The organism is Pseudomonas sp. 67(2021) (assembly GCF_017491835.1).
GTDB lineage: Bacteria > Pseudomonadota > Gammaproteobacteria > Pseudomonadales > Pseudomonadaceae > Aquipseudomonas > Aquipseudomonas atacamensis.
In genome coordinates, this window is record NZ_JAFGYL010000002.1 from 113,569 (window position 1) to 225,351 (window position 111,783).

115 protein-coding genes and 3 pseudogenes (2 of these 118 cut by a window edge) are annotated in these 111,783 nt (G+C 60.7%); 55 read left to right on the forward strand and 63 right to left on the reverse strand.

Annotation, left to right across the window (positions count from 1 at the left end; translation table 11 throughout):
- Both dctA and J5M66_RS04095 read right to left on the reverse strand, forming a co-directional pair.
- Positions 1-364, reverse strand: partial view of a C4-dicarboxylate transporter DctA gene (gene dctA, locus J5M66_RS04090; protein WP_125915997.1) — the start only. The gene continues 944 nt to the left of window position 1, outside the view; 364 of the gene's 1,308 nt are visible here — the first part of the coding sequence; it begins with the start codon at positions 362-364; its stop codon lies off the left edge, out of view.
- Positions 365-466: 102 nt separating this feature from the next.
- Complete coding sequence (locus J5M66_RS04095) at positions 467-1,636, reverse strand: mandelate racemase/muconate lactonizing enzyme family protein (protein ID WP_024012582.1); 1,170 nt, start codon at positions 1,634-1,636, stop codon at positions 467-469.
- 98 nt (positions 1,637-1,734) lie between these two features.
- Between J5M66_RS04095 and J5M66_RS04100 the strand changes: the two genes are divergently transcribed.
- Positions 1,735-2,610 (forward strand): LysR family transcriptional regulator, encoded by an 876-nt coding sequence (locus tag J5M66_RS04100; protein ID WP_041480547.1) that lies wholly within the window; start codon positions 1,735-1,737, stop codon positions 2,608-2,610.
- A gap of 26 nt (positions 2,611-2,636) precedes the next feature.
- Here J5M66_RS04100 and J5M66_RS04105 read toward each other — a convergent pair whose 3' ends face one another.
- Together J5M66_RS04105 and J5M66_RS04110 are read right to left on the reverse strand one after the other, a co-directional pair.
- On the reverse strand, positions 2,637-4,046 hold the full coding sequence (locus tag J5M66_RS04105; protein ID WP_207807259.1) for a DUF1254 domain-containing protein: 1,410 nt from the start codon (positions 4,044-4,046) through the stop codon (positions 2,637-2,639).
- Between the two features lie 177 nt (positions 4,047-4,223).
- Positions 4,224-4,367 (reverse strand): annotated as a pseudogene (locus tag J5M66_RS04110) (MBL fold metallo-hydrolase); the annotation flags it as partial.
- A gap of 14 nt (positions 4,368-4,381) precedes the next feature.
- Here J5M66_RS04110 and J5M66_RS26900 point away from each other — a divergent pair.
- Positions 4,382-4,537: pseudogene (locus J5M66_RS26900) on the forward strand (GlxA family transcriptional regulator); the annotation flags it as partial.
- Positions 4,538-4,761: 224 nt separating this feature from the next.
- On the opposite strand, the gene J5M66_RS04115 reads toward J5M66_RS26900, so the two are convergent.
- A complete protein-coding gene (locus tag J5M66_RS04115; RefSeq protein WP_207807260.1) occupies positions 4,762-5,730 on the reverse strand; it encodes an oxidoreductase in 969 nt (322 codons plus the stop codon).
- Between the two features lie 87 nt (positions 5,731-5,817).
- Here J5M66_RS04115 and J5M66_RS27220 point away from each other — a divergent pair, with 87 nt between their 5' ends.
- Both J5M66_RS27220 and J5M66_RS04125 read left to right on the forward strand, forming a co-directional pair.
- Complete coding sequence (locus J5M66_RS27220; RefSeq protein WP_280074383.1) at positions 5,818-6,738, forward strand: AraC family transcriptional regulator; 921 nt, start codon at positions 5,818-5,820, stop codon at positions 6,736-6,738.
- A gap of 51 nt (positions 6,739-6,789) precedes the next feature.
- Complete coding sequence (locus J5M66_RS04125) at positions 6,790-7,242, forward strand: thiol-disulfide oxidoreductase DCC family protein (RefSeq protein ID WP_207807261.1); 453 nt, start codon at positions 6,790-6,792, stop codon at positions 7,240-7,242.
- Here J5M66_RS04125 and J5M66_RS04130 read toward each other — a convergent pair.
- Together J5M66_RS04130 and J5M66_RS04135 are read right to left on the reverse strand one after the other, a co-directional pair.
- A complete protein-coding gene (locus J5M66_RS04130) occupies positions 7,225-7,722 on the reverse strand; it encodes a DUF2269 domain-containing protein (protein ID WP_207807262.1) in 498 nt (165 codons plus the stop codon). The genes J5M66_RS04125 and J5M66_RS04130 overlap by 18 nt on opposite strands.
- 1 nt (position 7,723) lies before the next feature.
- Entirely contained in the window at positions 7,724-8,851 is a 1,128-nt protein-coding gene (locus J5M66_RS04135) for a saccharopine dehydrogenase NADP-binding domain-containing protein (RefSeq protein WP_207807263.1), read from the reverse strand.
- Between the two features lie 171 nt (positions 8,852-9,022).
- On the opposite strand from J5M66_RS04135, the gene J5M66_RS04140 reads away from it, so the two are divergent.
- Positions 9,023-9,238: a PLD nuclease N-terminal domain-containing protein gene (locus tag J5M66_RS04140; protein ID WP_016774306.1), complete on the forward strand. Its 216-nt coding sequence runs from the start codon at positions 9,023-9,025 to the stop codon at positions 9,236-9,238.
- 19 nt (positions 9,239-9,257) lie between these two features.
- Here the strand turns inward: J5M66_RS04140 and J5M66_RS04145 are convergent, their stop codons facing one another.
- Positions 9,258-9,413 carry a hypothetical protein gene (locus tag J5M66_RS04145; RefSeq protein WP_207807264.1) on the reverse strand — a complete coding sequence of 52 codons (156 nt, stop codon included), beginning with the start codon at positions 9,411-9,413 and terminating at the stop codon, positions 9,258-9,260.
- 80 nt (positions 9,414-9,493) lie between these two features.
- Between J5M66_RS04145 and J5M66_RS04150 the strand changes: the two genes are divergently transcribed.
- Entirely contained in the window at positions 9,494-9,970 is a 477-nt protein-coding gene (locus J5M66_RS04150; protein ID WP_024012575.1) for a hemerythrin domain-containing protein, read from the forward strand.
- Between the two features lie 238 nt (positions 9,971-10,208).
- Here J5M66_RS04150 and J5M66_RS04155 read toward each other — a convergent pair whose 3' ends face one another.
- The 3 genes from J5M66_RS04155 to J5M66_RS04165 form a co-directional block, all read right to left on the reverse strand.
- On the reverse strand, positions 10,209-11,135 hold the full coding sequence (locus J5M66_RS04155; protein WP_024012574.1) for a LysR family transcriptional regulator: 927 nt from the start codon (positions 11,133-11,135) through the stop codon (positions 10,209-10,211).
- Positions 11,132-12,106, reverse strand: coding sequence for a quinone oxidoreductase (locus J5M66_RS04160; protein WP_024012573.1), 975 nt, complete (start codon positions 12,104-12,106; stop codon positions 11,132-11,134). Before J5M66_RS04160 ends, J5M66_RS04155 begins: the two co-directional genes overlap by 4 nt.
- A 153-nt stretch (positions 12,107-12,259) precedes the next feature.
- Positions 12,260-12,757 carry an anti-virulence regulator CigR family protein gene (locus tag J5M66_RS04165; protein ID WP_016774302.1) on the reverse strand — a complete coding sequence of 166 codons (498 nt, stop codon included), beginning with the start codon at positions 12,755-12,757 and terminating at the stop codon, positions 12,260-12,262.
- Between the two features lie 128 nt (positions 12,758-12,885).
- On the opposite strand from J5M66_RS04165, the gene J5M66_RS04170 reads away from it, so the two are divergent.
- The gene (locus J5M66_RS04170; RefSeq protein WP_024012572.1) at positions 12,886-13,044 is read left to right on the forward strand and encodes a DUF2986 domain-containing protein; all 159 of its coding nucleotides are present in this window, start codon (positions 12,886-12,888) and stop codon (positions 13,042-13,044) included.
- A 1-nt stretch (position 13,045) separates the two neighbouring features.
- Here the strand turns inward: J5M66_RS04170 and J5M66_RS04175 are convergent, their stop codons facing one another.
- Positions 13,046-14,218, reverse strand: a complete 1,173-nt coding sequence (locus J5M66_RS04175; RefSeq protein ID WP_243432897.1) for an MFS transporter — start codon at positions 14,216-14,218, stop codon at positions 13,046-13,048.
- A gap of 169 nt (positions 14,219-14,387) precedes the next feature.
- Here J5M66_RS04175 and J5M66_RS04180 point away from each other — a divergent pair, with 169 nt between their 5' ends.
- Positions 14,388-15,281 (forward strand): LysR family transcriptional regulator, encoded by an 894-nt coding sequence (locus tag J5M66_RS04180; RefSeq protein ID WP_207807266.1) that lies wholly within the window; start codon positions 14,388-14,390, stop codon positions 15,279-15,281.
- Positions 15,282-15,918: 637 nt separating this feature from the next.
- The gene (locus J5M66_RS04185; RefSeq protein ID WP_207807267.1) at positions 15,919-17,025 is read left to right on the forward strand and encodes a M20/M25/M40 family metallo-hydrolase; all 1,107 of its coding nucleotides are present in this window, start codon (positions 15,919-15,921) and stop codon (positions 17,023-17,025) included.
- Positions 17,026-17,079: 54 nt separating this feature from the next.
- Here the strand turns inward: J5M66_RS04185 and J5M66_RS04190 are convergent, their stop codons facing one another.
- The 3 genes from J5M66_RS04190 to J5M66_RS04200 are packed head-to-tail and all read right to left on the reverse strand — an operon-like array spanning position 17,080 to position 18,967.
- Positions 17,080-17,892, reverse strand: coding sequence for a DUF3618 domain-containing protein (locus tag J5M66_RS04190; protein WP_207807268.1), 813 nt, complete (start codon positions 17,890-17,892; stop codon positions 17,080-17,082).
- Positions 17,889-18,317: a phage holin family protein gene (locus J5M66_RS04195; protein ID WP_024012566.1), complete on the reverse strand. Its 429-nt coding sequence runs from the start codon at positions 18,315-18,317 to the stop codon at positions 17,889-17,891. Before J5M66_RS04195 ends, J5M66_RS04190 begins: the two co-directional genes overlap by 4 nt.
- Positions 18,317-18,967, reverse strand: coding sequence for a hypothetical protein (locus J5M66_RS04200; RefSeq protein ID WP_125915985.1), 651 nt, complete (start codon positions 18,965-18,967; stop codon positions 18,317-18,319). Before J5M66_RS04200 ends, J5M66_RS04195 begins: the two co-directional genes overlap by 1 nt.
- A gap of 299 nt (positions 18,968-19,266) precedes the next feature.
- On the opposite strand from J5M66_RS04200, the gene J5M66_RS04205 reads away from it, so the two are divergent.
- Entirely contained in the window at positions 19,267-21,123 is a 1,857-nt protein-coding gene (locus tag J5M66_RS04205; protein WP_207807269.1) for an ABC transporter ATP-binding protein, read from the forward strand.
- A gap of 39 nt (positions 21,124-21,162) precedes the next feature.
- Here the strand turns inward: J5M66_RS04205 and J5M66_RS04210 are convergent, their stop codons facing one another.
- The 7 genes from J5M66_RS04210 to J5M66_RS04240 form a co-directional block, all read right to left on the reverse strand.
- Positions 21,163-22,308, reverse strand: a complete 1,146-nt coding sequence (locus J5M66_RS04210; protein ID WP_197891961.1) for a sensor histidine kinase — start codon at positions 22,306-22,308, stop codon at positions 21,163-21,165.
- Between the two features lie 179 nt (positions 22,309-22,487).
- Positions 22,488-22,829, reverse strand: a complete 342-nt coding sequence (locus tag J5M66_RS04215) for an antibiotic biosynthesis monooxygenase (protein WP_125926084.1) — start codon at positions 22,827-22,829, stop codon at positions 22,488-22,490.
- A gap of 28 nt (positions 22,830-22,857) precedes the next feature.
- Positions 22,858-23,832 (reverse strand): zinc-dependent alcohol dehydrogenase family protein, encoded by a 975-nt coding sequence (locus J5M66_RS04220; protein WP_024012560.1) that lies wholly within the window; start codon positions 23,830-23,832, stop codon positions 22,858-22,860.
- A 63-nt stretch (positions 23,833-23,895) separates the two neighbouring features.
- Positions 23,896-24,198, reverse strand: coding sequence for a metalloregulator ArsR/SmtB family transcription factor (locus J5M66_RS04225; RefSeq protein WP_024012559.1), 303 nt, complete (start codon positions 24,196-24,198; stop codon positions 23,896-23,898).
- 107 nt (positions 24,199-24,305) lie between these two features.
- Positions 24,306-24,671, reverse strand: coding sequence for a nuclear transport factor 2 family protein (locus J5M66_RS04230; protein WP_207807270.1), 366 nt, complete (start codon positions 24,669-24,671; stop codon positions 24,306-24,308).
- An 82-nt stretch (positions 24,672-24,753) separates the two neighbouring features.
- The gene (locus J5M66_RS04235; protein ID WP_207807457.1) at positions 24,754-25,350 is read right to left on the reverse strand and encodes an NADPH-dependent F420 reductase; all 597 of its coding nucleotides are present in this window, start codon (positions 25,348-25,350) and stop codon (positions 24,754-24,756) included.
- Between the two features lie 7 nt (positions 25,351-25,357).
- Positions 25,358-26,110: a 3-oxoacyl-ACP reductase family protein gene (locus J5M66_RS04240; RefSeq protein ID WP_024012556.1), complete on the reverse strand. Its 753-nt coding sequence runs from the start codon at positions 26,108-26,110 to the stop codon at positions 25,358-25,360.
- A 112-nt stretch (positions 26,111-26,222) separates the two neighbouring features.
- Between J5M66_RS04240 and J5M66_RS04245 the strand changes: the two genes are divergently transcribed.
- Together J5M66_RS04245 and J5M66_RS04250 are read left to right on the forward strand one after the other, a co-directional pair.
- Complete coding sequence (locus J5M66_RS04245) at positions 26,223-27,149, forward strand: LysR family transcriptional regulator (protein WP_207807271.1); 927 nt, start codon at positions 26,223-26,225, stop codon at positions 27,147-27,149.
- A 168-nt stretch (positions 27,150-27,317) separates the two neighbouring features.
- The gene (locus J5M66_RS04250) at positions 27,318-28,277 is read left to right on the forward strand and encodes a DMT family transporter (protein WP_207807272.1); all 960 of its coding nucleotides are present in this window, start codon (positions 27,318-27,320) and stop codon (positions 28,275-28,277) included.
- 75 nt (positions 28,278-28,352) lie between these two features.
- Here J5M66_RS04250 and J5M66_RS04255 read toward each other — a convergent pair whose 3' ends face one another.
- From J5M66_RS04255 to J5M66_RS04270, 4 genes are all read right to left on the reverse strand, one after another.
- Complete coding sequence (locus J5M66_RS04255; RefSeq protein WP_024012553.1) at positions 28,353-29,009, reverse strand: DUF2931 family protein; 657 nt, start codon at positions 29,007-29,009, stop codon at positions 28,353-28,355.
- A complete protein-coding gene (locus tag J5M66_RS04260) occupies positions 29,009-30,550 on the reverse strand; it encodes a DUF2235 domain-containing protein (RefSeq protein WP_207807273.1) in 1,542 nt (513 codons plus the stop codon). The genes J5M66_RS04255 and J5M66_RS04260 overlap by 1 nt, the downstream gene beginning before the upstream one ends.
- 138 nt (positions 30,551-30,688) lie before the next feature.
- Positions 30,689-31,048 (reverse strand): DUF6124 family protein, encoded by a 360-nt coding sequence (locus tag J5M66_RS04265; RefSeq protein ID WP_207807274.1) that lies wholly within the window; start codon positions 31,046-31,048, stop codon positions 30,689-30,691.
- 436 nt (positions 31,049-31,484) lie between these two features.
- Complete coding sequence (locus J5M66_RS04270; RefSeq protein ID WP_024012550.1) at positions 31,485-32,429, reverse strand: GlxA family transcriptional regulator; 945 nt, start codon at positions 32,427-32,429, stop codon at positions 31,485-31,487.
- 115 nt (positions 32,430-32,544) lie between these two features.
- On the opposite strand from J5M66_RS04270, the gene J5M66_RS04275 reads away from it, so the two are divergent.
- Positions 32,545-33,309: an SDR family NAD(P)-dependent oxidoreductase gene (locus J5M66_RS04275; protein ID WP_207807275.1), complete on the forward strand. Its 765-nt coding sequence runs from the start codon at positions 32,545-32,547 to the stop codon at positions 33,307-33,309.
- Positions 33,310-33,366: 57 nt separating this feature from the next.
- Here J5M66_RS04275 and J5M66_RS04280 read toward each other — a convergent pair whose 3' ends face one another.
- Both J5M66_RS04280 and J5M66_RS04285 read right to left on the reverse strand, forming a co-directional pair.
- Complete coding sequence (locus J5M66_RS04280) at positions 33,367-38,829, reverse strand: ATP-binding sensor histidine kinase (RefSeq protein ID WP_207807276.1); 5,463 nt, start codon at positions 38,827-38,829, stop codon at positions 33,367-33,369.
- A gap of 56 nt (positions 38,830-38,885) precedes the next feature.
- Positions 38,886-39,557 (reverse strand): response regulator transcription factor, encoded by a 672-nt coding sequence (locus J5M66_RS04285; RefSeq protein WP_016774275.1) that lies wholly within the window; start codon positions 39,555-39,557, stop codon positions 38,886-38,888.
- Between the two features lie 198 nt (positions 39,558-39,755).
- Between J5M66_RS04285 and J5M66_RS04290 the strand changes: the two genes are divergently transcribed.
- The 9 genes and pseudogenes from J5M66_RS04290 (at position 39,756) to J5M66_RS04330 (ending at position 46,727) form a co-directional block, all read left to right on the forward strand.
- Positions 39,756-40,760: a DJ-1/PfpI family protein gene (locus tag J5M66_RS04290; RefSeq protein ID WP_071171896.1), complete on the forward strand. Its 1,005-nt coding sequence runs from the start codon at positions 39,756-39,758 to the stop codon at positions 40,758-40,760.
- A 96-nt stretch (positions 40,761-40,856) separates the two neighbouring features.
- Entirely contained in the window at positions 40,857-41,237 is a 381-nt protein-coding gene (locus J5M66_RS04295; protein ID WP_016774274.1) for a response regulator, read from the forward strand.
- 311 nt (positions 41,238-41,548) lie between these two features.
- A pseudogene (locus J5M66_RS04300) lies at positions 41,549-42,097 on the forward strand (pyocin); the annotation flags it as partial.
- A 446-nt stretch (positions 42,098-42,543) separates the two neighbouring features.
- Positions 42,544-42,909 carry a hypothetical protein gene (locus J5M66_RS04305; protein ID WP_123442765.1) on the forward strand — a complete coding sequence of 122 codons (366 nt, stop codon included), beginning with the start codon at positions 42,544-42,546 and terminating at the stop codon, positions 42,907-42,909.
- Between the two features lie 116 nt (positions 42,910-43,025).
- Positions 43,026-43,385: a DUF6124 family protein gene (locus tag J5M66_RS04310; protein WP_016774270.1), complete on the forward strand. Its 360-nt coding sequence runs from the start codon at positions 43,026-43,028 to the stop codon at positions 43,383-43,385.
- Positions 43,386-43,834: 449 nt separating this feature from the next.
- Complete coding sequence (locus J5M66_RS04315) at positions 43,835-45,037, forward strand: NAD(P)/FAD-dependent oxidoreductase (RefSeq protein WP_110599079.1); 1,203 nt, start codon at positions 43,835-43,837, stop codon at positions 45,035-45,037.
- 39 nt (positions 45,038-45,076) lie between these two features.
- Positions 45,077-46,009, forward strand: a complete 933-nt coding sequence (locus J5M66_RS04320; RefSeq protein WP_123442767.1) for an MBL fold metallo-hydrolase — start codon at positions 45,077-45,079, stop codon at positions 46,007-46,009.
- Between the two features lie 145 nt (positions 46,010-46,154).
- A complete protein-coding gene (locus tag J5M66_RS04325; protein ID WP_016774268.1) occupies positions 46,155-46,394 on the forward strand; it encodes a hypothetical protein in 240 nt (79 codons plus the stop codon).
- Positions 46,395-46,478: 84 nt separating this feature from the next.
- A complete protein-coding gene (locus J5M66_RS04330) occupies positions 46,479-46,727 on the forward strand; it encodes a DUF6555 family protein (RefSeq protein WP_016774267.1) in 249 nt (82 codons plus the stop codon).
- On the opposite strand, the gene J5M66_RS04335 is transcribed toward J5M66_RS04330, so the two are convergent.
- From J5M66_RS04335 to J5M66_RS04345, 3 genes are all read right to left on the reverse strand, one after another.
- Positions 46,724-47,458, reverse strand: a complete 735-nt coding sequence (locus tag J5M66_RS04335) for a class I SAM-dependent methyltransferase (protein WP_207807277.1) — start codon at positions 47,456-47,458, stop codon at positions 46,724-46,726. The two genes, J5M66_RS04330 and J5M66_RS04335, sit on opposite strands and share 4 nt — an antisense overlap.
- A gap of 190 nt (positions 47,459-47,648) precedes the next feature.
- Positions 47,649-48,158, reverse strand: coding sequence for a nucleoside deaminase (locus J5M66_RS04340; protein ID WP_016774265.1), 510 nt, complete (start codon positions 48,156-48,158; stop codon positions 47,649-47,651).
- 33 nt (positions 48,159-48,191) lie between these two features.
- Positions 48,192-49,532, reverse strand: coding sequence for a nucleobase:cation symporter-2 family protein (locus tag J5M66_RS04345; RefSeq protein WP_207807278.1), 1,341 nt, complete (start codon positions 49,530-49,532; stop codon positions 48,192-48,194).
- A 202-nt stretch (positions 49,533-49,734) separates the two neighbouring features.
- Between J5M66_RS04345 and J5M66_RS04350 the strand changes: the two genes are divergently transcribed.
- A complete protein-coding gene (locus tag J5M66_RS04350; protein WP_207807279.1) occupies positions 49,735-50,649 on the forward strand; it encodes a LysR family transcriptional regulator in 915 nt (304 codons plus the stop codon).
- Here J5M66_RS04350 and J5M66_RS04355 read toward each other — a convergent pair whose 3' ends face one another.
- Positions 50,650-51,075: a VOC family protein gene (locus J5M66_RS04355; protein WP_024012539.1), complete on the reverse strand. Its 426-nt coding sequence runs from the start codon at positions 51,073-51,075 to the stop codon at positions 50,650-50,652. It lies immediately after the preceding gene.
- A 164-nt stretch (positions 51,076-51,239) separates the two neighbouring features.
- Positions 51,240-51,695, reverse strand: coding sequence for a helix-turn-helix domain-containing protein (locus tag J5M66_RS04360; RefSeq protein ID WP_110599075.1), 456 nt, complete (start codon positions 51,693-51,695; stop codon positions 51,240-51,242).
- Between the two features lie 107 nt (positions 51,696-51,802).
- On the opposite strand from J5M66_RS04360, the gene J5M66_RS04365 reads away from it, so the two are divergent.
- Positions 51,803-53,026, forward strand: a complete 1,224-nt coding sequence (locus J5M66_RS04365) for an MFS transporter (protein ID WP_207807280.1) — start codon at positions 51,803-51,805, stop codon at positions 53,024-53,026.
- Between the two features lie 112 nt (positions 53,027-53,138).
- Here the strand turns inward: J5M66_RS04365 and J5M66_RS04370 are convergent, their stop codons facing one another.
- The 6 genes from J5M66_RS04370 to J5M66_RS04395 form a co-directional block, all read right to left on the reverse strand.
- On the reverse strand, positions 53,139-53,285 hold the full coding sequence (locus J5M66_RS04370; RefSeq protein ID WP_016774259.1) for a hypothetical protein: 147 nt from the start codon (positions 53,283-53,285) through the stop codon (positions 53,139-53,141).
- The gene (locus tag J5M66_RS04375; protein WP_073475215.1) at positions 53,282-54,451 is read right to left on the reverse strand and encodes a zinc-dependent alcohol dehydrogenase; all 1,170 of its coding nucleotides are present in this window, start codon (positions 54,449-54,451) and stop codon (positions 53,282-53,284) included. Before J5M66_RS04375 ends, J5M66_RS04370 begins: the two co-directional genes overlap by 4 nt.
- A gap of 41 nt (positions 54,452-54,492) precedes the next feature.
- A complete protein-coding gene (locus J5M66_RS04380; protein ID WP_024012535.1) occupies positions 54,493-54,720 on the reverse strand; it encodes a PLD nuclease N-terminal domain-containing protein in 228 nt (75 codons plus the stop codon).
- 86 nt (positions 54,721-54,806) lie between these two features.
- Entirely contained in the window at positions 54,807-55,262 is a 456-nt protein-coding gene (locus J5M66_RS04385; RefSeq protein WP_024012534.1) for a YetF domain-containing protein, read from the reverse strand.
- A 7-nt stretch (positions 55,263-55,269) separates the two neighbouring features.
- Positions 55,270-55,788, reverse strand: coding sequence for a hypothetical protein (locus tag J5M66_RS04390; protein ID WP_207807281.1), 519 nt, complete (start codon positions 55,786-55,788; stop codon positions 55,270-55,272).
- Positions 55,785-56,294, reverse strand: coding sequence for a CinA family protein (locus J5M66_RS04395; protein WP_110599071.1), 510 nt, complete (start codon positions 56,292-56,294; stop codon positions 55,785-55,787). Before J5M66_RS04395 ends, J5M66_RS04390 begins: the two co-directional genes overlap by 4 nt.
- A 165-nt stretch (positions 56,295-56,459) precedes the next feature.
- On the opposite strand from J5M66_RS04395, the gene J5M66_RS04400 reads away from it, so the two are divergent.
- Entirely contained in the window at positions 56,460-58,841 is a 2,382-nt protein-coding gene (locus J5M66_RS04400; RefSeq protein ID WP_207807282.1) for a DUF3772 domain-containing protein, read from the forward strand.
- A gap of 5 nt (positions 58,842-58,846) precedes the next feature.
- Here the strand turns inward: J5M66_RS04400 and J5M66_RS04405 are convergent, their stop codons facing one another.
- Entirely contained in the window at positions 58,847-59,860 is a 1,014-nt protein-coding gene (locus J5M66_RS04405; protein ID WP_207807283.1) for a LacI family DNA-binding transcriptional regulator, read from the reverse strand.
- A gap of 204 nt (positions 59,861-60,064) precedes the next feature.
- Between J5M66_RS04405 and J5M66_RS04410 the strand changes: the two genes are divergently transcribed.
- Genes J5M66_RS04410 through J5M66_RS04420 form a run of 3 tightly spaced genes read left to right on the forward strand, consistent with a single transcriptional unit; the run spans position 60,065 to position 63,581 of the window.
- Entirely contained in the window at positions 60,065-61,228 is a 1,164-nt protein-coding gene (locus J5M66_RS04410) for a Gfo/Idh/MocA family oxidoreductase (RefSeq protein WP_207807284.1), read from the forward strand.
- Positions 61,218-62,300, forward strand: a complete 1,083-nt coding sequence (locus tag J5M66_RS04415; RefSeq protein ID WP_207807285.1) for a sugar phosphate isomerase/epimerase family protein — start codon at positions 61,218-61,220, stop codon at positions 62,298-62,300. The genes J5M66_RS04410 and J5M66_RS04415 overlap by 11 nt, the downstream gene beginning before the upstream one ends.
- 42 nt (positions 62,301-62,342) lie before the next feature.
- Positions 62,343-63,581, forward strand: a complete 1,239-nt coding sequence (locus J5M66_RS04420) for a nucleoside permease (RefSeq protein WP_207807286.1) — start codon at positions 62,343-62,345, stop codon at positions 63,579-63,581.
- Between the two features lie 79 nt (positions 63,582-63,660).
- On the opposite strand, the gene J5M66_RS04425 is transcribed toward J5M66_RS04420, so the two are convergent.
- Positions 63,661-63,960, reverse strand: coding sequence for a hypothetical protein (locus J5M66_RS04425; protein ID WP_039763483.1), 300 nt, complete (start codon positions 63,958-63,960; stop codon positions 63,661-63,663).
- A 1,028-nt stretch (positions 63,961-64,988) separates the two neighbouring features.
- Between J5M66_RS04425 and J5M66_RS04430 the strand changes: the two genes are divergently transcribed.
- Positions 64,989-65,825 (forward strand): AraC family transcriptional regulator, encoded by an 837-nt coding sequence (locus J5M66_RS04430; protein WP_207807287.1) that lies wholly within the window; start codon positions 64,989-64,991, stop codon positions 65,823-65,825.
- Positions 65,826-65,879: 54 nt separating this feature from the next.
- The gene (locus J5M66_RS04435) at positions 65,880-66,476 is read left to right on the forward strand and encodes a LysE family translocator (RefSeq protein WP_207807288.1); all 597 of its coding nucleotides are present in this window, start codon (positions 65,880-65,882) and stop codon (positions 66,474-66,476) included.
- On the opposite strand, the gene J5M66_RS04440 is transcribed toward J5M66_RS04435, so the two are convergent.
- On the reverse strand, positions 66,473-67,243 hold the full coding sequence (locus tag J5M66_RS04440) for an AraC family transcriptional regulator (protein WP_207807289.1): 771 nt from the start codon (positions 67,241-67,243) through the stop codon (positions 66,473-66,475). The genes J5M66_RS04435 and J5M66_RS04440 overlap by 4 nt on opposite strands.
- A gap of 222 nt (positions 67,244-67,465) precedes the next feature.
- Here J5M66_RS04440 and J5M66_RS04445 point away from each other — a divergent pair, with 222 nt between their 5' ends.
- From J5M66_RS04445 to J5M66_RS04465, 5 genes are all read left to right on the forward strand, one after another.
- On the forward strand, positions 67,466-69,091 hold the full coding sequence (locus tag J5M66_RS04445) for an APC family permease (RefSeq protein ID WP_123441654.1): 1,626 nt from the start codon (positions 67,466-67,468) through the stop codon (positions 69,089-69,091).
- Between the two features lie 22 nt (positions 69,092-69,113).
- Positions 69,114-70,040 carry a 4-hydroxyproline epimerase gene (locus tag J5M66_RS04450; RefSeq protein WP_125915961.1) on the forward strand — a complete coding sequence of 309 codons (927 nt, stop codon included), beginning with the start codon at positions 69,114-69,116 and terminating at the stop codon, positions 70,038-70,040.
- 54 nt (positions 70,041-70,094) lie between these two features.
- Positions 70,095-71,042 carry a dihydrodipicolinate synthase family protein gene (locus J5M66_RS04455; RefSeq protein ID WP_110599051.1) on the forward strand — a complete coding sequence of 316 codons (948 nt, stop codon included), beginning with the start codon at positions 70,095-70,097 and terminating at the stop codon, positions 71,040-71,042.
- Between the two features lie 63 nt (positions 71,043-71,105).
- The gene (locus J5M66_RS04460; protein WP_207807290.1) at positions 71,106-72,698 is read left to right on the forward strand and encodes an aldehyde dehydrogenase (NADP(+)); all 1,593 of its coding nucleotides are present in this window, start codon (positions 71,106-71,108) and stop codon (positions 72,696-72,698) included.
- Positions 72,688-73,941 carry an FAD-dependent oxidoreductase gene (locus tag J5M66_RS04465; RefSeq protein WP_207807291.1) on the forward strand — a complete coding sequence of 418 codons (1,254 nt, stop codon included), beginning with the start codon at positions 72,688-72,690 and terminating at the stop codon, positions 73,939-73,941. The genes J5M66_RS04460 and J5M66_RS04465 overlap by 11 nt, the downstream gene beginning before the upstream one ends.
- Here the strand turns inward: J5M66_RS04465 and J5M66_RS04470 are convergent.
- A complete protein-coding gene (locus tag J5M66_RS04470; RefSeq protein WP_207807292.1) occupies positions 73,938-74,147 on the reverse strand; it encodes a DUF2945 domain-containing protein in 210 nt (69 codons plus the stop codon). The two genes, J5M66_RS04465 and J5M66_RS04470, sit on opposite strands and share 4 nt — an antisense overlap.
- 164 nt (positions 74,148-74,311) lie before the next feature.
- Between J5M66_RS04470 and J5M66_RS04475 the strand changes: the two genes are divergently transcribed.
- The 3 genes from J5M66_RS04475 to J5M66_RS04485 all read left to right on the forward strand — a co-directional run bounded on the left by J5M66_RS04475 (position 74,312) and on the right by J5M66_RS04485 (position 76,560).
- A complete protein-coding gene (locus J5M66_RS04475; protein WP_056784730.1) occupies positions 74,312-74,539 on the forward strand; it encodes a hypothetical protein in 228 nt (75 codons plus the stop codon).
- 142 nt (positions 74,540-74,681) lie between these two features.
- The gene (locus tag J5M66_RS04480) at positions 74,682-75,731 is read left to right on the forward strand and encodes an NAD(P)-dependent alcohol dehydrogenase (protein ID WP_207807293.1); all 1,050 of its coding nucleotides are present in this window, start codon (positions 74,682-74,684) and stop codon (positions 75,729-75,731) included.
- A gap of 130 nt (positions 75,732-75,861) precedes the next feature.
- Positions 75,862-76,560, forward strand: a complete 699-nt coding sequence (locus J5M66_RS04485) for a tRNA (adenine(22)-N(1))-methyltransferase TrmK (RefSeq protein WP_279381458.1) — start codon at positions 75,862-75,864, stop codon at positions 76,558-76,560.
- 192 nt (positions 76,561-76,752) lie between these two features.
- Here the strand turns inward: J5M66_RS04485 and ycaC (J5M66_RS04490) are convergent, their stop codons facing one another.
- On the reverse strand, positions 76,753-77,382 hold the full coding sequence (gene ycaC, locus J5M66_RS04490) for an isochorismate family cysteine hydrolase YcaC (protein ID WP_016774235.1): 630 nt from the start codon (positions 77,380-77,382) through the stop codon (positions 76,753-76,755).
- Positions 77,383-77,647: 265 nt separating this feature from the next.
- Between ycaC (J5M66_RS04490) and J5M66_RS04495 the strand changes: the two genes are divergently transcribed.
- On the forward strand, positions 77,648-78,358 hold the full coding sequence (locus J5M66_RS04495; protein ID WP_024012515.1) for an SDR family NAD(P)-dependent oxidoreductase: 711 nt from the start codon (positions 77,648-77,650) through the stop codon (positions 78,356-78,358).
- 94 nt (positions 78,359-78,452) lie between these two features.
- The gene (locus J5M66_RS04500; RefSeq protein WP_207807295.1) at positions 78,453-79,382 is read left to right on the forward strand and encodes a LysR family transcriptional regulator; all 930 of its coding nucleotides are present in this window, start codon (positions 78,453-78,455) and stop codon (positions 79,380-79,382) included.
- Here the strand turns inward: J5M66_RS04500 and J5M66_RS04505 are convergent, their stop codons facing one another.
- A complete protein-coding gene (locus tag J5M66_RS04505) occupies positions 79,383-80,300 on the reverse strand; it encodes an AraC family transcriptional regulator (protein WP_073475257.1) in 918 nt (305 codons plus the stop codon). It abuts the gene before it with no gap.
- A 174-nt stretch (positions 80,301-80,474) separates the two neighbouring features.
- Complete coding sequence (locus J5M66_RS04510) at positions 80,475-81,239, reverse strand: SDR family oxidoreductase (RefSeq protein ID WP_016774231.1); 765 nt, start codon at positions 81,237-81,239, stop codon at positions 80,475-80,477.
- Between the two features lie 258 nt (positions 81,240-81,497).
- Here J5M66_RS04510 and J5M66_RS04515 point away from each other — a divergent pair, with 258 nt between their 5' ends.
- Both J5M66_RS04515 and J5M66_RS04520 read left to right on the forward strand, forming a co-directional pair.
- A complete protein-coding gene (locus J5M66_RS04515; protein WP_207807458.1) occupies positions 81,498-82,379 on the forward strand; it encodes an AraC family transcriptional regulator in 882 nt (293 codons plus the stop codon).
- Between the two features lie 126 nt (positions 82,380-82,505).
- Positions 82,506-83,243, forward strand: a complete 738-nt coding sequence (locus tag J5M66_RS04520) for an SDR family oxidoreductase (RefSeq protein ID WP_123441665.1) — start codon at positions 82,506-82,508, stop codon at positions 83,241-83,243.
- Positions 83,244-84,056: 813 nt separating this feature from the next.
- On the opposite strand, the gene J5M66_RS04525 is transcribed toward J5M66_RS04520, so the two are convergent.
- Entirely contained in the window at positions 84,057-84,752 is a 696-nt protein-coding gene (locus J5M66_RS04525) for a B3/4 domain-containing protein (RefSeq protein WP_207807296.1), read from the reverse strand.
- 46 nt (positions 84,753-84,798) lie between these two features.
- Here J5M66_RS04525 and J5M66_RS04530 point away from each other — a divergent pair, with 46 nt between their 5' ends.
- Positions 84,799-85,425 carry a helix-turn-helix domain-containing protein gene (locus J5M66_RS04530; protein ID WP_207807297.1) on the forward strand — a complete coding sequence of 209 codons (627 nt, stop codon included), beginning with the start codon at positions 84,799-84,801 and terminating at the stop codon, positions 85,423-85,425.
- Positions 85,426-85,495: 70 nt separating this feature from the next.
- On the opposite strand, the gene J5M66_RS04535 is transcribed toward J5M66_RS04530, so the two are convergent.
- The 3 genes from J5M66_RS04535 to J5M66_RS04545 form a co-directional block, all read right to left on the reverse strand.
- Positions 85,496-85,696 (reverse strand): hypothetical protein, encoded by a 201-nt coding sequence (locus J5M66_RS04535; RefSeq protein ID WP_207807298.1) that lies wholly within the window; start codon positions 85,694-85,696, stop codon positions 85,496-85,498.
- Between the two features lie 144 nt (positions 85,697-85,840).
- Positions 85,841-86,470, reverse strand: a complete 630-nt coding sequence (ycaC, locus tag J5M66_RS04540; RefSeq protein WP_016774235.1) for an isochorismate family cysteine hydrolase YcaC — start codon at positions 86,468-86,470, stop codon at positions 85,841-85,843.
- 129 nt (positions 86,471-86,599) lie between these two features.
- Positions 86,600-87,526, reverse strand: coding sequence for a Gfo/Idh/MocA family oxidoreductase (locus J5M66_RS04545; RefSeq protein ID WP_207807299.1), 927 nt, complete (start codon positions 87,524-87,526; stop codon positions 86,600-86,602).
- Between the two features lie 274 nt (positions 87,527-87,800).
- On the opposite strand from J5M66_RS04545, the gene J5M66_RS04550 reads away from it, so the two are divergent.
- From J5M66_RS04550 to J5M66_RS04570, 5 genes are all read left to right on the forward strand, one after another.
- Positions 87,801-88,406: an SCO family protein gene (locus tag J5M66_RS04550; RefSeq protein ID WP_016774221.1), complete on the forward strand. Its 606-nt coding sequence runs from the start codon at positions 87,801-87,803 to the stop codon at positions 88,404-88,406.
- Entirely contained in the window at positions 88,406-88,885 is a 480-nt protein-coding gene (locus J5M66_RS04555; protein WP_056784698.1) for a copper chaperone PCu(A)C, read from the forward strand. The genes J5M66_RS04550 and J5M66_RS04555 overlap by 1 nt, the downstream gene beginning before the upstream one ends.
- A 165-nt stretch (positions 88,886-89,050) precedes the next feature.
- Positions 89,051-89,425, forward strand: a complete 375-nt coding sequence (locus J5M66_RS04560) for a hypothetical protein (protein ID WP_123441672.1) — start codon at positions 89,051-89,053, stop codon at positions 89,423-89,425.
- A complete protein-coding gene (locus J5M66_RS04565; protein ID WP_125926181.1) occupies positions 89,422-89,661 on the forward strand; it encodes a helix-turn-helix transcriptional regulator in 240 nt (79 codons plus the stop codon). Before J5M66_RS04560 ends, J5M66_RS04565 begins: the two co-directional genes overlap by 4 nt.
- Positions 89,662-89,785: 124 nt before the next feature.
- Positions 89,786-90,103 carry a hypothetical protein gene (locus J5M66_RS04570; protein WP_130888653.1) on the forward strand — a complete coding sequence of 106 codons (318 nt, stop codon included), beginning with the start codon at positions 89,786-89,788 and terminating at the stop codon, positions 90,101-90,103.
- Positions 90,104-90,205: 102 nt separating this feature from the next.
- Here J5M66_RS04570 and J5M66_RS04575 read toward each other — a convergent pair whose 3' ends face one another.
- Entirely contained in the window at positions 90,206-91,222 is a 1,017-nt protein-coding gene (locus J5M66_RS04575) for an ABC transporter substrate-binding protein (protein WP_207807300.1), read from the reverse strand.
- Between the two features lie 327 nt (positions 91,223-91,549).
- On the opposite strand from J5M66_RS04575, the gene J5M66_RS04580 reads away from it, so the two are divergent.
- Both J5M66_RS04580 and katG read left to right on the forward strand, forming a co-directional pair.
- Entirely contained in the window at positions 91,550-93,760 is a 2,211-nt protein-coding gene (locus J5M66_RS04580; protein ID WP_207807301.1) for an LTA synthase family protein, read from the forward strand.
- A gap of 218 nt (positions 93,761-93,978) precedes the next feature.
- Positions 93,979-96,255, forward strand: a complete 2,277-nt coding sequence (katG, locus tag J5M66_RS04585; RefSeq protein WP_207807302.1) for a catalase/peroxidase HPI — start codon at positions 93,979-93,981, stop codon at positions 96,253-96,255.
- A gap of 182 nt (positions 96,256-96,437) precedes the next feature.
- Here katG and pepN read toward each other — a convergent pair whose 3' ends face one another.
- Genes pepN through J5M66_RS04615 form a run of 6 tightly spaced genes read right to left on the reverse strand, consistent with a single transcriptional unit; the run spans position 96,438 to position 102,956 of the window.
- Complete coding sequence (gene pepN / locus J5M66_RS04590; protein ID WP_207807303.1) at positions 96,438-99,095, reverse strand: aminopeptidase N; 2,658 nt, start codon at positions 99,093-99,095, stop codon at positions 96,438-96,440.
- A gap of 10 nt (positions 99,096-99,105) precedes the next feature.
- Entirely contained in the window at positions 99,106-99,936 is an 831-nt protein-coding gene (locus J5M66_RS04595; protein WP_024012501.1) for a DUF2797 domain-containing protein, read from the reverse strand.
- On the reverse strand, positions 99,933-100,193 hold the full coding sequence (locus J5M66_RS04600; protein ID WP_042609561.1) for a DUF1315 family protein: 261 nt from the start codon (positions 100,191-100,193) through the stop codon (positions 99,933-99,935). Before J5M66_RS04600 ends, J5M66_RS04595 begins: the two co-directional genes overlap by 4 nt.
- A 35-nt stretch (positions 100,194-100,228) precedes the next feature.
- On the reverse strand, positions 100,229-101,098 hold the full coding sequence (locus J5M66_RS04605) for a rhomboid family intramembrane serine protease (protein WP_207807304.1): 870 nt from the start codon (positions 101,096-101,098) through the stop codon (positions 100,229-100,231).
- Positions 101,095-102,066: a metallophosphoesterase gene (locus J5M66_RS04610; RefSeq protein WP_024012499.1), complete on the reverse strand. Its 972-nt coding sequence runs from the start codon at positions 102,064-102,066 to the stop codon at positions 101,095-101,097. The genes J5M66_RS04605 and J5M66_RS04610 overlap by 4 nt, the downstream gene beginning before the upstream one ends.
- A complete protein-coding gene (locus J5M66_RS04615; RefSeq protein WP_016774212.1) occupies positions 102,066-102,956 on the reverse strand; it encodes an NAD(+) kinase in 891 nt (296 codons plus the stop codon). The genes J5M66_RS04610 and J5M66_RS04615 overlap by 1 nt, the downstream gene beginning before the upstream one ends.
- Before the next feature lie 114 nt (positions 102,957-103,070).
- On the opposite strand from J5M66_RS04615, the gene J5M66_RS04620 reads away from it, so the two are divergent.
- Entirely contained in the window at positions 103,071-104,021 is a 951-nt protein-coding gene (locus J5M66_RS04620) for a DUF1853 family protein (RefSeq protein ID WP_207807305.1), read from the forward strand.
- Positions 104,022-104,136: 115 nt separating this feature from the next.
- Here the strand turns inward: J5M66_RS04620 and J5M66_RS04625 are convergent, their stop codons facing one another.
- Both J5M66_RS04625 and J5M66_RS04630 read right to left on the reverse strand, forming a co-directional pair.
- On the reverse strand, positions 104,137-105,420 hold the full coding sequence (locus J5M66_RS04625) for an arsenic transporter (RefSeq protein WP_207807306.1): 1,284 nt from the start codon (positions 105,418-105,420) through the stop codon (positions 104,137-104,139).
- A 149-nt stretch (positions 105,421-105,569) separates the two neighbouring features.
- A complete protein-coding gene (locus J5M66_RS04630) occupies positions 105,570-106,127 on the reverse strand; it encodes an NAD(P)H-dependent oxidoreductase (protein ID WP_207807307.1) in 558 nt (185 codons plus the stop codon).
- A gap of 183 nt (positions 106,128-106,310) precedes the next feature.
- Here J5M66_RS04630 and J5M66_RS04635 point away from each other — a divergent pair, with 183 nt between their 5' ends.
- Together J5M66_RS04635 and J5M66_RS04640 are read left to right on the forward strand one after the other, a co-directional pair.
- Positions 106,311-106,541 carry a hypothetical protein gene (locus tag J5M66_RS04635; RefSeq protein ID WP_071171849.1) on the forward strand — a complete coding sequence of 77 codons (231 nt, stop codon included), beginning with the start codon at positions 106,311-106,313 and terminating at the stop codon, positions 106,539-106,541.
- An 85-nt stretch (positions 106,542-106,626) separates the two neighbouring features.
- Positions 106,627-107,520, forward strand: a complete 894-nt coding sequence (locus J5M66_RS04640; RefSeq protein ID WP_207807308.1) for a LysR substrate-binding domain-containing protein — start codon at positions 106,627-106,629, stop codon at positions 107,518-107,520.
- Here J5M66_RS04640 and J5M66_RS04645 read toward each other — a convergent pair.
- The 4 genes from J5M66_RS04645 to J5M66_RS04660 form a co-directional block, all read right to left on the reverse strand.
- A complete protein-coding gene (locus tag J5M66_RS04645; RefSeq protein WP_016774208.1) occupies positions 107,486-108,100 on the reverse strand; it encodes a GNAT family N-acetyltransferase in 615 nt (204 codons plus the stop codon). The two genes, J5M66_RS04640 and J5M66_RS04645, sit on opposite strands and share 35 nt — an antisense overlap.
- Positions 108,101-108,392: 292 nt before the next feature.
- Positions 108,393-109,151, reverse strand: coding sequence for a DNA polymerase III subunit epsilon (dnaQ, locus tag J5M66_RS04650; RefSeq protein ID WP_024012494.1), 759 nt, complete (start codon positions 109,149-109,151; stop codon positions 108,393-108,395).
- A 214-nt stretch (positions 109,152-109,365) separates the two neighbouring features.
- Positions 109,366-109,836, reverse strand: coding sequence for a ribonuclease HI (gene rnhA, locus J5M66_RS04655; RefSeq protein ID WP_007910572.1), 471 nt, complete (start codon positions 109,834-109,836; stop codon positions 109,366-109,368).
- 90 nt (positions 109,837-109,926) lie between these two features.
- On the reverse strand, positions 109,927-110,685 hold the full coding sequence (locus J5M66_RS04660; protein ID WP_041480625.1) for a methyltransferase domain-containing protein: 759 nt from the start codon (positions 110,683-110,685) through the stop codon (positions 109,927-109,929).
- A gap of 66 nt (positions 110,686-110,751) precedes the next feature.
- Between J5M66_RS04660 and gloB the strand changes: the two genes are divergently transcribed.
- Both gloB and J5M66_RS04670 read left to right on the forward strand, forming a co-directional pair.
- Positions 110,752-111,519: a hydroxyacylglutathione hydrolase gene (gloB, locus tag J5M66_RS04665; protein WP_207807309.1), complete on the forward strand. Its 768-nt coding sequence runs from the start codon at positions 110,752-110,754 to the stop codon at positions 111,517-111,519.
- A gap of 99 nt (positions 111,520-111,618) precedes the next feature.
- On the forward strand, positions 111,619-111,783 hold the 5' portion of the coding sequence (locus tag J5M66_RS04670) for a transglycosylase SLT domain-containing protein (RefSeq protein WP_207807310.1). 1,299 nt of this gene lie beyond the right edge of the window; the window shows 165 of its 1,464 coding nt (coding positions 1-165); the start codon lies at positions 111,619-111,621; its stop codon lies off the right edge, out of view.

Genomic DNA, 111,783 nt, shown 5'->3' on the forward strand with positions numbered 1-111,783 from the left:
TATTGACAGCACTGCCATCGAGGGTGCCGGCGTTGATGTTCATGCCGGCGCCGGGCTTGACCACGTTGACTACGATCAGGCCGACCACCAGAGCGATGGTGGAAAGAATCTCGAAGTAGATCAGCGCTTTCACACCGATGCGACCGACCTCCTTGATACTGCCCATCTTGGCGATACCGACCACTACCGTGCCGAAAATGATCGGCGCCAGGAGCATCTTGATCAGTTTAATGAAACCGTCAGCGAACGGCTGCAGCTTGGCGCCGATGTCGGGCACGAAGTATCCGATGGCAGCGCCGATGACGATGCCGATCAGCACTTGCACATAGAGCTGGCTGTACCAGCGTGATTTTGAAGTTTCCACGGAAGCACCTCATTTTATTGTTGTGGTGGGCATGTGGCTTTGGCGTCGAGGATGGCGCCTGAAAGTGCGGCCTCGGCGAACGAGGCCGCAGGTGAAACCGAATCAGCCCTCGCCCAGTTCACGCATGACGGCATACAACGCAGATTTGGCTTCGAAGCCGACGCCCGGGATATCCGGCAGCCCGACGTAGCCGTTCTCCACGCGGATGCCATCGGCAAACCCGCCGAATGGCTGGAACACGTCCGGGTACGATTCGTTGCCGCCCAAGTGCAGACCGGCGGCGATGTTCAGCGACATCTGGTGACCACCATGCGGTACCACGCGACGCGAAGACCAACCCAGCTCTTCCATCACTTTCAGCGTGCGCATGTACTCGACGAGACCGTAGGACAGCGCGCAGTCGAATTGCAGGTAGTCGCGGTCCGGGCGCATGCCGCCGTGGCGCAACAGATTGCGGGCATCCTGATGGGAGAACAGGTTTTCGCCGGTGGCCATCGGCAGTTCGTAGTGATTGGCCAGCTCGGCCTGGAGCGCATAATCCAGCGGGTCGCCGACTTCTTCGTACCAGAACAGGTTGTACTTCTTGATCGCTTCGGCGTAGGCGATACCGGTCTGCAGATCGAAGCGGCCGTTGGCATCGACCGCCAGGCGCTGGCCGTCGCCCACCACTTCGAGCACCGCTTCAATACGACGGATATCTTCGTCCAGCGGCACCGCGCCAATCTTCATCTTGACCACGTCATAGCCACGATCCAGATAGCTCTGCATTTCGGCCTTGAGCTTGCTCTGGTCCTTGCCTGGGTAGTAATAACCGCCCGCCGCGTAAACCCAGACTTTGTCATCGGCGACGCCGTTGCGATAACGATCGGCAAGCAGGCGATACAGCGGCTTGCCTTCGATCTTCGCCACCGCATCCCACACCGCCATGTCGATGGTGCCGACCGCTACTGAACGCTCGCCATGCCCGCCCGGTTTTTCGTTGGTCATCAGGGTTTTCCAGATGGCGAACGGATCGAGGTTATTGTTCTCGTGATCAATCAGGGTTTCCGGGTCGGCCTCGGTGATCCGCGCCAGAAAGCGATCGCGCATCAACGCGCCCTGGCCGTAGCGACCGTTGGAGTTGAAGCCGTAACCGATGACCGGTTTGCCGTCGCGAATCACGTCGGTAATGACCGCGACGACCGAGCAGGTCATCTTCGAAAAATCGATGTAGGCATTGGCGATCGGGGAAGCAATGGAGACGGTTTTTTCACGGATATCGACGATACGCATGACGGGTTCCTCTTGTTGTGGTGACCCAACGTTATGCGTTGCGACGACACCCGCCCAATGCTATTAATGCCGCGCCCTATGCACAGGAGGCATTGCCCTTGGAACTGGTTTGGCTTGAGGATTTTTCAGCACTGGCCGAGTACGGCAGCTTTGTCCGGGCCGCCGAAGCGCGCCATGTGACGCAGCCGGCGTTCAGTCGCCGAGTGCGCTCGCTGGAGAACTGGATGGGTGTCGAATTGTTCGTGCGCACCCCGCAAGGCGCGACGTTGACCGAGGCCGGCCGGCAGATTTTGCCCAGCGCCCAGGAAGCGGCCAGACGCCTGTACCGCATGCGCTCCGAGGCTCAGGAAGTGGCCGGCATGGCCGCGAAAACCTTGCAGTTCGCCGCCACTCATTCGCTGTCATTCACCTTCTTCCCACGCTGGTTGCGCAGCGCCGAAAGTGGCGCGCCGATCGATGCAGTTCGCCTGCACTCCGACAGCATGGCCGTGTGCGAACAGATGCTGATTCATGGTCAGGTGCAGTTCCTGCTATGCCATCGCCACCCCGACGTTCCGCCATTACTGGCGCCGGATCAGTTCATTGGCAAGAAGGTCGGCGAGGACGTCCTTGTGCCGCTGGCGAGTGCTTCAGCCCAGTTCGGCACGTCGCCTGAAACCCTGCCCTATCTGGCCTACACCCACGAATCCGGTCTGGGCCGAATTGTCGCCCACAGATTGCATGGCAAGGCTGATTATCTGCACTTGAAACCATTGTTCAGCAGCCACTTGGCCGCAGTGCTGATGTCGATGGCGCTGGAAAGCAAAGGCGTGGCCTGGCTGCCGAAAAGCCTGACCGAACAGGAAATGGCTGACGGGCGTCTGGTCAGGGCACTGGATGAAAGTTGGGATATTCCACTGGAAATACACCTGACTCGCCCGACGGCACCGATCAGCCCTTCGGCCGAGGAATTCTGGGCGAAGCTGGGCGGCTGACACCGCTAGCGATAACGGGCAGATGCTCAATCCACCCGGTTCAACTGCGGTAGCTTCCATTTATCGGACAGCACATCTTCCCTAGGCTGATACAGGCGCAACAGCACATAAAAGCCGCCCTTGGGCGCCGGCAACCAGTTGGCTGCGTGCTCGCCTGTTGGCTTGTCATGCGAGATCGGAATGGTGATCGAGCCGTCTGCGGCGACCTTCAGGCCTTGGGTGTCGGTGCCGACCTTGTAGCGGTTGATCGGGTTGTCGACGAGCATTTTGTCGTTGGCGTCGTACATGGTGAGCGACCAGAAGGCGTCGACCGGCGGCGCTGAGGCCAGCTTGATTTCGTAGCGATGAGCCCCTGTGAGCGGCTGATTCTTGCTATCGGTGAAGCGGATCGGGTACATCGCTTCGCGTTCACCCTGGCCGCCGAGATAAGGCCCCGCGACCATCGCGCGCAATGGGTAGTTGTAGCCGAAGCTGTCGAGACCGGTCACCCAGTTCCAGCCGTTGCGAATCGACGAAGTGCTGGCCAGCGAGGCAATGGCCACGTACGGCGCGACCTTCAAACCTTCTTCCAGGCCTTTGCGCGTGGCCGGATCGAGTTTTTCCGGCGAGAAGCCTTTGTCGGTCAGACCGATACGGGCGAACTGGGCAAACAACGCCGCGTCGGCCGGCTTCACCGGGTTATCCTTCAATGCCGCTGCCAGTTCCGTGAAGAAGCCCAGCGAATCGTCCGTCTGCGGTAATGCTGGCAGGGTCTCGGCAGCCGGTGCCTTGCCGCTGAGGGGCGCGACACTGAACTGCTTCTGCAACGCCAGAATCGGTGCAACGTCTTCGCCCTGCTTGACCTGCATGCGGCCCCATAACCAGATTTTTCCGGTCGAAACGTCAAGGCGCTTGGCATCCTTGGGCAACTCGCCTGTCCAGCCCGGCGGCACCAGCACAAACTTGCCGGCCCGGGTGCCCGTAGTGCGCCGCCCGACGTAGTGCTCCAGTTCCTGCCACATGTTGAACACATCGACCACGTAATAACGGTCCTGCGTATCAGGCACGCTGAGTACGTAGGGCTCGGTCAGGTCGAGCACGGCGCTCATGTAATAGGTGTCGTTGTTGGCGGTGGGCATGTCCTTGGCCGACGGTGAGGCCAAGGCTGTGGCCCAGCCGATCTGATTAAGACCGGCGCGATAACTGGTGGCGGGCTTGGGACTCGGAACGCTAGTGTACTCGCGCGCTACCCGTTCCATGCGCACCAGCGGATAACCCCAGTTGTAAGCCGAAATCGCCAGGCTATAGCCATCGGCGTGCATGCCTTTCTCGACAGCGTCGGGTGTCGCCGGCGTGCTCAGCAGCAAATCCGGTGCCGCGGCCTGCGCCGGCATCACGCCGCCCAGTGCAACACAGAGTGGCAGGGCACAAAACAGCAGTTTGCGAGGTGGGGACATGATCAGAATCCTTTCACGGAGATCGACGTGCCGAAAACCGGCCGATTGACTGGAGGCGTGAAAGAACCGTAGGCACAGAGTCGGCAGCCGTCAAACTGATGCGCGGGAATATTCATGTGGGCAACAGCTGGATGGCCGGATCGAAAAGCCGCCCCGTTCAGAGGCGGCCGGGCCGGATCAAAACTCCAGCGAAGCGCCGTCCGACGGGATGTCCACCCGGCTCTCGATGCCGTGCTTTTGCACATAGCTGCGCAGCTCGTCACGGGTCAACGACATGTGGTTGATCGCGTCCATGTGCACGGCGACGATCTTCGCGTGTTTGCGTTGCTGGAGACACGAATTTGCCGGTTGAATGCATTGCCGGGGAAGCCGGGTTTGGCACGCCGCTGTCGTTGCGGCAGCAGTTTGCGGCGCACTTGGGGACGTCGCCTTCGGATTATCGAAAGATGTTTTGTCTTGGGGTGAAGCGCGAAGGCGGTGCACGGGCGTGACGAGCAATTTTTGGGGGCGACTTGATTCCGGCGGCGCGGCAGCCCCTCATCGGAACGCCGCCCGCCCAGACCTCTCCCGAGGGAGAGGGCGCCGATTTGGGTGCTGTTCAAAACCTGAGTTCGCCCCGGTATTTCAGGTCGGCGAATTTCTCCTAAACACCTCGGTCAGTCCCCTCTCCCTCCGGGAGAGGGCTAGGGTGAGGGGCTTTTGGCCTTTGATTCGATTAGGCGACCGTCAGCCCCGTCCATTGCTCCGACAACCCCCAAAGTCGCTCAGCCAGCTCAGCATCCGCCGCCCATTTCGCAACACCCTTGCGGCCTGCTTCCGGTTCATTGATCGGCGCAACATTGCAGTCTTCGCAATACACGCCACCCAAATCCGCAAGCAATGCACTGGTTGCGCACCACAACCCCGTTGCCGCGCCCTGCTCCAGCGTTTTCAGCCCATTCTGCGCATCCAGCCGTGGCCGGCCCTGCTCATCCAGCGCGTCGAATGCGGCAAGTTCCGCTGTGCTGAGGTGCCGTGCCAGATCCGTCAGAATCTGCCCGGGATGCAACGAGAATGCGCGAACGCCATGGCTACGCCCACGCTGATCCAGTGCAATCGCGAACAAGGCATTGGCCGTTTTCGACTGGCCATACGCGACCCATTTGTCATACGGCCGCTGCGAGAAATCGATGTCGTCAAAATCGAATCCGGCAATCTGATGCCCGCGCGAGGACACCGACAGCACCCGCGCCTGGCCAGCCTTGACCAGCGCGGGCCAGAGGCCGCAGGTCAGGCGGTAATGACCGAGATGGTTGGTCGCGAACTGGCTTTCATGGCCATCGGCATCGCGCAGCAACGGCGCGGCCATGATTCCGGCGCAGTTGATCAGCAATGACACTGGCTGACCCGCGCTGACCACGCTGTGGCTGAACGCCGCCACCGACTCGGCCTGCATGAGGTCCATGGGCATCACGCGGACACCGTCCACTCCAGCCAATGCAGCCTCAGCTCGCGCGGTATCTCTGGCCGGCACGATAATTTGCGCCCCTGCCGCAGCGAGGCTTTTTACCGTCAGCAGACCGAGGCCGGAATAGCCGCCGGTGACCACAGCGAGCTGCCCGCGCAGATCGATGCCGGCCATCACTTCAGCCGCTGTGCTGGCGGCGTTGAACGGTGATTGCACAGGTTGTTGAAGCGTGGCCATGGGCGTAATCCTGAGTGAGCTATCGAAGGCCTTCATTCTTGGCTAAGCTCTCCGGACGAACCAGTCTGATAAATCCAGGTTTCTGTCGTGATCATCCAAAATCCTGCTGGCGATCCACTCTCTGCCCTATTGGCACTCTCGGAACTGCGCGCAGCCTGCTCGGTTCGCTTACAAGCGGGCGGTGTCTGGGCGCTGCGTTTCCAACCCATCGAACTTAAATTCAACGTTGTGCGACGAGGCGAATGCTGGCTGCGCATGCAAGGCGTGCCGGCGCGCCTGTTGCAGGCGGGCGACTGTTTTGTGGTGTCGCGCACGCCGTTCATTCTGGCCAGCGGCGCCGACGTCGAGGCGGTGAATGCAGCGGAGGTTTTCGCCCATGACGAAGCCTCGGCGACCTTTGGCGTCGGCGAGGAAGTCGAGTTGCTGGGCGGCAGCGTGTCGCTGTCGGGACCCGGCGCAACTGAACTGCTCGACGTGCTGCCGACCTCGCTGATCATTCGTGCCGAAACCGCAGGCGCCTCGTCGTTCGGTTGGCTGCTTGATGAACTGGGCCGCGAGTGGCCGTCACATCAGGCCGGCTCGCAGGCGATGTGCAACGACCTGCTGCGGCTGATCTTCATCCATGCGCTGCGCCATCACATCAACAGCGCGGATGCCGAACAACTGGCGTGGCTGGGCGGGCTGCGGGAACCGGCGATTGCCGGCGTGTTGCGCGCCATTCACGCTGCTCCGGAAAAGGCCTGGCGACTGACGCAAATGGCCGAGATGGCCTGCATGTCGCGATCGGGTTTCGCGGTGTTATTCAAAACTTGCATGGGTGTAGCGCCGGTCGAGTACGCCACGCGCTGGCGGATGCGCGTGGCCGCGTTCCGCTTGCGCAATGGTCGGGACAATGTGGCCACTGTCGCCGCGTCACTGGGCTATCTGTCCGACGCGGCGTTTGGCGCTGCATTCCGCCGCGTGCACGGAATATCGCCGGGGCAATACCGGCGCGATCCACTCTTATAGTCCGGTGATCAAGGTTATGATCGCGCCAACCGCCGCCAAGGACATCCGCCGATGCCTGCCATGAAAACCCGCCCCACCTCCGCGCCATTGCTCAAGCCCGGCGAAACCGTGGTGCTGTTCGACGGCGTGTGCAAATTGTGCAACGGCTGGGCGCGTTTTCTGATTCGGTATGACCGTCAGCGTCGTGTGCGTCTGGCAGCCGTGCAATCGCCCGAGGGCCAGGCCTTGCTGGCGTGGGCCGGTTTGCCGCTGGACGAGTTCGACACCATGGCGGTGATCCGCGACCGCAATTATTGGGAGCGATCAGATGCATTCCTTGAAGTGGTCGGGCAACTGCCAATGCGCTGGCAGCCGCTGAAACTGCTGCGGATCTTCCCGCGTCGTCTGCGCGATTGGGCTTACGATCGCATCGCGCTGAACCGCTATCGGCTGTTCGGCAAGTACGACACTTGCCTGCTGCCGACTGCGGATCACGAAAGCCGTTTTCTAAAAGCCCACGGCTGACCCGATCAGTTGCAGCGGCGTCATCTTCGTCACCATCATCAGCACGATGACAAACATTCCGGCGAACCCGGCGACGCCCATCCAGAACCACCAGCGGTACGTGCTCGCGTAGCGATCATCCAGAGGCAGGCTACCTTCGCCCGCGCTCAGCGCCATGCTCTGCAAACGCTTCTGCAATACCAGCACCGGCAGCCACAACGCGCCGACACAGAAGAAAATGATCAGCGAAGTCAGCAGCCATTCGGTGCTCATCGCAAGCCCCGAGAGCCGCATCAGCAGATAGCCGGTAATGACCTGCACGAACCCGGCCGGCGTGGTGATCCACGTATCAAAGCGCACCACCATTCGTGCGACATGGGCGATCACTTGCGGGTTGCCGCTGCGGCTGGCGGCGATCAGGTAGAGGTAGGAGCCCATGCCGAAACCAAAGAGGAAAATCGCCGCAATGACGTGCAGGTACTTCAGGCAGAGATAGAGCATCTCAACGCTGCCCTTCGGCGAACTGAACCGACAGGCTCAGATTGGCCGGATCGTTGATCGCCGCCAGATATTCATCGACGCTGATTTCGCCAACACACGGCCGCGCGCCAGGTTGCGGTGCATAACCCCGCGCCATTTTGATTGCCAGGGCGACGGCGGCGCAGCTGGGGATTTCCGGGCCTTTGTCATTCAGTGCGGTGAGTTGCGCGGTCATGCTCAGCGGCTGGTCGTCAACTCCGATGCCTTGAACCTCGATGTACATCGCGCTTTTGCCATCACCGAAGCGTTCGAACCACGTGCCCAAGCGATGCAGACGCGCCGCCCAGCGCACATGATCGCGCACCAGACCAAAGCGCAAGGCTTGCGCGAGCAAGGCGTTGGCGACACCGCCGAGCTTCAGGCCGGCGCCAGCCTTGAAGCGCAGCGTCTGTGCGCCATAGCGGCGTGCGAAAATATCCATGTCCGGCACATCGACATTGGCCAGCACCCGCGTGCCCAGTTGCGGCATGCTGCGCAGGGTCAGGTCGAGCCAGCCCAATACTTCGTGAACCTGGCCATTTTTCAACTGCCTGATCGGTTTGCCGGCATAAGCGAGCACGCCTTCGACCGTGGACAGCCCCGGCATCTTTGCCGAGGAAGAAATGCCATGCTCGATCGAGTCGATTCGCGCAAAACGTGAGCGCTGCTGATCGATGATCGCCGAAGACAAGGTCGGCACCGAACTGCAACCGCTGAGCACGGCCACACCCGCCTCCCTGGCGCGGGCGTCGAGCACATCGATGCCGTTGACGAAGGTGCGGCAGTCAGCCAGATCGCAGTAATTGACCCCGGCATCGATGCAGCTTTCAGCAACTGTGTAGGATTGCCCCTGAAACGGCCCGCCGGTGTGCACGACCAATTGAATATTCAACTCTCGCAACACCGATTGAAAATCCGCGCCCATCGCATCACCGCACCAGCCTTCGCAAGCTCGGCCCGACTGCGCTTGCAGCTCAGCGACCTGGCGTTGCAACTTGCGCGCGTCGCGGCCCGACAGCAGCAGCTCAATCTCTGGCATCTGCGCCAGATGCCGACAAACGATGCTGCCGAAATTGCCGTAACCACCGACGACCATCACCCTGAATGCCATTGCCCTGTCCCTGTTCCAGCCTAAACGTGTGGCGCAGAGGATATAGGGCGCAGCGGCGACCAGACATTTATTTTGCAACCGGGTATCACCGCGTCCGCTCGTCCCAGGCAAAAAGAATGAACCCAACGCACCTCTCGCCGCCTAACGCACAGACCATCAGGAGTTAAGCCTATGCAAATCGAAACCGTGTGGATCGTATTGGCGGTCATTCTCGTGCTGATCGAGCTTTGGGCCATCAACCGGGTGCGCAAAAGCGAGGGGAAATCGAGCAATAAAGGCGTGTGGATCGTGCTGATCGTGTTCGTGCCGCTGTTCGGCCTGATCGCCTGGGCGTTGGCGGGGCCCAAGCATATTGGTCGCGGCTCGCCTTCCCAGGCCAGCCGTTGAGCAACGACGCAGGCCCGTCTCAAGCATCACCCACAGCCCGGCTTTTGCCGGGCTTGTTATATGCAATGCCCGCTGCGCGGATTTCTTGCAGGCTGCACGAAAGCATTGTGCCTGCTTCGATGCCAGCCCTTGATTTAGGAGGGTTGCGCTTGATCGGCGAGTTGGCATGAGTCATGCGATAGCCTCTTCCTGAATACACAGCAGCGCGAAAAAAAGAACGCTGTGTTCAATCCGTGATAAGCAGAGGCCTCAAAAATGAATGCCATCGACCTTCTCAAAGCCGACCATGAAAAAGTCAAAGCCATCCTCAGCCAACTGAGTGAATCGACCGACCGCGCGCTAAAAAAACGCGTCGAGTTGCTAGGCAAACTGGAAATGGAAATCACCATCCACACCCGCCTGGAAGAAGAGATTCTCTATCCTGCGTTCAAGGAAGCCGGCAGCAAGGAAGAAGACATCATGTATTACGAAGCCAAGGAAGAGCACCGCACCGTGGATTCGCTGGTACTGCCTGATCTGAAAGAAACCGATCCAGGCACCCCGGAATTTGCCGGTCGGGTCAAAGTGGTCAAGGAACTGCTGGAGCACCACATCGAAGAGGAAGAACAGGAAATGTTCCCGAAAGCGCAGAAGCTTCTGGGCAAGGCAAAACTCGAGGAGCTGGGTGCGCAAATGGAAGCCATGAAGGCGAGCCACAAAAAGGAAATGGCGGCCAACAAGATCGCTGCGTAAAGCGCTGAAGACACCAAAGCCCGGCAGCGATGCCGGGCTTTTTTATGCGCCCAAATTGGCACTCGCTCTCACATTGGATATACGTATGTTCGGCAATTCCTGAGCAAGCCACGAAACCTGTGGGAGCGAGCCTGCTCGCGAAGGCGTCAGGTCAACCAGATCATCCATGACTGACACTGCGCTTTCGCGAGCAGGCTCGCTCCCACGGGGTCAGTGTCGGTCTTGATGCAGGTTGTAATCAAACCGCCCAAGGTGGCCCGGTCTCGAATTTCGCTTCGATCCACTCCTTGAACGCCACCACTGCCGCCGCTGGAAACCGCGATGACGGCCTGACCAGATAAACGCCGCCCGCCGAATCCAGATGCCAGTCGGGCAGCACGCGAATCAGCCGCCCTGCCGCCAGATCGCGGCTCATCAGCCAGTCGCCGGCACCGAGTATGCCGGCATCGGCGCGGGCGGCGGCGAGCAAGGATTCGCTGTCGCTGGCGGTCAGATTGCCGTGTGGCGTAATGGTCTGCACTTCGTTGCCGCGATGCAGGCGCCACAGCGGGAACGACGCCAGCCCGCTGAAGCGCAGGCAATTGTGTTGCAGCAGATCCTGCGGGGTTTGCGGCATGCCGTGGGCCTCGATGTAGGCCGGCGATGCGCAGAGAATCCGCCGATGGTCACTGAGCTTTTTTGCAATCAGGCGATTGTCATCAAGCTCGCCGATGCGAATAGCCGCGTCGAAGCCCTGCTCGATGATGTCGACCAGGCCTTCGCTGTAATCGGCGACCAGCGAGACCTGCGGGTGAGCCTTGAGAAATTCCGGCAGCAGCGGCCCCAGCCATAACCGCCCCATCGCCGCCGGCAAAGCCAGGCGCAGGGTGCCGCGCACCTCGCTGGCGCCCTGCACCGCTTGCTGCTGCGCTTCGTTCATCAACTCGACGGCTGCGCGCAGGCGCTGTTCGAGTTGCAGGCCAGCCTCGGTGATACGCACGTGTCGCGTCGAACGTTCCACCAACCGCACGCCCAGTCGCTTCTCCATCGCCGCGAGGCGCTTGGAAACGATGGTCGGATGACGCTGCAACAAACGCCCCGCCGCGACAAAAGAGCCTTGCGCGGCGACGGCGAGGAAAGCAGCGATTTCATCGCTGTGCGGGTTGCTCAGAACATCCAGATTCATGGTTTTAAAATGATCGCCCCTGATGATCGGCCCGATTCAAGATCGGCGTGCGCTTGTTCCGCGTCAGCCAATGAATAACGCGCGCGGATTCGCGGCGTGATGATACCGGCGGCAACAGCGGCCAGCACATCTTGCGCGCGCTCCTGGTATTCAGCTGTCGTGGCGGTGTGCGCGGCCAGCGACGGACGGGTCAGGAACAGCGAGCCCTTGGCGTTCAGCGTGGCCATTTCCACCGCTGCCGGCGCGCCGGTCTGCGCGCCGAACGAGACCATCAATCCGCGTGGGCGCAAGCTGTCCAGCGAGGCCTGAAAAGACACCCGACCAATCGGGTCATATACCACATCGACCTTGCGCCCCTGGGTGATACGCACCACATCGGCGGCGAGAGTCTCGGCATCGAACACCAGTACTTCGTCACAACCGGACGCGCGAGCCTTGTCGACACTGGCCTGCTTCGACACCACACCGATCACCCTTGCGCCAAGGTGTTTGGCCCATGGCACCATGATTTCCCCCAGACCTCCCGCGACGCCGTAAACCAGCATTGTCGTGCCCGGCCCGACCGGGTAAGTCGCCTTCAGCAGATACTGCGCGGTGATGCCTTTGAACAACACCGCCGCCGCATCTTCGAACGACAACTCATCGGGGATCTTCACCAGCCGCTCTGCCGGAAACAGCCGCGCCGAGGCGTAACCGCCCAAGGGGCCGGTGGCGTAAGCGACCCGATCACCGACGCGGACATTGCTCACACCGGCACCGACCGCCGCCACCCGACCCGCGCCTTCCAGCCCCAGCCCCGACGGCAACGCCACCGGTACCGCACCCTTGCGCTGGCTGACATCGAGGTAATTGACGCCCACCGCCGCTTGCTCCAGCCAGACCTCGCCGGACCCGGGGGCCTGTTCGCTGACAGCGTGCAATTGCAGGACATCCGGTGCGCCCGTTGCGGTGAAGCGGATTGCGTTGGCCATGGTCATCTCCATTCATTTGTTAAGCGTTGAGCTCAGTCTGAAAGCGCAGCACTCAACGAACAACCCAGCCTGAATGCAGTTCATTGCTGCAAAGGCTGCAGCAATACACACATAAAAAAGGAGCGGCACGTGCTGCCGCTCCTCTTTCAACAATCAATCGAACGCGCCGTTGAGCACCTCGTAGATCAGCCCGGTGGCCAGCGCAACGAGAATGAGGTCAGTGCCCGCCTGTCGCCATTCGTAGCCGTCATAACGAGGCAGATGTTCGAGCATTCGCCCGTCCAGCTTCTTGGCGATGCCCGGGGGCAAGGGTTTACCCCGCGCCAGATTCTTTTGAATACCCGGCGGCAGCGGCGGCCCCGGATTCCAGTATTCGCCGCGATAACCATCGATGATGCCGAGAATATTGCCGCGATCGAAACTCGGGCCGCCACCATTGCCAGAGTGTTGCTGGCCCTTGTTGCCATTGCCTTGGCCGCCCCCGCCCTGTTTACCGTGATCCTGCATGTTTTGCGGTTTGCCCTTGCCGTTGCCCTGGCCGCCCTGACCACCCTGCCCCTTGCCATTGCCGGGGTCAGCCAGTGCCGTCGTGCTGCCGATTACCAGCGCGAGGCAAGACAACGCGGTAATCAATCTGCGAGCTTTTCTCATGTGCGATTCCTTCGGTTGGGGGATGCTCTAGAGTATGGGCGAATGTGCTCAGCTTAGTGGATTTCTTCTTGCTGACCACTCGGCCTTGCGTCAGGATTCCCACCCTCTCCACCCCCGATCGAAAAATCATGAATCGCCAAAAGAAGCTGCAGCAGTTGTTCAAGGAAAAAGCCAAGAAGGCCAACGCCAAACTGGCGCCGAAAAAGCCCAAATACATCTGCAAGGCCGACCGCCTGAAGCTGGAAGCCGAAGCGGCGCAGGCGGCGGCCGAAAACAGCGAAAGCTGATTCAGGCTGTCTGCCGCGACGTCAGCCAGGTCATCAGCGCCGCCAGCACCAGCAATGCCGCGCTGGCGAAAAACGTCAGCCGATAACCGCTGCCGTCGAACAGCAGACCACCGATGGTAGAACCCGAGGCAATCGACAACTGCACCACCGCCACCATCAGCCCACCGCCGGCTTCGGCATCGTCGGGCAGCGTGCGCGCCAGCCACGACCACCAGCCCACCGGCGCGGCAGTGGCGATCAATCCCCACAAGCCCAGCAACACGAATGTCGCGACCACTGAACTGCCCATCCCAATGAGCGCCACCGCGATGATCGCCATCAACAGCGGGATGGCGATCACCACGCGATACAGCCCCTTCTTCAACACCGAACCGATGACCACGGTGCCGATAAACCCCGCCACACCAATGACCAGCAGGATGATCGACAGCATCGAAACATCGACTCGGGTCACGGTCTCCAGAAACGGTCGCAGGTAGGTGAACAGAACAAACTGGCCCATGAAAAACAGACCTGCGCCGAGCATGCCCAACGCCACCCGGCGGCGTTTGAACAGGGCGAATACATTTCCCTCGTTCGCCTTGCGTGGCGCGGCCGGCAGCGCGGGCAAGCTGATCCATTGCCAGAGCAGCGCAATCAGCGCCACCGGTATCAGGCAGAAAAACGCCCCGCGCCAGCCAATCACGCTGCCCAGATAACTGCCCAACGGCGCCGCCACGACGGTCGCCAGGGCATTGCCACCGTTAAAAATGGCCAGTGCCTTGGGCACGCTGGCGGCGGGCACCAGACGCATGGCCAACGCCGCCGACATCGACCAGAAGCCACCGATTACCACGCCGATCAATGCGCGACCGATCATATACACCGTGTAATTGGGCGCCAGGCCCACCACCAGCCCGGACGCGCACATCAGCGCGGTCAACAGCAGCAACAGGCGCTTGCGATCCATCGAGCCGGCGAGCCTGCTGATCGTCAGGCTGGTCAGCACCGCGAACGCGCCAGAGATGGCAATGCCGTAGCCGGCCAGGCCTTCGCTGATGTGCAAGTCCGTAGCCATTGGCGTGAGCAGACTGACCGGCATGAACTCGGAAGCGATCAGCGCGAAGACGCACAGGGTCATCGCGAACACGCCGCTCCAGTACGCCGGTTGCTCGCCGTCAGTGGACGCTTCCATGGGCTGGGCTGTCGGGGTGTCGATTACTTGAGCCGTCATGCGAAAACCTGTCTTGAAGAAGAAATCATCGAGGCCTTCTGCCCCGCTACTCAGGCTGCAAAGCTTGACGGATCGGGCTTAACTTGATTAGTAGCGGTAATCTTCATGTGCTTTTGAGAAAAATTCAGCAATGAGCAACGCCAAAGTCAACGACCTGCAGGCCTTTCTGGCGGTGGCCCAGGAGCAAAGCTTCACCAAGGCTGCCGCCCGCCTCGGCGTCACGCCGTCTGCGCTGAGTCATACGGTGCGCGCGGTGGAACAGCGTCTGGGTATCCGCTTGCTCGCTCGTACGACGCGCAATGTCTCGCCGACCGAGGCGGGCGAACGCTTGATGCACTCAATTGCGCCGCTGTTCGAGCAGATCAGCGCCGAGCTAGAAGCCCTCGGCGAATTGCGCGACAAGCCCAGCGGCACGATCCGCGTTTCCTGCACGGACGATCAGATCGAATTGTGCATTCGGCCGATGCTCGCAAAGTTTTTGCAGGACTATCCGGACATCACCTTGGAGTTTTACGTCGATTACGGATTTACCAATGTGGTCAAGGAACGCTTCGATGCCGGCATTCGTCTCGGTGAATCGATCAGCAAAGACATGATCGCCGTGCGCATCGGCCCGGACTGGCGCCTGGCCGTGGTGGCCTCGCCCGAGTACTTCGCTCGTCACCCGGCACCCGCCACGCCGCATCAGTTGACGGAGCACACTTGCATCAACATCCGCCACCAACCGGCCGGCGCGATTTACGCCTGGGAGTTTGCGCACAAGGGTCAGGATTTCAGCGTGAAGGTCGACGGGCAACTGGTGTTCAACAGCATCATGCATGTGCTCAACGCCGCCGTGGACGGCATCGGCGTGGCGTACGTGCCCGAACAATTGGTCGCGCCGTATCTGGCCGACGGGCGATTGGTGGAAGTGCTGGAAGAATGGTGCCCAACGTTTCAGGGCTATCACCTCTATTACCCGAACAGACGCCAGAGCTCGGCAGCGTTTGCAGCGTTTGTCGAAGCGCTGAAATACAACCGCTGACAAACGCAACTCTTCAGCCCAACTCAAATCCCTGTGGGAGCGGGCTTGCCCGCGAAGGCGCCAGATCAGATACATCCACATTGAATGACACACCGCTATCGCGAGCAAGCTCGCTCCCACAATGGTCCGGGGCAAGGCCACAATCTTCAGCGCAACCCAAACCCCTGTGGGAGCGAGCCTGCTCGCGAAGGCGCCAGATCAGATATATCCACGTTGAATGACACACCGCTTTCGCGAGCAGGCTCGCTCCCACAATAGTCCGGGGCACGGCCACAATCTTCAGCGCAACCCAAACCCCTGTGGGAGCGAGCCTGCTCGCGAAGGCGCCAGATCAGATATATCCACGTTGAATGACACACCGCTTTCGCGAGCAGGCTCGCTCCCACAGTGATCCGGGGCAGATCTACAATCTCTGTCGCACCTCAAACCCCATGTGGGAGCGGGCTTGCCCGCGAAGGCGCCAGATCAGATATATCCACGTTGAATGACACACCGCTTTCGCGAGCAGGCTCGCTCCCACAGGTCCAGCGGCATCGCGAATAGCCTGGCACCACGCAATCTGAATTTTTCCGCCAACCTGCCCCCTAAATTCTGAGCGGTCGATACACGTCCGCCGATGCAAGGAGGGTCAACATGCATGTCGGATAATCAAACGCCTTCGCCGCGCAACACAGAGGAATCCACCCAAACACTATTGAGCCGCTTGCTCATGGCGCGCGGGCCTGGCGGTCAGGAAGACGAAGTTCGGGCGATCTGCCTGGAAGAACTGCGGCGCCATTGCGACGAGGTCTGGACCGATCGGGCCGGCAATGTCATCGGCATGCTCAAGGGCCGCGAACCCGATCCGGACGGCAAGCACGCTGTGCGCATCATGGGCCACATGGACGAGATCGCCATGCTGGTCAAACGCGTCGAGCCGGACGGTACGTTGCGGGTGGTTGCCCTCGGCGGTGCGAATCCGGTGAATTTCGGTGTCTGTCCGGTGGATATTCTCGGCGATGCGCAAACCCTGCCCGGCGTGCTCTCATTCGGCTCGATGCACGCCACCACAGGCTCGCCGCAGGGCCAGGATGTGATGAGCGGCGCGGTGGAGTGGAAAGACGTGCACATCATCACCCGCCACGACCCGCAAACCTTGCAAGACATGGGCGTGCGCCCCGGCACCCGTGTCGTGCTCAGCCAGCACTGGCGTACGCCGTTCAGAGTGGGCGATGCCACCGCTGCGCACTTTCTCGATGACCGCGCGCCTGTCGTCGCCATGCTCCAGGCCGCCGAGCAACTCAAGCGCAGCCCGACCGAATTGGCGCACGACACCTACTTTGTCTTCACCACCCTCGAAGAAGAAAGCAACGCCGGCGCAATGTACGCCGCTGCGCACCTGCCCGGCGACACCACAATCGCGGTGGAAGTCGGCCCGGTGATGAGCGAGTACGCAACGCGATTGAGCGTTGACCCGATCATCGATACCGGCGACCAGAAAGGCTATTACTCGCGCGGCGTGGTCATGGCCTTGGCCGACGCAGCCAAGCGTTGCGGCTTCGATCCACAGTTCGCCCTGCTGGTGGATTTCGCCTCCGACGCCAGCGCGGTGATGAGCTCAGGCATCAGCGCCCAGGCCGGATGCATCGCAATCCCGACCGAGAATACCCACGGGTTTGAACTGGTCGTGGATGGCGCGATTGAAGCGTGCGCGCAGACGTTGGTCGAATATTTGAAAGGCCTGCAGAATGAGGTATCGACCTGACCCGCAGTCCAATAAAAAGGGAGGCCCATTGCAGGCCTCCCTTGTTTTTCACCATCAAGAAGTACCCAACCCCTGTGACAAATCCGAAGAAGACGGCCGCGCCGGATCCGGCCTGGTCTCAACCTCGGTTTGTTCAGTGGTTCGAGTCACCGTGTCACGCACTGCTTCATACCCTTCCTGAGCTTTCTGCTTGGCCTTGTCGACCATGCCAGCGCTGGTACGGCCCATGTAGCGCTGTTCAGTGGACGTAGTCGGCAACGCCGCGCCGAGCAATGCACCGAGCGCAACCCCGGCGGCAGCCACCATCAGCGGTTGCTCCTTGAGCAGGTGGCTGAATTGCTGGCCGAGCACCTGCGAATTACGCGACAGTCGATCACTGGCGTCATGCATCGCATGGCTGAGGTTTTCCTTCGCCGCACCGACGTTTTCCCCGAGGTGGCTGGCCTTGCCTTTCAGCGACTGGTAGCCGTCCTTCAGCGTGTCAGTAGTCGAGTGCAAATGCGCGCGGGCGCTGTCGATGCCGTCGGCCAAACCGTCGGCCCACTCGCCGGCCTTGTCCTGATCCGGCCCGCTGCGATAGGTCGGTTGCGGCACTGGCGGGCGATTCTGGCTGATCATCAGCCAGAGCAGCCCCACGGAAGTCAGCACCGCTGGCACCGGGTTATTGCGCACGCTGGTGCCGAGGTTGGTGAAGAACGTCGAGCCGTTGCTCTGCATCATTCCCCAGGCCTGATCGATCATTTGCCCGGGAGTGAATTTGCTCTCGAGTTGATCGACGATGTTGCCGATGCTCGCGCGTTGCGCATCGATTTCGCGCTCGATCTGCTCCGGGCTTTTTTCCGCTTCGATATCCAGTTCGCTTTTCATGAGACTTTCCTCCGCAGCGCTTCCTGATCCTTGTTCAAGGCGTCGAGGGTGCGATCAGGTTTGAAGTGAGATGGCTCGAATTGCTTCTTCCCGGATTGCAGCATGGCGAAGCCAATGATCATCACCACCACGCCGACGATCAGCGCGGCCAGCCATGGCGCCATGAACATACTCAGGCCGTACACCGCCGACATCAGCAGAATAATAAAGCCGGCGAGGAACACGATCGCACCACCAGCAACCGCACCGATGCCCGCCTTCAGCGTGCTGAGGCTGTTCTGCAGTTCGGCTTTGGCCAATGCCAGTTCCTTGGTGAACAACGCTGGCACCTCGCGCGACAGTTGCCGCAACAGACCGACCACCGAAGCGTCATCCGTTTGGCCGAGGGGCCTTGCCCCGCTCAGATCAGATTCATCTCTGTTCATCACAGTTCTCCTTTGGCGTCGGGTGCGTGCGGTACGGAAGCCGCGGCAAAATCAGCGGGGTGATCGCTGTCACTGGGCGAGGTCGGGGTGATGCCGGTGGCCAGTCCCGGATTGGCGTGGGCCGATGACGGCACTGACGATTCATAGGGTCGCTGCGCACCGTAATCGGCTGGCGGTGGCGTCGATGTCGTGCCCGCCGCCGGATCATGTTCGGCGCTGACCGTCGCTGCCGCGGCCGTGCCGGCTTTGAGAAACCGCGACAGGCCGAAACCGATGGCGATGCTGCCGGCGATAAATAGCCCCGGATTGCTGCGCGCCAGATCCGCCGCATCGTGCAGCAGCTGCTCGGCACTCTTGCCGCGCAGGTTGCCCGCCAGCCCGGTCATGGAATCCGCCATGTCCGTCAGGTAGTCGGACATGCCCAGCGTGTCCTTGTCCTGCAACTCCGAGACGAAGCTCTTTGCGCCTTGGGCCAGTGCTTCTATCTGTTCGGCCGCGGTGTCCCGGTACTGTCCGAATTGCGCGTCGGCCTGTTGCCGCGCGCCGCCAATTGCTTCGTTGACGTCGTCCTTCAAATGTTCAAAACCCTGTCCAGGCTTGCTGTTCGGATCACCTGATTCAAAGCCTGCCCTGCTGTCTTGAGTATTCATGTGGCCCCTCGCGTTCTGACTTGAAAACGGAAAAACGGAGCTACACGGCAACATTGCCTCGAGCCCCCACATAGAAGATGACGGAGCAGCTTGCGCGAGAGTTCAAAGAGGTTGATGAGCGTGCGACATCGGGTCTGGATCAGCGACGAAAGGTTGCGCTTGGCACGATTGCGTTGAGCTTCTGCGCCTGGCTGCGGTCAAGACAAGGCACAAGCATTTATCTGCAACACGACGCTGAAACCCGCAACAACGCCGATAGATGGCAGAATCCCCACACCCTGATCACTTCGGAGACCGCAATGCTTCGCCTGTTTGAAGAAAGGCTCGACCCCTTCCCGCCCGACGAGGCGCCGCCACCGCCAGTCGGCCTGATGCGCTTCTTGTGGGCCTGCACCCGGGGGGCGCGCGGTTACATCCTGGCCTTCGCCCTGCTCAGCGCCAGCGTGTCGATCTACGAGGCGTGGCTGTTTTCTTTCCTTGGGCAAGTGGTGGATCTGCTCTCGACCTGGCAATCCGGCGGCGCCGCCGGTGATGAGGAAAGCCGCGTGTTGTGGGGCATCGGCATCGTGCTGGTAGTCAGCATTGGTCTGGTGGCGCTGCGCACGATGGTCCAGCATCAGATCCTCGCGATCAATCTGCCGCTGCGCCTGCGCTGGGACTTTCACCGGTTGATGCTGCGGCAAAGTCTGTCGTTCTTCTCCGACGAGTTCTCCGGCCGGGTGACGACCAAGGTCATGCAGACTGCGTTGTCGGTGCGCGAGGTGCTGTTCACCCTGATCGAAATTCTCCCCGGCATCGGCGTGTACTTCATTGCGATCATAGCGCTGGCCGGTGGCTTTGCGCTGAAGCTGATGCTGCCGTTTCTGGCGTGGATCGTTTTGTTCGGGCTGGCGATGGTGTATTTCGTGCCGCGTCTGGGCAAAGTCGGCCAGGAACAGGCCGATGCGCGCTCGTCGATGACCGGGCGGATTGCCGATGCCTACACCAACATCACCACGGTCAAACTGTTCTCGCACTCCAAGCGTGAAGCGCACTTTGCCCGTGCGGCAATGGAAGATTTCAAGCTCACCGGATTCCGCCAGATGCGGCTGGTCAGTCAGTTCGAAATCGTCAATCAGGCGCTGGTGGTGGCGTTGATTCTCGGCGCTGGCGGTTATGCATTGTGGCTGTGGCATCAGGGCGAAGTCGGCACCGGCGCCGTCGCGGCGATCACCGCCATGGCGCTGCGCATCAATGGCATGTCGCACTGGATCATGTGGCAGATGACTTCGCTGTTCGAAAACATCGGCACCGTACAGGACGGGATGGCCACCCTGACCAGCGGCCCGAAAGTCCAGGACGCGCCGGATGCCAAAGTGCTGGAGCCGGCCGGCGGCGAAGTGGTTTTCGACAATGTCAGCTTCAACTACAACGGCGAACGCCAGGTGCTCGACGGCTTGACCCTGCATATTCGCCCCGGCGAAAAAATCGGCCTGGTCGGCCGCTCCGGTGCTGGCAAGTCGACGCTGATCAACCTGCTGCTGCGCTTCTATGACGTTGATCGCGGCGAGATCCGCATCGATGGGCAGAACATCGCCGAGGTGACTCAGGACAGTCTGCGTAGCGTGATCGGCATGGTCACCCAGGACACGTCGCTGTTGCACCGTTCGATCCGCGACAACATTGCCTACGGACGCCCGGACGCCACCGACGAAGACATCCATCGCGCGGTAGTGAACGCCCAGGCCGATGGTTTCATCAGCCAGTTGAGCGACAAGCAGGGCCACAGCGGCTACGACACGCTGGTCGGCGAACGCGGTATCAAGCTCTCCGGCGGGCAGCGCCAACGCATCGCCATCGCCCGGGTGATGCTGAAAAACGCACCGATCCTGCTTCTTGACGAAGCCACCAGCGCGCTGGATTCCGAGGTTGAAGTCGCTATTCAGGAAAGCCTCGATGAAATGATGCAGGGCAAAACCGTGATCGCCATCGCCCACCGCTTGTCGACCATTGCGGCCATGGACCGGCTGATCGTCATGGACGAAGGCCGCATCATCGAACAAGGCACCCACGCGCAATTGCTCGAGAAGAACGGCACCTATGCGCGGCTGTGGCAGCACCAGAGCGGCGGGTTCCTCGGTGAGGACCGGGGTTTGGTTGAGGTGATGGAGGAGTGATCAGGCTGGAGGGCCGGGGCCGGCCCTCCATCGATTGGCCTAGATGGTGACGGGGCTTTCGGCATCCACCGGAAGCTTTACGCGAAACACGGTTCCGCCCTTCAGGTCAGAGCTGACCTCGATCGAGCCGGCATGCGAGGCGACGATTTCCGAGGCGATGAACAGGCCCAGACCCAGCCCGGCAACGGGCCCGTGATCAACCACGGAGCGCTGCGAGAACCGCCCCATCGGGTTGAAGATGAACGGCAACACATCTTCCGGAATCGGCTCCCCGCCGTTGTGCACTGTCAACACCGCGCAATCCTCCCGAGCTTCCAGTGCAACCGTAACCGGAAACTGATTATCGCCGTGGGTCACCGCATTGCTGATGATGTTGGAAAACACCTGTTCCATCCTGGCGCCATCGAACGCTCCCATCACCGCTTCCGTCGCATCGAACCGCACGTTGGCCTGCGGATGAAAGGCGCGGATTTCCTCGATCACCCGCTCGCACACAGGGCTGAGATCGATCAGGGATTTTTTCACCGGAATCCCCGGCCCCATCTGGCAACGCGTCAGATCCAGCAGGTCGCCCACGATCTGGCTGGCGCGCTGCACGCTGGCGTAGATCTGCCTGGCCACTTTGCCGGTGCGCGGGTCGGTGGCTTCGGTACGACGCAACATATCCGCACCGAGCAGAATCGCCCCCAGCGGCGTGCGCAAGTCATGGCCGAGAATCCCCAGAAACACGTTGCGCGACGCCTCGACGGCGCGCGAGTAGCTGGCAATCGACTCGGCCAGCGCCTGATCGATGGCTTCGTGGAAGCGCGTCATGTCGTCGACATTCACTGATTTGCCATCCTTGACCTGACGCAGCCATTGGGTCAGCACACTGGTGCGCAGCGCGCGGTATTCCGACACCATCTGATCGATGGTAAAACCGGCCATCAGCCGCGTCACCGCGTGGGTTTCCGCAGCCGTTTCTTCATCGTCGCGCGGCGCCTGGCCCTGGGCTTTGGCGATTTGTTCGCTCATGGTCTGCTTGGTCCGCAGATCGATGACGATGGCGCGCAACATCTGCTCGGCGTGATCGCGCAGCGCGACGTTATCGAGCTCTACCCCCGGCGTTTCGATGGTGCGGGCGAAATCTTCCCAGGCCTGCAGGATCGGCTCTAGGTTTTCGAGAATGAAATCTGGCAGGCGCATGGCTGTAATCCATAGAGGAAATCCATCTGCGCCGACAGGCGCGCCGGCGCAGACAGTAAAAGAACAAACTCAGGAGTACAGAAGGTACGGCTGACCTCGTGCAGCCTACCATCATTGCAGTGGTTCAACGCGGGGGGAGAATCGGCAGCAGCCGCTTGTGACGAAAGCTATCAGAACACTCAACTCCCTGTGCTTGAGCTGCTGCCCGCAACGCTCAAGTCGCCACCCGGAAAAGCACCACCCTCAATGTGATAGACCCTCGGTTCTGCCGAAAAGTAATCCTCCAGCCCCAGCATGAAGCGCTGGTGGTCTTCGCTTTCTTCAAACCCCGGCGAGTGATCCTCAAGCGATTGCCAGCGCACGATCAAATTGAATTGCTCGGGGGTTTCAATACCTTGCGCCAGCATGTGGCCGCCATATCCCTTGGCGCGGGTGAGCAACGGTTCGACTTCGGCAAATGCGCGTCGGAAGGCTTCAGTCTGATGCGGGTGAACGGGCAGCACAGCGATCTCGTAAACCATGATGTTTCTCCAAAATCAGTGAGCGGATTCAGACGATGAGTGAAGGCTCGACGGCGATGGCGATTTTTCCCAGCAGACCGTTGTTGGCGCTCTCCAGTCGAGCGTGGGCGAGCGGGATGTCGGCGAGGGAATAGACCGCGCCAACATGGGGCCGCAACTGGCCGCGCTCGACCAACGCGCTCAGTTCATCGAGCTTGCCGCGATTCTGCCGGGTGAAAACGAAGTGGTAGCTGGCGTTCTTGCCCCAGGCCTGAACGAGGTTTTGTGGCTGCGCGATGTCGACGATCGAGACCACACGGCCAAGCTGGGCAAGCGCGTCGGCACTGCGAGACAGGGTATCGCCGCCGATGGTGTCGAACACCACATCAACGCCATGCCCGGCGGTTTCGCGCATGATCGCTTCGACGTAGTCCTCTTGGGTGTAATCGATCACCACGTCGGCACCCAGGCTGCGGACGAAGTCGGCGTTGGCCTCGCGCACGGTGGTGAACACTCTGGCGCCCATGGCTTTGGCCACCTGAATCGCCACATGGCCGACCCCGCCCGCGCCGCCGTGGATCAGAATGCTTTCGCCAACGCGGAGCACGGCGCGCACGGTCAGCGCTTCCCAAACCGTACCGCCGACCAGACTCAGACTGGCCGCCTCGAGGTGGCTCAGCGCGGCAGGCTTTCTGGCGATGATGCTTTCGGCAGCCACGTGGTACTCGGCATAACTGCCCTGCCCGTCGAATATCTGCGGGGTGTACCAGACCTCGTCGCCCGGCGCGAAAGCGCTGACGCCCGGCCCGATGGCTTCAACCACGCCCGACACGTCGTGACCGGTAATGGCTGGCAGCGGCACCAGGTCGGGATAGTCACCGCGCCGAACCTGATAATCCAGCGGATTGATGGAAGTAGCGTGCACTCGGACCAGCACTTGGCCCGCTTGCGGAACCGGTTTTGGAACGTCGCTGAGTTCGAACGAATCAGGACCGCCGAAGGATTTCAAAATCATCGCTTTCATGGCAAAACCTCGTATCGATAAAGAGGGATATCGAGAATTCTCGATATACTAGAGTGAAAAAATTTACAGCTCTTTCCCTATGATCTCTGCAAGCGCGCTGATAGCAGCCTCATTGCGTTTGTAGTAGGTCCATTGACCGATGCGCCGCACCTCAACCAGCCCCACTCGCTGCAACGTGGCCAGGTAACTCGACACCGTAGACTGCGACAGGCCGATACCTTCCTGGATGCTGCTGACGCAGACACCCTCGACGAGAACGTCACCCTCATCCTGCGGGGGGAAATTCTTGACGGGATCCTTCAGGCCTTCAAGGATCTTGAGGCGCGTCGGGTTCGAGAGGGCTTTGAAGATTTCGATCAGTTCCATGCGCCGAGGATATCGAGATTTTTCGATATGTCAATGCGCGATATTGATCTGATTGGCAGTCGGCGACAGGCGGCAACGGGATCCGATTTGCCACCCTGCCGTGCGGCTCAGCCTTGGGGCGCATCCAGCAACACCCACAACCGCACGATTTTCCCTTCGCTGATTTCCGCCACGTCGACACCGCTGACAACAGTTGACCCAGCGCTCAGGCCCGCATGCCAGCGCAGGTAACCCAAGCCATGATGCCCAACCGCCGGCCCCTCGGGAACAAAAGCGAAGTCCGCCCCGAACTGATCCAGCAACGCACCGGCCACCTCTGAAATCGCCGCCCGCCCGGTGACGATGCCAGTCGGTTCGTACATCGTCGGTGTGTCTGCAAAAAGCTCCTGCACCGCCGCAATGCGCTTCTGTGCATCGCGCTCGTTGAACACGCGCTGCAGGTTGGCCCGCAGCAAGGCGTCGTAGTTTTCCACCTCATTGATATTTCGCGAATCTGAGCCAGACATTTTTGAATCCTCGATTGGTATGTGAAGCCCGGTTGCCCGGGCTCAGCGGTCAACCATGTTTGACCAGGTTCAAGGCTGGCAGCGGTCCGCCCGGGAACTGTGCAAGCATTCCCTGCTGCACACCGCCCAGGTCGATGCCGTAAAAACCCAGTTGAGTAATCAGCTCTGCAACTTTGGTTTTGCTCGCGGCATCTTCACCGGAATAAAACAGCACCCGCTTGCCGCCCTCGGCGGAGGGATCGCTCAGCAGAGCCGCGAGCAAATGGTTGAAGGCCTTGACCACGTGCGCACCGGGCAGCATCTGCGCCACCACTTGCGAAGACGGCTGGCCGCCCAGATCGAACGGCTTGAACAGTGGTGCCTCGATCGGGTTGTTGGCGTCGATCACGATACGTCCATTCCAAGGCCCGAGATCGCGTACCGCGTCGGGGATCTTCGACCAGTTCACCGCCAGAAAAACAATGTCCGCCTGACTGGCTTGCTGAGCCGTCACCGCTTGTGCGAGTGGACCCAATTCGTCGACCAAACCGGCAAGGCTCTGCGGCCCACGGCTGTTGGCCAGACTGACCGGCAGGCCTGCGTTGACGAGCAACCGAGCGATGGCGGTGCCGATGGAGCCTGTACCAATGATGCTGATAGTCATGATGCTCTCCTTACGCTGTGAAGCCGCCGTCGACGATTAATTCTGCACCGGTGACAAACCCGGCGTCCGCACTGGCCAGGTACGCCACCGCACTGGCGACATCCTTGCCCTCGCCGTACCGCCCCATGGCGATGTTCGGGCGTAGGAAGTCCGCAATAGGTCCGTCGGCCGGGTTCATGTCGCTGTCGGTCGGGCCGGGATGGACGGTGTTCACAGTGATGCCGCGCGGCCCAAGATCGCGCACCAGTCCACGACTGAAACCGGTCAGCGCACCTTTGCTCAGGGTGTAGACGGAGGCGGTAGCGAACGCAGCGTATTGCACCATCGAGCTGCCGATGTGAATGATGCGACCGCCCTGCCCCATGTGTTTGAGCGCTTGCTGAGTGGCGACGAAGACGCCGGTCACGTTCACCGCAAGGATGCGTTGAAAGTCCTCAAAGGCGATGTCCTCGGGGGCACCGAGCAGGCTGATACCAGCGTTGTTCACCAGAATGTCGATCTTGCCAAAACGCTGTGCAACCTCGGCAATCGCTGCACGTACAGCCTCGGGATTGCCCGCATCGGCCGCCAGCGCCACAGCCTGGCCGCCCGCCGCGACGATTTCCTGCACGACCGCTGCGGCGCGATCTGGCGATGCGTTGTAGGTGATAGCGACGGTGGCGCCATCTGCCGCGAGTCGCTCGGCGATTGCTGCGCCGATGCTGCGTGAGCCACCGGTCACGATGGCGATTTTGCCGGTCAGTGGAAGCGTGGAAGTGTTCATGGTCGAGCCTCTGGGTGGTTGGAGTTGATGAGGCTATGAAACGCCTTTTGATCTTCCACCAGTAGTGGAAGCCCACTAGAATCACTTTCAATTATTCGTTGAAGGTGCGCAGATGGAAACCTTAGGCAATTTGCTCTCATTCGTGCGCAGCGCCGAGGCGGGAAGCTTCTCTGCGGCGGCGCGGCGCCTGGGCCTGACTCCCGCGGCGGTCAGTCGCAATGTCGCGCAACTGGAGGCCAACCTCGGCGTACGCTTGTTTCAGCGCAGCACGCGCAAACTCACGCTGACCGAAGCGGGAGAACGCTTTCTGGCCAACGTCGGTTCGGGACTGGAGAGTGTTCAAGCGGCGATTGCCGACGTGGCCGGCAATGCCGGAGAGCCTTCAGGGCTTTTGCGTCTGAGCGCAGCACCCGGTTTCGCCAGGGATTTTCTGTTGCCACTGATGCCCGAGTTTCTCAAGCAATACCCCGCCGTGACCCCTGAATGGCACGTCGACAATCGCCAGGTCGATCTCATCGCGGACGGGTTTGATGCGGCCATCGGTGGCGGCATCGAGCTGGCGCAAGGTGTGGTGGCCAGGGCCATTGCCCCGGCGCATCTGATTCTGGTGGCATCGAAGGAATACCTCTCGGCACACAAGCGCATCCGGCACATCGAAGAGCTGGCGACGCTGGATCATCTGGCCATGCGCTCGGTGCAGACCGGCAAGGTGCGCAGCTGGATGCTGCAAGGCCCCGACGGGCAACGAGCACCGCTGGAGTTGGCGCCGCGCCTGTTGGTCAACGATCCGCAAGCGCTGTGTCAGTGCGCGCGCTTGGGATTGGGGGTTGCGCTGTTGGCGGTTCCGGATGTGCTGCCTTATCTGCAGGACGGCACGCTGGAAAGGGTTTTGCCGGGTTGGCATGTCGATGCGGGGCAGATCTATTTGTACTTTTCCAGCCAGAAACTGCTGCCGGCCAAAACCCGGGCTTTTGTTGATTTTCTGGTCGGTCAGGCTCGAGAGGATGGGTGGGCCGCTCTTTTCGATGCTCGGGCTTAAAAGGCAAGTTATACGACCTCTAAAACTCAACCACCATCACGCCCAAGCGTTTATTCAAGCCTTTCGAGCTTGCCGCGTCTGCTCGATTACGGTACAAATCGGGCAGTTGTACGACAACATAATAAAAACCTGAGCCACCCCGAGTGGCTATCATTTTTGAGATCTGCCATGTCCCGTCCTGAGTTTGCGCCAACCGTCCCCCCGCCCTTCCCCCGTTATCTCGCCGTGATCATTCTGTTGTGCATGGGTTGTGCCTTCGCCGGCAACCACGTCGCGGCACGGGTGGCTTTTGATGACGGCGCGGGTGTGCTGCTGGCAATTCTGATGCGCTCGGGCGGGACCTTGCTGGTGCTGGCCATTCTCGTCCTGTGGCAGCGGCAAAGCCTGCGCCTGCCGACGGGCGCCTGGCGTTGGCAACTGTTGTTGGGCCTGCTGATTACTGCGCAGAGTCTGTGTCTGTATTCCGCCGTAGCACGGGTCCCGGTCGCTTTGGCGCTGCTGGTGGCCAACGTGTTTCCGATCCTGCTCGCCTTGCTGACCTGGGCGCTGGGCGGCCCACGACCAAGCGCGCGCACCGCGATGTTGATGGGCTTGATTCTCGTCGGGCTGGTGTTCGTGCTGGACGTTCCCGGACGTCTATCAGACAGCGCGAGCGTCGGCCCGGAATGGCTACTGGGCGTCGCACTCGCCTTCTGCGCCGCCAGCGTCTTCGCCTGCGCGCTGTGGATCACCGACCACAAACTGTCGCAAGTGCGCGGCTCGGTGCGCAGCCTGCTGACCATCTTCATCGTCTTCAGCAGCGTCAACCTGGCCGGCTTGACCGGCGCCCTCCCCGGCGGACTCAACCTCCCCGCCACTTCAACCGGCTGGCTGGCCCTTGCCACGCTTGTCGTGCTCTATGGGACCGGCTTCGTTGTGTTGTTCATTTCCGTGCCCCGACTGGACATGCCACGCAACGCCCCGGTGATGAATATCGAACCACTGGCGACATTGTTGATGGGCTGGATTGTGCTGGATCAAATGCTCAGCAGAGGGCAGATCATCGGTGGCGTGATTGTGGTGAGCGGGATTGTTTTGCTGACGTATCGCCAAGCGCCGGTGAAGGTTGGGGTGAAGGCTGAGGTTTGAGGGGGTGTAGTAGCGCATCAGCAGCATCGCAATTGCCTCCGATAAAGGTGGCAATTGCATGCCAAGGCACGCCAGTTACCAACTACCGTAAGGGATGCCGTATTTGTCGATATACCGCTTGGCCTTTTCACTTACAGGATAAGCATAGCGTCCTTCGTTCTTCCCTTGGCTAGGTCCCAACGGCTCGATTTCAGCCTTGGCCCTGGCTACTTTGACGGGGCGATGACAGGCATCGCGAACAAACACCTGCACGACGCCTCCGGGCGCCAGTCCCAAATAAATCGAGGCGCTATAGCTGGCTTGTTCATCCGGAGTTTCAGGACATCTTTGATTAACCGATGCCGCCATCAGTTGCCTGGCTTCTTCCGGCACATCTATCCAGACCCGATAGGTCTGTGATTCGGCAATAGACTGCCAGCGCACATAAATACGTTTGGGCAAGTCGGCACCAATCACCGGTTTTGCAGCAGCGCCAACCGCATGCCAACCTCGAGCGGATTCTTCACCGGTTTCCGGTTCGCCACCTGCTGCAGTTCCCGATCCGGTGCGTCGATATAACTTGCCGTTGATGTCTTCAACAGCGCTGTCTTCTACCCATACCTTCATGTAGTACGGTTCAGTGAAGGCGAGCTCCCATGCACTCGATTTGGGGTCGGATTCGGCGGACAGCGGATCAGCGGATTGGCAGCCAGACATAAAGAGTGCAAACAAGATGGTTACATAAATCTTCATCACCAGAGCGTCCAGTCAGGTACGTGTGGATGTTGCACTCGGATGGAGTCTTGAGTTGGTGCATTGATGTAAACCGCGTTTATTCCGCCTCCGTCTGTTCGTCCTAATGGATGGTTCCAGTTGGCGGAGGTGTGAATGTACTTTAATTTCAGCAATTCGTTTTCCTGCGCTGTAACGCTGTAATTTCCAGCCAAAAATCTATCGCACAACGCTTGAAGCTCTGCCGGAATCGTTAAATCCGGAGTATCTGGAATGTCGTTGAAGCGGGCACCCTTTTCTTTCGCCAAGCGATGCATCAATCGCAAATACACTCTGGAGAGCATGCCGCTCACCGGGCGCTTGAGCTGAAGAGCAGCATAAACACGCTTTTGAGTACGACTGAGCCGATCCCGAGGTTCATTAGGGATCAACGATGCTTCAGGCGTCACTATTTCCAGCATGGCCTTAGGCCAACCTTTGGCCATCCATTGGCTTTGTGCATCAAGTGCATCGCGATAGATTGACGTCGCTTTGACGTCGGTGTTTAAGGATACAACCAGCGTTTGCATGGGGCTTACCAGTACACACTCTTGGGCGCTTTCGAGATAGCCTCCGCCGATATCCGAATGTACCCCCGGTAGCGTAATTTCCAAATGGTCAGCTTTGACACGACTCAGTGCGAAGTTGGCCCTGCATTCATCGCGCGCTGATAGCTGAACCACATCGGTAAAGAAACGACGGTCGAGATAAAGTTTTATGCCGGTCGCGATTGGGCTTTTGATATTTCCGACATTGGACCAACCAGCTATCGACGGGACTGTGTCGAACAAGCCGATGAAGCCTATGTCGATGTCACCTTGGTATTGATCGTTGAATTTTGGACTGAAAGCGCGTGGCAAGTTTCTTAGCACAGTGCCAAGTGGGCCGCGGCTAGTGCGGACGACCTCATTGGCAAAATGCCGCGCAGCAGCCGCGCCGCGACTGAAGCCGAACACATCAAATTTCAAAGATGTGATTTCACTACCAGGATTATCGATCAGAGCTCGGCTGATAGCTTGTTGAATGCTCGGAAATGAGGATTCGACTTTGCTGGCTACACCGGTTCCCCCCCGACCAGTGCCTGCACCGAACTTGCTGTCTTCTTCGCCGGATCGCGTTCCGATACCCTCGACATAAACAACGCGAGAAGCGCTCTTCTGAGTGCCCTCTCCTATTGCCTCAGGCATGGCGTCGTACAGGTCACTCAGCTTTTTTACATTGCTGACATCGTTACCATAACTACTATCCGGATAACTCATATAAGGCATACAGCTAGCTGGTATATCCTCAGGCGCAATCGGATGCTGAGCACCGCACAACAACCCCGCAGCAGAGTTGTTCGCATTGTTGCCTGTGCCATCAAAGAAAACCCCGATCCTCAACGCAATGCCTATCTTCTCAGGCTCGCGCGCGGGCTCTTTACCGTGTTTCTCATACTCGGCCCAATGCTGGGCGTGTAGGTCGACGGGTTTGGCTTGTTCGTAGCGGTAGTTTTTCGGCGGGTTTGGAACGTAACCACTCAATCCTTGATTCCTTGTTCTGATCCTTGAAGAACGGCCCGAAGGGTGACAGTCGAGCCCGGGTGGTGCAAGCCGTGGCCGTGTGCCAGCCATGGCGCGCCCGGGGATTGCGACGAGGTTTTGCGCTCGTCGCATTGCGGGTCATTTGACTATTTCGACTTTATCCAAAGCCTGATTTACCGCGATCTCGCCAAGCATGACGACCTGAGCGATGCCTAGCAGGGTTTTGCGGCGCGGGTTGTCGAGCAGCGCGGCGAAGTCGTAGAGCATGGTGGTGGCCGAGCCGAGGGATTCGCTGGCATTGGCCAGCAGGGACTCGGTGTCGTATTTCGGGTTGGCGAGGAACATCTGTTCCGGGGTGTTGGTGCTGGCCAGGATGTCTGCCGGGCCGAGGTAGTGATCGAGGGCGCGTTCGGCGGCTTCGTGAAGCTTTTTCGAGGCGCTGGATTCGTAGGGCGATGCGGGGTCGGTGGTTAGGGGATTGGGTGTGACTTTGAACATGGTGAAACTCCTGATTATTCGTCTGGAGCTACCAACATCACTTGCAGATGATGGGTGGCAGCTGTGTGCGGGTCTGCAAGACCGGGAAATCAGGAACCCGGCAGACCCGAAGGTCTCCCGCACAAAGCCGCCGTTGAGCGGACACGAACAAGTGTCCTTTGGCAGGGCTATGCGACTGATTCCGACGGGCTTGCAGACCCGATCACTGATGAGCAGTGACAGGAATCAAGTTACGGAGGGAACGGCAGACGCACAAGCCGGCGGATTCTGGCGTAGTCGTAGGGAATGGCGCAAGGCGTCGTAGCCGTTTGCTTAAGGCTGGAGTTACTGTTTAAACGGGCTGAGGGTTTTCTGTTTATGTAGTGGTGAATGAGCTGACGTCATCTCGAGCAGGCTCGCTCCTTGGTATTGGGACGTTGATTAACCAACACGAGCCTCACACCATCCGCCGCGAATCCCGCCGTACCGCCTGCGGCGGCACGCCAAAGCCGCGCATGAACACCTCGCGCATGTGCCGGCGGTCACGAAACCCGGTTTCTCTGGCAACCACATCCAGACTGTGACTGCTTTGCTCGATCAGCAAACGCGCTGCTTCCAGCCTTAGGCTCTCTATCGCCTTGGCTGGAGACTGGCCGGTTTCGGCGGTGAACACGCGGGTGAATTGCCGCGGACTCAGGTGCACCACTTCGGCCAGTTCTTCGACGCTCAGCGGGCGATTGAGGTGCTTGCGCGCGTAATCCAGCGCACTCTGAATGCGGTCGGATTTGGGCGACAGCGACAGCAATTCCGAATGCTGCGACTGCCCTCCAGATCTACGCTGATGCATCACCAGTCGATGGGCGACCGAGCGGGCGATTTCGCTGCCCAGATCCTTCTCGACCATACCCAGCGCCATGTCGACACCAGCGGTCATGCCCGCCGATGTCCACACCGGGCCGTCGATGATAAAGATGCGGTCGTCCTCGACATTCACCGAGGGATGCATCCTGCGCAGCGCCGGGGCGAACGCCCAGTGCGTGGTCACGCGGCGGTTATCCAGCACTCCGGCCTGCGCCAGTACGAACGAGCCGGTGCAGATGCCGGCCACGCGGCGTGCGCCGTCGGCGAGCCCGCGCACGCTGTGCAGCACGTCAGCACCGGGCGGCGTCAGCGGTGTCAGCGTGCCAGCCACCAGCCAACTGTCGGCCAGCCCCGCCTGCGTCAGTGGCAACGTATCGACGTGCAAGCCCAGCGAGGAGCTGACGATGCCGCCGGCCTGGGAAAAGTTCTGCACCTTGTACACGGCTTTGCCGGTGACGATGTTGGCGAACTCGAACACCGACTGGGTCGCCAGCGCCATGACCTGAAAACCTTCCGTGAGCAGATAGCCGACTCGATGCATGGTCGCGCTCCGTTTTTGAATGTCCTGAAACACTACCACATACGTCATTCAGGTCGGAGCAGGTTTTCTCCATCATGGCTTGCATACCAATCAATCCACTCGCGGGACGCAGCTCATGAAACTTGAAGCCAACACGATCTTAATCACCGGCGGCACTTCCGGCATCGGCCGCGCACTGGCCGAGGCCCTGCATCAGCGCGGCAACAAGGTCATCATCGCTGGTCGTCGCCAGACCCTGCTGGCAGAGATTGCCCAAGCGAATCCGGGCATCGACACCGTGCAGCTGGACATCAACGATGCGCAGCAGATCAAGGACGTCGCCGCCGAAGTCATCCGCCGCCATCCGTCGTTGAACGTAATCATCAACAACGCCGGGATCATGCCCTTCGACAACGCGGGTTCCGGCGACTTCAACGATGAACAGGCCGTCGGTCTGTTGCAGACCAACCTGCTCGGCCCAGTGCGCGTCAGCGCGGCGTTCGTCGAACACCTCAAGCGCCAGCCCGAGGCCTACATCATCAACAACAGCTCGGTGCTGGCCTACCTGCCGCTGGCGACCACGGCGCTGTATTCAGCGACCAAAGCGGCTATCCATTCCTACTCGCTGTCGCAGCGTTTCATGCTGCGCGACACCAGCGTCAAGGTCCTGGAAATCGCGCCGCCTTGGGTTGATACCGACCTGATTCACAAGAGCGGCGACGAGCGCGCCATGCCGCTGGGCGAGTTTATCGAGGAAACCCTGATCAAGCTGGAAACCGCCACCACCGAAGTGCTGGTTGATCGAGTCTTGCCGCTGCGAGCCAACCAGGGCGCGAACGAGCACGGGTTGATCGAGCAATTCAACCTGTCGCTGCTGGAAAATCCTATTCCGGTGGCCTGAACTCACCGACAGAAACACCCGGGCTCAATGCCCGGGTAGCCTGGCTGTTGATCATGTTCATTCACAACGCGGCAAGCCAAACACCACCCGCGCCCCGCTCGGCTCATTGCGCTCGGCCCACAATTTGCCGCCGTGTCCTTCAATGATCGTGCGGCAAATCGACAGGCCCATGCCCAGCCCGGTGGATTTGGTAGTGTAGAACGCCGTGAACACTTGCTCCGCCCGCTCGCAGGCAAAGCCCGGCCCTGAATCGCTGACACTGATGTGCACGTTATCACCCAGCGCCTCACTGCGAATCAGCAGACGTCGCTGCCCCTCTGCCATGATCGTCATGGCTTCGAGGCTGTTGATGATCAGGTTAAGCAGCACCTGTTGCAGTTCGACCCGGTCCGCCACTACGAAAGGCAAATCTGCCGCCAGCTCAACGCTGACTTCGGCGCCGTGCTTGAGCGCTTCGCCACGGCTGAAACCGACCATTTCTTCAATCAGCAGATTGAGGCTGACAGGCTGACGCTGCGGTGGCGTTTTGTGAATCAGCGCGCGGATGCGCCCGAGTACGTCGGCGGCGCGGTTGCCGTCGAGAATGATATGCCGCAGGCCCTGCTCGACTTCGTTGATATTTGGTGGCTTTGCACCGAGCCAGCGCAACGCGGCATTGGCATGGGTCACCGTGGCGGCGATCGGCTGATTGACTTCGTGGGCAATCGATGCGGCCAACTGGCCCATGGTTGCCACACGATTGGCGTGGGCCAGTTCCGTTTGCACCTGACGATAACGACGCTCGCCTTCGCGCACTTGCTCTTCAGCCAGCTTGCGTTCGCTGATATCCAGCACAAAGGCCAGGCCCTGTTGCTGACTCGCTTCGAAGGCGGCCAGACCGACAATCACCGGCAGCCGACTGCCGTCCTTGCGGATGTACTCCTTTTCGAATGGCTGGGCCCGGCCGGTGTGGATCGCCGTTGCCAGTGCAATATCGCTGTTAGCGCGCATCGCCGGCGGGGTCATGTCACGCCAATGGACATTGCCCGAAAGCAACTCATCACGGGTGTAACCGACCATGCGCAGGAACGCGTCGTTGGCCTCGATGATTTCCCCTTCCACGCCCCAGACGATGATGCCGATGATGTTGGCGTCGACCAGCCGACGGATCTTCGCTTCTCGCTCGGCGAGGTCGCGGTACAGGCGCGCGTTGTCCAGCGAGATCGCTGCCTGCGACGCCACCAGGCGCAACACGGCGAGACGCGTCGGGCTGAACACCCCGGCGGACAGGTTGTTTTCCAGATACAGCGCCCCGGCGACCCGCGCCTGATTCATCAATGCCAGGCAAAGGATCGAGCGCGCGCCTCGTTGCTGAACGTATGGATCAGCGGCGAACAGCGGATCGGCAACCGCGTCGTCCAGGCACAGGTTTTCGCCGGTGCGCAGCGTCTGGTAGAGCACCGACTCTGCCAGCGCCACCGTGTGCAGCGGCGCGTTGCACAACTGCGTGGCACCGTCGCCGATACGGGTTCGCGCAGCGACATAGGGAACGTCGGCGTTCAACAAAATAAGCAGGCCATGCTCGGCCCCGGCCTGTTCGATCGCGGTGCGCATCACCGTTTCGATCAAACGGTCCAGGACGATCTCGCCGGAGACTGCTTGAGAGACCTTGAGCACCGTTGCCAGGTCGAGATGTTCAACTGGCGTAATGAGCGTGGTGACCGGATTCGGTTGCGCCTCTTCGGCACGCAGAAAACGATGACGTCGCTCCAGCTCCCGCACCTTGCCAGCAGCCCCCCAACGCAGATAGGCATAACGTGCGTCGCGCAGGTAGACGCGGAATATCCTGGCCAGACCGCGAGCGCTGTAGAACCGTGCGGCCAGTTCGTTGGCCAGCGCTTGGATATGGAGCAAACCATTGTCCTGAGCCAATTGAATGGCTTGCTCGTACTGTAATTCGGCTTCGAGCAACTGCCCGGTGACGCGCGCCATTTCCGCGCCGACCAGCGCCACCTGACTGGCGAAGGTCTCTGCACACAAGCGCGCCCACGTCTGCAACTGTTCATGATGTTGACCCAGACGCTGCAAAGCACCGGCGTCAGTTTCGCCGTGGGCCGCCAAGGTCAAAGCCGCGTAGAAATGGTATTCGGCCTCCTCGAAAAACGCCGAAACCACCCACAAAAGTCCCTGCGCCTGGGCCGCGCACTCAGCGGCCGCCGCGTAATCCCCGGCCAGATAGCGCGCCTGCAACTTGCGTACCCAGTACTTGCCGCGCGCCAGCGCCAGATCCGCCGAACCGGCCAGATGCGCTTCGACAGCTGTTTCATCGAACCCCTCATCGTCGAAACAGCCGAACGTCGGCGTCTGCCCGCGCAGCATGCGGATCAGCGTCAACTGGCAGCGCATGAAATCCGCCACCAGACCGAAACCGACCTTTTGTGCATAGACCAGCCCTGATTCCGCTTGCGCCTGCACCTCGGCCAGCGGCTCGCCGATAAACAACAGATCGGAAATCAGGCTGTTTCCAGCGAACGCTGCATACGGCAGATCGCCGCTGCGATGGGCCGCGTTGAGCGCACGGCGCAACAGTTCGCGGCACTCGCGCACTGGCCGCATCCAGCGCACCACGAAGATCGAGAAGCACAACCAAGTGCTCGCTTCATAACGCGTGAGCCCGCGCCGATCAACCAGATCGCAGCCCAGACGGCCAAATCGATAACCAGCGGCATAGTCGCCAAAACGCGGCCCCGACACGCGCCCGAAGTTGGCATAGAGCAGGCAGGAGGCGTCGCAGTTGCCATATTGCAGGCTCAGGCTGATCGCTTTGCAAATGGTCAGGCTGGCGAGGTTCAGATCCGACTGCACCGCCGGCGCGAAGAGTTTGCCCAGCGCATCGAGGGTGGCCCGCGCGGCAGGATCCTCCATCAGCGGCAAGTCGATCATCTGCTCGATACTGCGCCCGCGCAGCCTGGTCCAGACCTGCTGATATTCGTCGCGCACCTGAATATCGTCCGGACGCGCTGGCCAATCGATGCCGACCTGACGCAGAAAGGCCAGACACACCGTCACCGCCCGGTCACTGCGATCGAGCAGCAAGTAGACATCCATCTGCATGCACGCCACCGCCGCGCGCTCGACGGTGGTCACGGCGCGCTCGGCCAATGTCGCCAGGCGCGAGTCGGCAAGCTGCAGTTGGCCGGTGAGAAATTCGCACTCGGCACGGTTCAGCTCCAGAGCGAAACCCAGTTCATGCCGACTGTCATAACCCTGCTCGCCCAACAGTTCTGCGCCGGCGCCCAGATAGGTCAGTGCTGAGGTATAAGCGGTCGAGGCCTTCGCTCGCTGGCCGGCGAGCAGGTTGAACTCGGCCAGCTGCTCGCGCTCGGCACGCAGGCTGATCAGATGCGCACCGCGATTGAGCTGGCCGACAATCTCGAAGATCGCCTCCTCGCGCCGCTCACCATGGGTTTGCAGTGCCAGCAGCCGGCCGATGCGCAGGTGCATTTGCGCCCGTTCGGTTTCCGCGATCAGCGAATACGCCGCCTCATGGATGCGATCATGCACAAACCTGTAGGCACCGTCCTGACGCTCGACCAACTCCAGCCGCACCGCCGGCGACAATGCGGAGTGAACGTGAGGCACCGGCACATCAAGGACTGTGGCCAGCGTGTCGAGACGCGCGACGTTGCCCAGGCAGGCCAGTTGTTGCAGCGCCTGGCGGGTTTCCTGGGGCAGCCGCGCCAGTTTGCCGACCATCAAATCGACGACATTGTCGGTGTAGCCCTTGCCGTTGATCAGGTGCACATCCCACCGCCAGCGCTTGCGCGCAGGCTCGTATGTCAGCAGCTTCTCCTCGGCCAGGGCGTGCAGAAACTGGATGACGAAGAACGGATTGCCAGCGGTCTTGTCCAGTACCAGCCGCGCCAGCGCGACAATGCTCGCCGGCGGGCAGCGCAGTGACTCGCTGATCAGTTGTTCGATGTGCGCGCCAGCCAGTGGCGCCAGACGAATTTCGTCAATGTGTACGTCGGCGTGATGCAGGGTCTTGAGTGTGCGGCTGAGTGGGTGATCGCCATCTACCTCGTTGTCGCGATAAGCACCGACCAGCAGCAGATGAGGGGTCTCTGCGCGACTGAGCATATCTTCGAGCAGATCAAGGGTGGCCGCGTCGAGCCATTGCAGGTCGTCAAGGAACAGCGCCAACGGATGCTCGGCCTGAGCGAACACGCCGATAAAACGCTGCAAGACCTGAAGGAACCGCTGCTGCGCCTGTTGCGGCTCCAACTCAGGCACGGGCGGCGGCTCGCCGATGATCAGCTTGAGTTCGGGGATCAGATCGGTGATCAACCGCGCATTCGCTTCCAGTGCCCGCAACAGTGCTTCGCGCCAGCCCGCCAGTACGTCGGTGCGCTTGCCCAATAGCGTCCGCACCAGCCCCTGAAAGGCCTGAACCAGGGTCGAATAAGGCACGTCGCGCTGGTACTGGTCGAACTTGCCGGCGGCGAACAAGCCACGCGACGGCACCAGCACCTTGTGCAGTTCACTGACCACCGACGATTTGCCGATGCCGGAATAGCCGGATACCAGCACCAGTGTCGGCGCGCCTGTCTGCACCACATTGGCGAAGGCATCGATCAACGTTTGCACTTCGTGTTCGCGGCCGTAGAGTTTTTCCGGAATCAGCAAGCGCTCGCAGGCGCCCTGCTCGTTCAACGTGAACGTCTCGATCTGCCGCATACGGCGCCAGTCATCGAGGCAACGGCGCAAGTCATGCTCGACACCGGCTGCGCTCTGATAGCGTTCCTCGGCCGTTTTCGCCAGCAGTTTCATGACCAGTCGCGAGAACATCGGCGGCACCGTCGCCACCCGTTCACATACGGGCATTGGCAGGCGCGCGATATGGCAATGCACCCACTCCGTCGGGTCATTTGCACTGAACGGCAGCGAGCCGGTGAGCATCTGGTAAAGCGTCACGCCAAAGGCATACAGATCACTACGCGAATCGATCGAACGATTCATCCGCCCGGTTTGTTCCGGCGCCATGTAGGCCAGCGTCCCGGCGATAGATTCCGGTGGCGTGGGCGCTTGCCGCTCCCGTGGCAAGCGCGTGGCCAGGCCGAAGCCGGTCAGCCGCGCCTGCCCATCATGACAATGGACAAAAACATGCTGCGGTTTCAGGTCTTTGTGCACCAGACCACGCTGATGCATATGGCCCAGTGCCTTGGCGATGTTCGTGGCCAATTCCAGACAGGTTTCGATATCCAGCGGGGCGACCAGCAACCGCGACAACGGCTCGCCGCCCGGATCGTCGAACAGCAGACGAACTCGGGTGCCCGTACGCTCGAAAGCTGTCGGCTGCAACGCCCAGGCAGGATTGAGGTCGTCCCTGAGGCTGTATTCATGCGCCAGACGCTCCAGGGTGCTCGGCAGTGGCTGGCCCATCGCCGGACGCACCGCCAGTAGGCTGCCATCATTCGAACCGCGCTCACGGGACAGCACCCGCTCGCCGTCGTCCCACAAAATCTGTTTTCTGCTGGCCATCTGCGTCAACACTGCTCAGGTTTTTTGCCGCACGGTGAGTTGCACGTCGCCAGCGCTCAGGGGTTGCGCTGGACAGGCTCGATGCCCAGCGCTTCTGCGATACGCACCAGATCGGCCACTGAACGTGCGGCCATTTTGCGCATGACCTGGCCACGGTGGACCTTGACCGTGACCTCGCTGAGGTTGAGCTGTCCGGCAATCTGTTTGTTCATCAGCCCGGCAATGACGAAGCCGAGCACTTCGCGCTCACGTGCGGTCAGGGTTTGGTAAGCCCGACACAAAACGGCGCCGGAGTGTTCGGCTGCCAGCCGCGCACGGTCGCGAGCCAACGCACTGGCCACGGCGTCGAGCATGTCCTGATCACGGAACGGCTTGGCCAGAAAATCCACCGCGCCGGCCTTCATCGCCTTGACGCTCATGGCGATGTCGCCGTGGCCGGTCATGAACACCACGGGGATGCGCAAGCCGTTTTTTTCCATCTGTTCCTGAAACGTCAGGCCACTTTCGCCGCGCAGGCGCACGTCGAGCACCAGGCAACCGGGTACCTCACGTTGCGCTTGCGCGAGAAAATCTCCGGCGCTGTCGAAGGTTTGCACCTGGAGGCCGATCGAGCGCAGCAAGCTGTCGAGCGCCTGGCGCATCGAGGCATCGTCATCGACCACGTACACCACTGGCTCGCCGAGCACGCCGGGACTTTGCGCAGGGCTGGAATGCGACCACAAGGTCATTGTGTCTCCTCGGCGAGATCGCAGCACGCGTTGGGCTGGTCAATAAATCTAGTTCAGGATGGCCACCGCAGCCAGACACCTGCCGGACGGTCAGCAATCAGGCTAACAGTCAGCGCCATTGCCGGCCGGCCAGAAACCCCTGAAAATCGGCCAGGCTGAGGCAGTCCGCCGCCAGCGCTGCAAACAGGCAGGCCCGCGATGTCCACTCATCCCGCTTTTACAACGGCTCCGCGCGACGTGGTGTTCATCGCCTACCCACGCCTGAGCCTGCTCGATCTCAGCGGTGCGCAAACCGTGTTCTGGGCCGCGAGCAAAGCCATGGCCGAGCGCGGGCAGTCTGGATATCAACTGCACACCGCCAGCCTCAACGGTGGCTTGATCCAGACCGTCGAAGGGCTGGCCATCGACACCCAAGCGTTAACCACGCTCGACACCGCCGCGCTGGACACGCTGGTCGTGCCCGGCGCCCCTGACATCTGCCAGACCCTTGAGAAGCACCGCGAACTGAGCGACTGGCTGCAGGACCATGCTCACCTCGCCCGCCGCGTGGTCTCGGTGTGCAGTGGTGCGTTTCTGCTGGCTCAGGCCGGATTGCTCGACGCCCGCCGCGCTGCCACTCACTGGGCGATGTGCGACGCTTTGCGCGATCGCTTTCCAGCGGTCGAGGTAGATGCCGACGCGATCTTCATTCAGCAAGGCAAGGTCTGGACCTCGGCCGGAGTCACCGCCGGGATCGATCTGGCGCTGGCGCTGGTCGAGGCCGATTGCGGCCGTGAAGTGACGTTGCAAGTCGCGCGGGAATTGGTGGTGTACATCAAACGCCCCGGCGGCCAGGCGCAATACAGCACGCTGCTGCAATCGCAGGCGCAGGACGCTGCAATGTTCGATGATCTGCACCTTTGGCTCATGGAGCGCCTCGGCGATCCGAATCTGACAGTGGAGCGCCTCGCCGAGCAAGCCGCAATGAGCCTGCGCAACTTCACGCGGGTCTATAAAGCGCGCACCGGGCGCACACCGTCGAAAGCGCTCGAGCTGTTCCGACTCGAAGCGGCCAAACGCCTACTGGAAAACTCCCCGCACAAAATCGAACGAATCGCCCGCATCTGCGGCTTCAACGATGAAGAACGCCTGCGCGCCTGCTTCCAGCGCCACCTGTCGATCTCCCCGCGCGACTACCGCAGTCGCTTCAGCCGCGATGGCTGAACCGCTATACCTACGTATAGTTTTGCCCGCTGGCCATCAGCGTATGGTGCAAGAACGACAGGAGTCACCAGCTCGGCCGCCCGGCCCGGGAGCGTTATGCACAAGACGCATGTCATTGCGGTAGTGGACGACGACGAGGCAATGCGCACATCGCTGAGCAGCCTGCTGCGGGCGTCGGGGTATCAGGTGTTCTGCTATGCGGCGCCGGCGGACTACCTTGACTCGGACGGGCCGGTGCAGACTGATTGTTTGATCTCCGATATTCAGATGCCGGGCATGGGTGGTTTGCAGATGCTGGATGCACTGCGGGCGCGAGGCTGGCGGATGCCGGTGATTTTTGTGTCGGCGGATCAGAGTGGTTTGCTTTGCGCCAAGTTTCGAGAAGCCGATGTCGTTGCCTGCCTGCGTAAACCCTTTGCGGCGGACGAGCTACTTGCCTGGGTTGAGTTTGCACCGCGTAAATCTGAAAACACTTGATAAGGCCCTGATCGCATTGAATTGCGTGTCGCCTGGATTTATAGCCCCCTATCGACTCGGTCGATCAGGCCGATTTCTGACAGAAGACAACACGGTCGGCTCCCTCTCCTCGAGGAGAGGGCTGGGAGCGAGGGGAAGCTCCAGAGATTACGGAGGTAGTTGAGCTACCCCATTTCCTTAAGCGCTGACTTGATCACACGGAAATGAGAGGCGCCTCAGAATCTAGAATCAAAGCGCCACTAATTGCCACTGCAAACTCCGCCTTTCACCCTCCACCCCGTTCAAAAAGGACCAGAACAAGGAACCAAGGATTGAGCGGCTACGTCCCCAACCCACCCAAGGGTTACCGCAACACCGGCGTCGAACCTGTCGACCTAAACGCCCAACACTGGGCGCAATACAAAGAACTCCCGCCAGCGCCAGACGCGAAACCCGACCTCAAGGGTTGCGTCTTCGCCAAAAGCTGCAACCTGCCCGACGGCGAAATCAACCACAGCAACCCGACAGGGTTCGTCCCCGTTGAAAAACTGGCGGACTACGGGCTATGGGCCGTGTTGGCCACTGGCGCAGCGATTACCGCCGAAGGCACGCCCCTCCAGTTTGTCGGCGGCTCCGCAACCGGTAGTGCCGTTGCCCATCGGCTGGGTGGCTCACTCGCGCTAGGCCTACTCGACGGCGCAGGCGCCATGGCAGCAGGCGCTGCCGTGGGCACCGTCGCGCTATTGATGCCCAACACCAGCATCGCCCCGGACAGTGCCTTCTATAAGGACGAGCAATACGCCACGCTTGAAACCGGCCGAACGCGTGTTCGTGTCAACGTAAAAACGTTGCCGGACGGCTCCGTCAACGCCTACGGCTTTCTCCGCCCCACGGCGCAACGGCCTTGAGATCGGCTAAACAGATTCGGGTCTCCGATATTCTGAAAAGGTGAGATGAGCAGGCACGTACAGCGCATAAACACGACTTGGCAAGCACGTTTAAATTACACCGATTTCTCCTCCAAAAAGCCTACAACGCCTTGCGCCGCTGCCTACGGGTACTTCAGAATCCGCCGGCTTGTGCGTCTAGGCTGCGGGTCCTATCGTTTGTCGGTCACTGAAATAGGTGATCGGGTTTGGTAGCCCGCAGTGTTAGATATACAGATCTGCCGTCGAGATTTCTGTCTCGGATTTGCGGTGGCCATGTATAGGGCGTCCTATGGCGCGCCGGATCCTAACACCCGGTCTACCAACCTGTGCATGGCCGCCACCCTTCGTTTGGTAGCGAAAGGGTGAAGCCTCCCTTAAATGTGTTAGGAGCTTCATCAATGTTCAAAGTAACCCCAAACCCGCCGGAAGCGGATTCAATCCCGTACGACCCTGCTCTGGAACCTCAGCGGATAAAAGATGCGGCTGCTCGCGCCATCAACTTTTACCTCGACCCTCAGACGCTCAAAACCACCATTCCCAAGCGCCAGCCAGGCAGGATCTTTCTCATTGACCCGACGGTGGATGAGGAAACGTTGCTCGTCGAAGCCTGTGAATCGCTGGCAGCCGCCAATGACACGGCCCGCGAAATCGGCGGCGTGATTGACCATCCACAGCGTCGATCGCTGCTGATGTTGCAGCAGGTGATCATGTTGAGTGAGCTCATCGTCAATCGCGTGCTCGACAGCCGACGCGTGTCGAACTAGCCGGCCATCGAGGCATGAGGGGGCGTGCTCCCCTCACTGCCAGCGGACGCACCACAGCCGTGGCGCGTCGTCCTCATACCCAGACGCTCAAGCGGCGCTCATCGGAGTTTCAGCTGATGTCACAGACACCGTCCCATCCGCCGGTCACCGAATCGGTATCGCCTTATGAATCCTTCCATTCAAAAAAACTTCACGACGCCGCCGAGCGCGCGCTCGACCATTACCTCGCGCCGGCCAAGATCAACGCCACGCCCTACAGTCCCAACACGTTGTTTATGGTCAATCCTGAGTCCGACACAGAATCACTGTTGGTCAACGCTTGCGAATCCCTGGCTTCCGCCACGGTGATGCTCAGCGATTTCGCCGGAATGCTGGAGGGTTCACGACGCAATACCCTGTTGGGCATCGCGCAGGTGGTCATGCTAGGAGAATTGGCCGTCAACAAAGCGTTGGATAACGTAGTGCCCACAGACTGAACAACGGCATCGGCCGCGCAGGCGTGCTGGCACCTGCGCTGCGTCGCCCATTTCAGCGAGCCAGGTGGGCGCTGTCCAAGCTGACCAGAAAGCTGCGAATGTTGTTCTGCACCGCGCGGTTGATCGATTCCTTGATTCTCACCAGCTCCGAAAAAGGCATAACCCGAAAGGACTTCGCCGATCGCGGCGATGTTCGTTTCGAACAACACCTCGCCCGGTATTCCCACCTCGCCCCCCCATACCTTCGTATACCCCTCTTCCACCCATGCGTACCCCACGCACACCGATGGACAACTGCGCCCGCATCCTCCCCGCCCTAGCATGACTCTCGACGGCGAACGATTGAGCGCCAGGCAGTACGGCAAGCAGTTGCGGCGGCCACTGATCGTCACGCCAGAGTCCGCGCCGGGCTCGGGTGTCATCCATCCATCAGCGTCAGGGAGCACATTATGAAACAGCAATTATTGGTGATCGGTGCAGGGTTCGGCGGGCTGTGGAGCGCGCTGAGCGCTGCGCGTTTGCTGGATATGCATGCCCGTCAGGATGTCGAGATCACGCTGCTCGCCCCGCAAGCCGAATTGCGTATTCGCCCGCGCTTCTACGAGCCGGACGTGCACAGCATGTACGCGCCGCTCGACGCGCTGTTCGATGCGGTGGGTGTGCGCTTCGTCAAAGGCACCGCTGAAAGCATCGACGCCCGGGCGCGCCGAGTCGGTTACCGCGACGAGGCCGGGCGTCCGGGTGAACTGGCCTACGATCGGCTGGTTCTCGCCAGCGGCAGCCAGCTCGCTCGGCCTCCGGTGCCTGGCCTCAAGGAGCATGCGTTCGATGTCGATCAGATCGAATCCTCGGCGCGTCTGGAACGCCATCTCATCGCCCTCGGCAACCAACCGCCCAGTGTTGCGCGCAACACCGTGGTGGTCGCCGGTGGCGGTTTCACCGGGATTGAAACTGCGACGGAAATGCCGGCGCGCCTGCGTGCGATCATCGGTGAGGATCAAGACCTGCGCGTGATCATTGTCGATCGCAGCAAGGACATCGCCGCGACCATGGGTGATGGCATTCGCCCGTCGATCATCGAGGCGTCCAATGACCTGGGTATCGAATGGATCGTCGATGCCAGCGTTGCCGCTGTGGATGCCAATGGCGTCACCCTCGCCGATGGCCGCCACATCGAAAGCCAGACCGTGATCTGGACCGTAGGTTTCCGCGCCAGCCCGCTCACCGAACAACTCGACGCCGAACGCGATGGCCAGGGCCGCCTGCACGTCGATGGCAACCTCAAGGTGCACGGCATCGATCACGTCTTTGCCGCTGGTGATGTCGCTCGCGCCGCCACAGACGACTTCGGCAACTATGCTGCGATGTCTTGCCAGCACGCGATCAGCCTGGGTCGCTACGCCGGCAACAACGCCGCCGCCGATCTCCTCGGCGTCGCTCCGACAATGTATCGCCAGCCCAAGTACGTGACTTGCCTGGATCTGGGCGCCTGGGGCGCGGTATACACCGAAGGCTGGGATCGTCAGCTGAAGCTGGTGAAGGCCGAAGCCAAAGAGCTGAAGACGCAGATCAACACGGTGTGGATCTACCCGCCCGCCGCAGATCGTCGCGCTGCCCTCGCGGCCGCCGATCCGCTGATCCCTGTAGCCTGATTTCACCTCCGCTTTAGCCCTGAAAACAAGGAGAACACCATGACCCTGCATCTGGATTCCTTCACCGCCAACCGCGCGGTGGCCCTGCAAACGCAAAGCGAAGAACTGGTGCCGTCGCGCTACGCCCTGCGCCTGGGCGACATTGACGTGATGGTGATCAGCGACGGCGTGTTGCCGTTGCCGACCCAGACCATGTCAACCAATGCCGACCCCGCCGACCGTGCCGCCTGGTTCAAGGAAATGTATCTGGGCCCTGACGCCTTCGACTGGGCGCTCAACGTGCTGGTGGTGCGTAGCGGCGAACAAGTCATCCTCGTCGACTCCGGCCTCGGTGGCCAATTCCCCGGTTTCCCGCGTGCCGGGCAGTTCCCCAAGCGCCTGGCCGCTGCCGGGGTGGATCTCGCCGACATCACTGATATCGTCATCACGCACATGCACATGGACCATATCGGCGGCCTGCTGGTCGACTCGGTGAAGAGCCGTCTGCGTCACGACGTGCGCATCCACGTCACCGCGGCCGAAGTGAATTTCTGGTCCACGCCAGACTTCACCAGCACCGACATGCCCGCACCAGTACCAGACGTCCTGCGCAGCACCGCCAACGCGTTCATCGACCACTATGAAAGCAAGTTGCACATCTTCGAAGACGAATGTCAGGTTGCACCTGGCGTAGTTGCAAAACTCACCGGTGGTCATACGCCAGGGCACTGCGTGGTCTACGTCAACTCCGGTGGCGAGCGCCTGACCTTTGCCGGTGACGCATTGTTCCCGGTGGCGTTCGATCACCCCGACTGGCACAACGGTTTCGAACACGATCCGGCCAAATCGGTGGAAGTGCGCGTGCGCATGCTCAAGGAAGCCGCCGCCAGCGGCGAGCTGTTCGTCGCCACGCATCTGGCCTTCCCTTCGGTGGGTAGGGTCGCGATCAATGGTGCTGCTTTCCGTTGGATACCTGCGATTTGGGATTACTGATTGCGCGCCTGAAATCTTCGCCCGGCTTCTGCCGGGCGAAACCTTTTTCACCGCCATTGCTACGCAGAGCCGTGCGGGCGGTGACCATCCTTCGGTTGCTGTGTACCCTTTCTGCATCAAACAAATCTGTGCAGAGGACAGAGCGTTGGCATATCTGGATTGGGTGCAATGGCCGGCGATGCTGGTTACCGTTCTGGCCGCGTGGCTGATCGGTTCGCAACGACCGCAACGGCGCATGAGCGGTTTCGTTTGTTTCAGTCTGAGCAATTTGCTGTGGGTGATCTGGGGCGTCCATGCCGGGGCTTACGCGCTGATCGTTCTGCAGCTCTGCCTGTTCCTGATGAACCTGCGCGGCTTCATGAAGAACCGCGTTTTAGAGCGCTGAGTGACGCTGATCATCCGGCCAGAAAATCCTTTGAATTTTTCTTGTCGGACAAAATCATTTACGTATGAGCGTAAGGAGGAACTCATGCGTAGCACCGATATTTTCGTCATCGAATACAAACATCACGACCAGCCAAAATCATTCGTCATCCGCGCCAAGAGTATGCGCAACGCCGACGCTTGGCATTGGGCGAGCTGTGACGCCGGTATTGCGCCGATTCCCAAACCAGGTAAACCACCGTTGAAAGTGGTTTCCAAACCCCAGGCCGAGCGCTATGGGATTACCGACGTGAAATGGCGCGAGACGGCAGCGCTGGACTGGACGGAGGCTTAGGCAAGTCGGGTCGCCTGGCTGAGCTTGCACGTCAGCCAGGCGCTCCAGAACAGACTGCTGAAAAACCGTGTTGCATCGCCGAATCCGGCACCATGTAACAAAGCCTGCACCGCCGCCTCCGAGTGCGGCGGATCAGCGCCCTGCAAAATCTTACCGAGTTTCGCCTGCACCTCGTCAGCGGTTGCGCCCTGCTGTCGCCAGCGCTGGCTCCAGGCTTGCAGCAGCAACGGCTGACTGGCGTAAGCGTAATGATTGCCGGCCACGATCAATGGCGCGCCGGGTTTGAGGCGGGCCTGAATGGAGCGCAGTATTTGTTGCTTGGCCTCATCACCGCCCAGGTGATGGAGTACACCGATCAGGGTGGCGGCGTCGAAAGATGCGTCGGCCGGCAAGTCTTCGACATGACCGAGATGTATCTGGACTCTGTGCAATAGATCATTGGCGCGCAGATGTTCGGTCGCAGCATCGAGCATCGGCCCGGAAGGATCGACCGCAGTGAAGTGCCAATCCGGCTCCAGCGCGGCCATGGCGATGATTTCCTGCGCGGTGCCCCCCGCGCCCACCACCAGCACGTTTGCCGAACGCGACTGCCCAAGGCTGGCGGCGAGCATGCAGGCCGACAGGTCGTGACAGGCATCGTAGCCAGCCAGGGCAATGCGGCTTTGCCGGGCATATTCATTGGCGCGGGAGGTGTCGAATTTGCCGGCGGCGTCAGTGGCGGGTTGGGTCATGGCGATTCTCCTTGTCTTTGCGACACGCTACGCGGTGAGCGTGGAGAAGAAAAATCCAATGATTTCATGGGGGGCATTCCGCTGGGGAATGTGTGGATGTCATCCCGGCGAAGTAAAAGTGATGCAGAGCGTCAGCGGGTGCGTCAGCGGGTGCGTCCCCACGCAGGAGCGTGGGAACGATCCATGACAACTAAGACCAGAACCCTTTATGCGGCTCAGCCGCCTCTGCCTCCAGCATCGGCCCGAAGACACTGACCGTGCGCTGCCCTCTGGCAAACACTTCGCGACACGGCAACGAGAACGTCGGGTTCTCCGGATGATCGCCGGTCAGCCCGAGCAAAGCATGTTCCGACAACGCATACACCACTCGCCCGACTCCGGTCCAATACACCGCGCCCGCGCACATGCAGCAAGGTTCGGCGCTGGTGTACAGCGTGCACGCCTCCAGCTCCGTGGGTGACAACCGCTTCGCCGCCGCAGCGACCGCGACCAGTTCGGCATGCTGGGTGGGATCACCTTCCGGCGGCATCGAATTGTTGCCCGCTTCGGCAATGACCTTGCCGTCGCGGTCCGCCACCAGCGCCGCAAACGGGTGCCGGCCACGTTGTTTCGACGCCTGCGACAGGGCGATGGTCTGGCGCAGCAATGCCAGGTCCAGATCGCTGACGCCGGCCGGGACAAGCTGAGTGAATTGATTCATGGGTAACTCCTGGGCAGTGGAAAAAGACAAAGGTCAGTCAGCCAGTTCGGCCGTGGAAGCGCCGACGGCGTCGGTCGATGGTTTTTGTTTGTTGAGCAGAACATTGAGCAGAATGGCGGTGATCGCACCGAGGAAAATGCCGCTATCGAGCACCAGTTTCAGCGTCGGGCCGACGTGTTCGAACAGGGCCGGAAACGACATTGGCAAGACGCCGACGCTGACCGACACCGCAACAATGATGGCGTTGCGTGTGCCCTCGAACTGCACCCGTGACAATTCCTGAATGCCCGCCACCGTGGTCATGCCGAACATGACGATTGCGCAGCCGCCCAGCACTGGAGTGGGCACCGCCGCAATCAACGCGCCGAGCTTGGGGAACAAGCCCATCAAAACCATGATCGCGCCAGCGGCGGCGACGACGAAGCGGCTCTTGATGCTCGAAAGCGCAATCAGGCCGGTGTTTTGCGTGAAGGCGTTATAGGGAAAGCTGTTGAACACACCACCGAGCATGGTCGACAAGCCGTCGGCGCGGAAGGCGTTGCCGAGGGTCTGCTGCGTAGTCGGTTTGCCGACCAGTTTGCCGATGGCCAGGCAGTTGCCAGTGGTCTCGGCCATGATCACCAGCATCGCCAGGGTCATGATCAGAATCGGTACCAGAGAAAATTCCGGCGGACCGAACGCCATTGGCGCGCTCAACTCGAACCACGCCGCCTCGCTGACCCGATTGAAGTGCGTCATGCCGCAGGCGGCAGCGATCAGGCTGCCGACAAACAAGCCGATGAGCACACTGAGATTGCCGATGAAACCGCTGAATGTCGCATAAATCACCAGCGTCACACTGACCGTGGCCAGGCCCAGCAGCAGATTGGCCGGGCGACCGAAGTCGGGCGAATCGGGATTACCGCCACCCAGCCAGATTGCCGCCGCCGGCATCAGTGAAATACCGATGATGGTGATCAGGCTGCCAATCACCACGGGCGGAAAGAATCGCAGCAAGCGGCTGAACACAGGCGCCAGTGCGATGGTCAGGAAGCCGGCGGCGATCACCGCCCCGAAGATCTGGCTGAGGCCGAACTCCTTGCCGATCATGATCATCGGCGCCAGCGCAATGAACGAGCAGCCCTGAATCAATGGTAAACGCGCGCCAAACTTCCAGAAACCGAGGGTCTGAATCAGCGTCGCCACACCGGACGTCAGCAGGTTGGCGTTGATCAGTAAAACCACCTGAGCCGACGTCAGCCCCATCGCACTGCCGAGAATCAGCGGCACCGCCACCGCTCCCGCATACATCACCAGAACATGCTGCAGACCGAAGGTGAAAAGCTGCCGCAGGGGCAACATCTCGTCGACCGGGTGAACGCGTTGTGTAGTCATGGCACAAGCTCCTGAAGGGGCAGCGTTGGTTGTAATCGCGGGCGCTCAGGGACAGATGCAGAGAGAGAATCGGCCCCGGCGTTCGAAGACGCGAGGTCATCCTTGAATGTTTTTACCGATGAAACAAATTGGCAACCATCGCTTTTTTCGATGGCAAAGACGCGGCACAATCGCCGTCTCGCTCAAACCCGGAGTACACCGCGTGCGCTTCTCACTCGATCAGTTGCTGATGTTCGTCCAGGTGGTGAAAAGCGGCTCGTTCTCCGCCGCCGGGCGCAAGCTGGGCAAGACGCAGTCGACTATCAGCGCGGCTATTGCCAATCTGGAAACCGACCTTGGCGTCGAGTTGTTCGACCGCCGCAATCGCAGCCCTGCCCTCACCGCCAGCGGGCATAAATTGCTGGTGCAGGCAGAGGCGGTACTGGAGCGCTGCATGACCTTCGAGGCCCACGCCGATTGCCTCTCGGACAGCGTCGAACCGAGCCTGACCCTGGCGATTGAAACGCCGTACGGCCCGATCATGCCGGTGCTGCAAGCGTTCGAGCAGGCCTTCCCGTTTGTCGATCTGATCATTCGTCACCCGGTCTACGGTGATGTCAGCGAACTGGTCAGCAGTGGCGAGGCGGTGCTGGGCGTGGCGTTTTCGCAGCCGGGCTATCCTCGGGAACTGGCGTTTCAGCAACTGGGCAAACTGATCATGCTGCACGTCTGCCATCCCGATCATCCGCTGGCGAAACTGGACAATGTCACGTTCGACGATTTGCACGTGCACCGGCGCCTGGCTTTCAGTGCGCACGCCAGCAAACTGCCGAGCAGTGAATACCTGCGTTCGACGCAACTGTGGCAAGCGGAAAGCTATCTGGCCCTGCTGGAAATGGTCCGCGCCGGCCTCGGTTGGGCGACTCTGCCGCGCCAGCTGATCCAGCGTGAACTGGGTAATGGCGAACTGGTCGAGTTGCAGCTGTCGGCGTACCCGCATACCGACTGGCAAATCGGCGTCGATCTATTGTGGGCGCGCCAACGGGCCTTGGGCACGGCCGAGCGCTGGCTGAAGGAGAAGCTGCAGGCCAACAAGGTTTATGAGCGCGATCGCAACGGGCAGATCACTACGCTGTGATCATTTGGCAAACACCTGACTCATGTCTTTGAACGCCTTGAATTCCAGCGCATTGCCGCAGGGATCGAGTAGAAACATGGTCGCCTGTTCGCCGACCTGACCCTTGAATCGAATGTAGGGCTCGATCACGAATTGCGTGCCGAATGACTTCAGCCGCTCGGCCAGTGCCTCCCATTGCTCCCACTGCAAAATGATGCCGAAGTGCGGGACCGGTACGTCGTGACCGTCTACCGGGTTGCTATTAATGCTTTGCTGGGCAGCCGTTTTCGGCTGTTCGTGGATCACCAATTGGTGGCCGTAGAAGTTGAAGTCGACCCATTGCGCGCTGGACCGGCCCTCCTCCAGGCCGAACACTTCACCGTAAAAACGTCGGCAAGCGGCAAGATCGTAGACCGGGATGGCGAGGTGGAAAGGTGAAAGGCTCATCAGGCACTCCGGTAATTGCGTTGCTGGAAATATGGCAACGGCGCACCGCTGCTGATCGAGGATCGAAAACAGCCTAGATCAAAAACCCGGCGGTTGCCGACTCGACTTTTCATGCCATGGAGATAGCGCGGCTGTGAATACACGCCACGGCTATCTGCCCGGCTTCATTGCCGGCGCGTCACCACTTTTCGGTGACAGTCCGCCGGGGCCAGCACCGCGCCCGCCTTGGAGCGCACGACGAGAGTCTCAACGGGCTCGGCCCGTTCGTTGTCGAGCAGAATCGAGTGCTCCTCGCCTTCCGCGAACAGGAAGCGCTCGCCCCACTGCCGCAGGCTGACGACGATGGGGAACACCGCGCGGCCCATGTCGGTGAGCACGTATTCCTTGTAGGCACTGCCGTCCGACGCGGGCTGAATCTGCAACACGCCGAGCTCGACGAGCATTTTCAGTTTGACCGTGAGGATGTTCTTGGCCAGGCCCAGACGTTTCTGGAATTCGCTGAACCGGCGCACGTCATCGAACGCATCGCGAATGATCATCAAGGCCCAGCGATCGCCAATGGCTTCGAGGGTTCGGGCCACCGGGCATTCGCTCTGTGCCAATGTTTGTTGTCGGGCCATGTGATTCCTGATGGATCAGCTACTGAATGTGGTTGCATTTAACAACCCGAATGAATAAAGATCAACGCCTCGGTTTCAATTCAAAACCACACTACGAGGAAGCAAGGATGCCGTGTCAGACGCAAAACCCGGTCAATGCGCAAGCCGCAACTGACAGCGCAACGACCGGGCTGAGTCGTTTGCAGACTTTTTTCTTTGCAATCACCTGCGCGATGGCGGTGGCCAATGTTTACTTCGCACAGCCATTGCTGGAATCGATGGCCGCCAGCCTCGGGGTTCCACCGGGGGCGATCGGCGTAGTGGTCACGGCCACGCAAGCCGGGTATGCGGTCGGGCTGCTGTTCATTGTGCCGCTGGGTGATCTGCTCGATCGCAAGAAACTCATCGTCAGCCAACTGCTTTTGTCTGCGACGGCGCTGTGTGCCGTGGGCCTGTCCGAGAGCTGGGGAGTGTTGCTCGGTGCCATGATGCTGGTGGGATTGCTGGCGGTGGTGGTGCAAGTGGTGGTCGCCTGCACCGCCAGCCTTGCTCGCCCGCAGCAGCGCGGCGCCGCGGTGGGCACCGTCACCAGTGGCGTGGTACTGGGCATTTTGCTGGCGCGTTTCGTTTCCGGCGTAGTGGCTGATCTGGCCGGATGGCGCGGCGTGTATTTTGTCTCGGCAGTCATGATGATCGGCTTGGCCCTGCTGTTATGGCGCACCCTGCCCGCCTCGGCAAAACCGCCCGCGCAGGGCAGTTACTGGCGACTGCTGCGCTCGGTATTGGAATTGTTTTTGACTGAGCGGGTACTGCGCGTCCGCGGCATCTTCGCCCTGCTGATTTTCGCCGCCTTCAGTGTGTTGTGGACGTCGATGGTGCTGCCGCTCAGCGCCCCGCCCCTGTCGTTGTCCCACACGCAGATCGGCCTGTTTGGTCTGGCCGGAGTGGCGGGCGCGCTCGCCGCCGCACGGGCTGGGCGCCTGGCCGATCGCGGCTTGGGCAATCGCACCACCGGCATCGCCCTGGCGCTGCTGACGCTGTCCTGGCTACCCATCGCATTTGTCGACAGTTCGCTGCTGGCCATGGCTGTCGGAGTGATCCTGCTCGACTTCGCCGTGCAAGCGGTGCACGTGACCAATCAAAGCCTGATCTTCGCCGCACGGCCCGATGCGCAGAGCCGACTGGTCGGTGCGTATATGTGCTTTTACTCGGTGGGCAGTGGTTTGGGCGCTATCGCGGCTACGTATACCTATGCGCACTCTGGCTGGGTGGCGGTGTGTTTTCTCGGGGGTGGGGTCAGTGCTGTGGCTTTACTGTATTGGGCATGGCTGGAATACCGCTACTCGAACTGAACCAGTGCGGGAGCGAGCCTGCTCGCGAAAACGGAGCATCAGTCAGCACAGAGTTGTCCGACCTGACGCCTTCGCGAGCAGGCTCGCTCCCACAGGGATTATTTGCCAGCAGTTACTTGCCCTCCTCAGGCTTCTCGGTCTGCATCTGCACCGACGGTTTGCTTTTGTCACCGTCCTTGTTGGGTGCATCGTTGGAATCGAAGCAGCCGCTCAACAGAAACATCGAGCAGAACCCCAGACATACGCAGATTTTTTTCATGACGATCTCCTGTCAGCAGTGGTATCGCTACCCGGTTCCAGCTTGACCTTGATCCAGCCGGATTGATGTTGATCAAACGCCTTGAACGCCGAAATCGCGTCAGTCAAAGGCTCGTCCTGCGTCAGCACTTTCGCTGGATCGACGCGCCCGGCGAGGGTCATTTCGATCAGCTTGGGAATGTATTTGCGGTGATGACAGTTGCCCATGTTGATACGCACGTTCTTGTTCATCGCTTCGCCGATCGGGAAGCTGTCGAACCCGGCGGGATAGACACCGATGATGGAAATCGTGCCGGCCTTGGCCACAGCCTTGACCGCCCATTCCAGCGCTTGCGAAGGCGCATCGCCCGGTTGCCACTGCGCAGGATGGTGATGGCCGTGATGGGAATGGTTGGCGTCGATGCCCACGGCCTCGATCACCCGATCCACGCCAATTTCCGCAGTCAGGCGCGCAATGGTTTCAACTGGATCTTCTTTCTCGAAGTTGATGCACTCGGCACCCAATGCCTGCGCGCGAGCGAGGCGATCTTCCAGGCCATCGATGGCGAACACCCGGCCGGCGCCCATCAGCTTCGCGCTGATAATCGCAAACAGCCCGACCGGCCCGCAGCCGAACACCGCCACCGTGTCGCCGTCCTTGATCCGGGCCATGTCGGCGCCGAACCAGGCAGTGGGAAAAATATCCGACATGGCAATCGCCTGATCGTCGGTGATGGCGTCCGGCAGTTTGATCAGACCAATGTTGGCGAAAGGGATGCGCGCTTTCTCGGCTTGCAGGCCATCGAACGGCCCGGTGGTTTTCGGCCCGCCAAAAAATGACGTGCCAGCGGTTTTACCGTTGGGGTTGGCCACGTCGCACTGGGCGAAATAGCCGGCGCGGCAGTACGAGCAGTTGCCGCAGGCAATGGTCGAAGGAATCAGCACGCGATCGCCAACCTTGAGATTGCGCACGTCTTCGCCAAGTGCTTCGACAATCCCCACACCTTCATGCCCGAGGATCGTACCGGGCTGCATGTCCGGCGCACTGCCGCGAATGAAATGCAGATCGGTGCCGCAAATGGCCGACGCGGTCAGCCTGACGATGGCATCGGTCGGCGCTTGAATGGTTGGCTCGGGCACATCGTCCAGGCGGATGTCCCCGACGCCATGAAATACAACAGCTTTCATCGTTCACCTCCCATTTTCCGGATGTGCGCAAATCAGGGTTCTCAACCCTTACTGTGCTCCGGCGACGAAGGCCCTTCCTTGACGCCGCGCGGGCCGGCGATGCCCCACACGATCAGGCCGAGCACCGGGAATACAATCAGGCCGATCGCCCAGGCGGCTTTGACGCCGACGCTTTTGTTGCTGCGAAACACACTGACAATCGCCCACAGATCGACCAGCAGAATGATCACCGCCACGGCGATGGAGAAGTAACTGGCTGCCTCGTTCATTTCGCAATCCTCCGATGACTTGTAAGCATTGGGCTGTGAGGCTTTTTCAGCGTTCAAAAAAATTGCGGCCGTGCGGCGTCAAAGGTTCAGCCGCCTTCCGGATCCTGGCGGATCACGGAAATCTTGCCGTTGCGTTCGATGATTGCGAATTTGATCTGGTCGATGGTTTCTATGCCCTGACTGGAGCGCGCCGCCTCCATGACATCTGCCTCGACCAGCCGCGCATGGCGCAGGCGCCGGTGCAACAGCTTGCCATTCTCGACAATGATCGTCGGCTCGCCATCAATCAGCCGCGACACCCAACTGGAACGCTGTTTGAGCAGGGAAAAACCGACATCCACAGCGATCAGCGTAATGATCACCAGAAACGCATTGGTCAGAGAAAAATCATCACCGAGCAGCGCTTGCTGGGTGGCTTCACCGATGATCATCAGCAGGACGAAATCAAACGTCGTCAACTCGGCCAGCGAACGCCGGCCGGCAATTTTGAACAGCACCATCAGTGCCAGATACATCGCGAGTGCGCGCAACACCGAGTCCATGGGTCACCTATGGATAAATGAATTGAGTAAGCTTCACTTCGCTCGAGCCCGGCACCCGGATTTGGCTGCGAAACAGGCCCAATCCGTCACCGCGCAGCGTCACATAGAGCGTCGCCTGCCCTTGCGCATCCGCCTGCAACCACAAGCGCATGCCCTGTTTTGAGCTGCGCATACGCATCGGGGCCGGTTGCATGGTTTCGACGCTGAAGCCATCGAGCATCTCGCCACCGATGTCGAGTTCGACAGTGGCTTCAGGCGCCGTGTGTACGCTGAGTTTCAGCGGGTTGGTCGAGCCGTTGCGGTGGAACATCTCGTACTCGACCTGGACTTTGCCATCGGCGCTGCGGGCGTCCTGCGAACTGAGCACGCCACGGGAAAACAGCCCCAACAGGCCCAGCAGCATGCACAGCACCAGCAGATACCAACCAATGTGCTCGAAGCGCCAGACCTTCAACTGATAGGCCATGTCCTCCTGCACCGGGAACTGCCGACTGCGCAGATCGGGATGCTCAGCGTCGTGCTTCATCGGCGCCACCCTCCTTCGCCGCGCAAGGCGCGACGGTGATAGTCCGGCAACTGCTGCAGGGCGAATTCAGAAGCGAGGGTCTGCACTTCACTGCGCGATCCGGCAAACCATTGCTGGGTGCTGAACAGAAAATGTTTGTCATCGAACTGGAATGCCCAGGCGAAACACACCGTACCGGCCTTGATGCCGTCCATATCATCGGGTCCGAGAATGCCGGTGGTGGCGACGGCAACGTTGGCGGTGCTGTCGCGCAACGCACCGATGGCCATTTCACTGGCCACTTCCACGCTGGTCAGATTGAAGGTGTCCATGGTCGCCGGGCTGACGTGCAGCAGGCGCTGCTTGGCTTGCGGCGAATAGACCACATAGCCGCACTCGATCAGCTCGCCGCTGCCGGGGACTTCCGACAGCAACATGACGATTTCCCCGGCCGTGCAGGATTCGGCGGTGGTGATGATCAACGAATGTTGGCGCAGGTATTCAATGGTTTCCTTGGCAATGGACATGGCATGTTCTCGAAGCTGTTATTGCCGGTTGACCGCTCGCGGCGCGGATCATTCCGCCGGATTTGATGAGCGTGTAAGCGCCTCTTGCAGAGAAAGTTTTCCGCCCCGTTCGGCGCGATCACCTACCCTCATAGACTGTGTGATCCACTCGAGCCCGCCGCCCCCATGCGCTGTTCATTCAAGTCGTTGTTTTTCATTCTGTTCCTACTGCTGATGCCGGGCAGCGCTGCACTGTGGGCGGCGGACCTTGGCGCGCCGGCAAACACAGGCGCAGCGCCGCTACCAGTGATTTCGCAAAGCGATCTGCAAGCCCTGCAACAACGCCTGGACGGGCTCAAGCAGCAGATTTCGGCGGCAAATAATTACAACCAGCTCGAAGGCCCGCAGGATCGGGTGCAGGCGTTCATTCTCGATGTCGATCGATTGTCAGCAGCGCTGTTGCCGCAACAGGCGCAACTGGCGGTGCAACTGGGCGTGCTCGGCACCGCTCCAGACGCCGAGGTGGCCGCCGAGCAAGCCGATATCGTCGCGCAGCGGGCGGCGCTGGCGGAGCAGAAAAGCAAGATCGATGGCACCCTGAAAAGCCTCGCCGCACTGAAACAGAACGCCGCCGACCTGATCACGCAAATCGCCGGCATCCGCCGCACCCTGCTGGAAAGCGAACTGACCCTGAGCACCCGCAGCGTATTGAGCCCGTATTTCTGGACACCGCTGGTCAATCCAAGCGAAGACGACCGCCAGCGCCTGCGACTGTTCGTCGAGCAGGTGGCTGACGTATGGGCCACGGTCTGGGCGCCGGGCGAGCGGTTTTACACCTGCGTACTGGTGCTGTTGGCGCTGCTGATCTGGACCTTCGGCCGACGTCTGGCTGAGCGCGGGCTGACCTGGTTCTGCATTCATCGCGTGGCGGAGGGCCGACTGCGCAGAAGCGCCTTGGCCTTCGCCTCAGCTATCGCGACGTTCGTCACCACCGCCATCGCCCTGAAGCTGTTGTTCTACGCCTGCACCCGCCACGACGCACTGCCGCCGGTGCTGGAAACTTTCTCCGAAGAGTTCGAGAAAGTCGTCTATGCCTGCGTGCTGATCACCGGGCTCAGCCGCGCATTGCTCTCCACCGCGCACCCGTCCTGGCGCCTGCCAGCGATTGCCGATCCAGTGGCGCTGGCCCTCAAGCCTTATCCGCGAATCCTCGCCTGCTCGTTGCTGGTGTTGGTGACGCTGGTGCAAGTCGCCAATGCCACAGGCATGAGCAGCCACATCGTGATGGCCGGGCGCGGCGTGATTTCCATTGTGGTGTTGGCGATCATCGGCACGATGCTGTTGCGCGTCGGCAAAGTGCGCAAGGCCTTGGTCGCAGCCAATGACGCGTCGGCTACGAACAGCGTGTTCGCCGGGCTGATCTACAGCGTCGCCAGTCTCTCGATGTTGGTGACGGCCATCGCCCTGCTTGCCGGCTATGTTTCGCTGGCACGGTTCATCAGCTATGAGCTGGTGTGGGGCTATGTCGTGCTGTCGGGCTTCTACTTGCTGATTCAGCTGGTCAAGGACGCCTGTGAGCACCTGTTTTCGCCGAAACACGCGAGCGGCCAGGCGCTCAAGCAATTGCTCGGCGTCAGCGACCGGCGCCTCGAGCAGACGTCGATCCTGTTGTCCGGCGTCAGCCGCGCCGGTCTGATGCTGATGGCGCTGATTTCGTTGTTTGTCGGCGGCATCGGCACCACGCTTGGCCAACTGGTCACCAACATCATGTCGATCCTTGGCGGCGCCGGTTTGCGCAAGCTGAATATCGTCCCGGCGCATCTGCTCAACGCGCTGCTGGCACTGCTGATTGGCATCTGGCTGATCCGTGCATTAAGCCGCTGGCTCGACAACGAATTCCTGCCCAAGACCGACATGGACCCGGGCATGTGCGCGTCACTGAGCACGCTGTTTTCCAACATCGCCTACGCCTTTGTAATTCTGCTGACGCTGTCGTCGTTGGGCGTGCAGTGGACCAATCTGGCGTGGATCGTCAGTGCGCTATCCGTAGGTATCGGCTTTGGCTTGCAGGAGATCGTCAAGAACTTCGTCTCCGGCCTGATCCTGCTCACCGAGCGCCCGGTGAAAGTCGGCGACCTGATCAGCATCAGCGGCGTCGAGGGCGACATCCGCCGGATCAACGTGCGTGCCACGGAAATCCAGCTCAGCGACCGCTCGATCGTGATCGTGCCCAACTCGCAACTGATCTCGCAGAACCTGCGCAACGTCACCCTTGGCGGCAGCGCTCAGGGCGTGGCGTCGCTGGAGCTGGTTTTCCCGCTGGATATTGATCCTGAAGAGGTCAAACAACTGCTGCTGGATGCGTATCACGAGAACGAAACCATCCTCGATAAACCGGCGCCGTTCGTGCGTTTCAGCAAATTGTCGCCGGACGGCATAACCCTCACGGTCACCGGCTACGTCGGCAGCCCGAGGATTGTCGGGCTGACCAAGAGCGATTTGTTGTTCGAAGTGTTGAAGCGGTTGGGCGTAGCGGGGATTGCGCTGGCGAAACCGCCAGCGGCGTGATTCGGTTAGCGCTTGCCCGTGTTGTCGATGCGGGCCGTGCTGCTGCGTGGCGTCAGCTCGAACGGCAAGACGACATGCCGCTCTGTCAGCGGCTGTTTTTCGATCAGCGCAATCAACATCTCGACCGCCTTGGCCCCGAAGGCCTCGGCCGGTTGCGAGATGGTGGTCAGCGGCGGATCGCAGTACGCAGCCATCGGAATGTCATCGAAACCCACCAGGGAAATATCCTCGGGCACACGCAGCCCGGCCTGCCGGATGCGCTTGAGCGCACCAATGGCCATTTCATCGTTTTCGCAGAACAGCGCGCTCGGCCGCTCGGCCAAGCCGAGCATCTTTTGCGCGCCTGCATAACCGGCCTCGAGGCTGAAATTGCCATGGCAGATCAGTGCTTCATCGAAGGCAATCCCGGCCTCGCGCAATGCCGCTTCGTAACCTGCCAGTCGATCCAGGGTCAGCGGGCTGTTTTTTGAGCCTTTGATCAGGCCGATGCGTCGATGTCCCAATGCGATCAGATGTTCGGTCATGGCTTTGGCGGCGGCGACGTTGTCCAGGCTGATGGTTGGATAACGCCCGGGCTTGAGCACTTCGCAGGCGTTCACGATCGGCGGCACATCGGCGTCGGCCGGAGTGTTTTCGAAAGGATCGTAAGCGCGCAACTGGATCACCCCGTCGGCCTGATAGGCGTACACCAGCTCGGCGAATTGTCGCTCCAGTTCTTCCAGGCCCTGGGTGTCGCACAGCAGCAGGCGATAACCGGCCGCCTGCGCTGCTTGCTGCGCGCCGCTGATGACCCGGGCGAAAAAGGTGTTGGCGATGGTCGGCACCAGAATCACCAGATTGCCAGTGCGCCGCGAACGAAACTGCACGGCCATCAGGTTCGGCCGATAGCCGGCCTGCTCCACGGCCGCCATGACGCGCTCACGGGTTGGCGCGAGCACGCGCTCGGGCGATCTCAAAGTTCTCGAAACCGTCGCCACGGAAACCCCGGCCAGCCGAGCCACTTCGCGAATATTGGACAAAACCACCTCGTTGATTCATGCCGATCAGGCGCGGAGCTTACCGCAGGCGACGAGCGATCGAAACGCTGTCGATCATCCGCTGACATTTGACACTCGGCTAATTCAAGCCTAGATTTCGCCCACGATGTAACCGGTTACATCGCTCATCAACAATTGCATCCAGCTACCGAGACGACTGCCATGTACGCTGCCGCAAAAATAAGAATGGGTTTTGTTGGAGGCGGTGAAGGTTCATTCATTGCCCGAGCCCACCGGCAAGCCGCCGGGCTCGATGGACGCTTCGAACTGGTCTGTGGCGCGTTCAGCCGCGACTCGGAGAATAATCAGCGCACCGCTGCGACCCTGGGAGTATCCGCCGAACGTTGTTACGACGATTGGCAAACCCTGCTTACCCGCGAAGCCGCCCTGCCCGCCGAGCAGCGCATGCAACTGCTGGTCATCGTCACTCCGAATCATCTGCACGCACCGATTGCCCGTGAGGCATTGAGCGCCAGTTTTCATGTGTTCAGCGAGAAACCCGCGGCGCTGAACCTCGCCGAGGTGCAGGCGCTGCACTCGGTGGTCATCAACAGCCAGCGAATTTACGGCCTGGCGCACACCTACCTCGGTTACGCGATGGTCTGGCAGGCCCGCGAAATGGTCGCCAGCGGCGTGCTCGGGCGCGTGCGCAAAGTCCTCGTCGAGTACCCGCAAGGCTGGCTCAGCACCGATGTCGCCGGGCAAGGCAACAAGCAGGCCGGCTGGCGCGACGACCCGACGCAATCCGGGATCGGCGGCTGCATCGGCGACATCGGCACCCATGCGTTTTCCCTCGCCGAGTTCGTTGCCGGCCAGTCGATCCAGTTCATCAGCGCAATGCTCGGCTCGCATGTCGAGGGTCGGCAACTGGATGACGATGTGGCGATGCTGTTCAAAATGCGCGACGGCGCCAGTGGTGTATTGCTCGCCAGCCAGGTCTGCGCCGGTGAGGAAAACCCGCTGAAGATCTGCGTCTACGGGGACAAGGGCGGCCTGGAATGGCGTCAAGAGGAACCGGCCAGCCTGATTCATCGACCGTTGAACGAGCCGATGCGCGTTCTGCGCTCCGGAGTCGGTCAGCCGTGGCTGTGTGCCGCCGCAACCCAACGCATGCGCCTGCCTGCGGGGCATCCCGAAGGTTATCTGGAAGCCATGGCCAACCTGTACGGCGATCTCGCCGAAGCGATTGTTCATGGCGTCGAGGGCCATCAGGCACCGGGCGTACCGGGCATCGATACCGGCCTGCGCGGCATGGCCTTCATTGAAACCGCGATCGCCAATCACCTTGGCAATGAAAAGTGGAGCGAGATCCCCGGCCCACTGACAGGAGCCCAGCACAATGCACAGTGATCAGCAAAATTCGACTGGCCTGAAAGGTCCGGGGATTTTCCTCGCGCAATTCATCGCCGACGAAGCGCCTTTCGACTCGCTCGCCAACATTGCCGAGTGGGCCGCTTCGCAAGGCTACAAAGCCATTCAGGTACCGACCCTCGGCACACGGTTCATCGATTTGCAGCGCGCCGCTGAGAGCCAGGATTACTGCGACGAACTCATCGCCGTCTGCGCCCGCGCGGGTGTGGTGATCAGTGAGCTGTCGACGCACCTGCAAGGGCAATTGGTCGCAGTGCATCCGGCGTTCGACAGCCTGTTCGACGACTTCGCCCCGCCCGCGCTGCGCGGCAAACCTCAGGAGCGCACCGAGTGGGCCATTGAGCAGTTGAAACTGGCCGCCCGTGCCAGCCAACGTCTGGGACTTACCGCCCATGCAACCTTTTCCGGTGCCCTGCTCTGGCCCTACGTCTATCCATGGCCGCAACGTCCGGCCGGTTTGGTCGAGCAAGGTTTCGCCGAACTGGGCAAACGCTGGCTGCCGATTCTCGACTGCTTCGAAGAGGCTGGCGTTGATCTGTGCTACGAAATCCATCCCGGCGAAGACTTGCATGACGGCGCGTCGTTCGAACAGTTTCTCGAAGCGGTGAATCATCACCCCCGCGCCGCAATTCTGTATGACCCGAGCCACCTGCTGCTGCAGCAAATGGATTACCTCGGCTTCATCGATCGCTATCACCAACGCATCCGCATGTTTCACGTCAAGGATGCCGAGTTCCGCCCTGATGCGCGCTCCGGCGTCTACGGCGGCTATCAGGGTTGGGTCGAGCGTCCCGGGCGCTTTCGCTCGCTGGGCGATGGCCAGATCGATTTCAAATCGATCTTCAGCAAATTGTGCCAATACGACTTCAACGGCTGGGCCGTGCTGGAGTGGGAGTGCTGCCTGAAAGACTCCGCACAGGGCGCGGCGCAAGGCGCGGCGTTCATCGAGCGACACATGATCCGCAAGACCGCCAAGGCCTTCGACGATTTCGCCGGGGTCAGCGCCGATGCCGCTTCCAACCGGCGCCTGCTCGGCCTGACTGACGACTGATTCATCCGCGTTACCGACATAAAAACAATACGGTGATCTGAAATGAACGTAATGAATGCGCGACTCAGCGTGATGATGTTTTTGCAGTTCTTTATCTGGGGCGGCTGGTTCGTCACCCTCGGCACTTTTCTGGCCACCACGCTCGCTGCCAGCGGCGGCCAGGTCGGCATGGCCTTCGCCACGCAATCCTGGGGCGCGATTCTGGCGCCGTTTGTCATTGGCTTGATTGCCGACCGACTCTTCAACGCCGAACGCATTCTGGCAGTGCTGCATCTGCTTGGCGCAGTGTTGCTTTATCAGCTCTATCGCGCGGCAGACTTCAGCGCGTTTTATCCCTATGTGCTCGCCTACATGATGGTCTACATGCCGACATTGGCACTGGTGAACGCCGTGGCGTTCCGCCAGATCAAAGACCCGGCGCTGGAGTTCTCGCGCATTCGCGTGTGGGGCACGGTGGGCTGGATCGTTGCCGGCGTGGTGATCAGCTTCGTGTTCGCCTGGGACTCGCAGCAAAGCATCGCGGCCGGAGGCTTGCGCAATACGTTCCTGATGTCCGCCGTCGCGTCGCTGTTGCTGGGGCTTTACAGCTTCAGTCTGCCGAACACTGCGCCGTTGAAAAGCGCAGCGGGCACATCAAGCCTCAAGCAGATGCTCGGCGTCGATGCGTTGGGTTTGCTCAAGGATCGCAGCTATCTGGTGTTCTTCCTCGCCTCGATCCTGATCTGCATTCCGCTGGCGTTCTATTACCAGAATGCCAATCCGTTTCTGGCCGAGATAGGCGTGACCAACCCGACAGCGAAGATGGCCATCGGTCAGGTGTCGGAAGTGCTGTTCATGTTGCTGTTGCCGCTGTTCATCCATCGCTTCGGCATCAAGATCGCCCTGCTGGTCGGCATGGCTGCCTGGGCGTTGCGCTACGTGCTGTTTGCGTTCGGCAATAACGACGATCAGGCATTCATGCTGCTGATCGGCATTGCCCTGCACGGTGTGTGCTATGACTTCTTCTTCGTGTCCGGGCAAATCTACACCGATGCCAAGGCACCGGAACGCTTCCGCAGCTCGGCGCAAGGTTTGATCACCTTGGCTACGTACGGATTGGGCATGTTGATTGGTTTCTGGATCGCGGGACGGATTACCGACCACTTCACATCAAGCGCGGGGCATGACTGGAGAAGCATCTGGCTGTTCCCCGCCGGTTTTTCCGTGGCGGTGTTGCTGTGTTTCTGGGCTACATTCAAGAGCCGCGATCGCGACAAGGCTGTGCTGCCGAGTGCGGTTTAGAGCAGCGTTGTAATGCATGAATAGAACGAATGCCGCCTGTGGTTGAGGCGGCATTCGTTATCGATGTTCATCGTTGCGCTCAAGCGGTGCGACGTTCCAGCAGACGGTCAGCGCCACCTTCGGCGACCCGATTGCCTTGCAGATGATCGGAGCCATCAGAGGCTACTGCATCGCTGAACAGCGGGTCGGTTTCGGTTGCGGCTACTGCATCGCTGAACAGCGGGTCAGTTTCGGTTGCGGCTACTGCATCGCTGAACAAGCGGTCTGTTTGAGTGGCGGCCGCGACCGCATCACTGAACAGCGGGTCGGTTTCGGTGGCGGCGAAGGCATTCAGTGCAAAAACCGAGAAAGCGATACCGAGGATAGTCTGGCGTTTCATGATGATGTGCTCCGAGTTGCAGTGGTTGGGTATGGAGCCGAGCTTACGCCGCACCGTGGATATGAGAACTTCATTGACTTAATGGTTGTTATTGACGTAATCAATGGCTGATCGAGCATGAGCCGCTATTGGATCGATCTTCATGCTGTTGCTTACGTCATTAAGAGAAACGCCTACAAAGTCGAAAGCATAAAACCGATAATCTCGTTTTTGACAGTTTTTTGCACACAAAAAAGACCCGTATCAGTCGAAACCGAAACGGGTCTTTCCCCACTTAGACGACCTTATTTCAAGTCGTCAAAGTGATCTCGCAGGAACTCGTAAAAGCGCAAGGCTTTCAACAATCTCCATACAAGGCTCAGCGTACGCAGCAAAAGCTTCATACGTTTTGGCCTCCAGGGCTGGCGGCCAAACCTCCAGCAAACTTACCGGACCATGCGTGCCTTCAGCCTACATGTTGGTGTAGCTAGTGAGGCGGCCGGTTGAAATCCCTCCGAGACATCATTCCGGCGCGGGTGCGAATCCGCGTCAGAGGGCGTAAAACCTTTTGCGCCCCCAGCCAAACCTCACTGCTCTACCAACAAGATGAGCGCGAGCATCTTAACGCAGAAATCAGAAGAGAAAACCCGAGTAGCCAAGGTTATCCTGCGGCTACGCCTGAACCTTTGTAAAATCGTATTTCTGACAATGTTTATTGACAGACCTGAATTCAGTTACATGCGTTGGACGTTCCGAAAAAACCTCGCACACCACGCTAAACCTTCGTTGCACTGACGGGAGAAACTCAATACCATGCGCGGACATGTTGGTGTGGCTAGTGATGCACACGGCCTCGGCTCCAAACCGAGGCATGAAAAACCGCCCCGCGAAGGCGGTTTTTTTTCGTCTGCGTTTTCTGGTCCCCTCCCATCCAAGGCACATTGCCTGACGCGATCCCCCTGCGCACCTGCACAAATCTTCTAAACACTCTCCTCCTCCACGCGGTACTTTAGAAACGCCCCTGCTCAACCGCCCTATGGAATCCTCCCATGGACAAACGCAACTGGATCTCTCTCTCCCAGGATGTCGATACCGGGATCGAGTCGATTCGTGCGCATTTCCGTGGGCATGCCTACGATCCGCACTGGCATGACAGTTTTCTCGTCGGCGTTACCGAGCAAGGCGTCCAGCAATTCAACTGCCGCCGTGTGCGCCATCGCAGTACACCGGGGCATGTGTTTCTGCTTGAGCCGGGAGAAATCCACGATGGCCATGCGCCGACCGAGGATGGCTTTACCTACTCGATGCTGTACCTCGATCCGCACTGGCTGGAGCGCGAACTGCACGCGCTGTTCGAAGAGGCACCGGCCGACAGCCAGCCAGGCTTTGCCGACACCCTGAGCCACGATCCGCACCTGTCGACGGCGATCGTGCAAGCCTTCCACGTGTTACATGACGGCGATCTGCGCATCGTCCGGCAGACTGCGCTGGATGGCCTGCTGGCGTCCCTCACCCGCCATCTCGACTGGCGCAAGCGTCAGGACTTCGATCCGCGCCTGCCACTGGTTGCGCAGGTTGCGCGCGACTATCTGCATGCCCACACCTACGAAGACATCGGCCTCGACGACCTAGCGCAAGCCTGTGGTATCGATCGTTTTCGCTTGACCCGCGCGTTCAAGGCCGCTTTCGGTCTGGCACCCCACGCCTACCTGATCCAACTGCGCCTGGCCAAGGCGCGGCAATTGCTCGCGCGCGGCGAGACGCCAGCGCAGGTGGCCAGCGTGCTTGGTTTTGCCGATCAGAGTCATCTGGGGCGCTGGTTCCGCCGCGCCTATCAATTGACCCCGGCGGACTACCGCAAACGCTGCTCAAATCTTCCAGACTGAGGCCTGCCCACTGACGATCATGGTGTCCTGTTTCGACTTTCAGGAATCTGCACCATGGCTTCTTTACTGCCCTTTCTGCTGTTCGCTTTCGTTGCCTCGATCACGCCGGGGCCGACCAATATTCTGGTGCTGAGCCACAGTTCGCGGCGCGGGTTGATCGCCACGCTGCCAATCATTTTCGGCGCCTGTGCGGCGGCGGCGTTGATTGTGCTGGTGGTCGGGCTCGGCGCTGGCGAAACCCTGTTGCGCTTCCCGCGCGTGCAGCAAGCCATGGCCTGGGGTGGCGTGCTCTGGTTGAGCTGGCTGGCGTGGCAGATCTTTCGCAGCCCGCCGCCATCGCTGGACCCAAATGCTGCGCAGGAACAAGGCTTGAGCGTCTTCGGCGCGGCGCTGCTGCAACTGGTCAATCCGAAGGTGTGGATGATGGCAGTGGCCGTGGTCAGCGTATTCGTTGGCGGCGGCGACAAGACCCTGCGCCTGCTGGTGTTGTCGCTGGCATTTCTGCTGGTGTCACTGCCGTGCATGACGCTCTGGGCGATGCTCGGCGTTGGCAGCGCGCGGTTGCTCAGCACACCGCAAGCGTTCAAGCGAATGAACGCGGCACTGGCCCTTCTTCTGCTGCTCTCGGCCTGGCTGGCCGTGTTGGTCTAATGCCCGGTGGCTTGCCGGTATTCGCGTGGTGTAAACCCGGTCGAGGCCTTGAACTGACGGGTGAAAGCGCTGTGATCGGTGTAGCCGCATTGCAGCGCAACCTCGGTAATCGGCAAGTCGCTGTGCAGCAATCGATGCGCGTGTTCCAGGCGGACTTTCTGAATCATCTGCCGTGGTGTCAGGTGGAAAACGCGTTTGCAATAGCGCTCCAGTTGCGCCACGGATATCCCGGCGATCCGCGTCAGTTCACCCAGCGTCACCCGCCGATTGAAGTTGCCGCGGATGTATTCATCGACCGCCGCCAGGCGCTCGAACGCCGGGTGGGTTTCGCTGGCTGACTGCAGATCCACCGAGATCCCCACCAGGCCGATGATCGTCCCGTCACGGTTGTAGATCGGCCGCTTGTGGGTCAGGCACCAGCCCGGCTCGCGACTGCCATACAGATGCAGTTCGAGCTGATCCTCCAACACGAAACCTTCCTCCAGCACTTTGCGATCCTGCTCGGTGTAACCCGGGCCCAACTGCGCCGGGAACACCTGCGCACTGGTTTTGCCGAGCAACGGGCGCAGGTCCTTCAAGCCACAACGCTGCACCAGCGTGCGGTTGGCCAGCACATAGCGCGCTTGCAGATCCTTGATGAAGATCGCCGCATTGGGGATCACATCGAGTATCGGCAACAGCTGCGCGGCACCGGCGACCATCGCTTCGAGGGTCTGCGCACGCAAGCCGTCAGTGCCCTGGCACAGGATCGAAAACGCTGACTGCATCAAACACTTCCCCCTCGAGATGAACCGCCAGAAAAGCTGTCCGCGAGCAGATTGCAGCAACGTCACGGCCCTGTCGAGGCCCAGCAATCACCAGCGCCATTGTGCTGAATTCGTCATCGATCCCGGCGTAAAACATCAATCGCCGCCGCCGTCGACCGGTGCAAAGTCTGCTCGTCCACGTGACACAACTGCCTATCCAATAACTCACAAGAAGGCGATGCCATGTCAGGCCAAGGCAAGTTCAAAAAACAGCTTTCATTGATCGACCTCACCTTTATCGGACTCGGCGCGATCTTCGGCTCCGGCTGGTTGTTCGCCGCCAGCCATGTCTCGGCGATTGCCGGTCCGGCGGGGATTTTTTCCTGGTTACTGGGCGGTTTCGCCGTGTTGCTGCTGGGTATCGTCTACTGCGAACTGGGCGCCGCATTGCCCCGTGCCGGCGGCGTGGTGCGCTACCCGGTTTATTCCCACGGCCCGCTGCTCGGCTACCTGATGGGCTTCATTACGCTGATTGCGTTTTCCAGTCTGGTGGCGATCGAAGTGGTCGCCTCGCGCCAATACGCGGCGGCGTGGTTTCCCGGCTTGACCAAAGCTGGCAGCGGCGATCCGACGATCCTCGGCTGGCTGGTGCAGTTCGGCCTGCTCTGCGTGTTTTTCCTGCTCAACTACCGCAGCGTGAAGACCTTCGCCAAGGCCAACAATCTGGTCAGCGTGTTCAAATTCATCGTGCCGCTGCTGGTGATCGGCGTGCTGTTCACCTTCTTCAAACCGGAAAACTTTCAGGTTCAGGGATTCGCTCCATTCGGCCTGTCCGGCGTGGAGATGGCGGTCTCTGCCGGGGGGATCATCTTTGCCTACCTGGGCCTGACGCCGATCATTTCCGTGGCCAGCGAAGTGAAAAATCCACAGCGCACCATTCCCATTGCGCTGATTCTTTCGGTGCTGCTGTCGACCCTGATTTACGTGCTGCTGCAAATGGCCTTTCTCGGCAGCATCCCGACGGAAATGCTCGCCAACGGCTGGGCGGGTATCAGCAAGGAATTCGCCCTGCCCTATCGCGACATCGCCCTGGCGCTCGGTGTCGGCTGGCTAGCCTATCTGGTGGTCGCCGATGCGGTGATCTCGCCGAGCGGCTGCGGCAACATCTACATGAATGCTACGCCGCGAGTGATCTACGGCTGGGCGCAGACCGGCACTTTCTTCAAGGTCTTCACCCACATCGATGAAAAGTCCGGCATTCCGCGTCCGGCGCTGTGGCTGACCTTCGCCCTGTCGGTGTTCTGGACCCTGCCGTTTCCATCGTGGGAGGCGCTGATCAACGTGGTCTCCGCCGCGCTGGTGTTGAGCTATGCGGTGGCGCCCGTATCGGTTGCGGCGCTGCGGCGCAATGCGCCGGACATGCCGCGCCCGTTCCGGGTCAAGAGCATGGGCCTGCTCGGGCCGGTGTCGTTCATCATCGCCGCGCTGATCGTCTACTGGTCGGGCTGGAACACCGTGTCATGGCTGCTCGGCCTGCAAATCCTGATGTTTGTCATCTATCTGTTCTGCGGTCGTTTCGTGCCCACCGCCCATCTGAGTCTGGCGCGTCAGGTGCGCTCATCGGCGTGGCTGATCGCCTTCTACGCGGTGACCATCGTGCTGTCGAAACTCGGCACCTTCGGTGGCCTGGGCATCCTCACCCATCCGTTCGACACGATCGTCGTCGCCGCTTGCGCCACCGGTATTTACTACTGGGGCGCAGCGACCGGCGTGCCTGCCCATCTGCTGCGCCTGGACGACGAGGACGAAGAAAGCGACAGCCCTGCGCCCTCGTCCAGCGTCAGCGCCCGCCCTGCCGGCGCCTACTGAAATCATCCAACGGGATCTCTTCATGAAACGAGTACACGTCATTGATTCCCACACCGGCGGCGAGCCGACACGACTGGTGATGAGCGGCTTCCCCGAGTTGTCCGGCAACAGCATGGTCGAGAAACGCGACGCCCTGCGCAGCCAGCACGATCAGTGGCGCCGCGCCTGTCTGCTCGAGCCACGCGGCAACGATGTGCTGGTCGGCGCGCTGTATTGCCCACCGGTGTCGGCGGACGCCACCTGCGGAGTGATCTTCTTCAACAACGCTGGATATCTGGGCATGTGCGGCCACGGCACCATCGGCCTGATCAATTCGTTGCAGCATCTGGGGAAAATCCAGCCGGGCGTGCACAAGATCGACACGCCGGTGGGGCAAGTCAGCGCGACTTTGCATGACGATGGCTCGGTCACCCTGGGCAACGTGCCCGCCTACCGCTATCGCAAACAGGTGCCGGTGGAGGTGCCGGGTTATGGCCGCGTGGTCGGCGATATCGCCTATGGCGGCAACTGGTTTTACCTCGTCTCCGAGCATGGCCAGACATTGACCATGGACAACGTAGAACACCTGACCGCGTACACCTGGGCGATGCTCAAGGCGCTGGAAGACCAAGGCATTTGTGGCGAAGACGGCGCGGTCATCGACCACATCGAACTGTTCGCCGATGACGATCAGGCTGACAGCCGCAACTTCGTCATGTGCCCCGGCAAAGCCTATGACCGCTCACCATGCGGCACCGGCACCAGCGCCAAACTTGCCTGCCTGGCCGCCGACGACAAGCTGCAAGCGGGCGCGCCGTGGTTCCAGGCGAGCATTACTGGCAGCCAGTTCGAAGGGCGCTTCGAATGGGAAGGTGAACGCATTCGCCCGTTCATCACCGGCCGCGCCTACATGACCGCCGACAGCACCTTGCTGATCGACGAAACCGACCCGTTCGCGTGGGGCATCTGAGCCGCCACGCCGATTTTTCACTTCGAATCAAACGAAATGCCAAGGAGTTGAACCATGAGCGACAACATCTTCACTGGTTGCATGCCGGCCCTGATGACCCCGTGCACCGCCCAGCGCAAACCGGACTTCGATGCGCTGGTGGCCAAGGGACGCGAGCTGATCGATGTCGGCATGAGCGCCGTGGTCTACTGCGGCTCGATGGGCGACTGGCCGCTGCTCACCGAAGCCGAGCGTCAGGAAGGCGTGGCGCGGCTGGTCGCTGCCGGGGTGCCGACCATCGTCGGCACTGGCGCGGTGAACACCCGAGAAGCGGTTTCCCACGCAGCGCATGCGGCGAAAGTCGGCGCGCAAGGCTTGATGGTCATTCCGCGCGTGCTGTCCCGTGGCGCTTCGGCGACGGCGCAAAAGGCCCACTTCGCCGCGATCCTGCAAGCCGCACCGAACTTGCCGGCGGTGATTTACAACAGCCCTTACTACGGCTTCGCTACCCGCGCCGATCTGTTTTTCGAACTGCGTCGCGAATACCCGAACCTGATCGGCTTCAAGGAATTCGGCGGCGGCGCGGACCTGCGCTACGCGGCCGAGAACATCACCTCCAAGGATGACGACGTGACGCTGATGGTCGGCGTCGACACGCAAGTGGTGCACGGCTTCGTCAACTGCAACGCTACCGGCGCCATTACCGGCATCGGCAACGCCCTTCCTCGCGAAGTGCTGCAACTGGTGGCGCTGAGCAAGCAGGCCGCGCAAGGCGATGCCAAGGCCCGGCGCCAGGCGCGGGAGCTGGAGTCGGCGCTGGCGGTGCTGTCCTCGTTCGACGAAGGTTGCGATCTGGTGCTGTATTACAAGCATCTGATGGTGCTCAACGGCGACAAGGAATACACCCTGCACTTCAACGAAAGCGACGTGCTGAGCGATTCGCAAAGACGCTATGCCGAGAAGCAGTATTCGCTGTTCCGTCACTGGTACGAAAACTGGTCCGCCGAGCAGAATTTCGCCTGACTACTACCTGCCGCGAGTCAAAACGATTCGCGGCAGGCCTCGCTCATTTCACAGGAAGACACCATGACTCTGACGGGCAACATGCTGATCGGCCAACAATCCGTGACGGGTACGCGTCCGGCCTTTCGCGGGATTGATCCGGCGACCAACCAGGCACTTGAACCGCAGTTCGCCGGGGCGTCAGCCGAACAGGTGGAACAGGCCTGTGCCCTGGCCTGGGCGGCGCAAGATGCGTACCGCGAAACCAGCCTGAGCACCCGTGCGGCATTTCTCGAAAGCATTGCCGAACACATCGAAAACCTTGGCGATGAACTGATCGAACGCGCCCACGCCGAAACCGGTCTGCCGCCTGCACGCCTTCAGGGCGAACGTGGCCGCACCTGCTCGCAATTGCGCCTGTTCGCCCGTTCCGTGCGCGCGGGTGAATGGCTGGACGTGCGCGTCGACAGTGCGCAACCACAACGCCAACCGCTGCCGCGCTCCGACCTGCGCCAGCGGCAGATTGCCTTGGGGCCGATCGCGGTGTTCGGCGCGAGCAACTTTCCGCTGGCATTTTCCGTGGCCGGTGGCGACACCGCCGCAGCACTGGCGGCCGGTTGCCCGGTAATCGTCAAGGCGCACAGCGCCCATCCGGGCACCAGCGAACTGGTCGGCCGCGCAGTGGCGCAAGCGGTCAAAGCCTGCGCTCTGCCCGAGGGCGTGTTTTCCTTGTTGTTCGATTCTGGCTACGAAGTCGGCATCGCATTGGTCAGCGACTGGCGCATCAAAGCCGCTGGTTTCACCGGCTCGCGCACTGGCGGTCTGGCCTTGATGAAAGCTGCGCAAGCGCGGCCGGAGCCGATCCCGGTGTATGCGGAAATGAGCTCGATCAACCCGGTTTTGCTGTTTCCCGCCGCGCTGGAAAATCGCGCGCAGGCGCTGGCCGAAGGGTTTGTCGCGTCGCTGACATTGGGCGCCGGGCAGTTCTGCACCAACCCGGGATTGCTGATTGCCCGCAAAGGCCCGGCGCTCGACGGGTTCCTCAGCGCGGTAGCGGAACTGATCCCGCGCAGCGCGGCGCAAACCATGCTCACGCCCGGCATCTTCGGTGCCTATCAAGCAGGCGTGACGGCACTGCAAGGCAATCCCCGTGCACGCGCGGTAGCGGTTGGCCAAGTCGGCGGCGGCCCGAATCAGTGTCAGGCGCATGTCTTCAGCACCGATGCAGCGGATTTTCTTGCCGATCAAAGCTTGCAAGCCGAGGTCTTCGGCGCGACAGCGCTGATCGTGCAATGCAGCAGTGACGAAGAAATCCGTCAGGTCTGCGCACATCTGGAAGGCCAACTGACCGCGACCCTGCACATGGATGACGCCGACCTTGCACTGGCGCGCACGTTGCTGCCAACCCTGGAACGCAAGGCCGGGCGCTTGCTGGTCAATGGCTGGCCGACCGGCGTGGAAGTCTGCGATGCGATGGTGCATGGCGGGCCTTATCCGGCGACCTCAGATGCGCGCAGCACTTCGGTCGGCACTGCGGCGATCCTGCGTTTCCTGCGGCCGGTGTGCTATCAGGATTTCCCCGACAGCTTGCTGCCGACGGCGCTGCAACAGACCAATCCGCTCAACCTTCGGCGCATGCTCGATGGCCACCGGGAAGCGACACGCCATGGCGAATAATCCTTCGCACGACATCGCCGTGGTCGGCGCCGGGATCATTGGCGTGGCTTGCGCACTGCGCCTGGCGCGTCAGGGTTTGCGCGTGGTGGTCATCGATCAGCAGGAACCGGGGCACGGCGCTTCGTTCGGCAATGCCGGGCATCTGGCCACCGAGCAGGTGTTTCCGATTGCTGATGTTTCGATCCTCAAGCGTTTGCCGGCCATGCTCATGGACCCGATGGGGCCGCTGCGCCTGGACTGGAAATATCTACCGCGCGCCCTGCCTTGGTTCACCCGGTTATTGCTGAATCTGCGGCCTGAACCTTTTCAGAAAACCGTCGCCGGCCTGCGCGCGCTCAATGAAAGCAGTCTCGACGCGTGGCAGCGCTTGCTCAGCGATATCCAGCGCACGGATCTGCTCAAGGTTGACGGCTCGTTACTGGTCTTCGAAAAACCTGAATCGCGGCAATTGCTCGAAGCCTTGCAGGCACGCCTGCATCAGCAGCAGGTGCCGGTAGATTTCTGGCAGGCCGGGGCGATCCGCGAAACGGCGCCGCAACTCAGCGAACAGATTCAGGGCGGACTGTTTTTCCCGCGCACCGGGCATTTCCTTGATCCCTATCGGGTGGTCTGCGCACTGGTCGAAGCGGCTCGCAGCAGCGGCGTGAGTTTTCTAAAGCAGCAGGTTCAAGGCGGCTACGTGCAGGAAAACGGCGTTTTATTGGTGACGGGCAACGGCGGTGTGACGGCCAGCCGCGTGTTACTGGCCTGCGGTGCGCATTCGGCGACACTCACCGCCGCGCTGACCGGCAAGCAAGTACCGTTGGACACCGAACGCGGCTATCACCTGATGCTGCCGCACGAGCATGATCGCCTGCCCTTCCCCGTCACCTCACTGGAACGCAAATTCATCATGACGCCCATGCGCGATGGCCTGCGCCTGGCCGGCACAGTCGAGTTCGCCGGGCTGGAGCGGCCAGCAAACATGGCACGCGCCTGGCAATTGCAGCGCCTGAGCCAAGGTCTGTTTCGCAAGGACCTGAACGCTGATGCCGCGACACCGTGGATGGGCTTTCGCCCGTCGCTGCCGGATTCCCTGCCAGTGATCGATCAGGTTTGCGCCGGCAAGGTCTTGCTTGCCTTCGGTCATCAGCATCTGGGACTGACGCAGGCGGCGGTGACGGCGGAATTGATCGGGCAGATGGTCTCAGGCGCGGCCGGCGAGTTGCCGAATGCCGACGCCTACCGACTGGCGCGTTTCTAAGCGTGCTTCAGCGCGCCGCCGTGATGCATGGCCAGGTGGCCGGTCTTGTCGCTCTTGACCTCGTACTGCGGCGCGTCTTTCGAAGCCGGCCGGTGGCGGCCCATGAACTCGGTATCGCGAGTGTGCACCTTGACCACTTTGCCGTGGATCTCGCCGGCCTCGGAATTCCAGCGCACCGCTTCGCCGACCTTGAATGAACTGCTCATCATTGCGTCCTCGCCTCTGGCTGTTGATTTATGGAGCCGCGCGCGTCGGAGAAATTCCGCTTTTTTGCGAGGCGACCGAAGGCAGGCAAAAAAATCGAACGGCGAAAATCGCCCGCACCTCCAACCTGCACAAGCCGTAGAAAACGGCCATGACGAGGTGTGAGATGAATAACGATCAAGGCAAGCAAGGTGACGATCCGCTCCCAACCACGCCCGACCCGCTGAGTCCGGGGCGTACCGAGGTCGATCCGATGAAGGAACGCGGCATCGACGAGCTACCCGACAACGAAGGCGAAATCCCGCTGGATGATGACAGTACCGGCCTGGATCCGGAGCGCGTACGTCAGGAAACCGATAACGCCGAGATGGACGACCAGCCCAATCCGCGTTGAGCCTGAAACGGCAGCTATACGGCTGCCTTTCGGTTGCGCAATCGACAGCAGAATCAGGCAAGCATTTCACAGAAATGCACTACCTCGCGCTCCGACCCAGGCGCAACAATGGGCGTCCGACAACCCCATGGAGGATGCTCACATGCTCGTACAAGCCTACGGCGCCCACGCTGGCGACAAACCTCTTGAACCGATGCAGATCAACCGCCGTGCCCCGGCGGCGCACGACGTGCAGATCGATATCGCCTTCTGCGGCATCTGCCATTCCGACTTGCATCAGGTGCGCGCCGAATGGGCTGGCACGCAATTCCCCTGCGTGCCCGGCCATGAAATCGTCGGCCGCGTCTCGGCGGTTGGCGATCAGGTCAAAAACTACAAGGTCGGCGATCTGGTCGGTGTCGGCTGCATCGTCGACAGCTGCCAGCACTGCGATGACTGCGAATCCGGTCTGGAAAATTACTGCGACGGCATGATCGGCACCTACAATTTCCCGACCCCGGACGCACCGGGCTGGACCCTCGGCGGCTATTCGCAAAACATCGTCGTGCACGAGCGCTATGTGTTGCGCATCCGTCATCCCGAGGCGCAACTGGCAGCCGTCGCGCCGCTGCTCTGCGCCGGCATTACCACCTACTCGCCGCTGCGCCACTGGAACGCTGGCCCCGGCAAGAAAGTCGGCGTGGTCGGCATCGGTGGCCTGGGTCACATGGGCATCAAACTGGCCCACGCCATGGGCGCCCATGTCGTCGCCTTCACCACCTCCGAATCCAAGCGCGAAGCGGCCAAGGCACTGGGCGCGGACGAAGTGGTGGTGTCACGCAATGCCGAGGAAATGGCGGCACACACCAAGAGCTTCGACTTCATCCTCAATACCGTCGCAGCGCCGCACGATCTCGACGCGTTCCTGGTTCTGCTCAAGCGCGACGGCGCGTTGACCCTGGTCGGAGCGCCCGCATCGCCGCATCCGTCGCCGAACGTGTTCAACCTGATCACCAAGCGCCGCACCATTGCCGGCTCAATGATCGGCGGCATTCCCGAGACTCAGGAAATGCTGGATTTCTGCGCCGAGCACGGCATCGTTTCCGACATCGAGTTGATCCGCGCCGACCAGATCAACGAGTCCTACGAGCGCATGCTCAAGGGCGACGTGAAATACCGCTTCGTCATCGACAACGCAACCCTCGCCGGCTAAGCGCCAACGTCCATCGGCAGCGCCGTGCTGCCGATGGCTTGAGGGATTCCATCGGCGCGATTTGACAGCGCCCGCGTTGCTCGCCAGAGTCGCACCCCTTTTTCCACCGCTGGGTGAACAGGGGTCGCCGTTGAACCAACAGACATTGTCCATGCGCCTTGAACGCGTCGCCGCTCACGTGCCGGTCGGCGCACGACTGGCCGATATCGGTTCCGATCACGCCTATTTGCCCGTTGCCCTGATGCGCCGAGGACTTATTACAGCGGCGGTGGCTGGCGAGGTCGCGTTGACGCCATTCCACGCAGCGCAACGCACCGTCAATGACAACGACCTGCACGGCCAGATCAGCGTGCGTCTGGCCGATGGCCTGGCGGCGATCAGGCCTGACGACGGCATCAGCGCCATCACCCTGTGCGGCATGGGCGGCGAAACTATTCGCGATATTTTCGACAGTGGTAAAGCCCATCTCAGCGGCCACGAACGCTTGATCCTGCAACCCAACGGCGGCGAGCAAGCGTTGCGCCAGTGGTTGATGGATAACGGCTACCGCATCGTCTGTGAAGAGGTGCTGCATGAGAACCGCTTCGACTATGAAATCATCGTTGCCGAGCGCGGCTCTGATCCGGTGACTTACGATGCCAGGGAACTGTTTTTCGGTCCGCTGCACCTGCAAGCACGCTGCCCGGCATTTCTGCACAAATGGCAACGCAGGCTGAAGCAGCGGCAGAAGACGTTGGGGCAGTTTACGCGAGCGCAACAGACGTTGCCGGAGGACAAAATTCATGCGCTGAAGCAAGAGATGCAGTGGATCAGCGAATTGCTCGGGTGACTGTGCCGCCGTCTTCGCGAGCAGGCTCGCTCCCACAGGAAATTGCATTCTCCTGAGCAAACACAGTCAACTGTGGGAGCGAGCCTGCTCGCGAAAGCGCTGGGTCAAGCTACAGAGCAACCAAGTTGGCTGCAGCCGTCGGAAAAACAAAAAGCCTGCTGTTAATAGCAGGCTTTTTCGTGGGTGATGAACTTACTTCTGCTGCGTCAGCGCCGAGTAGCTGTTCATCAGGTTGCGGTAGTTGGGAATGCGCTGCGACAGCAGGTTACCCAGGCCTTCAATGTCGTTGCGCCAGTCGCGGTGCAGCTCACAGGCCACCGAGAACCAGTTCATCATCTGCGCGCCGGCCTGAGTCATGCGACTCCATGCGGCTTGCTGCACAGTGGTGTTAAAGGTGCCGGACGCGTCAGTCACCACAAACACATCGAAACCTTCAGCCAATGCTGACAGGGTAGGGAACGCTACGCAGACATCCGTTACCACACCGGCAATGATGATCTGCTTGCGACCGGTGGCCTTGATCGCCTTGACGAAGTCTTCGTTGTCCCAAGCGTTGATCTGACCTGGGCGAGCGATGTACGGCGCGTCCGGGAACATTTCTTTCAACTCCGGTACCAGCGGGCCGTTCGGGCCTTGTTCGAAGCTGGTGGTGAGGATGGTCGGCAGGTCGAAAAACTTGGCCAGATCCGCCAGCGCCAGCACGTTGTTCTTGAACTCGTTCGGCGAGAAGTCCTGCACCAGCGAGATCAGACCGGTCTGGTGGTCAACCAGCAGCACGATAGCGTCGTCTTTGTTCAGGCGGTTGTAGGTTGGAGTGGTCATGGTGTGCGTCCCTTTTCAAGTTTTGAAGTTTGTTGTTGCGTTCAAGTTGGGTACAGATTACTGACGCACAGCAAAGGGATAAATCGGCTGAAAAGCGTTTCACCGTCCACACAAACGGGACAATCATTCGAGGCCCGCTCTGATTAGATACACCACAGTACAAATGATGTACCTCAGCCCCCATTTATCAACTCGGCACAACTTCCTAAAGTCTCCTCCAACAGCCACCCGCCATCCCGACGGGCCAGCGACAGAGGAAATCATCATGAGCACATCGAAAAAAGTAGTTGTCATCACCGGCGCTTCGCAAGGCATTGGTGCAGGTCTGGTCGAAGGCTTTCGCGCCCTTGGCCATCAAGTGGTCGCTACCTCGCGCTCGATCAAAGCGTCGAGCGACCCGGATGTTCTGACCGTCGCCGGCGACATTGCCGATCCGCAAACCGCCGAGCGCGTGATTCGCGCCGCTGTCGCCCGCTTCGGTCGCGTCGATACGCTGGTCAACAATGCCGGGATCTTTCTGGCCAAGCCGTTCACCGCTTACAGCCAAGCGGACTATGCCCAGGTCGTGGCGACCAACATGAGCGGCTTCTTCTACATCTCGCAACTGGCCATCGCCGAGATGGAAAAACACGGCAGCGGCCACGTCGTTAGCGTGACCACCAGCCTGGTCGATCATGCAATCGACGGCGTGCCTTCGGTATTGGCGTCGCTGACCAAGGGCGGCATCAACGCCGCGACCAAATCCCTGGCCATCGAGTACGCCAAGCGCGGGATTCGGGTCAACGCCGTGTCGCCGGGCATCATCAAGACGCCGATGCACGCCGAGGAAACCCATCAGGCATTGGGCAGCCTGCACCCGGTCGGCCACATGGGAGAAATCGACGACATCGTGCAAGCGATCCTCTACCTCGACGGGGCAAATTTCGTCACTGGCGAAATCCTGCATGTCGACGGTGGCCAGAGCGCCGGCCATTGATCGAAACCCTGCAACGCCGCCGGTGGATACCGGCGGCGTCGTTGGTTGTGGTACACAGAGGAGGAACGTCCGTCGATCCTCGGTGCGAGCCACAATGAAACGCCATTTTGAAGATTTGCAGTTAGGCAGTATCGAACTGTTCTGCCTGGCCGCCGAAGCCGGCAGCTTCACCGCCGCCGCGCAACTGGCCGGGGTCACGCCGGCCGCAGTGAGCCGGTCGATTCTGCGTCTGGAGCAACGCCTGGGTTCGCGACTGTTCGCGCGCACCACGCGCAGCATCCGTCTCACCGACGCCGGACGGAGCTTCTTCGAACAGTGCAGCCAGGCGCTGACGCAACTGGTCGAAGCGCAGCAGGAAGTCATGGGCGCGCAGACTTCGCCATCGGGTCGACTGCGCATCAGCCTGCCAACCACCTACGGGCATCACCGCATCCTGCCGCTGCTGCCGAGATTTCGCGCGTTGTACCCCGAGGTCACGGTCGACGTGCACTTGGGCAACCGCAATATCGACTTCGTTGAAGAGGGCTACGACCTGGCGATACGCGTGCGCGCGCAGCCGGACTCGACGCTGATCGCGCGCTTGCTGGAAGACGCCGCCCTGGTGGTGGTCGCCGCCCCCGAATATCTGCATAGAGCCGGCACGCCGCAGACGCTGGACGATCTCATCGCGCATGAGTGCATCCAGTTCGAATTGCCCAGCAGCGGGCGGCGGATTTCCTGGCTGTTTCAGGAAAACGGTCGAGACCTGGAAGTGATCTCCGACGGTGGCTATTCCTGTTCCGACGATGTGCTCGGCGGTGTGACGCTGGCCAAGCACGGCGCCGGGCTGTTTCAGACTTACCGTTTCATCGTCGAGCAGGAACTCGCCGATGGCCGCCTGATTGAAGTGCTGCAACCGTACGCCGGACGTTCGCGCCCCTACACCCTGCTCTACCCGCACGGCCGCTATGTGCCGCAGCGGGTGCGGGCGTTTGTGGATTTTCTGCTGGGGTTTCGTGAGCAATGGGCAGGACCCGCGCGGTAATCAACCGGTCTGACGCAGGCGGCTAAGTTCCTTGGACGGCGGGCAGCCGAACTGGCGGTTGTATTCGCGGCTGAACTGCGAAGCGCTTTCGTAGCCGACGCGGTAACAGGCGCTGGACACGTCCAGCCCTTCATTGATGATCAGCCGCCGCGCCTCTTGCAGGCGCAGCTGTTTTTGATATTGCAGCGGGCTCATCGCGGTGACGGCTTTGAAGCGGTGATGCAGCGCCGAGTTGCTCAGGTTGGCCACCTGCGCCAGCGCGTCGATACGCAGCGGCTCGGTGAAATTCTTGTTCAGCCAGTCGATAGCGCGCGTGACCCGGTGGGTCTGCGAATCGCTGACGGCGATTTCATACAGCAGATGCCCGTGCTGGCCGCGCAGCAGACGGTAATACAGCTCGCGCAAAGCCATCGGCGCGAGCATGCCGATGTCGCGCGGGTTATCCAGCAGGCGCACCAGACGCAGCATGGTATCGAGCAATGTCACGTCGATCTTGTCGAGAAACATCCCGCGCCCGGCGTCCTGTGGCATGCCGGTCAGCGGCGATTCGGCTATCAGTTGCGTCAGTTGCGCCGGATCGAAATCCAGCCGTACGCAAAAATACGGCGCCTCGGGCGAGGCTTCGATCACCCGTCCCGACACCGGCAATGTCACCGACACCACCAAATAATTCAGCGGGTCGTAGAGGAAGCGTTCGTCACCCAGCCCGACTTCCTTGCGCCCCTGCACGATCAGGCACAGCGCCGGCCGGTGCACAACGTGAATCAGCTCGGACGGGCCATCGAGACGGATCACATGCAGTGGCGCAATCGCGGTTTCGTAGGTGCCCGGCGCGTCAAAGCGTTGAGTCAGCAGGCGCACCAGTTCGGCGCGATACACCGCCGTATCGTGGAGGATGGAAGCGTCGTGGTTATCCATGCAAAGGGCCTCGAAAGCAGACGAAGGTGGGTCAACTGCGGAGGAAGATTAGCCAGTTTTATCCAGCGGCGACTAGATCAAAGATGCTGCAGATTTGCCTGATTCTGCGTGCTCGTCTTACTGGCAAAGCCATGGGCGCGTTATCACACGCGCCCTTGGCTTCTCACCCGACTATCAACCCGCCGTAACCGTCATGCCGCCATCGGCCATGACCACCGAGCCGACCATGAAGCTGGCGCGGTCGGAGGCGAGGAAGGTGACGATTTCGGCGATTTCTTCCGGCTGCGCCGCCCGACCGATTGGCGCCGCTTCGCCGTGCTGCGCGAGGAAGCCCGGGCCGTCCTCGACCACATCGTTGAGAATATTGGTCACCACATCGCCGACGCCGATGGCATTGACGCGAATGCCGTGTTCAATGACTTCCAGGGCCAGCGTGCGGGTCAACTGTGCCAGCGCGCCTTTGGAAGCGGTGTAGGCGGCAATGGTCGGAAAGGCAAAGTACGACGCATAGGAAGCGATATTGACGATCGCGCCGGACTTGTTCGGGATCATCGCCTTGACCGCTTCGCGGCAGTGCAGGAAGGCGGCCGTAGCATTAACTGCCTGGATCTTTTCCCAGTCGTCGCGGCTCATGTCGATCACTGCTTTGTTGATAATGATCCCGGCGTTGTTGACCAGAATATCCAGGCGCCCGAACTGCTCGACGGCAAGGCCGACTGCGCGTTCGGCGGCGCCGTCCTCGGTGATGTCCGCCACCAGCGGCACCAGATCGGGACGAGCCAGTTCTTCGACAGCCGGGTTGAGGTCTTCGGCAATCACCTTGGCGCCGCGAGCGTGCAGCATCAGCGCAATCGCCTTGCCGATGCCACTGGCCGCGCCAGTGACCAGTGCTACTTTACCGGCGACTTCTTGTGGCAGGGTGTGGTTGAAATCAGTCATGGTTTTAACTCCTCGATAGCGAATCGGTGTTGCGCCTGATGGCGCGGTCGTAAACACGGCTTCACTGTCGCGCACTGTCCGCCGCCGGGCTTTCGGGTGATTGCCGGGACTGTCGGAGTTTTGCGCTGGAGTTTCTCGTTCGCCCGCCCTAACCTTCAAAATCATTCGCAGCCAAAGCTTTTCATGGAGCGTTCTGTGCCCTCTGCCAGCCCCGCTACACCGACAATCAGCCAGCCCGCGCGCATCGCCGCCGAAGCCATGCCGGAGCATCTGCCCGGTGTTGCGGAAACGACCACGCCGCGGCCGCAGATCAAGGATGCGGTGGTGCAGCTGTTCCGCCATCAAACTCTGCTCGAACCGATCCGCGTGCCCTGCGTGGCCGAACCGCTGCTGGTGCTGGTATTGGCCGGCACTGCCCGGGTCGAAGAACGTTCGTTGGGCGGAGAATGGCAGGCGAGCCAGGTCACGGCGGGCGACTTCTTCCTGACCAACACCCGCGAACCCTATGAAATGCGCTGGCAAACCCAAGGCTGTGAGGTCTTCGAAGTCATGCACCTCTACCTCGGTCTGGGCCTGATCGAACAAGCGGCGCGCGAAGCGTTCGGCGAACAGGCCGGTGCAGTGACGTTTGTCGATGTGTCCGGTGCGCGTGACGAGCAGGTCAGCTTCATTCTTGAGCAACTGCGCATCGAACTGACCGAACAGCGCCAGCCCAGTGCACTGCTGGTACACAGCCTGGCTCAGGCGTTGGCGATCCATTTGCTGCGGCACTATCTCGACCCGGACAGCAACCCGCGCCGCGACAACGCCCTGCCCGCCTACAAACTGCGCCGGGTGATCGAAGCCATGAATGCGAATCTGGCGGAGGATTTCAGCCTCAGTCATCTGGCCGCCATCGCCGGGCTGAGCGACTACCACTTCAGCCGCACCTTCAAGCGCGCCACCGGTTTATCGCCCTCGCAATACTTCATCCGCCTGCGCATGAGCCGCGCGCGTCATCTGTTGCTGGAGACCGCACGCAGCGTGATCGACATCGGCCTGGAGGTTGGCTATTCCAGCCCCAGCCACTTTTCCCAGGTGTTCCGCCGTGAAGTCGGCGTCACCCCGAGCGCCTACCGCGATGCGCCACGCGGGGCCTGAAACCTGTCGAAAAGCGATGCAGCAGAATTGGGCAAATCCCGTGGAGGAATCGATTAATAGCCCATGAGCCGCCGCACTTAATCTTCTTCCAAGCCCACTCAAGGGCACACAGAAGAGGACGACATCATGCTGAACATTCAAAACAAAGTGATCGTGATTACCGGCGCCAGCAGCGGCATCGGCGAAGCCACCGCACGCCTGCTCGCCGAACGTGGCGCCAAAGTGGTGTTGGGTGCACGGCGCACCGAGCGTCTGGCAGTGATTGCCGAAGAGATCAATAGCGCCGGTGGCCACGCGCAGTTCCGCGCGCTGGACGTCACCGATCAGCAGGATGTGCAGCGCTTCGTCGATTTTGCCGTCGAGCATTACGGCCGCGTCGATGTGCTGGTCAACAATGCCGGCGTGATGCCGTTGTCGCGGCTGGATGCGCTGAAGGTCGATGAGTGGAACCGCATGATCGACGTCAACATCCGTGGCGTACTCCACGGCATCGCCGCCAGCCTGCCGTTGATGCAGCGCCAGCGCGCCGGGCAGATCATCAACATCGCCTCGATCGGTGCTTACGCGGTGAGCCCTACTGCGGCGGTGTACTGCGCGACCAAATACGCCGTACGGGCGATTTCCGAAGGCTTGCGTCAGGAGGTGGGCGGCGATATCCGCGTCACCGTCATCGCACCGGGCGTGACCGAATCGGAACTGGCCGAGAGCATTTCCGATGAAGGCGGCCGCGCCGAGATGAAGTCATTCCGCAAGATCGCCATCCCCGCCGAAGCCATCGCCCGCGCGATTGCGTATGCCGTCGAACAACCGGCGGATGTGGACGTCAGCGAACTGATCGTGCGTCCAACCGCGAGCCCTTATTGAGACCAGGAGTCAATCTGTGGGAACGAGCCTGCTCGCGAAAGCGCTGGGTCAGGCGAATATGATGCTGAATGCACCGCCGCATTCGCGGGCAAGCCCGCTCCCACAGGGTGGTTGTGGCACCACCAAATCATTGGTCAACACGGAAAAATTGTGGGAGCGAGCCTGCTCGCGAAAGCGCTGGTTCAGGCGAATATGAAGTTGAATGTGACGCCGCCTTCGCGAGCAGACTCGCTCCCACAGAGGTGGTAGCACCACCAAATCATTGGTCAACACGGAACATTGTGGGAGCGAGCCTGCTCGCGAAAGCGCTGGATCAGCCGGCAAAGATGTTGGATGTACCGCCGTCTTCGCGGGCAAGCCCGCTGCCACAGGGTTTGGTTGCACCACCAAATCAATGGTCAACACGGAACATTGTGGGAGCGAGCCTGCTCGCAAAAGCGCTGGATCAGCCGGCAAAGATGTTGAATGTACCGCCGTCTTCGCGGGCAAGCCCGCTCCCACAGGTTTTTTGTGGCACCACCAAATCATTGGTCAACACGGAACACTGTGGGAGCGAGCTTGCTCGCGAAAGCGGTGGATCAGCCGGCAAAGATGTTGAATGTGCCGCCGTCTTCGCGAGCAGGCCCGCTCCCACAGAGGTTGTAGCACCACCAAATCATTGGTCAATATGGAACATTGTGGGAGCCAGCTTGCTCGCGAAAGCGGTGGATCAGCCGGCAAAGATGTTGAATGTGCCGCCGCCTTCGCGAGCAGGCTCGCTCCCACAGGGAATCGCGGTGCCGCTGACGAAACGGGCTGGCACTCATATCCAACCTAACGCGCTTCCGGCCCGATCAACATGCTTTCGATCTCGGCGCCGGGCATCATTTGCTGCAGGCCTTCGATGAGCTTGTCGCCGGCCTCGGTCAGCGCTTCCAGCGGCATCGCCGGCAGGCTTTCGAGGATGAACCACATGTGCTGCGCCTGCGCATCGAGGCGGGTTCGCACGCCTTGGCGCCAGTTCCAGCGCCGGCAGGTCACGCCTTGGTCATCGCGCCAGACCACTTCGCCGGCGTCCGGGAATTCATGCGCGGGCTGGCCTTCTTTCATCGTGTCGAACGGTTCGCTGCCATCGGCGACGACCAGACGCGGTGAGCCTATGTAGGCTTGCGCATTCTCGCCGCCGACCGGAATCGCGTACTCGAGGCTGATGGCGTTGTACAGATCAACCACCGGATCGATGCTCGGCAATTCGCCGTCGCGCAACACCCGTTTGCGCAGAGCCTCGGCCGAGCACGGCGTGCGCTGCGGCTTGGCACCGAACTGGCGAAACACGTCCGCCCAGGCCTGCAAGTGCGCGGGCGCCCATGCCGGGCCACCGTTGGCGACGATCTGACAGGCTTTGGCCAGTGCTTCACCGGCCACGTATGCCTGAGTAATCGGCGCCGCTTGCACGACAATACTCAGCGCTCTGAAGCCCGGCGCGAGTTGCGCAACAGCCGGATCGATTGACGGCACGACAGACAGCATCCCAGAATCCCCCTCATACCCGAATTTCAAACGATGCTAGCGATCAATGACCAATAAAGTCAATATATCGACCGAAGCCGGCGCCGACGTCGAGACCGTCAGCGCGGCGGTGTCGCGCACGCTCAAACAGGCGCGCAAACAACAGGGCATCACCCTCGACGAACTGTCCCGACGCTCGGGCGTGAGCAAAGGCATGGTGGTCGAGATCGAGAAAGGCTCGGCCAACCCAAGCATCGCGACATTGTGCAAAATCGCCGCGGCGCTGGGCTTGTCCGTGGCGGACTTCGTCAATGTCGCCGACACCCCGGCGGCGCATCTGATCGACAGTGAGGACATCCCCACGCTATGGACCGGTGAACTGGGCGGATCGGCACGACTGCTGGCCGGCACCAGCGGCCCGAATATGCTCGAGTTGTGGCGCTGGGAGTTGTTTCCCGGCGAGTCGTTTTCTTCGGCGGGACATCCGAATGGCACCACCGAGTTGTTTCATGTTGAGAAAGGCACGTTGCATCTGAAAGTTGGCGATGCCGAGCTGATTGTCGGGCCTGGGTGTTCGGCGGTAGCGCGGACGGATGTGGCGCATGGATATGCCAACCATGGGCGAGCGAAACTGGTTTTCACGATGTCGGTGACTGAACTGCATCAGGGTGCCAGGGAAAGCCCCTCACCCTAGCCCTCTCCCCGAGGAGAGGGAACTGTCCGGGTTGACCATCACAGCGAGCGTTCCCCTTCAAACTGCACGGTCAGCGTGACGGCGGATGCTCCGTCGAAACCGAATTGGCCGCATCCACATCCGACATGTCTTCTTCTACAGGCGCCTCATCGTCCGGCGGCAAAGGCACCTCGGAGTTTTCGCGCTTGGGATCGTGCCCGGTCTCGTTGTCGGTGGGGCGCGTCACGGCTTGTTGCGACTGGTTGCCCGGTGCGTTTTCATCAATGTCCATGTCGTTCTCCGAGGTGTTCAGCGATAGGTACCTGAACGTGTGAAATGCCCTTGCGTGACAAGTGCCCGACAATGGACGAACGGCGTTCTGTAGAAAACGCAAAAAGCCTGCTTTCGAGGCAGGCTTTCGCTTTGGATTTAACGCTTACTTCTGCTGCGTCAGCGCCGAGTAGCTGTTCATCAGGTTGCGGTAGTTGGGAATGCGCTGCGACAACAGATTGCCCAGGCCTTCAATGTCATTGCGCCAGTCGCGGTGCAGCTCACAGGCCACCGAGAACCAGTTCATCATCTGCGCGCCGGCCTGAGTCATGCGACTCCATGCGGCTTGCTGCACGGTGGTGTTGAAGGTGCCGGACGCATCAGTCACCACAAACACATCAAAACCTTCCGCCAGCGCCGACAGGGTCGGGAACGCTACACAGACATCCGTGACCACACCGGCAATGATGATCTGCTTGCGCCCGGTGGCCTTGATTGCCTTGACGAAGTCTTCGTTGTCCCAAGCGTTGATCTGGCCTGGACGAGCGATGTACGGCGCGTCCGGGAACATCTCTTTCAGCTCCGGTACCAGCGGGCCGTTCGGGCCTTGTTCGAAGCTGGTGGTGAGGATGGTTGGCAGGTCAAAGAACTTGGCCAGATCCGCCAGCGCCAGCACGTTGTTCTTGAACTCGTTCGGCGAGAAGTCCTGCACCAGCGAGATCAGACCGGTCTGGTGGTCAACCAGCAGCACGATAGCGTCGTCTTTGTTCAGGCGGTTGTAGGTTGGAGTGGTCATGGTGTGCGTCCCTTTTCAAGTTTGAAGTTTTGTCGTTGCGTTCAAGTTGGGTACAGATTACTGACGCACAGCAAAGGGATAAATCGGCTGAAAAGCGTTTCACCGTCCACTCAAACGGGACAATCCACTTCAATCGTAGAACGGCTCAACCAACGTCCGACTCCCGACAAAGAAACTGTCCGCCACCAGGCGCAACGGTTGCAGATCCAGGTCGCTGGCCTTGTCGCTGATCAATTGCTGGAAGTGGCGGTAGACCGCTGCGTACTCGCCCTCCTCCGAGACGCTTTGGCGCACGCCGTCGATGCTCAGCACCGCGCCGCCATTGTCCAGGCGCAGAACGCCCTCGGTGCAACGGATTTCGATGCTCCACAGTTCGTCATGGCCATGGTCGAAATCGAACTCGGCGCGTACGGCGAGCTGATGCGCATCAGACATTTTGATCGAGGCGGCAATCGGCGACTGGCAGTTGCTCGGCACGCGCAGTTCGGCGGCTTCGACAAACAGCGGCAGCGCCAGCAGGTGGGTGACGATCGACAAGGCGTTGATGCCCGGGTCGAAGACGCCGAGGCCGCCCGGTTGCCAGATCCATGCCTGACCCGGATGCCACTTGCGCACGTCTTCCTTCCAGTCGATCTGCACGCTTTGCAGGGTGCGGCCGGCCAGCCAGTCGCGGGCGGCGGCGATGCCCGGTGCGTAGCGTGAATGCCAGGCGAACAAAGCGCTGACGCCTTGATCGGCGACTTGATCGACCAGGGCCATGGCCTCGCCCAATGTCGCACAGGGCGGTTTTTCCACGAGCACGTGCTTGCCGGCCGCCAACGCCTGTTGCACCAGTGCGAAGCGCCCCTGTGGCGGCGTGCAGAACGCAATTGCGTCGACAGTCGGGCCGTTTTCGAGCAGTTCGCCCAGCGATTGGAAGTTCTCCACCCCGGCGCAAGGTTTGCCTTGGGTTGCGACCGCCACCAACTGGAACGCCGGGTTGGCGAGGATGGCGGGAACGTGTTGATCCTGGGCGATCTTGCCGTAGCCCACCAGGCCGAGACGAATCGGTTGCATTACAGACTCCTGTTGTTGTTTTGGTCTTTGCAGCGCAGCGGCAAGAGTACGTGTTTCTGCGCTCGTCTCCAATCGTCATACTATTTAAATCAAAGTTTGGTCGCGGCGAACGCATGGCTTATTCGTCATTTCTTCTTACACCTTTTGTCGTCCGATCCCGCACCGCGCGGCGATCGGCAGCCGGCGATCAGCCTCAGTTTGCTATCATGCGGCGCTTTTACGGTTAACCCCTCGCCAGTCCTGCCGACTGGCGGGCTGCAAAAGGCGGTATTAGATGACGGCTTTGTTGACTCGCCGCAAGGTACTTGCGGGAATGGGCGTGCTCGGGCTCGGCCTGCTCGCCGGTTGCGATACCCGTGGCCAACTGTCGTACAAGTACGGCAAGGATCTGAGCGACAAGATCCTCGGACGCACCTTCAAGCTGAAGAATCCCGAAGGCGAAACCATGTCGCTGTCGAGCTTTCGCGGGATGATGCCGATGATCTTCTTCGGCTTCACCCAGTGCCCGGCCGTTTGCCCCACTACCCTGGCCCGCGCCGCACAGATCAAAAAACTGATGGGCCGCGACGGCGACCGTTTGCAAGTGGTATTCATCACCCTCGACCCGGAACGCGACACGCCGCAGATCCTCGACGCCTACGTCAAAGCCTTCGACCCGAGCTTCGTCGCGCTGTACGGCACGCTTGAGGAAACCAAGGCCACCGCCAAGGAATTCGACGTGTTCTACGAAAAAGTCCCGGCCGGCGACACCTACACCATCTCCCACACGTCCACCAGCTACGTCTACGACTCGCGTGGTGAGTTGCGCCTGGGCCTGTCCACTTCGCTGACAGCCCAAGAGTGCACGGAAGATTTGCTTACTGTTATGGAGGTCTGCTGATGCATCCCGTTCTGAATCACCTCAAACGCACCGTATGTGCACTGTCCCTGCTCGGCCTGGCCTTCCAGGCGTCGGCGCAGACCAAAGTCGACGATGCCTGGGTCCGTGCCACCGTGCCGACCCAGTCCGCCAGTGGCGCGTTCATGACCGTCACTGCCGACAGCGACAGCAAACTGCTCAGCGTTGCCTCGCCAGTGGCCAAGGACGTTCAGATTCATGAAATGAGCATGAAGAACGATGTGATGACCATGGGCCCGGTGAAGTCGGTTGAGTTGCCTGCCGGCAAAGCCGTGAGCTTCGATCCGAACGGCTACCACGTCATGCTGATGGGCCTGACCGGTCAGTTGAAGGAAGGCGAAAACGTGCCGCTGACCCTGACCGTGGAAAACGCCAAGGGCGAGAAAGAAACCATTGAAGTCAAGGCACCGGTCCGCGCGCTGACCAACATGGGCGGCCACGATCACAGCAAGATGCATTGATCGCTGACTGAAAGACTGTTCGCCTGACAGAAAAACGGGGCGGCCTGATCGATGATCAGGCCGCCCCGTTTTTTATGAAAACGATGCTCTGACGCATGGAAAGCTTGCTTTACATAAGCGAAGATTTCGATGAGGATGTAAAGGGTCTTTTACAGGGAGTTGAACATGAATCGCTATTACCTCGAAATGGGCGCCGCATTGACGCTGTACACGCTCGTGCTGATCGCCTCGGTGGTTGCCAGCCAACATTTTCTGGACGCCCATCTGCTGTTGCGTTCAGCCGTCGCGCTGGCGCCGATGATCCCCGCCGGATTGATGTGCTGGGCTATCGTGCGCAACCTGCGGCGCCTGGATGAAATGCACCTGCGCATCCAGTTTGAAGCGCTGGGCTTTGCCTTCGCCGCTTCCGCGTTACTGACGTTCAGCTATGGCTTTCTCGAAAATATCGGCGCCCCGCACATACCGTGGACCTGCGTATGGCCGGTGATGGCCGCGATGTGGATCCTCGGTCTGCAAATCGCCCGACGTCGCTATCAATGAAAAATCACCTCAAGGCGCTGCGCGCCGAGCGCAAGTGGTCACAGGTCGATCTGGCGGAGCGCTTGAACGTCTCGCGCCAGACCATCAACGCCATCGAAAATGAACGCTACGACCCGAGCCTGCCGCTGGCGTTTCAGATCGCGCGAACGTTTGGATTGGCCATTGAAAGTATTTTCGAGGATCCGGAAGCAGAATCCGATTCGCAAACTGCTGTGAGGGGTGGCAAACAGCCGTAGTTGATTTCGATTCATGCTAAAAACTGTCAACTTTTACAGTGTTGCATCGATGCCATGCGCCCTATCCTGCCTACTCCCGGCAATGATTGTAGGGGTCTCATTGATCAGATGGAGCATTGCAAAGATGACTAGCACAGTAGCCTTTCCTTTTAAGTTCCAAGGGTTGAATGCCGAGAAAACCGAGATTTCGCTATCCAGGATCAGCGACATCGGCGCGCAGATAACGCCGACGGAGCAAATGACCCGTCTCAATCTGAATTTCACTTTTGCCGACGGCAGCAGTCTGAGTACCGATATTGTTCCCAGCGCAAACGTGACAGAAACTTACGGAATCGTTCCCCGCTGGGGTCTGGAGCGCAGCAAAAACAATTCGGTCACCTGTACGTTCCGCTGGTGGCCCGACAACCAAGTTTTCCAGAGCACATTCAAGGTCGTTGCATGATGGTTCGGGACGGCTGTCCGGCAACGGACAGCCATTACTCAGCAGCATGAAGCGTCAACCAAGCTCGGCAGCGTAAGGCCACAGGATCCTGCTGCACTCGCCTCAACTCCCCGCACCACCATGCGCCTCTTCAAAGAAGTAATCCTTCCAGCTCCCCGCCTTGTTTTTCAACACACCCAGTTCCTGCAATTTCTCGGCGTAGATGAACGTGCGTTGCGGTACGACGGTGAAGTCGATCTCCGGGTCTTTGACGATTTGCTCGACCAGGGCCAGCGGCAGTTTCGATTGCTCTACACGGATGTAGGCTTGGGCGGCGGCGGGTTTGTCGGCTTTGATGATGTTCTCCGCTTCCGCCAGTGCGTCGTAGAACGCCTTGTAGGTTTTCGGGTTTTCGTCGTGGAATTTTTCCGTGGTGTAGAGCACGTTGAACGTCGCCGGGCCGCCGAGGATGTCGTAGGAGCTGAGCACTTTATGCACGTTGGGGTTTTGCAGCGCCTGGTACTGGAACGGTGGGCTGGAGAAATGCGAGTTGATTTCCGAGCCGCCAGCGATCAGCGCAGCGGTGGCGTCCGGGTGCGGCAGGCTGACCGAAATGTTGTCGAACTTCTTGAACTGGTCGTCACCGAATTGCCTGGCGGTTTCAATCTGCAGGGTACGCGACTGGAAGCCTACGCCTGCGGCCGGCACGGCGATACGGTCCTTGTCGCTGAAGTCCTTGAGGGTTTTGATCTTCGGGTTGTTGGTCAGCAGGTAATTGGGCATCGACCCCAGCGCGGCGATGGCTTTGACGTTCTGCTTGCCCTTGGTGCGATCCCACACGGTGAGCATCGGCGGCACGCCGGCCGAGACGACGTCCAGCGCTCCGGTGAGCAGCGCCTCATTCATGGCCGTAGCGCCGGAAATGCTGTTCCAGTCGACCTTGATCTCCAGGCCCTGGGCCTTGCCGTGTTTCTCGATCAGCTGTTGATCGCGCACGACATCGAGGATTAGATAACCGATACCGAATTGCTGGGCGATGCTGATCTTGCCCTCGGCCCGGGCGCCGCTACTGAACAGCGCACCCGCTGCCAGAGTAGCGGCCAACAGAGTCAGCGCAGAACGTTTGAACGGTGTGGCCATGACAACCTCGCAGCATGGGGGTGGGCTGAAAGGCATGACTTTATAGCTATAAAAAAAGTAAATTAAATATCTTTATCGAATATCGATAGCACTCCGCGATTTAGCGTCTGCTGCTGAAATTCAGGAGCAGTGGATGGACCTACAACAGTCTGAAACAAAAAACTGCCCCTCCGAAAAACGGCCATACGTCCCACAACCCACGCCCGCTATGGGCACGCGCCGTTTCAGCGATCGCCAGCCGCAGGTTTTAAAAGCCGATCAGCCTTTCTGCCCTTGGTATCATCACCCACACTTTTTTGACCCTTTGATGACAAGCAGGCCTTTTTTGTGAGCGCTCTTTTCAACTGGCTGCGGCGGCCGAATGCCCGCCTTCTTTCTCTCATCGTTCTGGTATTGGTCGTGCCGGTGTGCCTGCGGGCGGCGCTGGGCTGGTCAAACCCGCTGGGCTTTTTGTCGGATCTGGCCGTCGGCAGTTTGCTGGTGGTAACGCTGCATCGCCGCGCATGGTGGCTGGCCTTGCCGGTGCTGATGTTCTGGGCGCTGCTGGCGATCGCCACGGCAGAATTGGTCAGCGCCGTCGGCCGCCTGCCGACGCCTTCGGATATTCACTACCTGATCGACCCGCAATTCGTTGAAAACTCCACTGGCGGCGGACTTGCGCACCCTGCCCTGGCCATGGCTTTGCTGGGTGCCCTGGCGTTCTGGCTGCTGACTCAGTTTGTTGGTCGCGGCTTGTCTCGCCCTGCTCTCCCTCGCTCCGTCTGGGCCGCGCCTATTGTGTTGTTCGCCGCCCATTGGGGCGCGCAAAACCTGTGGCCGAATGACGGCGACGCCTGGCGCCTGTACAACCTGCCGCATCAGTTGCTCGCCAGTGAAGTCGCCGACCTGCAGATCCAGGCCGAGGAATGGCTCGACGGCGACGTTGAAGAACCCACACCGGCGATGGCCGGGCTCACCGACGTCGATCTCAATGGCCAGAAGCTGCTCGCCGCGCCGGGGCAGGCGCGCAACGTATTGATCATCGCTTTGGAAGGCATTCCCGGCGCCTACATCCGCGCCAACCGCGAGGCGATCGGCACTCACTATCAGGAAGACCTGATGCCCAACCTCAGCCGCTGGGCCGAGCGCGGCATGAACACCCCGGATTACGTGCTGCACACCCATCAGACCATTCGCGGTCTATACGCCATGCTGTGCGGTGACTACGACAAGCTCAACAATGGCACGCCCAAAGGCGTGGAAATGCTCACCCTCAACGAACGCAATCAGGCCTGCCTGCCGGCACAATTGCGCGAGCACGGCTTCAGCACTCATTACTTGCAGGGCGCCGGCCTGCGCTTCATGGCCAAAGACAAGATCATGCCGCACATCGGTTTCGATGCGACCCATGGTCTGGAATGGTTCAGCAACAGCAACTACCTGGAGTTCCCGTGGGGCAAGGATGACAGGGCATTTTTCGAAGGCGCGCTGGATTACGTCGGCCAACTGAAGAAGCTAAAACAGCCGTGGATGCTCACGCTGCTGACGGTCGGCACCCATCAGCCCTACTCGGCACCGGACGATTATCTGCAGCGTTATGAGACACCCAAGCAGGCTGCCGTCGGTTATCTCGACGATGCGCTGGATCAGTTTCTTGCCGGACTTGAGCGCCAGGGCGTTCTCAAGGAAACGCTGGTAGTGATCACCTCGGATGAATCCCACGGCATCGACGGCGTGCGGCTGGCCTCCTCGTGGGGTTTCAACCTGACCCTGGCACCGGAGCAGGCGCAACTGCCGCGCCTGAACGCCGGGGTCTATGGTCACGTCGATCTGAGCACCTCGATCCTTGACTATTTCGACCTGCCGGTGCCGACTGCGCTGAGCGGCCGCTCGCTGTTTCGCGACTACGATTCGGGGCGCGAAATCATGTCGTTCACCAACGGCAAGCTGCGCTACCACGACGGCGAGGGCATCTTCTCCGAATGCGACCTGCCGCGCCGCTGCCGCTACTACCAAAGCACCGGCTTTATCGCCGAAAGCGCTACTTACAAAGGCACCTACAGCGGCCATCCGGCCCGGCAGATCGCCGCGCGCGCCGATGCCCTCGACTTGTCCCTGTTGCGCACACCGCTCAATCATCGCTACCAGTTCGGCAGCAACAACATCATCCCCCTGCAAGCGCAGATCAAGGATGACTGGGCCGACAACCTGATCGGCGCGCAATACCTGGAAATGCCCAAAGGCTCGCACACCCGCGTGCGCCTGACCGTGCGCTCGGTCGATCCGCAGCAGGCGGCGTACATTCAGCTCAAGGCCAAGCAATTCGAACAGGACGTGCAACTGGGCCTGCCTACGGAAATGGTCGCCACGGCGGACCAGCCACTGGAGTTGGACTTCAGCTTTGAAAACCCCCAGCCGCGCAAGGCGTTCTCGTTTCATTTGCTGGGGTATGGCAATGGCGCGGTTGAAGTCAGCGACTTCAGCGTCATCACCGAACTTCCCGGCCAGGAAGACATCCTCGACGACGTGCCAGAGGACGACACCGCACAATCGAGCTAACCCCTGTAGGAGCTGCCGAAGGCTGCGATCTTTGCTTTTGATTTTTTGGTGAACAAAGATCAAAAGATCGCAGCCTTCGGCAGCTCCTACCTGTGCGGTGAAAGAGTTTGCCTATCGGTATCCAATAGTCGGGCTATTAGCCGACTTGCCAACTCGGGTCTAGCCTTACCAGTCCGAAGTCGGCACGAGCCGGCCGCAGACCTGATAGGGATACGAACATGGCAAACGAATCGAAATGCCCGTTCAACCACGCCGCCGGCGGCGGTACGACGAACCGTGACTGGTGGCCGAATCAACTCAATCTGAAAATCCTCAGCCAGCATTCCCCCAAGTCCGATCCGCTGGGCCAGGACTTCGACTACGCCAAAGCCTTCAAAAGCCTCGATTTTCAGGCGTTGAAACAAGACATCAGAGCGCTGATGACTGACTCCCAGGACTGGTGGCCGGCCGACTTCGGCCATTACGGCCCGCTGTTCGTGCGCATGGCCTGGCACAGCGCCGGGACCTATCGCACCGCCGATGGCCGTGGTGGCGCCGGCTCCGGGCAGCAACGCTTCGCCCCGCTCAACAGTTGGCCGGACAACGTCAGCCTCGACAAGGCCCGCCGCCTGCTGTGGCCGATCAAGCAGAAATACGGACGCAACATTTCCTGGGCTGACTTGATCGTGCTTACCGGCAACGTCGCGCTGGAATCCATGGGCTTCAAGACCTTCGGTTTTTCCGGGGGCCGCGCCGATGTCTGGGAACCGGATGAAGACGTGTACTGGGGGTCGGAAACCGAGTGGCTGGGTGGCGATAACCGTTACGGCAAGAGCAATGGCCCGGTGCAAGAGCCCGGCGACGGCACGCTGGTGGCTGAGCCCGATCTGCATGGCCGTGAAGAAAGCCGTACCGATCAGGGCGAACGCAATCTGGAAAATCCCCTCGCCGCCGTGCAAATGGGCCTGATCTACGTCAACCCTGAAGGCCCTGAAGGCAATCCGGACCCGGTGGCCTCGGCCAAGGATATTCGCGAAACCTTCGGCCGCATGGCCATGAACGACGAAGAAACCGTGGCGCTGATCGCCGGCGGCCACGCGTTCGGCAAGACCCACGGCGCCGGCCCGGCCGACAATGTCGGCCCAGAGCCGGAAGCGGCCGGTCTGGAGCAACAGGGTCTGGGCTGGAAAAACGCCTTCGGCACCGGTAAAGGCGCCGACACCATCACCAGTGGTCTGGAAGTGACCTGGACCACCACACCAACGCAGTGGAGCAACAACTATCTGGAAAACCTGTTCGGCTTCGAGTGGGAGCTGACCAAAAGCCCGGCGGGCGCCAATCAGTGGCAACCGAAAAACGGCGCGGGTGCAGGCACCGTTCCCCACGCTCACGATCCGAACAAGAAGCTCTCGCCGACCATGCTCACCTCCGACCTGGCGTTGCGCTTCGATCCTGCTTATGAGCAGATCTCGCGGCGTTTCCTGGCCAATCCCGATCAGCTCGCCGACGCGTTCGCCCGTGCCTGGTACAAGCTGATCCATCGTGACATGGGTCCGCTCTCTCGCTACCTCGGCCCGGAAATGCCACAAGAGGAATTGCTCTGGCAAGACCCGCTGCCCGACGTAACGCACCCGCTGATCGATGACAGCGACGCCACGGCGCTGAAAAACAAGGTGCTGGCTTCAGGGTTGTCAGTGTCGCAACTGGTTTCGACCGCGTGGGCTGCAGCATCGACCTTCCGCGGTTCGGACAAGCGCGGTGGCGCCAACGGCGGACGCTTGCGTCTGGCCCCGCAGAAGTTCTGGCAGGCCAACCAGCCCGAGCAATTGGACAAGGTACTGAGCACACTGGAAGGCATTCAGAGCGAGTTCAACAACGGCGCCGCCGATGGCAAGAAAATCTCACTGGCGGACCTGATCGTCCTGGCCGGTAATGCCGGGGTGGAAAAAGCCGCGCAGAACGCCGGGCATTCAGTGTCGGTGCCGTTTTCACCGGGCCGCGTCGATGCTTCGCAGGAGCAGACCGATGTCGAATCGTTCGGCTTCCTCGAACCGATTGCCGATGGCTTCCGCAATTACAGCAAAGGAAAATACACGGTTGCGGCGGAAACCCTGCTGATCGACAAGGCGCAGTTGCTGACGCTCACGGCACCGGAAATGACCGTGCTGCTGGGTGGTTTGCGGGTATTGAACACCAATGTCGGCCAGACGCGGCATGGCGTGTTCACCGATAAAACCGAAACGCTGAGCAATGACTTCTTCACCCACCTGCTGGACATGGGCGTGGAGTGGACCCCAACGTCACGGGATGCCGATGAGTTTGAAGGCCGTGACCGCAAGACCGGGGCGCCAAAGTGGACGGCGACTCGGGTGGATCTGGTGTTCGGCTCGAATGCGCAATTGCGCGCGTTGGCCGAGGTGTACGCCAGTTCCGACGCGAAGGCGCAGTTCGTCAACGATTTCGTCAAGGCATGGACGAAGGTGATGAATCTGGATCGGTTTGATCTGCGTAAATAGCTGTTTGTTGTACCAATAAAAATGCCGCTCGTTGAGCGGCATTTTTTGTTGATCGTTCCCACGCTCCTCGTTGGAATGCAGCAAGGGACGCTCTGCGTCCCAAAGCCGACGCAGAGCGTCGAGAGAGGCATTCCCACGCAGAGCATGGGAACGATCAACTCGACGGTTCCTACCGGATCGGGTTACGCCAGGCTTTTGCTCACCACTTCATACACATCGCTGGACAGCGACCCGGACGCCAGAATCCGCTCCAGCTCGGCCTTCATCAGTGCCTGACGGGCGCTGTCGTATTTGCGCCAGCGGGTCAGCGGGGCCAGTTGGCGCGAGGCGATCTGCGGGTTGAAGCCGTTCAGTTCGATCACCAGATCGGCGAGGAAGCGATAACCGGAACCGTCCGCCGCGTGGAAGTTGATCAGGTTCTGCCCGGCGAACGCGCCGATCAATGCCCGCACCTTGTTCGGGTTCTTGATGTTGAACGCCGGGTGCTGCATCAACGCCTTCACCCGCTCCAAACCGCCCGGCAACGTGCTGCCGGCCTGCACGCTGAACCACTGATCCATGACCAGCGGATTGTCCTTGAAGTGCTCGGCGAAGCTGGCCAGGGCGAGGGCCTTCTGTTCTTCGAACGGCGAGTTGACCAGCACCGCCAGCGCAGTCAGGCGCTCGGTCATGTTGTCGGCAGTCTCGAACTGCTCCAGCGCCGCTGCCAACACTTCCGGCTTGCCGCTGAGCATAAGGTACGACAGGGCAATGTTCTGCAAGGCGCGCCGGGCGAAGTGCTCGGCCTCGGCGACGTACGGAGTCTTTTTCGAAAGATCGCGATTGGCCTGATAACGCAGCCACAGCGCTTCGAACAAGCCTTCGGCGAGTTGCTTGCGGGCGAACTCGCGAGCGACATGAATCGCTTGGACGTCAGCCACTTCGCTGATCTCGGTGAGATAGGCCTCACCCGGCAGCGAGAGCATTTCGGCAACCATCGCCTGATCCAGCGACTCGTCGGACAGCACCGTGCGCAGCGCCGACACCAAACGCGGATCGAGCTTCAGGCTCTCGCCTTTCTGATGCTGGCCGATCAACTCTTGAAGCACTTGCACCGACAGTTGCTGACCGGCATCCCAGCGATTGAAACCGTCGCTGTCGTGCTGCATCAGGAACATCAGTTGATCGCGGTTGTACGGGAAGCTCAATTTCACTGGCGCCGAGAAGCCGCGCAGCAGCGACGGCAACGGCTGTTCGTTGATGTCGACGAAAGTGAAGGTCTGCTCGGCTTCGGTCACCGAGATCACCCGAGTGGTGCCTTGTGCCGAGGCTTCGCCAGCCAGACGCAGAGCGATTTCATTGCCCTGGCTGTCGAGCAGGCCGAGCTCGACCGGGATCACGAACGGCAGTTTTTCCACCTTGTCCGGGGTCGGCGGGCAGCTCTGGCGGAAGGTCAGGCTGTAGGTTTTCGCCGCAGCGTCGTAGGACTCGCTGACGGCCAGACGCGGTGTGCCAGCCTGGCTGTACCAGCGTTTGAACTGGCTGAGATCAACGCCATTGGCATCTTCCATGGCCTTGACGAAGTCGTCGCAGGTCACGGCCTGGCCGTCGTGGCGTTGGAAGTACAGATCGCTGCCCTTACGGAAGCCTTCGGCGCCCAGCAAGGTGTGGATCATGCCGACCACTTCCGAGCCCTTTTCGTACACGGTCAGGGTGTAGAAGTTGGAAATCTCGATGAAGCTGTCCGGACGCACGGCGTGGGCCATCGGCCCGGCATCTTCGGCAAACTGGTGGGTACGCAGGTACGCCACGTCCTGAATGCGCTTGACCGTCGCCGAGTTCATGTCCGAGGAGAAACCGGCATCGCGGAACACCGTGAAGCCTTCCTTGAGCGACAACTGGAACCAGTCACGGCAGGTCACGCGGTTGCCCGACCAGTTGTGGAAGTATTCGTGGGCGACGATCGCCTCGACCCGCTGGTGCGCGGCGTCGGTGGCGGTTTCAGCGCGGGCCAGCACGGCGCTGGAGTTGAAGATATTGAGGCCCTTGTTCTCCATCGCGCCCATGTTGAAATCGTTGACGGCGACGATCATGAAAATGTCCAGATCGTACTCGCGACCGTAGACCTCTTCGTCCCAGCGCATGGACTTCTTCAGGCTGTTCATCGCGTGCTGGCACTTGTCGATGTTTTCCGGCTCGACATAAATGCGCAGCGCGACGTTGCGCTGGCTCATGGTGGTGAAGGTGTCTTCGACGCACCACAGATCACCGGCGACCAGCGCAAACAGATACGCCGGTTTCTTGAACGGGTCTTCCCAGGTCGCCCAGTGCCGGCCGTCTTCGCCGGGGCCGGAAGCGATCGGGTTACCGTTGGAGAGCAACACCGGGTAGCTGTGCTGTTCGGCCACGACGGTGGTGGTGAACTTGCTCATCACGTCCGGGCGGTCGAGGTAATAGGTGATCTTGCGAAAGCCTTCGGCCTCGCACTGGGTGCAGAACATCGTGCCGGACTTGTACAGGCCTTCCAGCGCGGTATTGGTTTCCGGGTGGATGCGTACGCTGGTGTCGAGGGTGAACGTTTCACTGGTCGGCTGCAGGGTCAGGTGACTGTCCGAGACTTGATAGTCAGCAGCGCTCAGCTCCCGGTCCGCCAGCGTCACCGACAGCAGCTCGAGTTGTTGGCCGTCGAGCACCAGCGGCGGCAGGCCGGCGCCGCGTTCCGGGTTGCGGCGCATCACCAGTTGCGCGTGAACCAGACTGTGGTCCTCGAACAACTCGAAGGTCAGGTGCGTTTCGTCGATCAGGTACTCGGGCGCCTGATAGTCCTTGAGGTAAATCATCTTCGGTTGTTCGGTGCGCATGCTGGAATCCTTATTGATGCACGGCGAGCTGGTAAGCCGTGTATTTACGAATGTTGATCACGCCGGTGTCAAAGATCAGGTACTGGCCCTTGATCCCCAGCAGCGTGCCTTCGGCAATCGGGTTCTTGTCCAGGTTGAAGCTGACGATTTTCGCCGGGTATTGCTCGACGGGATAGCGGATTTCCAGCGGTTCGACATCGGCAATCGTCTGAATCGCCTGTAGGCCGAATCGCTCCTGCAACCCTTGCAGGCCCTCAGCGCAGCTTTCGAACAACTGATCGCGCACCTGCGCCAGATCCACCGCCGCCGCATCGCCCTTGAGCAATGCGCGCCAGTTGGTCTTGTCCGCCACCTGGCTGCGGAACAGGTCTTCGACAAAGCCCGATTGCTGGCGCGTCGACACACGCATGATCGGCAGCGCCTGACTCGCGCCCTGATCGAGCCAGCGCGTCGGCAACTGCGTGGCACGGGTGATGCCGACCTTGATCCCCGACGAGTTGGCCAGATAAACCACATGATCGGTCATGCAGAACTGCTGGCCCCACACCGGATCGCGGCAGGTGCCGGCGTCGAAGTGGCAACGCTCCGGACTCATGATGCACAGGTCGCACTGCGCCAGTTTGGTCATGCACGGGTAGCAATAACCCTGACTGAAACTGGTTTTGGTCTTGCGCCCGCAATGGGTGCAGTGAATCGCCCCCAGGAATTCCAGACGCAACGTGCTGCCGATCAACGGATTGACCGGCACCTCGACGTCATCCAGACGAAACGCGTACTGCACGTTCGGCCCGTCCAGACGCGCCGACATTTTACTGATTGCACCGCGGCCAATCTCGATCAATGGATGGCATCCGACTTGAACAGGATGTTCGGCACTTCGATCGACTTCGACGCACACTCTTGCGGGCCCATGTAACCGGTGCGCTGGTCTTCCGGCAGGTTCTGGATTTCCCAGGCAATCATTGCCTGCAACGACAGCTCGCGCTGTTCGGCAGTGAGTTTGTTGCCGTCGGACCATTTGCCGATTTCCACGGCCAGTTTCAGGCTTTCGTAGATGTCCGGGGTGATGTTGCTGATCATGTCGTTGAAAGAGGACATCAGGGTCTCCGTGCTCTTTGCTGAAACAAAAAATGTTAGACGGCCAGTTTACGGCGGTTATACAAACCGCCCAACAAACCGGTGAAGCATCCGATGAGTAACCCGCTCAGGTGCGCGGCGTTGGCGATCTGGCCGAAACCGATCAGCGAAATCAGCCCGGACATGCACACCACCAGCCACACCAGCATCATCACCAGCACGCCGCGCGGCAGACGATAGGCCGGGTTCGGCGCCAGCAGCTGGAAAATCCAGCAATGCCCGAGCAAGCCGTAAAGCACGCCGGACAGCCCACCAAACAGGCTCGGCCCGCTCCAGACGAACTGCGCGTAGTTGGACACCAGACTGAACAACAGCGTCAAACCGAGCAGATTGATGCTGCCCTGGCGCGATTCGATGCGCCGCCCCAGCTCCCAGTACCACATGCCGTTCATGGCCAGATGGAGGATGCCGAAGTGGATCAGCATCGGCGTGACCAGCCGCCACCACTGCCCTGCCGCCAGACTGTCGGCCAGCGGCGTGAAGTGGATGTACTCGCCGATCACGCGAAAATCGAGGAAGGTCAGCCAGCGCAGCGTTTCCAGGTTTTCGCCGAGGAAGGTCAGACCACCGACGATCAGGCTCAACAGCAGAATCAATCCGGTCGCCTTGGCGTGTTTCAGTTGTTCGGCGAAGCTTGGCCGTTTGGAGGTCTGGCCCATGGGTACGTCCAGTTGCTGATCCGGGTCGCCGGCCGGGAAGCGCTCGTACAACGAACGCACGTCCTCGCTGATTTCCTCCGGCGCCCACAACACCTGTTCGCCCGCCTCTTCGCTGACCCGATGGGGCACTTGCATGCGTTGCAGCAGTTTGACAAAACCGCTCAAATCCACCGCCAACGGCAGGCGCAACACCGCTACCGCACTCATTGCAGCACCTCCGGCCGCTCGACATCGACCCAGACGAATTTTTGCGGATCCAGGCGCGTTTCCTGGTCCAGACGATAGGCCACCAGTTTGCCGTAGAGCACGGCGCTGTAATCCAGGCACGCGAGGTTCGGGCGGATCGGCGCCGGTTTGCCGCTGCGCCAGTAGTGGCCGACGAACAGCAACGGCTCGTCGACGCCATAGCGCAGCAGGGAATTCTTTTCAGTGGACGTCAGCGGCGTCTGCGCGACAGGTTCCGGCAGTGCATCGGGCTGGAAGACGATGTCGCCGTAGGTTTTCGGGTCGTCTTCCCAGAACTTGGTGCGGAAGAACGAACGCACCAGACCGTCGCCGCTGGTCATGGTCAGGCCACCGGGCAGGCGCATGTCGGTGCCGCGCAGCAGGCGATCGAACACGGTGCAGGCGAAGCTGCCGGGCACCGCCGAGGCCTGGAGGAAATGCTCATCGACGCAGCCATTGGGGAACAACGCCCGCAGCGGCTCGATCAGACCGGCGTCCCAGCACGCATGGACGACGCGGAAGCGACCGGCATCGACGAACAGCGGCAGCTCGTAGAACCATTGCTGGAAGTCATGCCAGTCGCCGGGATGGTCTTCAAATTGAGTCAGGGTTTCCTGCAACAGCCGCGCATGGCGCTTGGTGTGTTCGCGCACGAACTGCTTGCCGCTGCCCGGTGGCGCCGGGGTGACCCAGCCGAGCGCGTTGAATTCGTGGTTGCCCATGATGCACAGCGCCTGCCCTGCTTCGACCATGTCGTGGACGATGTGCAGCGCCTCGCGAATGCGCGGGCCACGGTCGATGATGTCGCCGACGAACACCGCCATGCGTGACGGATGCCGCCAGACCCCGCCCTGCTTGTGATAACCGAGACGGTCCAGCAAGTGTTCGAGGGTCATGGCGCATCCGTGCACGTCACCGATCAGGTCGTAACTGCGCGCGGGATCGAGCATCAGTCGCCTCCGCCCCCCAGCTTGCTGCCCCAGCCAAGCTTGGTGCGGCACACCTCGTAGTAATTGTGATCGAGCGGATGAATCAGGCGCAGCTTCTGCGCTTTCTTGCTCACGGTAATGGTGTCGCCCGGTGCGCAGGTGAAGTGGTTCTGGCCGTCGCAGGAGACCTGCGGGTAGATCTGCATATCTTTGGACACGACGATTTTCAGCTCACTGTTGCCATCGACCACGATCGGCCGTCCCGACAAGGTATGGGGGTACATCGGCACAATCACAATAGCGTCGAGCTTGGGATGCATGATCGGCCCGCCGGCAGACAAGGCGTAGGCAGTGGAGCCGGTGGGCGTGGCGACGATCAGGCCGTCGGCCTTCTGGCTGCAGACAAACTGGCCGTCGATGTACAGCTCGAATTCGATCATCCGCGTCGATTTGCCCGGGTGCAGCACCACGTCGTTGAGCGCATCGCCCTGGCCGATGGCCTCGCCATGGCGACGCACTTCGGCTTGCAGCAGGAAGCGGTTTTCCACCAGATAGTGGCCGTCGAGCACTTCGGCGACCTTGATTTCCAACTCGTCCGGGCGAATATCGGTGAGGAAGCCGAGGCTGCCACGGTTGATGCCGAGCACCGGAATATTGTGTTTGGCCAGCGCCCGCGCGGCGCCGAGCAGGCTGCCGTCACCGCCGACGACGATGACCATGTCGCAGACTTCGCCGAGCATCTTGCGCGACGAAGTTTGCAGGCCGTGGCCGGGCAGGACTTCAGCGATGGTGTCTTCGAGGATCACATGCAGGTGACGGTCGAGCAGAAAGCGTTTCAGTCGGCGGACGGTATCCAGCACCTGGGAGCTGCCCAGGCGACCGATGATGCCGATATTACGAAATTGCTCCATGGGACCTCTGCGGACAATCGAAAACGCGAAAACCCGATTATGGGCGAAAGCGCCAGATAGACAAAATCCTTTCAGCCTCAAGGGTGCGCTCAGGTTTAAGGCTATGCTCGCAAGATGATCCTGTTTCCCGACTTGTTGCAGTTGCCCCATCAGTTACGCCATCCCGAAGTGCGGGACCTGGCGTGGGTGATCCTCGCGCCGCCGATGCTCGCCGCTACACCGTGGCCGCAGCGCCATCCGCTCGCCGGCAGCGACTGGGTGCACGACCCGCAGCGTCTCGAACACTGGCTGCGCCAGCTCGACCACGACAGTTACGGCCTGCTGCAATGGCTGGCGCAGGCGCGCACCCGCCGTCTGGGCCTGTATTACGAGCGCCTGTGGCAGTTCGCCGTCTCGCATGCGCCGGGCATCGAACTGATCGCCGCCAACCTGCCAATCCGCCGCGCCGGGCACACCCTCGGCGAGCTGGACATGCTGCTGCGTGACCGCGACGGCGTGCATCATCTGGAACTGGCGATCAAGCTCTACCTTGGCCCGCAGGATGGCGATGGCCGCGATCCCGCGCAGTGGCTGGGGCCGGGTTGTCATGATCGGCTGGATCGTAAGCTGGCGCATCTGGCCGAGCATCAATTGCCGATCTCGGCGCGCCCGGAAAGCCGCGAAGTGCTCGCGGCGCTGGATATCGAAACCTTCAGCGCGCAGCTGTGGCTGGGCGGTTATCTGCTGTATCCGTGGCCCGGGCAGGCCGAGTCACCGCACGGCGCGCATCCACAACATTTGCGTGGCAGTTGGCTGCATCAGAAGGACTGGCCGGCGTTTGTCGCCCAACGCCCGCCGGGCCGCTGGCAACCCCTGCCCCGCCACGCCTGGCTGGCGCCGGCGCATTACCCGGCGGATCAGGTCTGGACAGATGAGCACCTGCGTTTGTGGCTGGAAGACCTGCCAGCACTGGCCCCGGCGCAGTTGATGGTGCGCCTGACCGAGAATGCCCAGGGCGAATGGGAAGAGGCCGAGCGGTTGTTTCTGGTGGCGGATCTTTGGCCGAATGTGCCCGGCCAAACCTGAGATTTGTGGTGTCTGGCCCAATTCGCGAGCAGGCTCGCTCCCACAGAGAATGCATTTCAAATGTGGAATGCGATCCCTGTGGGAGCGAGCCTGCTCGCGAAAAGAGCAACTCGGTCTATAGGGATAACCGCACCGCCAACGCCGCCAACGTCACCAGCAACACCGGCACCGTCAGCACAATCCCGACGCGGAAGTAATAGCCCCAGCCAATGTGAATGCCCTTGCGCTCCAGCACATGCAACCACAACAAGGTCGCCAGACTGCCGATCGGAGTGATCTTCGGCCCCAGGTCGCTACCGATGACGTTGGCGTAGATCATCGCTTCCTTGATCACGCCGCTGGCCTGACTGGCGTCGATCGACAGCAAGCCGATCAACACCGTCGGCAAGTTGTTCATGATCGACGAAAGCAGCGCCGTCAGCACCCCGGTACCCATGGCCGCGCCCCATACACCGTGCTTAGCGAACACGTCCAGCCATCCGGCGAGGTAACCGGTGAGCCCGGCGTTGCGCAGGCCGTACACCACCAGGTACATGCCCAGCGAGAAAATCACGATCTGCCACGGCGCTTCTTTCATAACCTTGCGCGTGGAGATCTTGTGGCCGCGCGCAGCGATACCCAGCAGCAGCGCGGCGCACACGGCAGAAATCGCGCTGATTGGAATGCCCAGCGGTTCCAGAGCGAAGCAGCCAATCAACAGGATCACCAGCACCGCCCAACCGGCATAGAACGTCGCCTTGTCGTGGATCGCGGTTTGCGGGTTTTCCAGTTGTGCAGGATCGTACGCCGCCGGGATGTCGCGGCGAAAAAACCACAGCAACATGCCCAACGTCGCCGCCACGCTGATGAAGTTGACCGGCACCATCACTGCGGCATAGCGGTTGAAGCTGATATGGAAGAAGTCCGCCGAAACGATGTTGACCAGGTTCGATACCACCAGCGGCAGGCTCGCCGTATCGGCGATAAACCCGGCGCCCATGACGAATGCCAGCGTCGCCGCCGGTGAAAAGCGCAGTGCCAGCAGCATCGAAATTACGATCGGCGTGAGAATCAGCGCCGCACCGTCATTGGCGAACAACGCCGAGACCAGCGCACCGAGCAGCACCATGAAGGCAAACAGTTTGCGCCCACTGCCCCGCCCCCAACGCGCCACGTGCAGCGCTGCCCAATTGAAAAAGCCAGCCTCGTCGAGCAACAGGCTGATGATGATCAGCGCCACGAAGGTGCCGGTGGCGTTCCAGATGATCTGCCAGACCAGCGGGATATCCGTGAGGTGGACGACGCCGAAAATCAACGCCAGCACGGCGCCCAACGTTGCACTCCAGCCGACGCCGAGCCCCTTGGGTTGCCAGATGACGAGGGTGATGGTCAGCAGGAAAATCAGTGACGCAGCGAGCATTCGCAGAAGCCTTCAAATAGCGAAACGGGTGGAAGTCGAACAAATGTGGGAGCGAGCCTGCTCGCGAAAGCGGTGAGCCAGACATGAAATTATTATCTGACACACAGCCTTCGCGAGCAGGCTCGCTCCCACAGTGAGTTTCGGTGAGCTTATTTCTTGTGTTGCTCGACGAACTGGCCGTAGGCATCGATGAATTTCTGCAGGAACGGTTTCACCGAGTCGCTCAGCTTGCCCGCTTCATCAAACGCGGTGCCCGCACCGCCCAGATACGCTTCCGGCTGTTGCAGGCAATGAATATCGAGGAAAACGAACGTCTGACGCAGGTGCTGGTTGGCGCCGAAGCCGCCGATGGCGCCTGGCGAGACGCTGATCACCGCACCGGGTTTGCCGCTCCAAGCGCTCTGGCCATAAGGACGGGAACCGACGTCGATGGCGTTCTTCAACGGTGCCGGGATCGAGCGGTTGTACTCGGGGGTGACAAACAGCACCGCGTCGGATGACGCCACTTTCTGACGGAAAGTGCTGTAGGCTGCCGGCGGAGAATCGCCGTCGATGTCTTCGTTGTACAGCGGCAGTTCACCGATTTCGACAATCTCGAGCTTGAGATTGGCCGGCGCCAGTTCGGCGAGGGCCAGTGCGACTTTGCGATTGATCGATGCTTTGCGCAGGCTGCCGACCACTACAGCGACGTTGTAGACATTGCTCATGGATGACTCTCGATGGTCCGTGGGAAGAGTCGCTAGTTATAGATGATCCAGTGACATTTTCACCAGTGGTCATTGGTTTTTCCTGCGCGATGAATATTTTTTTCCTGTAGGAAAACTTACCGAGCTTGGTGACGGTCTACAAAGCCGCAAATCAAGCGTTTTATCTCCAGAGGTTCTAAGCAGATGGCAGCAGTACTCGTCGGTCAGTTTCATGCAAGAGACGCGGAAGGCCGCGTTTATTCCGTGCATGAATTCCAGGAATCGAACCCGTCTGCAGACGGATCCACTGGCTCGGAGCCCATTTACAAACTCGCCATTGGCGATCGGGTCAACAAGGTCAGTGACAGCGAGTTTCTCCTGGTTCAATCAGGCATTACCCTGATTCGCGAACCTGAGCCAACCGTCGCTCAATAACCCAGCGTTATGAGCAGAAGTCATGCGAGCGGACTTGGGGTAGGATTCAGCGTCTGACCCCACCTGCTGAACATGGACTTCACGCATGCGTTTACGCCACATCGAAGTGATTCAGGCGCTCTTGCAGACCGGTCACCTGGGCACCGCCGCCGAATGGCTGCAATTGCCGGTGACCGAGGTCGAAGAGCGTTTGCGCGAAGCCGAGAGTCAGCTGGGGTTCATGCTGTTTGCCAGCGTTCGCGGGCGTTTGCAATCGACCCCCGAAGCGCGCGCCTTGCAAGTGGAAATCGCACACGTTTACGAGGCGCTTGAGCCGGTGCAGCGTCTGGCCAGCAGCCTCAAGCAATACCTCGCCCCGCCCCTGCGCATCATCGGCACCCCGCCGCTGGCCCAGCATTTGTTGCCGCAGAGCCTTGCGACCCTGCGTCGGCGCTTGCCAGACGCCCCGTGCAGCCTGGTCAGCGCGCCGACTCGCGACATCGTCCGCAGCCTGTTATTGCGCGAAAGCGATCTGGGCCTGAGCCTGCACGACCCCGAACACCCCGATATCCACTGCCAGCCGCTGGCCCAGGGCAAGCTGCAATTGCTCGCTCCGCACGGCTGGCTGCAACCGAAACAGAAATATATTTCTCTGGCAGACCTGTCCGGTCAGGCCATGGTCGGTCTCGAAGGTCAGGATCCGCTGAGCCCGGCAATGGAAAACAAACTCCAGGCCTTGCGCCCGGCGCCAAGCATTCAGACCCGCGTGCAGACCCATCAGATGATGCGCAGCATGGTCGAGGCCGGCGAAGGCCTGGCGATCGTCGACCCCTTCACCGCGTTGGGCGCCCGCGCCGGTGGGCTTGACGTCTGCCCGCTCTCACCGGCTGTGCCGATCAACCTCTACGCACTGACCTTCAAACATGCCACGCCGTCGGCGGCGATTCAGACACTGCTGACCATCGTCACGGAACAAGCCGAGGCGATGTTGTCGAGCTGAGTGGTTTTTCCAGCGGATTATCGAACAGGCGATACCAGAACAACGCGACTTCAGCGGTATGCGGATCGATGCCGCGATAGCGCAACTGGTCGATGCCGCCGATCACATAACCGCAGCGCTCATACAGCCGACAGGCGCCGAGGTTGTTGTTCTGGGTTTCGAGCATGATGCCCGGCAGCTTCTTCTTGCGACTCCAGAACTGCGCGACATCGAGCAACGCCTTGGCCACGCCGTGGCGACGGGCCGGGGCATGCACCGCCAGTTCATCGATGTGGGCAAAGCCGTTCCAGTTGGTGCTGATCACCAGGTGACCGACCGGCTCGTCGTCCAGGTACGCCATGAAAATCGCACTGTCGGGCGCGTTGTGAAAGGCGCTGAATTCTTCGGGATCAATACCGTAGCACTTGCGATACGGCACGATTGGCGTCACCGGCCACTGCTCGACCGGCTTGCCGATCACGGCGGCGCCATAGGCGGCCACCTCGAAACTGAAGTCGCTGCCCCAGATATACGGCGCAAAACCTTCGTCGGCGACCCGCACCGACAACCCTGGGTATTTCGGATTCATGACCGGTTGCATACTGGGAAAAGTCCTCATTCCTTGACGCAGCCGACAGTGTCGACCTTGCTGTCGCGATGGATGATTGCCAGCGCAAATTTCAACTCTTTGTACATGAGGCTCAGTGTCCTGAGGCGGCAAATTTGCACCTGACCAGTGCACTCAGGGTAGAGCGTTGCGACGAATGTGGCGAGAGTGGCAACTTGGCTCCATGTCGCCAAACGCAAAAAATCGCTGCCTTCCTGGTCCCCACTATGGAATGCAATCCCGGTAAGAGCTGCCGAAGGCTGCGATCTTTTGATCTTCGGTTTTTTCAGGCCTGCGCATCAGCCTCGGCAATCTGCGTCCACAACGCCGGCGCTCCCGCCGATTTGGCGATGATTTCCAGCCGCACCAGATGCGCCGCCAGTTCTTCTTCAGTCGCCCGGATGATGCGTGCTGGCTGACGATCGACCGGCAGGCGGCGGATTTCGGTAGCCGAGTTGTCGGCACCCTCGCCCGTGCCATTGCCGTCGGACGCGTTGCCAGCCAGCGACAGGCTGGTCTGGCCGCCGGTCATGGTCAGGTAGACGTCGGCGAGAATCTCCGAGTCGAGCAAAGCGCCGTGCAGTTCACGGCCGGAGTTGTCGACGCCGTAACGCTTGCACAACGCATCGAGGCTGTTGCGCTGCCCCGGGTGACGTTCCCGGGCCATCATCAGGGTGTCGAGGATGGTGCAATGCTGGGTGATATCGGCGCGATCGTGCTGGCCCATCAAGGCGAATTCGTTGTTGATGAAGCCAACGTCGAACGCCGCGTTGTGGATGATCAGCTGTGCGCCCTGGATGAACTCGAAGAACTCGTCGGCGACTTCGGCAAAGCGCGGCTTGCCGACGAGGAATTCGTTGGTGATGCCGTGCACACCGATCGCACCTTCGTCACTTTCGCGATCCGGTTGCAGGTAAACGTGGAAATGCCGGCCCGTCAGGCGCCGACCGATCAGTTCGACGCAACCGATTTCAATGATCCGGTGACCATCGGTCACCGGCATGCCGGTGGTTTCGGTATCGAGTACAACGGATCTGGTGGCCATCAGTGCTCAGCTCTCAACGGGTCAATCGGGCAAAGGCGCGGATGTTAACACGCTGGGAATGAAGCCTGTAGGAGCTGCGGCACGCTGCGATCTTTTGATTTTTCTTACAGCAAGATCAAAAGATCGCAGCCTTCGGCAGCTCCTACAGGGGAATGCATTGCAAATGTGGGAGCGAGCTTGCTCGCGAACGGTCACGCCACAGTTAGAAGCGAAATCAGCTCTGCTTGTAACCGCGAACTTCATCCACCCCACGGTTGGCCAGTTGGTCAGCCCGCTCGTTACCGTGATGACCAATGTGCCCGCGCACCCATTTCCAGGTGACTTTGTGGCGGTTGACCTGCTCGTCCAGCTCTTTCCACAGATCGGCATTCTTCACCGGTTCTTTCGCAGCGGTTTTCCAGCCGCGCTTCTTCCAGTTGGCCATCCACTCGTTGATGCCTTTCATCACGTATTGCGAGTCGGTGACCAGCAGCACTTCGCAGGGGCGCTTGAGCGCTTCGAGGCCACGAATCGCGCCGAGCAGCTCCATGCGGTTGTTGGTGGTGTTGGCCTCGCCGCCCCACAGTTCCTTTTCGACGCCCTTGCACACCAGCAGCGCGCCCCAGCCGCCGGGGCCGGGGTTGCCCTTGCAGGCGCCGTCGGTGAACAGTTCTACGGTGTCGACGCTTTCCACGCTTTCGCTCATGCCAGTCTTTCCAGAAAAATGCCTGTCCTGCCAATCACGGATCGACAATGACCGCGGCCGGGACAGGCCCGGCCACAAATAAAAGAAGATTTACGGTTCGATGCGGCGGCGGTTGACCTTGGCCATCGGCAGCGGAATCAGCTTGCCCATCGGCTCGCGGCGTTCCTGGCGCAATGGCCGCAGCCCCACCACGATCTTGCGCGCCACCAGCAGATAGAAGCCGCCGCCAGACAATTGCCAGTCACCGGCCTTGCGTTCCCAGCCGGCCAGACGGTTCTGCCACTTGGGTGACGCGAGCGGCGGACGATAGCACCCGAAGCGGCGTTTCTCCAGCGCGAAGCCGAGCAGATTGAGCCAGTCGGCGACCCGCGACGGCGAGATGCAGCGCGCCTTGCGCAGGGCATCATTGGCGAAGAAATGCCGCAGCCCCCAGGTGCTCCAGGGGTTGATGCCGATGATCAGCAGATGCCCGCCGGGGCGCACGCTGCTCGCTGCTTCACGCAGCAAACCGTGGGGCGACAGGCAGAAATCGAGGCCATGCTGCATCACCACCACGTCGGCGGCGTGCTCGCTCAACGGCCAGGCCTGCTCTTCGCAGACGATCTCGACCCCGGGCAACGGCGCGCCAAGACGCACGTTGCGCTGCACTTGCGGCGCGGCCGGCGGGGTTTCGGCGGACGGGCCGTAATGCACAAGATAACCGCCGAAGAACCGGCCGAGCTCGTCGTCGAGCATGCGCCGCTCTTCATCCAGCAGAAATTGCCCGAGCGGCCCCGACAGCCATTCGCGGGCGGCGCTGATCAATGCCAGCCAGTCGGGATCGGCCTGAGCGAACGCTTTATCGGTCATGTCATTCTCCAACGCGCCAGGAACTACTAAGATGCGCCAATGTTTTCCGCTTGGCGAATTCCGACGATGATACAGATCAGTGCCCTGCCCGCGTTCACCGACAACTACATCTGGTTGTTACAGGATCATCAGACCCAGCGCTGTGCGGTGGTCGATCCGGGCGACGCCGCCCCGGTGCAGGCGTGGCTCGATGCGCATCCGGGCTGGGTGCTCAGCGATATTCTGATCACTCACCATCACCATGACCATGTCGGCGGTGTCGAGCGCCTGAAAACCGCGACCGGTGCCAAAGTCTACGGCCCGGCCAGCGAACGTATCCCGGCACGCGACGTAGCCCTCAAGGACAACGACAGCGTCAGCGTGCTCGGCTGGGACTTCGACGTCTATGCGGTGCCCGGTCACACCCTGGGGCACATCGCCTATTACCACCATGGCCTGCTGTTCTGCGGCGACACCCTGTTCGCCGCCGGTTGCGGCCGGTTGTTCGAAGGCACACCCGAGCAGATGTACCACTCGCTCAGCCGTCTCGCGGCCCTGCCGGAAGATACGCTGGTGTACTGCACCCATGAATACACCTTGAGCAATCTGAAATTCGCCGCCGCCGTCGAGCCGGGCAATCCGGACATCGCCGCCCGTCTGGAAAAGGTCACGCAGCAACGGCAGAACGGCGTGATGACGTTGCCGTCGACTTTGGCCCTGGAAAAGCTCACCAATCCGTTTTTACGCACTTCTGAAACATTGGTTACACAAAAAGTGGACGAACGGGAAGGCGCGCAAAACCGGGAGCCGAGCGAGGTATTTGCGGCTCTGCGGGCATGGAAAGACAAGTTCTGACAAGCGCGCCGGCCGGGACAAAAATTCTCAATGGTTGACCGCAGGGGGTGCGCTTTCTAGAATCGCCCGACATTTTTGCCCGGAACTTACTTCCAGCCAATGTCGTCATCCATACGTAAGTCCGTCAATTCAGATGCTTTGACCCGCCTGGCGCAAGCCATCGCGGTGGCTGTGTCCGCCACGCTGGCGGGTTGCTCCAGCCACGCTCCGCAGACTGAAGCGACGCACACGCCGAACATTGCTGCGCGAGCCAAGCAGAAGCCG

Coding starts and splice junctions, on each gene's coding strand:
- J5M66_RS04095 (WP_024012582.1), bottom strand. CDS start 1,636: ATGCGTATCGTCGATATCCGTGAAAAAACCGTCTCCATTGCTTCCCCG.
- J5M66_RS04105 (WP_207807259.1), bottom strand. CDS start 4,046: ATGTCCCCACCTCGCAAACTGCTGTTTTGTGCCCTGCCACTCTGTGTT.
- J5M66_RS04115 (WP_207807260.1), bottom strand. CDS start 5,730: ATGGCCACGCTTCAACAACCTGTGCAATCACCGTTCAACGCCGCCAGC.
- J5M66_RS04125 (WP_207807261.1), top strand. CDS start 6,790: ATGCCTGCCATGAAAACCCGCCCCACCTCCGCGCCATTGCTCAAGCCC.
- J5M66_RS04130 (WP_207807262.1), bottom strand. CDS start 7,722: ATGCTCTATCTCTGCCTGAAGTACCTGCACGTCATTGCGGCGATTTTC.
- J5M66_RS04135 (WP_207807263.1), bottom strand. CDS start 8,851: ATGGCATTCAGGGTGATGGTCGTCGGTGGTTACGGCAATTTCGGCAGC.
- J5M66_RS04140 (WP_016774306.1), top strand. CDS start 9,023: ATGCAAATCGAAACCGTGTGGATCGTATTGGCGGTCATTCTCGTGCTG.
- J5M66_RS04145 (WP_207807264.1), bottom strand. CDS start 9,413: ATGACTCATGCCAACTCGCCGATCAAGCGCAACCCTCCTAAATCAAGG.
- J5M66_RS04150 (WP_024012575.1), top strand. CDS start 9,494: ATGAATGCCATCGACCTTCTCAAAGCCGACCATGAAAAAGTCAAAGCC.
- J5M66_RS04155 (WP_024012574.1), bottom strand. CDS start 11,135: ATGAATCTGGATGTTCTGAGCAACCCGCACAGCGATGAAATCGCTGCT.
- J5M66_RS04160 (WP_024012573.1), bottom strand. CDS start 12,106: ATGGCCAACGCAATCCGCTTCACCGCAACGGGCGCACCGGATGTCCTG.
- J5M66_RS04165 (WP_016774302.1), bottom strand. CDS start 12,757: ATGAGAAAAGCTCGCAGATTGATTACCGCGTTGTCTTGCCTCGCGCTG.
- J5M66_RS04170 (WP_024012572.1), top strand. CDS start 12,886: ATGAATCGCCAAAAGAAGCTGCAGCAGTTGTTCAAGGAAAAAGCCAAG.
- J5M66_RS04175 (WP_243432897.1), bottom strand. CDS start 14,218: ATGGAAGCGTCCACTGACGGCGAGCAACCGGCGTACTGGAGCGGCGTG.
- J5M66_RS04180 (WP_207807266.1), top strand. CDS start 14,388: ATGAGCAACGCCAAAGTCAACGACCTGCAGGCCTTTCTGGCGGTGGCC.
- J5M66_RS04185 (WP_207807267.1), top strand. CDS start 15,919: ATGTCGGATAATCAAACGCCTTCGCCGCGCAACACAGAGGAATCCACC.
- J5M66_RS04190 (WP_207807268.1), bottom strand. CDS start 17,892: ATGAAAAGCGAACTGGATATCGAAGCGGAAAAAAGCCCGGAGCAGATC.
- J5M66_RS04195 (WP_024012566.1), bottom strand. CDS start 18,317: ATGAACAGAGATGAATCTGATCTGAGCGGGGCAAGGCCCCTCGGCCAA.
- J5M66_RS04200 (WP_125915985.1), bottom strand. CDS start 18,967: ATGAATACTCAAGACAGCAGGGCAGGCTTTGAATCAGGTGATCCGAAC.
- J5M66_RS04205 (WP_207807269.1), top strand. CDS start 19,267: ATGCTTCGCCTGTTTGAAGAAAGGCTCGACCCCTTCCCGCCCGACGAG.
- J5M66_RS04210 (WP_197891961.1), bottom strand. CDS start 22,308: ATGCGCCTGCCAGATTTCATTCTCGAAAACCTAGAGCCGATCCTGCAG.
- J5M66_RS04215 (WP_125926084.1), bottom strand. CDS start 22,829: ATGGTTTACGAGATCGCTGTGCTGCCCGTTCACCCGCATCAGACTGAA.
- J5M66_RS04220 (WP_024012560.1), bottom strand. CDS start 23,832: ATGAAAGCGATGATTTTGAAATCCTTCGGCGGTCCTGATTCGTTCGAA.
- J5M66_RS04225 (WP_024012559.1), bottom strand. CDS start 24,198: ATGGAACTGATCGAAATCTTCAAAGCCCTCTCGAACCCGACGCGCCTC.
- J5M66_RS04240 (WP_024012556.1), bottom strand. CDS start 26,110: ATGAACACTTCCACGCTTCCACTGACCGGCAAAATCGCCATCGTGACC.
- J5M66_RS04245 (WP_207807271.1), top strand. CDS start 26,223: ATGGAAACCTTAGGCAATTTGCTCTCATTCGTGCGCAGCGCCGAGGCG.
- J5M66_RS04250 (WP_207807272.1), top strand. CDS start 27,318: ATGTCCCGTCCTGAGTTTGCGCCAACCGTCCCCCCGCCCTTCCCCCGT.
- J5M66_RS04255 (WP_024012553.1), bottom strand. CDS start 29,009: ATGAAGATTTATGTAACCATCTTGTTTGCACTCTTTATGTCTGGCTGC.
- J5M66_RS04265 (WP_207807274.1), bottom strand. CDS start 31,048: ATGTTCAAAGTCACACCCAATCCCCTAACCACCGACCCCGCATCGCCC.
- J5M66_RS04270 (WP_024012550.1), bottom strand. CDS start 32,429: ATGCATCGAGTCGGCTATCTGCTCACGGAAGGTTTTCAGGTCATGGCG.
- J5M66_RS04275 (WP_207807275.1), top strand. CDS start 32,545: ATGAAACTTGAAGCCAACACGATCTTAATCACCGGCGGCACTTCCGGC.
- J5M66_RS04280 (WP_207807276.1), bottom strand. CDS start 38,829: ATGGCCAGCAGAAAACAGATTTTGTGGGACGACGGCGAGCGGGTGCTG.
- J5M66_RS04285 (WP_016774275.1), bottom strand. CDS start 39,557: ATGACCTTGTGGTCGCATTCCAGCCCTGCGCAAAGTCCCGGCGTGCTC.
- J5M66_RS04290 (WP_071171896.1), top strand. CDS start 39,756: ATGTCCACTCATCCCGCTTTTACAACGGCTCCGCGCGACGTGGTGTTC.
- J5M66_RS04295 (WP_016774274.1), top strand. CDS start 40,857: ATGCACAAGACGCATGTCATTGCGGTAGTGGACGACGACGAGGCAATG.
- J5M66_RS04305 (WP_123442765.1), top strand. CDS start 42,544: ATGTTCAAAGTAACCCCAAACCCGCCGGAAGCGGATTCAATCCCGTAC.
- J5M66_RS04310 (WP_016774270.1), top strand. CDS start 43,026: ATGTCACAGACACCGTCCCATCCGCCGGTCACCGAATCGGTATCGCCT.
- J5M66_RS04315 (WP_110599079.1), top strand. CDS start 43,835: ATGAAACAGCAATTATTGGTGATCGGTGCAGGGTTCGGCGGGCTGTGG.
- J5M66_RS04320 (WP_123442767.1), top strand. CDS start 45,077: ATGACCCTGCATCTGGATTCCTTCACCGCCAACCGCGCGGTGGCCCTG.
- J5M66_RS04330 (WP_016774267.1), top strand. CDS start 46,479: ATGCGTAGCACCGATATTTTCGTCATCGAATACAAACATCACGACCAG.
- J5M66_RS04335 (WP_207807277.1), bottom strand. CDS start 47,458: ATGACCCAACCCGCCACTGACGCCGCCGGCAAATTCGACACCTCCCGC.
- J5M66_RS04340 (WP_016774265.1), bottom strand. CDS start 48,158: ATGAATCAATTCACTCAGCTTGTCCCGGCCGGCGTCAGCGATCTGGAC.
- J5M66_RS04345 (WP_207807278.1), bottom strand. CDS start 49,532: ATGACTACACAACGCGTTCACCCGGTCGACGAGATGTTGCCCCTGCGG.
- J5M66_RS04355 (WP_024012539.1), bottom strand. CDS start 51,075: ATGAGCCTTTCACCTTTCCACCTCGCCATCCCGGTCTACGATCTTGCC.
- J5M66_RS04360 (WP_110599075.1), bottom strand. CDS start 51,695: ATGGCCCGACAACAAACATTGGCACAGAGCGAATGCCCGGTGGCCCGA.
- J5M66_RS04365 (WP_207807280.1), top strand. CDS start 51,803: ATGCCGTGTCAGACGCAAAACCCGGTCAATGCGCAAGCCGCAACTGAC.
- J5M66_RS04370 (WP_016774259.1), bottom strand. CDS start 53,285: ATGAAAAAAATCTGCGTATGTCTGGGGTTCTGCTCGATGTTTCTGTTG.
- J5M66_RS04375 (WP_073475215.1), bottom strand. CDS start 54,451: ATGAAAGCTGTTGTATTTCATGGCGTCGGGGACATCCGCCTGGACGAT.
- J5M66_RS04380 (WP_024012535.1), bottom strand. CDS start 54,720: ATGAACGAGGCAGCCAGTTACTTCTCCATCGCCGTGGCGGTGATCATT.
- J5M66_RS04385 (WP_024012534.1), bottom strand. CDS start 55,262: ATGGACTCGGTGTTGCGCGCACTCGCGATGTATCTGGCACTGATGGTG.
- J5M66_RS04390 (WP_207807281.1), bottom strand. CDS start 55,788: ATGAAGCACGACGCTGAGCATCCCGATCTGCGCAGTCGGCAGTTCCCG.
- J5M66_RS04395 (WP_110599071.1), bottom strand. CDS start 56,294: ATGTCCATTGCCAAGGAAACCATTGAATACCTGCGCCAACATTCGTTG.
- J5M66_RS04400 (WP_207807282.1), top strand. CDS start 56,460: ATGCGCTGTTCATTCAAGTCGTTGTTTTTCATTCTGTTCCTACTGCTG.
- J5M66_RS04410 (WP_207807284.1), top strand. CDS start 60,065: ATGGGTTTTGTTGGAGGCGGTGAAGGTTCATTCATTGCCCGAGCCCAC.
- J5M66_RS04415 (WP_207807285.1), top strand. CDS start 61,218: ATGCACAGTGATCAGCAAAATTCGACTGGCCTGAAAGGTCCGGGGATT.
- J5M66_RS04420 (WP_207807286.1), top strand. CDS start 62,343: ATGAACGTAATGAATGCGCGACTCAGCGTGATGATGTTTTTGCAGTTC.
- J5M66_RS04425 (WP_039763483.1), bottom strand. CDS start 63,960: ATGAAACGCCAGACTATCCTCGGTATCGCTTTCTCGGTTTTTGCACTG.
- J5M66_RS04430 (WP_207807287.1), top strand. CDS start 64,989: ATGGACAAACGCAACTGGATCTCTCTCTCCCAGGATGTCGATACCGGG.
- J5M66_RS04435 (WP_207807288.1), top strand. CDS start 65,880: ATGGCTTCTTTACTGCCCTTTCTGCTGTTCGCTTTCGTTGCCTCGATC.
- J5M66_RS04440 (WP_207807289.1), bottom strand. CDS start 67,243: ATGCAGTCAGCGTTTTCGATCCTGTGCCAGGGCACTGACGGCTTGCGT.
- J5M66_RS04445 (WP_123441654.1), top strand. CDS start 67,466: ATGTCAGGCCAAGGCAAGTTCAAAAAACAGCTTTCATTGATCGACCTC.
- J5M66_RS04450 (WP_125915961.1), top strand. CDS start 69,114: ATGAAACGAGTACACGTCATTGATTCCCACACCGGCGGCGAGCCGACA.
- J5M66_RS04455 (WP_110599051.1), top strand. CDS start 70,095: ATGAGCGACAACATCTTCACTGGTTGCATGCCGGCCCTGATGACCCCG.
- J5M66_RS04460 (WP_207807290.1), top strand. CDS start 71,106: ATGACTCTGACGGGCAACATGCTGATCGGCCAACAATCCGTGACGGGT.
- J5M66_RS04465 (WP_207807291.1), top strand. CDS start 72,688: ATGGCGAATAATCCTTCGCACGACATCGCCGTGGTCGGCGCCGGGATC.
- J5M66_RS04470 (WP_207807292.1), bottom strand. CDS start 74,147: ATGAGCAGTTCATTCAAGGTCGGCGAAGCGGTGCGCTGGAATTCCGAG.
- J5M66_RS04475 (WP_056784730.1), top strand. CDS start 74,312: ATGAATAACGATCAAGGCAAGCAAGGTGACGATCCGCTCCCAACCACG.
- J5M66_RS04480 (WP_207807293.1), top strand. CDS start 74,682: ATGCTCGTACAAGCCTACGGCGCCCACGCTGGCGACAAACCTCTTGAA.
- ycaC (WP_016774235.1), bottom strand. CDS start 77,382: ATGACCACTCCAACCTACAACCGCCTGAACAAAGACGACGCTATCGTG.
- J5M66_RS04495 (WP_024012515.1), top strand. CDS start 77,648: ATGAGCACATCGAAAAAAGTAGTTGTCATCACCGGCGCTTCGCAAGGC.
- J5M66_RS04500 (WP_207807295.1), top strand. CDS start 78,453: ATGAAACGCCATTTTGAAGATTTGCAGTTAGGCAGTATCGAACTGTTC.
- J5M66_RS04505 (WP_073475257.1), bottom strand. CDS start 80,300: ATGGATAACCACGACGCTTCCATCCTCCACGATACGGCGGTGTATCGC.
- J5M66_RS04510 (WP_016774231.1), bottom strand. CDS start 81,239: ATGACTGATTTCAACCACACCCTGCCACAAGAAGTCGCCGGTAAAGTA.
- J5M66_RS04515 (WP_207807458.1), top strand. CDS start 81,498: ATGCCGGAGCATCTGCCCGGTGTTGCGGAAACGACCACGCCGCGGCCG.
- J5M66_RS04520 (WP_123441665.1), top strand. CDS start 82,506: ATGCTGAACATTCAAAACAAAGTGATCGTGATTACCGGCGCCAGCAGC.
- J5M66_RS04525 (WP_207807296.1), bottom strand. CDS start 84,752: ATGCTGTCTGTCGTGCCGTCAATCGATCCGGCTGTTGCGCAACTCGCG.
- J5M66_RS04530 (WP_207807297.1), top strand. CDS start 84,799: ATGACCAATAAAGTCAATATATCGACCGAAGCCGGCGCCGACGTCGAG.
- J5M66_RS04535 (WP_207807298.1), bottom strand. CDS start 85,696: ATGGACATTGATGAAAACGCACCGGGCAACCAGTCGCAACAAGCCGTG.
- ycaC (WP_016774235.1), bottom strand. CDS start 86,470: ATGACCACTCCAACCTACAACCGCCTGAACAAAGACGACGCTATCGTG.
- J5M66_RS04545 (WP_207807299.1), bottom strand. CDS start 87,526: ATGCAACCGATTCGTCTCGGCCTGGTGGGCTACGGCAAGATCGCCCAG.
- J5M66_RS04550 (WP_016774221.1), top strand. CDS start 87,801: ATGACGGCTTTGTTGACTCGCCGCAAGGTACTTGCGGGAATGGGCGTG.
- J5M66_RS04555 (WP_056784698.1), top strand. CDS start 88,406: ATGCATCCCGTTCTGAATCACCTCAAACGCACCGTATGTGCACTGTCC.
- J5M66_RS04560 (WP_123441672.1), top strand. CDS start 89,051: ATGAATCGCTATTACCTCGAAATGGGCGCCGCATTGACGCTGTACACG.
- J5M66_RS04565 (WP_125926181.1), top strand. CDS start 89,422: ATGAAAAATCACCTCAAGGCGCTGCGCGCCGAGCGCAAGTGGTCACAG.
- J5M66_RS04570 (WP_130888653.1), top strand. CDS start 89,786: ATGACTAGCACAGTAGCCTTTCCTTTTAAGTTCCAAGGGTTGAATGCC.
- J5M66_RS04575 (WP_207807300.1), bottom strand. CDS start 91,222: ATGGCCACACCGTTCAAACGTTCTGCGCTGACTCTGTTGGCCGCTACT.
- katG (WP_207807302.1), top strand. CDS start 93,979: ATGGCAAACGAATCGAAATGCCCGTTCAACCACGCCGCCGGCGGCGGT.
- pepN (WP_207807303.1), bottom strand. CDS start 99,095: ATGCGCACCGAACAACCGAAGATGATTTACCTCAAGGACTATCAGGCG.
- J5M66_RS04600 (WP_042609561.1), bottom strand. CDS start 100,193: ATGTCCTCTTTCAACGACATGATCAGCAACATCACCCCGGACATCTAC.
- J5M66_RS04605 (WP_207807304.1), bottom strand. CDS start 101,098: ATGAGTGCGGTAGCGGTGTTGCGCCTGCCGTTGGCGGTGGATTTGAGC.
- J5M66_RS04610 (WP_024012499.1), bottom strand. CDS start 102,066: ATGCTCGATCCCGCGCGCAGTTACGACCTGATCGGTGACGTGCACGGA.
- J5M66_RS04615 (WP_016774212.1), bottom strand. CDS start 102,956: ATGGAGCAATTTCGTAATATCGGCATCATCGGTCGCCTGGGCAGCTCC.
- J5M66_RS04620 (WP_207807305.1), top strand. CDS start 103,071: ATGATCCTGTTTCCCGACTTGTTGCAGTTGCCCCATCAGTTACGCCAT.
- J5M66_RS04625 (WP_207807306.1), bottom strand. CDS start 105,420: ATGCTCGCTGCGTCACTGATTTTCCTGCTGACCATCACCCTCGTCATC.
- J5M66_RS04630 (WP_207807307.1), bottom strand. CDS start 106,127: ATGAGCAATGTCTACAACGTCGCTGTAGTGGTCGGCAGCCTGCGCAAA.
- J5M66_RS04635 (WP_071171849.1), top strand. CDS start 106,311: ATGGCAGCAGTACTCGTCGGTCAGTTTCATGCAAGAGACGCGGAAGGC.
- J5M66_RS04640 (WP_207807308.1), top strand. CDS start 106,627: ATGCGTTTACGCCACATCGAAGTGATTCAGGCGCTCTTGCAGACCGGT.
- J5M66_RS04645 (WP_016774208.1), bottom strand. CDS start 108,100: ATGCAACCGGTCATGAATCCGAAATACCCAGGGTTGTCGGTGCGGGTC.
- dnaQ (WP_024012494.1), bottom strand. CDS start 109,151: ATGGCCACCAGATCCGTTGTACTCGATACCGAAACCACCGGCATGCCG.
- rnhA (WP_007910572.1), bottom strand. CDS start 109,836: ATGAGCGAAAGCGTGGAAAGCGTCGACACCGTAGAACTGTTCACCGAC.
- J5M66_RS04660 (WP_041480625.1), bottom strand. CDS start 110,685: ATGACCGATAAAGCGTTCGCTCAGGCCGATCCCGACTGGCTGGCATTG.
- gloB (WP_207807309.1), top strand. CDS start 110,752: ATGATACAGATCAGTGCCCTGCCCGCGTTCACCGACAACTACATCTGG.